The sequence below is a fragment of the Phaeobacter sp. S60 genome, from assembly GCF_000826845.1.
Lineage (GTDB): Bacteria > Pseudomonadota > Alphaproteobacteria > Rhodobacterales > Rhodobacteraceae > Phaeobacter > Phaeobacter piscinae.
Genome location: NZ_JSWJ01000022.1, coordinates 1 through 93353, shown reverse-complemented (window position 1 = coordinate 93353; position 93353 = coordinate 1). Strand labels below are relative to the sequence as shown.

Genomic DNA, 93353 nt, shown 5'->3' with positions numbered 1-93353 from the left:
GATAGTCCACGAGATGGAAAACGCCCGCCAGCTGACATGTCAGCTGGCGGGCCATTTCTGTGTTTCATATCGCAATCCAGAGACCGCTTTAGGTCGCGACCGCTGCCTCAACCGCAGCGACCACACTATCCACCGTTGCCGTCAGCGTCTCGGCATCTTCGCACTCAGCCATGACCCTAACCAGCGGTTCAGTGCCTGATTTACGGATCAACAGACGCCCCTGTCCGGCCAGCGTTTCCTCTGCAACCTTGATCGCCGTCTGGACCTGATCGCTCTCCAGTGGCGTCTGACCGGCAGCAAAGCGGACGTTTTTCAACAGCTGCGGCACCGGCGTAAATTGCTGCGCAAGCTGAGAGGCCGGTTTATCGGCGCGCACCATCTCCGCCAGGAAATGCAGCCCGGCCATCAACCCGTCACCGGTGGTGGCATAATCCGTCATCACGATATGGCCGGATTGCTCACCGCCAAGGTTGAACCCACCGTCGCGCATCCGCTCCACCACATAGCGGTCGCCGACTGCCGTGCGCTGAAGGTCGATGCCCCGCGCCGCAAGATGTCGCTCCAGCCCAAGGTTCGACATGACGGTTGACACCAGCGCATTCCCCGCCAGCACACCGTCCTCAGCCCAGCGTGTTGCCAACAGCGCCATCAACTGATCGCCGTCGGCCACCTTGCCGGTCTCATCGATCAGGATCACCCGGTCCGCATCACCATCCAGACAGATGCCAACATGGGCACCATGGGCCACTACGGTCTCCGCCGCCGTGCCCGGATGGGTCGATCCGCAATCGCGGTTGATATTGGTGCCATCCGGTGAAACCCCCACCGGGATCACCTCCGCGCCCAGCTCCCACAGGATCTCTGGCGCGGCCCGGTGCGCCGCCCCATTGGCACAATCAATCACGACCTTCAGTCCATCGAGACGGATATCACGCGGCAGGGAGCTCTTGACCCGCTCACCATACCGAAACCGCGCATCATCAATCCGTTTGGCACGCCCGATGTTCTGTGCCTGCGCAGGCTCAACACCCGCTTCGATCAGGGCTTCCAGCTCCATCTCGACGGTGTCGGACAGTTTGAACCCATCGGGGCCGAAAAACTTGATGCCATTGTCCGCCGCCGGATTGTGGCTGGCAGAAATCATCACGCCCAGATCAGCCCGCATCGACCGTGTCATCAGGCCAACGGCCGGGGTCGGCACCGGGCCAAGCAACAGCACATTCATCCCGGTCGAGGTCAGCCCTGCCGTCAGCGCGCTTTCGAACATATAACCGGACAGGCGGGTATCCTTGCCAATCACGACCCGGTGCACACCGGAGGCATCGCGCCGGAAATACCGGCCCACGGCAGCGCCGATGCGCAGCGCCATATCTGCAGTCATCGGGTGGATATTGGCAGTGCCGCGCACGCCATCAGTGCCAAAGAATTTGCGCATATCAGCCCTTTCGGTCGGGGTCTTATCGGACGGCCTGCCACAGGCGAACCGCCTGCGCCGTCTCAGCAACATCATGCACCCGCAGGAATTGCACGCCTTGGGCCAGGGCTGCAAGCCCTACCGCGATGGAGCCAGGCGCACGGGCGGCGGCATCCGGCTCATGACCCAGTTTACCGATGAACCCCTTGCGAGAAACGCCCAGCAGAATCGGGCAGCCAAGGCTGTGAAACAGACTAAGGTTCCGCAACAGGGTCAGATTGTGCTCCAGCGTTTTGCCAAAGCCGATGCCGGGATCGATCACGATCTGCTCACGTACAACGCCGATATCCTCCAGCCGGTCAATCTGCGCCTTGAGGAAATCGTAAACGTCGAGCAACACGTTGTCATAGGCGGGACTGTCCTGCATCGTCGCGGGATCGCCCTGCGCATGCATGATACAGGCGGGGACCCCGGCCTGCGCTGTCAGTGGCGCCAGCGCCGGATCAAAGGTAAAGCCGGACACATCATTGGTGAGGCTCGCGCCAGCCTCCAGCGCCTCGGCCAGCACCACGGCCTTGCGGGTATCGATGGAAATCGGAACCTGCGACCCGGCACGGATCGCGGCAATCACCGGCGCGGTGCGGCGGATTTCCTCTTCCTCAGGCACCAGCTCGGCGCCGGGACGGGTGGATTCGCCGCCAACATCGATAATACTGGCCCCATCCGCCACCATCTGAAGCGCAGCCGCGCAGGCCGTGCCGACCTCATCATGCTGGCCGCCGTCGGAAAAACTGTCTGGCGTTACATTCAGAATGCCCATGATCTGTGGCTGGGTCATATCCAGCCCGGCAATCGTCGCCCGCCGTGCCGTCAGCCTGTGCCGCACATCCTCGGGCAGCAGCCCCGCAGGCATCAGCCGTGGCGGTGCGCCGCGGTCCAGCACTTCGACTTGGGTAAACCAAAGAGCGCCACTGATCAGCGACAATGCTCCCTCGGGGCGGTTTTCCCCGTGCTGAACCAGCGGCCGGTAATAACTCACAGTTGGGTCTGCTCCACATCCACAGCGCGCAGTGGCACCCCCGGATTGTCAGGCAGTGCAGCGCCAATCACGATCATTTCGCCAGCCTCGAATGTGGCAGCGAACCACGCAGCCAACGCCACCGCTTCCGAAGGCGCAGCCGAAGGGCCATCTACCGCATCCAAAACGATTTTTGACGGTGCCCAGACGCAAATCTGCCCGTTTTTCATGGCCCAGTCCAGCTCTGTCCGCGTGGAAACCACAACGCAGCGGTCATCCTTTGCGGCCAACCGCCAGGCGTTCTGTTCAATGGCCAGCAGATCAATCCGCCGCTGGGTCCATTTGTGACCCGTTTGCGGTGTTGCCAGCTCATGCGCGCCGACACAGAGGATCAGCGGACGCTGGCGGCACTGCATCTGGTCAATCCAACCACTCAACCCGTCGCTGTCGATGGCGCTGTTGGACAGATACATCAGCCGTGGGTGCGGGCGCTCTTCGCTGTCCACCTCGCTGGCAACCTGATCGCGCGCGCGCACAATCTCGACGCCCAGCGCGCCGGGGCCGCGATCCAGCTTTTCGATCCGCACAAAGGCGCGCACCGCCTGCGGTTCCAGAAGGATCCGCTCCGCAACCCGCTCCGCCAGGGTCTCCAGCAGGTTCAACCGCTCTTCCGACAATTCATGCGCGATCGCCTCAGTCACACGATCATAGGACAGGATGCGGTCGACATCATCGTCCAGATCCGCAGGCAGCGGCGCAATTTCGACAACCACGTTGAAGCAGATCCGCTGGGTCGTGCCGCGCTCCGCCTGAAAGGCGCCGATCTCGACCTCTACCGTATGATCTCGAAGCGAAATCCGGTCCAACGGTCCACGCGAAGCCGTGGCCTCCGACCGTTCCGAAGGGTGCGCAAATGCGAGACGAATTTCTGACGACATGACGAACGGGCCCCTGAACTGGCTATCTGGCGGTGAGGTTCCAGCATAAACATGCGGCGCCCGCATAACAGGCCTTCATGCGCCATACCAGTGGCCGAAAGCGGCGCTGCCGAGGTTTCCACCTCGGCAGTCAAGCCGCAAAACACGCCTTAGTTGTTCAGCGCGGTCCGGAACCGGTCATCCCGGTAGAACAGATGAACGCCGATCCGCGCGGTCTTGGTGAAGCTTTTGCTCCAGCGCGGGCGCACAGCCGTGGTGTGATAATAGGTGGCGCCATCGGTGATCCCGGTGGTTGCCCCGTCCATTACCAGACGCGCCACTTTTGAGACCCGCTCAAACGCCGTCTTTTCGCGGATCACTTCCTTGTGGCCATCACAGGTGTAGGTAAACTGGCACTGGTATTTGCGACCTGTGCCCTGATTGATCACCGCGCAGAGACTATTGGGAAACTGCGAGGATTTGACTCGGTTCATGATCACTTCGGCAACGGCAAACTGACCTTTCACAGTCTCGCCCCGCGCCTCAAAATAGAGCGCCTCAGCAAGACAGGCGAAATTATCGCCCCCTTTGGCGGCAGGAATGGTGTCCAACCAGGCCTTGGTGAATTTAACTTCGGTCGGCTTGGCCTTTTTGCCAGAGCGGTTGAAGTTGAAAAAATTGTTCAAACGCCCTGTTGGCACGGCGTTCAGGGTGGATTGCTCACGTTTGAACAGCGCGTCCAAACCGGAATCCGCATATACATCTTTGGCTGCTGCCAAGGCGGCAGCAAACACGGCAGCTACTGTCAGAATCTTCATCAGGGTATCCCCACTAGAAAGGTCGCGCACGGCCATCCCAACGTCACGCGATCGCACCTCCTAGTGGAAATCCCTGCAAACGTCCAGCGACGGGACAGCGCACCCCGCTGACCGCTGGGTAGGCGTCAATCCGCCCGCATATCCTGCGGCTGAGAAAGCCCCTTGTTTTCCTTAGGATTTTAAGGATTCGCGTGGAGATTTTCCGGTTTGGCTGGAAATCGCCAATTGCGCTGCAGCAAGCCGCGCCACAGGCACCCGGAACGGGGAACAGGAGACATAATCGAACCCTGCTTCGCGGCAAAACGCAATCGATTCGGGGTTGCCGCCATGCTCCCCACAGATCGACAGCGTGATATCCGGGTTTTCCGCCCGCCCCCGCTGCACCCCCAGTTTCAGCAGCTCGCCCACACCATCGGTGTCCAGCACGTGAAACGGATCCTCAGGGAAGACCCCCTGATTGACATAGGCCGACATGAATCGCCCGGCGTCATCGCGCGACATGCCGTAGGTCATCTGTGTCAGATCGTTGGTTCCGAAGCTCAAAAACGCGGTATGCGGTGAAATTTCACCGGCCCGCAGCGCCGCCCGTGGGGTCTCCACCATCACGCCAAGACGATAGGTGAAATCCTCACCCCGTTCGGCCTTCACTGCCAACGCCACCGCATCAATGCGCGCCTTCACCAGCTCAACCTCGCGCTTGGCAGAAACCAGCGGGATCATGATCTCCGGCACCACCGGATCACCTTCCTTGGAGGCATCAAGCGTTGCCTCAAAGATGGCGCGCGCCTGCATGTCGTAAATCTCCGGCACCGTCACCCCCAGCCGTACGCCGCGCAGGCCCAACATGGGGTTGTATTCTTCCATCTCTTCAACCCGCCGGGTCACATCGCTCACCGGGATGCCCAGCGCCTCAGACAGTTCACGCTGCCCGGATTTGGAGGTCGGCAGGAATTCATGCAAGGGCGGATCAAACAGCCGGATACAGACCGGCAACCCTTCCATGATGCGAAACAGCGCAAAGAAATCCTCCCGCTGCATCGGCAACAGCCGCGCCAGCACCGCCGCGCGGCCCTCCGAGGTCTCGGCAAAGATCATCTCGCGCATCACCGTCAACCGACCGGGATCAAAGAACATATGCTCAGTGCGGCACAGGCCGATCCCCTGCGCATTGAACTTGCGCGCGGTTTCGGCATCTTCCGGCGTATCCGCATTGGCGCGGATGCCAATGTCGCGCACCTCATCTGCCCAGGTCAGCAATGTCTGGAACGCCCCATCTTCCGCCGCCTCCAGCATCTCTGGCTGCCCGGCCAGAACCTCGCCGCTGCTGCCATCAATCGTGATGGTATCGCCACGCGTCAATACACGCCCGTCCGTCGCAACCAACTGTTTGCGTTTGCTGTGAAATTTGAGGTTGGAGGCGCCCACGATACAGGGCAGCCCCAGCCCCCGGCCAATCACCGCCGCATGGCTGGTGATGCCGCCCCGTTCCGTCAGCACCCCAACCGCGGCATGCATGCCGCGCACATCCTCGGGGGAGGTTTCGCGCCGCACCAGAATGCACGGTTCCCCCCGCGCCGCACTGGCCTGCGCCTCCGCCGCCGTAAACACCAGCCGCCCGGTGGCCGCACCGGGGCTGGCGGCAATGCCATGGCCAATCACGTCACGGGTCGCATCCGGAGCCACCTGGCGGTGCAGCAGCTCGGTCAAGATATGGGCATCCACCCGCATGATCGCTTCCGCTCGCGGGATGATACCATCCTCCGCCAGCGCCACCGCGATCCGCACCGCCGCTTGCGCCGACCGGGTGACGCGCACCCCGTCAAGGATATGCACCGCGCCGCTGACGATCACAAATTCCACCTGCATTTCCTCACGCAGGCGCTGCCGCATCAGCCGCGCATGGGATTTAAGATCAGCAAAGGCTTCCGGCGCAGAGTCCTCCAGCGAGGGCCCGCGCGGATCCCGCTCCAGAAACAGCGCCTCGGCCCCAGCCCCCAGCGCATCGCGCCCTTGGCTCTGGCTCAGGTAGCGCCCGGTGATCTGCGGCTGGCCGGTCTTGGTATTGACCAGCTGCAACACGCCCGAGCCGCATTCGCCCTGACCAAACCCCGGCACCATTTCCTGCACCACCAGCCCCAGCCCCGCATCCGCAGGCGCGCCCTTGGCCTGTCGCAACAACCGCGCCGAGGTGCCCTCCCAGGCCCGCGCCATGGAGCGCAGCACCGCCGCCAGTTGCTCCGCCGGGTCCTGCGGAAACGGCTCATCGGTCTCCGCCTCATAGGCATGCAGAACTTCACTCAGCGCATCCGGCCCGCCGTCCTCGACATCGTCAAACACATCCGGATCCAGCCGCGCCACATGCACCGCATAAGACTGCACAAACCGCAGATAGAGCGCCGCCGCGCCGTCACGCCCCAGACTGTCGCAAAGGTCAACATAGCGCGCGTCATTCATCCCGATGTTCAGGATTGCGCCAGGTCCGCCCCAATCCGGGTCCTGTGACGAGGGCCGCACACAAAGCAGCGCATCCGCTGGAAACGCCTCAACAATCGCCGCCATATCGGGCATATCGCCCTGGGCAATGCCATGCACCGCCTGAAACGACAACGCCACGGTCCGCGGCACCGGAAGATCCAGCCGCACCAGGCGCTGCAGGCATTTCGCCCGCCCGCCATGGGTGGAATTGGCAATAGGCGCCACCGGGGTGATCAACACCGAATCCGGTGCCTCTTTCTGTGGCGTCTGGGCCATGTCCTGATCATCTTTCTGCACTGCGGCGCCTTTCCTTTGCCATGCAGCATAGCCGCGTCCCCGGTTCCCGCAAGGAAAAGCACGGCCGCCACGCAGCAACCCCACGAAAAAGCAGAAAACCCGGCGCGCCCCTCAGGGCGCGCCGGGTTTTAAGACTGTCATTCATGCGACGGGTGCAGTCGCGCGGCCTGTTGCGGCGCCCTTAACCTTCGATGCGGCTCAGATCGGCAACCTGCCCGCAGACCTTGCGGATCTGGCTGAGGAGGTTCAGACGATTGCGGCGCACCACCTCATTGTCCGAATTCACCTGCACCGCCTCGAAAAACGCATCCACCGGTGCGCGCAGCGCCGCCATGCTGCCCATGGCAGCCGCGAAATCTTCGCCTTCGATGGCCGAAGATATCGCCCCCTCGCTGGTCGCCAGCGCATCAAACAGGGCAATCTCGCTGTCGTCCTCGGCGAATTTCTTGTCCGCGCCATAGGAATATTCGACGCCGTCCTTCTCCTCGGCCTGCGCCAGAATATTGTTGGCCCGCTTGAAGCCCTGCAACAGGTTGGGGCCATCTTCGGATTTCATAAAGTCTTCCAGCGCACGCGCCCGTTTCACCAGCAGCGTCAGATCGTCATTGCCCTCCATCGCGATACAGGCGTCGATCACATCATGGCGGATACCCTGATCGCGCAGGAAGACCTTGAGCCGATCGTGGAAGAAGGAGAGGAGGTTCTGGGACTTGGCTTCAATGAGTTCAGCCGTTTCAGCAAGAACCGACCCTTCACTTACATCTGGCTCGAAGGGATGCTGCTCACTTTCTTTTATTCTCTTTACAACGGCTTTGAAGGCAGCACCAAAAACTCCGTGTTCGGCAATTTCATTTAGGGTGCTCTCCAAAGTGAACAGGTCTTGCTCGTCTCCACTGGATTGCAACTCCTTAAGCACATACGACAATAGCTGGGCACCAATCACGGTGTCCAGGCCCATCCGCACATCATTCTCCAGCACCAGCCGGATCACACCCAGCGCGGCGCGGCGCAGGGCGAAGGGGTCTTTTGACCCGGTGGGCTTTTCATCAATCGCCCAGAAGCCTGTCAGTGTGTCCAGCTTGTCCGCCAGCGCCACGGCGACTGACACCGGCTCTGTCGGCACATCGTCGGACGGGCCAAGCGGCGAATAATGCGCTTCGCAGGCGTTGGCGACGTCCTGCGGCAGGCCAGCCGCCTCCGCGTAGTAGCGACCCATCAGGCCCTGCAGTTCCGGGAATTCATAAACCATTTCAGACGACAGGTCGGCCTTCGCCACCCGCGCCGCCTGCTCTGCCAGATCAGCATCCGCGCCAACCACCGGCGCGATTTCCCGCGCCAGTGCAGCGATGCGGTCAATCCGCGCCGCCTGCGTGCCCAGTTTGTTGTGGAAGGTGACATTGCCCAGCTTCGCGACCCAAGGCTCAAACCCGTGTTCGGTCACCGTGCGCAGATCGTTCTCCCAGAAGAACTTCGCATCCGCCAGACGCGCCGACAGCACCTTTTGATTGCCCGCCAGAATGGTCGCGCCATTGTCGGCGGTCTCGCGGTTGGCGACGGTGATAAATTTCTCGATCCGCCCGGTCTTGGGATTGCGTACGGAGAAGAACTTCTGGTGCTCTTTCATCGAGGTCTGCAGGACCTCCGGCGGCAGGGCCAGAAACTCATCGTCAATGGCGCCCATCAGCACCACCGGCCATTCCACCAGACCGGCGACCTCCGCCAGCAGCCCCTTGTCCTCGACCACCTCCAGACCGCTGGCAAAGGCCTGATTGGTGGCCTCCTGCCAGATCGCCGCTTCCCGCTCCGCCGGATCCAGCACCACATGGGCGCGCTTCAGCTTGGCGGCATAGTCATCAAACCCGGTGACGGTGATCTGATCGGGCGCCATGAAACGGTGGCCGTAGGTGGTGTTGCCTGTTGCAATGCCGTCGATATTCAGCGGCACCACCTCAGCGCCGTCTTCCTTCGACAGGATGCAGAGGATCGACTGCAGCGGGCGCACCCAGCGTAAAGTTCCGGTGCCCCAGCGCATCGATTTGGACCACGGGAAATTGCGGATGGTGTCTTCCAGCACCTCGGCAATGATCTCTGCCGCAGGGCGGCCCGGCTTTTCGATCAGCGCGAAATAGACCGCGCCCTTGGGGGTATCGCGCTCCTCCAGCTGGTCACGGGTCAGACCCGCCCCGCGCAGGAAACCTTCGATGGCCTTGTCCGGTGCGCCCACTTTCGGCCCTTTGCGCTCTTCGCGCACGGTTGGGGAATGCTCCAGCAGACCTTCCATGGCCAGCGTCAGACGACGCGGCGTCGACAGCGCATGAGCGCCGGCATAGGTCAGACCCGCCTCAACCAGACCATCGGTCATACGCTTTTTCAGATCCTCCGCCGCACGCGCCTGCATACGGGCCGGGATTTCCTCGGAAAACAGTTCAATCAGAAGATCAGGCATCAGATGTCCTTACGGATGGCCGCGCATCCGGGCGCAGCAATAAGAAGAGAAAGGGCAGACAGGGCGCAGGTGGTCATCAGTTCCCCTCGCCAGCCTCGGGCCGGGGCGGGCATTCCTCGCCCACAACGGTGCCGTCATAGGCTTTCTGGCCGCAGTCATTCAGCTCGTGCCAGACATAGCCGCGCCCGGCGTCGGTCACCGCCACGATCCGGTCCACGCCGTAGGAGATGTTCTTGACCGACAGGAAGCTCTCGGCGCGCCCCTCTGCCAGAGCTGCACCAATGGCTTCGGCATCAAAGCAGTCAAACCAACCCGGCGCATTGCGCGGCTCTTTTTGATCCGACAGCACAAACAGCTGCGCCAGCTCTTCGGGCTTCAGATCGGTGGCAAAACAGGCGCGGTAACGAATGGGAGAGCTTTCGGCGTCAATCGCCTCAAACCCGCTGTAACGGATCGGCAACGGCTCTCCATCGCCAAGCGGCACCAACATCACATCGCGGCCCGGCTGCAGCGCGACGTCCTCGTAGAACCCATAGACCTGAAGGTAATACATCGCCGCCCCGGCCACGAGACCAGAGAGGATCAGGATCAGCGAAAGGAACTTGCCCATATCCGTGGACTCCTCGTGAAAGCGCGGCGCGGCTTACGCCGCGTGGCCGCCGGCTTCGGTCTGCACAAAGGCGTCGGCGCATTGTTTGGCCAGCGCCCGCACCCGACCGATATAGGCCTGACGTTCGGTCACCGAAATCACCCCGCGCGCATCCAGCAGGTTGAAGACATGGCTGGCCTTGATGCATTGGTCATACGCGGGATGCGCCATGACGATGCGTTTGCCGGTCTTGGGGTCGATATGCTCCTGCGCCAGTATGGCGGCGCATTCGGCTTCGGCCTCCTCAAAATGGCGCAGCAGGACTTCGGTGTTGGCCACGTCAAAGTTCCAGCGCGCATATTCTTCCTCGGTCTGCTTGAACACATCGCCATAGGACAGCGGGATCATCGTATCCGGGTCGTTGAACGGCATGTCCATCACGTGATCAACGCCGAGGATATACATCGCCAGACGTTCCAGACCATAGGTCAACTCACCCGATACAGGATGGCAGTCGTGGCCGCCAACCTGCTGAAAATACGTGAACTGCGAAACTTCCATGCCGTCGCACCAGACTTCCCAGCCCAGACCCCAGGCGCCCAGCGTCGGGCTTTCCCAGTCGTCCTCGACGAAACGGATGTCGTGCATCTCCATATCGACACCGATCGCTTCCAGCGAGCCGAGATACAGCTCCTGCAGGTTCGGCGGTGACGGTTTGATCAGCACCTGATACTGGTAATAGTGCTGCAACCGGTTGGGGTTTTCACCATAGCGCCCGTCCGTCGGGCGGCGCGAGGGCTGCACATAGGCCGCGGCCCAGGCCTTGGTGCCAAGCGCACGCAGCGTTGTCGCCGGGTGAAAGGTACCGGCACCCACCTCCATGTCGTAGGGCTGCAGAATGGCGCAGCCTTTGGAAGCCCAGTAGGTCTGAAGCCTCAGGATGATCTCTTGGAATGAGCGCGGGGCGCCTTTGGTGTCGGTCATGTTTCTTCCCTATGGGGGCAGCAAATCCGGGGTTCTTCCTATGCAAGCCCCGGCCTAGGGTCAACGGCGCATCGCGGCACAGGCCCGTGCAACCGCCCCGAAGCGCCCCCACTGGCCCGCTTACCCCCGTCAGCGGCCAGTCTGACCATCGGCAAACGCCCGTCAGGCCAGCGTCAAAGCCCGAATTTGGCATCAGCGCCCCGGTTTTCCCCCTGCGAAGAGGAGTTCCCTTCGCGCCGCGAAAGTGATTATGTGCGCGCCAACGACCGATCACCCGATAGAGGCCTTTTGATGAAGACTTTGATTGCTACGCTGGCACTGTCCCTGATGGCGCTGGCATCCGCCTTTTCAGGCGTTGCCACAGCCCAGACCAGCCCCCAACAATCCGCACAGGACACCGTCTGGATCCAAATCGCCGCCCGCGCCTCGCTGCGCGAAGCCCAGGCCGAGGCGCAAGAGTTTGCCGCCCGCCTGCCCGATGTCTCCGGTTTCGCACTCGGCGGTGGCTGGTACGGTATCGTGCTTGGCCCTTATGCGCGCAACGATGCGGATCGGGTGTTGCAGGTCTACCGCGCCGAACGTCAGATCCCGCGCGACAGTTTCATCGCTTTTGGCCGCAACCTTGGCAATCAGTTCTACCCGACAGCCGCCAGCGCAAATACTGAAACGCAGCCCACCGTCGAAAGCCCGGTTCTGGAACCCATCGACCCCGCAGTGGTGACCGAGGCGCCAGCAGACCCGGCAGCCTCCGCCCAGACACTGCTGCCTGATGAAACCCCCGCCGAGGCCCGCCGCAGCGAATCCCGCCTCACCCGCGAAGAGCGCAAGGATCTGCAGATCGCGCTGAAGGCGGCCGGGTTCTACACCTCCACCATCGATGGGGCCTTTGGTCGTGGCACCCGTGGGTCCATGTCGGACTGGCAGTCGGCGCGTGGCTATGCGCCCACCGGTGTGCTGACCACCGCCCAGCGTCAGGCCCTGATGGATGAATACAACGCGCCGCTGATCTCCGTCGGTATGGCCCCGCTTACGGATACAAAGGCCGGGATCGCGCTAAACATCCCTGCTGGTGAGGTCACCTTTGACCGTTATGAATCACCCTTCGCCCTGTTCAAGAGCAGCGGTGATCTCGGCGCGCAGGTCCTCCTGATCAGCCAGCCCGGCGACAAACGCACGCTCTATGGTCTTTATGACATCATGCAGACGCTGAAGATCGTGCCGCTGGAAGGCCCGCGCCAGCGCAGCGGCAACAGCTTCACCCTTGAAGGGCGTGGCAATGGTATCGTCTCCTACACCGAGGCCCGGCTCGCCAACGGGGAGATCAAAGGCTTCACGCTGGTCTGGCCGATGGGCGATGATGATCGCCGTGCCCGCGTGCTGGCCGAGATGCAAAACAGCTTCGAACGCATTGATGGCGTGCTTGACCCCGCCGCCGGGGCCGATGCACCACAGAATGTCGATCTGGTCTCCGGTCTCGACGTGCGCAAACCGCGCCTGTCGCGCTCGGGCTTCTATGTCGATGCCAAGGGCAGCGTTGTGACCACCTCTGATGTGGTTGCGGGCTGCGCCCGGGTTACGCTGGATCACGAATATCAGGCCGAGGTTGCCTTCAACGACAGTGCCGCGGGGATTGCCGTGTTGCGCCCGGTTGAGCCGCTCGCTCCGATGGCCGTTGCCGCTCTCGCCAGCGCCTCCGCGCGCCTCCAGTCCGATATCGCCGTGTCCGGTTTCTCCTATGAGGGCGTTCTGGGCGCTCCCAGCCTCAGCTGGGGCAGCCTGCAGGATGTGAAAGACCTCAGCGGCAACACAGGTGTCTCGCGTCTGCAACTGACCAGCCAGCCAGGCGATGCAGGCGGTCCGGTGCTGACCACTGATGGCGCCGTCCAAGGCATGTTGCTGAGCCAGAGCAAAGGCGCCACGCAGCTGCCCGACGGCGTCAGCTTCGCCGCCAACGCCGATAGTCTGCGCAGCGCGCTGAGCAGCGCCGGGGTGACCGTCACAGACGCCAGCGCCGGGGCCACGGCCCTGCCCGTTGGCGCCCTCACCCGTCAGGCCAGCGGTATGACCGTATTGGTCAGCTGCTGGGAGTGATCAGCCGCTGCCATGGCACTCCAAAAAATCAACAAAGGCCGGAGCACATCTGCTCCGGCCTTTTTTCATATATCCAGATACGCCTGCGCAACGGCGTATGAAGCGTGGCTCAATAGGCGTGGATACGCCCGTCCCAGGTGTGAAAACAGCCGGTGGTTTCCGTGCTCAGCACATCAAATTCATGCATCAGCCCAGCCACGGATTCCTGCACCGAGATATCGCCCTCATCGCCGCCCATATCGGTGCGCACCCAGCCGGGATGATAAATCCCGACGGCAATTCCTTCGGGCAGCAGATCAGTGGCCAGATTGCGCCCGATGTTCAGCGCCGCCGCCTTTGAGGCGCGATAGGCATAGCTGCCGCCGGGCGCGCGGGCGTGGCTCGCCATCTGCGAGGAAATGATCGCGATCTTCGGATCCGCCGCCAACCGCAGGTTCGGCAACAGCGCCTGCACCGTCAGGAAGACACCGGTGACATTGGCCGCCAGCGTCTTGCCCCAAACCTCAGCCGAGTAATCCTCCAGCGCCATCGATTTATCGAGGTAGACCCCGGCATTGCAGACCAGAAGATCCACCGGACGCCCCTTCAGCTGCGCGGCAAACCGCGCCTGCTGACCGGGATCAGTCACATCCAGTCGCACACCAGAGGAATGATCGCGCGAGGTGCCGGTCACCTCGTGCCCCTCCTCCCGCAGCTTGGCCACCAATTCACGGCCAATGCCCCGGCTGGTTCCTGTCACGACGACATGCATAAACGGTCTTCCTTCAATTGGTTTTTCTATTGGGCAGGAAAGGCAGCGGCAGCACCGGCACGCCCTCCTCGATCAGCGCCTTTGCCTCTTCCGGCTTGGCCTCACCGTGGATCGCCCGCTCTGGTGTGTCGCCCAAATGCATGGCGCGCGCCTCACTGGCAAAATCCTTACCGACGTAATCTGAATTTGTCTCGACCTTGCGCCGCAGCTCGGCCACTGCCGCCTCCAACTCTCCCGACGGGGTGCTCAGCGCGCCTGCTCCAGGTGCCACCGCCGCCGGTGGGCGTGACGGCGCAGCGGTGGCTGGCGACGTCTTGGCGGGCGTAGCCGCATTGCTCAGCTCGGCCTCCCCGACTGGGGACACGGCCTTGCGACCGGGGCGCACCCGCGGCGCCATGATCGCCTTTTCAACCTGACTGGAGCCGCAATGCGCGCAGGACACCATCCCTGCCGCTGCCAACTTGTCAAAAGCGGCAGCCGACTGGAACCAGCTGTCAAAACGATGCCCTTCGGCGCATTTCAGAGCGTATTGTATCATCACCATCACTCTTATCAGGAGGGGATGATTAAATCTTCAATCCCCTGAAGTGCAAGGGCAGAAGCGCCCGCGCCACAGTTCACGTCACATCGGTGCCGCAGGTTCGGGCCGCGATGAACGATCTAACGCGGAGCCAGCAGCCGGTCCTGCAACCGCGCAACCAGAACCTCATGCGGCTGATCCGCCGCAACAGCAAGCCGGCGCAACCCGAAATGCACCCGCGCCATTTCCTGATAGTAGCCCGCGTAGACAAAATTGGTCGTGGCCCCGGCAACAGCCCCCAACACCGGCACGGTCTGCGCCGCCAGCTTCTGGCCCAGCACCACACTGAGCCGGGGCGCCACCTGGGCAATCAGCTTTTGCACCGCGCCGCCGGTCAGCCCCAGCCGCAGCGACAGAAACCCCAGGTCAGCGCCGTCATCCGCCGCCAGCGGCCCCGCTGAGGCAAACACCCGGATACAGTCAAAGCGCACGCCATCTGCCTCGGGGTCAAAACCTTCTTCGGCGGCCACCCCCTGTATGCTGCGCAACAGGAAAGCCGTTGTCGCAGGCAGCTCCACCAGCGCGCCCGGCAAACCGCCCATCCCCCCCGCAGCGCCCATCGCAGCACTCACCGCGCGATTGACACCGGAGGGCTGATCCGGCAGCACCCGCCGAGACCCGCTGGCCCCCTGCATCGCCAATTGCAGCGCCTGCTCGGTGGCACCGTCTAACCGGCTCCGCACCGGGGCGGGCAGTTTATCCAAAAGCCCGTCGACAGAGCCGCCCAGAAGGTTCAGGGTCTGGATCCCAAGCCCACCGGCCGCGCGATAACGCTCCGCCAACGCCGTCAGCTCCGCCTCCACGGCGGCAGCGTCCAGCTGCTTGGTCAGGTCTGTATTTAGGGCCGTATCAGGGGTCAGGATCTCACTCATAGCGCACCTCTTGTTGCAGAAAATGTTTGTATTCCCGCCCCGTATTTCAAGATAGCAGCCGTTCGCCGCCGCCACCGAACCCCTCAGCCCGGCGTCTGCGACCCGCTCCAGCGCAGCACCTGACCGCGCACATTCGCCCAGCTTTCAGGCACCAGTTCCAGCCCCAGCACCCGGTCCGGGTTTGTCGGCGGCGGCATGTCGACCCCGCACAATGGGGTGAAGCCGAAGCGGACATAATACGGCGCGTCCCCGACCAGCAAGACCCGGCTCCAGCCACGCTCTGCCGCCTTGGCAAGGCTGTCGCGGATCAACGCACCCCCCAGCCCCTCCCCCTGATGGGTCGGGTGAACGGCCACCGGCCCCAGCAGCAGCGCAGGCCATGCCGCATCGCCGATCCGCACTGGCCAGAACCGGATCGCCCCGGCCAGAATGCCGCCCTCGTCCCGCGCCACCTGGCTCAACCCGTTGACCGGCGGCACGGCTTCGCGCAGGCGATAAGACGACAGCGCCTCGCGCCCCGGCGCAAAGCACAGATCGTAAAGCGCCTCGACCTCCCACCGGTCCTCGGGCTGCTCTGCCTTCAATTCAATCACGCCGCCCTGCCTCCACGCCCGTCGCCGTCCCTGCCGACACGGATCGTGACTGTCGCACCTGCGGGCTTTGTCCCACAGCGCGCGGCAATCTCTCCCGGCAGGCTGGTCATCGGCCTAACACGGGCGTAAGCCTTGGGCAAACCCCGGCGACCGGATCCGCGAGCAAAACCAGCGCGCTACCGCCTTCGCCCAGTCATTGGAGACCCGCAGATGTTCTACCGCCCAGAAGATGGCCACGGCCTGCCGCACAACCCGTTCAACGCCATTGTAACCCCACGCCCCATCGGCTGGATCTCGTCACGCGGAGCGGACGGCGGCAACAATCTCGCGCCCTATTCCTTTTTCAACGCGGTCGCCTATGAACCGCCGCAGGTGATGTTCGCCTCCACCTCCGCCAAGGCAGATCGCGACGGCACCAAGGACAGCGTCGCCAATATCGAGGAGACCGGCGTGTTCTGCGTCAATGTGGTGTCTTATGCGCTGCGGGATGCGATGAACGCCAGCTCCGCACCGCTGCCAAAGGACATCAATGAGTTCGAACATGCAGGGCTTGAGATGGCCGATTGCGAGACCATCAGCTGTGGCCGCGTCGCCGCCGCCCCCGCCGCGCTGGAATGCAAACTGACCCAGATCGTGACCCTGCCCGGCGCTGCCAACAAGGTGGTCTTCGGCGAGGTGGTCGGCGTCCATCTGGATGACAGCTGTCTTAACGACGGCACCTTTGATGTCACCCGGTTCCAGCCGCTGGCACGCCTTGGCTATCGCGACTACTCTGTTGTCCGAGATCTCTTCTCCCTCACCCGCCCCGACCAATGAGGCCCTGCAATGCCCCTTCCCGATCCAAGGCGCCGCAATCCCATTACCCTGCCCGACGGCACCGCGCACGCAGGCACCGTGATGCTGGCCGAAGCGATTGACCACCCGAATTTCACCATCGGTGCCTATACCTATGCCTCCGCCTTTGAGCCGCCATCGGACTGGGCCAGCCGCTTGGCTCCCTATCTTTTTGCCGGATCCCGCGAACGGGTGGTGATTGGCAAGTTCTGCCAGATCGCCGACAGCGTGCGCTTCATCACCGCCTCCGCCAATCACGCGCAGGATGGCCTCAGCTGCTATCCTTTTCCGGTGTTTGACCAGACCCAGATGGCGGGGTTTCAACCCGATACCCGCGATACTATCGTGGGCAATGACGTCTGGATCGGCTATGGCGCGATGATCCTGCCCGGTGCAAAAATCGGCGATGGGGCGATCATTGGCGCAGGCGCGGTGGTGCGCGGCTCCATCCCGCCCTATGCCATCGCCACCGGAAATCCCGCCGCCACCGTAAGGCACCGGTTTTCCAAGCCGCAGATTGCTCGGCTTCTGGCTTTGAAGTGGTGGGATTGGCCAGCCGATCTGATCAGCCGCGCAGAACCGGCCCTGCTGGCCGGGGATCTCGACATGCTGGAGGCTCTAGCCCCGGATTGAACCGGGATCGAAGCCGGATTGAACCAGGGCTGATCCCGGATCAGCCACCCAGCCGGAACACCCCCCGAAAACGACAAAACCCGCGCCCCCTTGGGGCCGCGGGTTTTGTTTTTGCCAATCCGGCGCGCGTCAGTGGCCGCCCAGGATCCCGGTCTTGACCGAGTAATCGACCGCAACCTGATAGTCCGGGTCGTCATCGCTATCGACCATCAGATGGCCCGCCCTAGTCAACAACTGATGACAGTCGCGGCTCAGGTGGCGCAGCACCACAGCCTTGCCCTCGGCCTCATACTTACCCGCCAGCGTCTCGATCGCCTGCAAGGCGGATTGGTCCACCACACGGCTGCGGGCAAAATCCACGATCACGTGATCCGGGTCATTCGCCACGTCAAACAGCTCAATGAACCCATCGGTGGAGCCAAAGAACAGCGGCCCTTCGATCTCATAAACCTTGGCGCCCTTGTCGCTTTCGGACTCGCGGGTATAGGCGTGGATGCGGCGCGCATTGTTCCAGGCATAGGCCAGCGCCGAGACGATCACACCGACAACCACCGCAATCGCAAGGTCGGTCATCACCGTCACCACGGTCACCAGCACGATGACAAAGGCATCCATCAAGGGCACTTTGGTCATCACCTTGAAGCTGTTCCAGGCAAAGGTACCGATCACCACCATGAACATCACGCCCACCAGTGCGGCCAGCGGGATCTGTTCAATCAGCGGTGAGGCCACAACGATGAACGCCAGCAGGAACAGCGCCGCGGCAATGCCCGCAATCCGCGTCCGGCCACCGGATTTCACATTGATCATCGACTGGCCGATCATCGCACAGCCGCCCATGCCGCCAAAGAAGCCTGTGACCACATTGGACGCGCCCTGCGCAATGCACTCCTGACTGGCCCCGCCGCGCTTGCCGGTGATCTCGCCCACCAGGTTCAGCGTCAGCAGGCTTTCGATCAGACCAATCGCCGCCAGAATGACCGCATAGGGCAGGATGATCCACAGCGTCTCCAGCGTGAAGGGCGCAAGGGCGGTGCCATAAAGCCCCTCACCCGTGCCAAACGGATTGTGGAAAGACGGGAAACCACCTTTGATGGACGCCATGTCGCCAACGGTCGGCACATTGATCCCAAAAGCAATCACCAGCGCCGCCACAATGCCAATCCCCGCCAGCGGTGCCGGGATGATTGCGGTGATCTTGGGCGTGCCCCAGATGATCAGCATGGTCAGCCCCACCAGTCCCAGCATCATCATCAGCTGCGGACCCGCCAGCCAGGCCTCAGTGTTGCTCGGATCCTTGAACTGCGTCAGCTGCGCCAGGAAGATCACAATCGCCAGACCGTTCACAAAGCCCAGCATCACCGGATGCGGCACCAGCCGGATGAACTTGCCCCAATGCATGACACCGGCGATGATCTGCAGGATCCCCATCAGCACCACGGTGGCAAAGAGGTATTCAACCCCGTGCTGTGCGACCAGCGCCACCATGACCACCGCCAAGGCGCCCGTCGCACCGGAGATCATGCCCGGTCGGCCGCCGAACACCGCGGTGATCAACCCCACCATAAAGGCCGCATAAAGCCCCACCAGCGGATGCACCCCGGCGACAAAGGCAAAGGCCACCGCCTCCGGCACCAGCGCCAGCGCCACGGTCAGGCCGGACAGCAGCTCCGTGCGCACGCGGGAGACCGTAAAGCCCTCATCCTGCATGATGGAAAGATTGGGCGGTGAAATCTGCTTGGCGAGCGTCGCCATAATGCCGCGTGTCATGGGGTCACCTGTGATCGGGAAAGGGTCATGTTAGCGCCGCCCCTAGCGGAATTCCGCCATTGGGGCAAGGGCACGGCCCTTTGCGCCGCTTTCCATGAGGCCCAACCGCTGATTGGGTCAACCCTCCTGCCCAATTGTTTCGCACGCGAAACATTGCGGCAGCGCTGCTGACATTAAACTTAAGCGGTTGTTAATCGCCCACCGCTCGCCCCACCTTGATTTGCCGGTATTTTCACGAAACTGTTGCGTCATTGCACCCAAAGGATTTGACATGCAGCGGTTTAAAAGCTGGGACGAGATTGAGCCAACGGCCACCGAGGCGGAGCGAGAACTGAAAGCCGCTGTGGAAGCGGGAAAATTCTGCCGCTGCGGCCCCGATGGTCAAACACCACCAGAGCCAGACGACTGGTCGCGCCCTCCCTCTGACCGCCATATCCGTGCCGATGTGCTGCGGTTTTTTCTGCTCGGCGGGGGTCAAGACAGCCCGGCTACGGAATCTGGTGTTGGACTGGCAGGCGCGCTTATCAATGGAGATTTAAACCTGACGGACTGCGAAATCACCGGCAACATGTTGCTGCACAATTGCCGGTTCAAGAATGGCATCTATGCCGCCCGCTGCACCGCATTGAAAAACGTCTCGCTGGACTCCTGCAAACTGCCGTTTCTTGCAGCCCACGGCCTCAAAACCGGCGGCCAGCTCGACTTCGAGGGTGCCGAGTTCCAGAACAAGGACGAGATCGCACTAAACCTCCAAAACGCTGATATTGGCCAGAGCCTGTTTCTCTCGTCTGCGAAAATCTTCGGCGCAGCGGATCTGAAAAGCCTCAAAACCAGCGGCCAGCTGTCCTGCATCGGCACAGAGTTCCAGAACGAGGGCGGAAAAGCACTAAACCTCCAAAACGCGGATATTGGCCAGAGCCTGTTTCTCTCCTCTGCAAAAATCTTCGGCGAAGCGGATCTGAATGGCCTCAATACCGGTGGCCAGCTGTCCTGCATCGGCGCCGAGTTCCAGAACAAGGACGGAAGGGCGCTGAACCTCCAAAACGCCAATATTGCAAAAGACTTTTTCTTTCGTGACCAGATCGCTGTCCAAGGCGTCGTAGATCTCAACGCAGCAAGATGCGGCGACCTTGTTGATGATCCCGACTGCTGGCCAGACGATGCGCAAAACGGTGAAAACCTCATCCTAGACGGCTTCACCTATCACCGCATCTTCGGCCCCACCGATGCCCGTACCCGGCTCAACTGGCTCGCGCAAGGGGACCGCTGGAACGGTGAATTCTTCCCCCAACCCTACAAACAGCTCGCCAAGGTTCTGCACGATATGGGGCATGAGGCGGATGCAACCAAGGTCCGCGTCGCACTCGGAAAAAAGCTGCGACACCACGCCTGCGAAGAGCGCATTGCAAACGCCAAACACCCCATTCAACGCCTGTGGGCCAAAGCAACAACGCCCGCCCTTTGGATCTGGCACAGCCTCTCCCTGCTCCTGACGGGCCATGGTTTTCGCCCAGAACGCAGCCTGATCGCCTTGGTGCTCCTGTGGGGCCTCGCCACCATACCCGCCCACCTCGCCTGGGAGGAAGGCAGCTTTGCCCCCAATTCGGCAGTTGCGCTCCAATCAGAGAGCTGGGCGACATACAGCGCAGATCATAGCTATCCGCCTCATCCCAACCCAGCCAAAGACTGGAGCCTGACCTCCACCATTGGCCGCGACTGGGAAAGCTTCAATCGCTATGCCTATGCGGCAGATCTTGTCGTCCCCATCATCGACCTAGGCCAGACCGACGCCTGGGCACCTTCGACCGAACGGGGCTGGTGGGGCTGGCATCTCTGGTGGGCGCGCTGGGTGTTCACGCTCGCAGGCTGGATCGTCACCGCTCTTGGCGCGGCGGCTTTGACGGGGGTCATCCGGCGCGAATAATCGCCCGCCCGTCATCTTTCCCCAAATACTCTCGCCGAAGGCCTTGATGCCGCCCAATGGGCGGGATCAATCAATTTCCCCCCGGACGCTTGTCAAACCAGCCCCGCCTCAGGCACAACCAAGTGAGCAGCACAAGGGACAGATCACGTGACACAGGATACAATGATTGCGGTTATCGGCGGCTCGGGCCTCTATGACATCGACGGTCTCAATGGCGCCGAGTGGGTCACGGTGGAAACCCCTTGGGGGGCGCCCTCGGATCAGATCCTGACCGGGACCTTGGACGGCGTGAAAATGGCCTTCCTGCCCCGTCACGGGCGCGGCCATGTGCATTCCCCGACCGAAGTCCCCTACCGCGCCAATATCGACGCGCTGAAGCGGCTGGGGGTGACGGATGTGTTCTCTATCTCCGCCTGCGGCTCCTTCCGCGAGGAGATGGCGCCGGGGGATTTTGTCATCGTTGATCAGTTCATCGACCGGACCTTCGCGCGCGAGAAAAGCTTCTTCGGCACCGGCTGTGTCGCCCATGTCAGCGTCGCGCACCCCACCTGCGAACGGCTCTCGGACGCGGCGGAGGCGGCGGGCAAAGATGCTGGCATCAGCATCCATCGCGGCGGCACCTATCTCTGTATGGAGGGGCCGCAGTTCTCCTCCATGGCGGAAAGCAAGACGTATCGCAGCTGGGGCTGTGACGTGATCGGTATGACCAACATGCCCGAGGCAAAACTCGCCCGCGAGGCGGAACTCTGCTATGCCTCCATCGCCATGGTAACGGATTTCGACAGCTGGCACCCTGAACATGGTGCGGTGGAAATCACCGACATTATCGCCACCCTCACCGGCAACTCCGCCAAGGGCCGCGCGCTGGTGCAGCGCCTGCCTGCGCTCTTGGGCCAGACCCGCGCCGCCTGCCCGCATGGCTGCGATACCGCGCTGGAATACGCCATCATGACCGCGCCGGAGAAACGCGACCCCGCCCTGCTTGCAAAGCTGGATGCCGTTGCAGGCCGCGTTCTGGGCTAAAACCCGCGCCCTGCCCTGACCTGACCCTGATGATCCTGATTGGTTCTGAAAGGTCACAGCCGCAAAAGACAACGGGCACGGGCGGACCCTGCCCTTGTCTGCACCGCGCCCATCAGCGACATATCTTTGGCCGCGCCGCTGCCTATGGGCTGCCGTGGCAAAGACACCGCCCAAAAGGCGATCCATAGAGACGACCAAAAAGGGGACACCCCATGGCCCGCAAAACCGCAGTCAAAGACTACATCCGTACCATCGTCGATTTCCCTCACGAGGGCATCATGTTCCGCGATGTCACCACGCTCTTTGCCGACCCGCGCGGGTTTCGCATGGCCATTGACCAGATGCTGCACCCCTATGCGGGCGAGCAGATCGACAAGGTTGTGGGGCTAGAGGCGCGCGGCTTCATCCTCGGCGGCGCCATCGCGCATCAGCTGAGCGTTGGCTTCGTGCCGATCCGCAAGAAGGGCAAACTGCCCGGCACCACCATCAGCCAGGAATACAAACTGGAGTATGGCGAGGCGATCATGGAAGTGCATGACGACGCCATCCAGCCCGGCGAGAAGATCCTGGTCGTGGACGACCTACTCGCCACCGGCGGCACGGCGGCGGCAGGCATCAAATTGATTGAGCGTCTGGGCGGCGAAATCGTCTCCTGCGCCTTTGTCATTGATCTGCCGGAACTCGGCGGGCGCAAGGTGCTTGAAGATCTTGGCATGGATGTCACCGTGCTCTGCGAATTCGAGGGCGCCTGATACCGCGCCCGCCCGCAGCAAACTGGCTATGATCCGTCCCTGACCACATTGGAAACAGGGGTGGATCACCTGAAAATTGCAGGCAAACCTATCTTCTCAATCACATAAATGTGAGTGGAAATCATAAGGGCGCGTGGCTTAGGCGGCGCGCCTTTTTTGTCAACTTGCGCCCGGCGAAAACCCGCCAGATCCAAACCGCAATCCTCCCCGTAACACCGTCAATGCCAGCTTGGGCATGCAACCAAAACAGAGGAATGTACTCATGATCCGCAAGACACTTCTGACCGCCGCCGCAACCATGGCGCTCGCCACCTCCGCTTTCGCCGGTGGCCATGCCAAGGACATTGTCGACACTGCCGCGGGTGCTGGGGATTTCTCAACACTGGTTGCTGCGGTGCAGGCCGCTGGTCTGGTTGACACGCTGAAGGGCGACGGGCCTTTCACCGTCTTTGCCCCGACCGATGCCGCCTTTGCCGCCCTGCCCGCAGGCACTGTAGAGGAGCTGCTGAAGCCGGAAAACAAGGACAGGCTGGTCGAAGTCCTGACCTATCACGTGGTCCCCGGCAAGGTGATGTCCGGTGATCTGGTTGATGACATGAAGGCCGCAACCGTCCAGGGCAGCGAAATCACCATTGATCTGGACAGCGGCGTGATGGTGGATGAGGCAACGGTCACAACAGCAGATATCGAGGCTGAAAACGGCGTGATCCACGTCATCGACACCGTGATCATGCCCTAAAATTCAGGCGGGATGGCCAGCGAAGCGGTTCGCGCGGCCCCCATCCCTGAGTGGCGCGCCTGCTCCTGCGGTCTTTTTCCTTTCGGACCACGGGATAGGGGCGCGGCCACAGTCGGCGGCGACGGCCCGAGATACCGCCGCCGACATAATCTGCGGTGATTGACACCCCTGCTGTCCCTCTCCCCTCTTGGAAGGGGTGATAATCATTGCAGCATGTCGGCGCGTCTCATAGCGTGCCGACATGTCCACCTCTGCCATCCTCGACAGCCGCTATTCCTGGGCCAGACTTCTGGTCACGCTGGCCATTGCCACTGTCGCGAATGTCGGCATGTGGGCGGTGATCGTGGTCATGCCCGCTGTCGAGGTCGAATTCGGCGCCGATCGCGCTGCGGCCTCGCTGCCTTATACATTGACGATGATCGGCTTTGCCGTGGGCAATCTGGTGATTGGCCGACTGGTTGACCGGTTCGGCATTACGCTGGCCCTTTGCGCGGCGGCGCTGCTCAGTGCTGTCAGCTACGGGTTGGCGATGCTGGCGCCGGATATGATCTGGCTGTCGGCAGCGCATCTGTTTCTGGGGCTGGGCACGGCGGCTGGATTTGGGCCGCTGATTGCTGATATCTCCCACTGGTTTCAACGACGGCGCGGCATTGCGGTGGCACTGGTCGCCAGCGGCAATTACCTCTCCGGTGCGATCTGGCCCACGGCGCTGGCCGGAATGCTGGCCGAAAGCGGGTGGCGCAGCGTCTATGCCACCCTTGCCGGGGTCACGCTGCTGGTGGTGATCCCGCTGTCGGTGGTCTTGCGACGCCGCATCGCACTCAGCGCGCAGGGCGACAGTGCCGCGACCTCCGCCAGCAATGCCGCACGGGTGGGGCTCTCCCCGCGTCAGCTGCAATGGATATTGGGGCTGGCAGGCATCGGCTGCTGCGTCGCCATGTCGATGCCGCAGGTTCATATCGTCGCCTATTGCGTTGGTCTTGGCTATGGCCCGACGGTGGGGGCTGAGATGCTGTCGCTGATGTTGCTGGGCGGCGTGGTCAGCCGGGTGATTTCCGGTCTGGTCGCGGATCGGTTCGGCGGCGTGCGGACACTGCTGGTGGGGTCCATCCTGCAATGTATCGCGCTGTTTCTGTACCTGCCGTACGACGGTATGGTCTCGCTCTATCTGGTCAGCGCCATTTTCGGGCTGGCACAGGGCGGTATCGTGCCGAGCTATGCGTTGGTGGTGCGGGAGTACATGCCCCCGCAGGAGGCAGGCACCCGCGTGGGGTTCGTGATGATGATGACTATCCTTGGCATGGCGCTGGGGGGCTGGATGTCGGGCTGGATCTACGACGTCAGCGGATCCTATCAGCTGGCCTTTGTGAACGGGATCTTCTGGAACGGGCTCAATATCGCGATCATGGTGCTGCTGCTGATGCGCAGTCGACCCGCCCGCCCCCGGATGCAGCCAGCCTGAGCCACCTTACCTGCCCTACCTGTCCCTAGTCGGCGGGTGGCACCACGGCACCGGGGTTCATGATACCGTGCGGATCCAGCGCCTGTTTGATCGCCCGCATCGCCGCCAGTTTCACCGGATCACCATAGCGCTGCAGATCCACCACCTTCAGCCGTCCGATGCCATGTTCAGCACTGACCGAGCCGCCGTAGTCATGGGTCAGATCATGCACGCAGCGCTTCACATCGCTGCGCAGATGCTCATAGGCGCTGCGATCCTGCCCCTGCGCGGGAAAGACGTTGTAGTGCAGGTTGCCATCGCCCAGATGACCAAAACAATTGATCCGCATATCCCCCAGCGCTGCCAGACGCTTGCCGCCCTCGACAATGAAATCGGGAATACGTGAAATCGGGACCGAGATGTCGTGGCTGGAGATCGAGCCGATGCGGCGATTGCCCTCGGGGATATGCTCGCGCACCGACCACAGCGTCTGCCGCTGCGCCTCCGACTGGGCGATCACGCCATCGGCGCAAAGCCCGGCCTCAAATGCGCTCCCGAACACTGCCGCCAGCGCCTCCGCCGGGCTGCGCCCGCTGGGCAGACCAAGATCAATCAGCACACACCATTCAGGCAAATCGTCAAACGGCAGGCGCAGATCCGGCAGCGTTTGGCGCAGGAACTCAAGCCCCTGCCGGTGGATCAGTTCAAAGGCGCTGATCGTCTCGCCCAGTTGATCACGCGCCAGCGCCAGCAAGTCAATTGCTGCGGCGGGCGAAGCAACCGTCAGGATCGCGGTGCCCTCTTCCGCCGGGATCGGCGAAAGCTTCAGCGAGGCGGCGGTAATAATGCCCAGCGTGCCCTCGGCCCCGATCAGAAGATTGCGCAGGTCATAACCGGTGTTGTCCTTGCGCAGGCGGCTGAGGCCCTGCCAGATCTCACCATTGGGCAGCACCGCCTCCAGCCCCAGGCAGAGATCGCGCGCATTGCCATAACGCAGAACATTGACCCCGCCGGCATTGGTCGCAAGCGTGCCGCCAATTCGCGCCGTACCCTCTGCCGCCAGTGACAGCGGGAACAACCGACCCGCCGCCTGCGCGGCGGCCTGCACATCGGCCAGCACCATGCCCGCCTCAACCGCGATCACGTTCTCCTGCGGATAAACCCCGCGCAGGGCGGTCATGCGCTCCAGCGAGATCACCAGCGGTGCCGGCCCCTCCGCGCCCATGATCTGCCCGCCGACAAGCCCGGTGCCGCCGCCATAGGGCACCACAGGCACACGGGCGGCATGGGCGGCCCGCAGAAGTGTCGCGACCTCCTCAGTCCTGCGCGGCAAGGCCACAACACCCGCCTGCCCGTGATAGCGGCCACGCGGCTCTTCCAGATACCGGGGGTCCGCCGCGCGCAGGGTGTCCTCGGGCAGCAAAGCGCGCAGATGGTCGATAAAACCGGTGTCCGCAGGGTTCAGGGTCATGCGCGTCTCTCCTATTGCCGTGCTATGGTCGACCGCGCCCATCAGGGCGTCAGGCTTGTCCGACCTGCGTGCGTCCGCGCCGATCATGGCGCAACGAAGCATATAGGACATGTGTCCGCCAGCGCCCGTTGATTTGCAGATAAGATTGCGCCACGCCTTCATATTTGAAGCCGGCACTCTCCAACAGCCCGCGGGAGGCGGCGTTTTCCGGCAAACACGCCGCCTCGATCCGGCTCAGATCCAGCTTGGTAAAGGCGTGATGCACCACCGCCCCGATCGCCTCGCGCATATAGCCGTGGCGGGCGAAGGGCTGGCCGGTCCAATACCCCAGCGTGCCCGCCTGTGCAGGCCCGCGCCGGATATTGTCCAGCGTGATCGCCCCGACCAGCAGCTGATCGCTGCGTCGGATCAGAAACAGCGGCAGTGCCGAGCCAGAGCTGACCGCGCGGCGCGCCCAGTAAACCCGGTTGGTGAAGCTTTTACGGCTCAGATGATCTGTCGCCCAGCTGGGCTCCCACGGGGTGAGATAGCCCTGGCTGTGCTGGCGCAGCGCGGCCCAGTCGCGAAAATCCGCATGGATCGGCGGCCTGAGAGTCAGGCGTTCGGTCTCAATGCGCACCTTGCGTCCGGTCAGCAGCATCAGGCGGCGCGCCTCTCCTGCAGGGCGGTCAGCGGGGCGGCATCGCCCACCGGACCATAGAGCGCCAGCGCCATGGACGCGCGGTGGGCCATATCCTCGGCCATGGCGCGCACATCGGCGGTGGTCACCGCATCAATCCGCGCCACGGTGTCCTCCAGTGGCGGCACCTCGTCCCAGATCTGCACCAGACGGGCCAGCCGTTCGGCACGGTTGGTCGGGCTTTCCAGCCCCATCAGCATCCCCGCCTTCATCTGCGCCCGCGCACGATCCACCTCGGCATCGCTCATATCGCTGGCGGCGCGCTTCATCTCGTCGATGGTGATGCCAGCCAATTCATCCAGCTGACCCCCGGATGTGCCCGCATAAAGCGTCAGCGTGCCGGTGTCGGCGTAGGCACCGGTCTGGGCAAAGATCGTGTAGCACAGCCCGCGTTTTTCGCGCACCTCCTGGAACAGGCGGCTCGACATGCCGCCGCCCAAGGCGCTGGAGTAGATCTGCGCGGTGTAGATCGCATCGTCGCGGTACCCCGGCCCCTCAAAGGCCAGCGCGATATGGGCCTGTTCCAGCGCCTTCTCCTGCCGCGCCTCACCGCCGGTGAAGGTTGCCGCCGCAGGCATAACCAGCGTCTTGGGGGCCATGCTGCCGAACAGCTCTTCGGCCAGTTTCACGATTGTGTCATGGTCCACCGCACCAGAGGCGGCGAGGATCATCTGACCCGGTCCGTAGTGTTCACCGACAAACCGCTCCAGATCCTCACGGTCAAAGGCACGCACCCGCTCAGCCGGACCAAGGATGGTCCGCCCGATGGGTTGGTCATGATAGCTTTCTTCCTGAAGCCAGTCGAAAATCACATCATCGGGCGTGTCCAACGCCTGACCAATTTCCTGCAGGATCACGCCGCGCTCAATCTCAATCTCGCGCGGGTCGAACACCGGGTTCAGCACGATATCGGCCACGACATCCAAGGCCAACGGCACATCTTCCTGCAAGACACGGGCATAATAGGCCGTCACCTCGCGGCTGGTGTAGGCGTTGATATAGCCGCCCACATCCTCAATCGCCTCAGCAATTTCCAGCGCGCTGCGCCGCTTGGTGCCTTTGAACGCCATATGCTCAAGAAAATGAGCAATCCCGTTCTGCTCAATCCGCTCGTTCCGCCCGCCTGCGGTCACCCAGACGCCGATGGCAGCAGATTGCAGCCCCGGCATGGTTTCGGTGACGATTCTGAACCCGTTGGCGAGTTGGTGTTGTTGAACTGTCAATGCGCGATGTGCTTTCTGATATGTGTCTCAAGAGTGGTCAGATCATTGGCGATCCGTGTCACCCGTTCCGATCTGTCATACAGATCTGCCATGCGCGGGGGAAGAGGCGGATGAATGCCGCTGGCCTCTTCTACAGCCGCCGGGAATTTCGCCGGATGCGCAGTGGCCAGCGTCACCATCGGGACCGCAGGGTTGCGCTGTTCATTGGCAACCTTCACGCCGATGGCGCTATGCGGACACAGCAGCTCGCCGGAGGCCGCGCGTTCCGATGTGATGGTGGCGGAGGTTTCCGCTTCCGAGCAGCGCCCGGAGACATAATGCTCCTGCAAGGCCTGCATGGCGCCCTGGCTGACTTCGAAACCACCCGACTTCAGCTCGTCCATCAGCTGGGCCACGGCGGCGCCATCCTGCCCGTAGGCATAGAACAGCGCGCGTTCAAAGTTCGACGACACCTGAATATCCATCGACGGCGAGATTGACGGGATGGTCTCGCCCTTATGATAGCCCTGCCCGCTCAGACAGCGGTGCAGAATGTCGTTCTGATTGGTGGCCACCACCAGCTGGTCAATCGGCAGCCCCATCTGCTTGGCAATGAAGCCCGCGAAAATGTCACCGAAGTTGCCAGTCGGCACGGTAAAGCTCACCTTGCGCTCTGGCGCGCCCAGCGACACGGCAGAGGTGAAGTAATAGACCACCTGCGCCAGCACACGGGCAAAGTTGATGGAGTTCACACCGGCCAGACGCACCTCATCGCGGAAGTCAAAGTCGTTGAACATATCCTTCAGCGCGGCCTGGCAGTCGTCAAAATCGCCATCCACAGCCAGCGCATGCACATTGGCATCGGCGGGCGTGGTCATCTGACGGCGCTGCACCTCCGACACCCGGCCATGGGGGTAAAGGATGAAGACATTGACCGCATCCAAACCACCAAAGGCCTGAATCGCCGCAGAGCCAGTATCGCCGGAGGTGGCCCCCACGATGGTCACGCTTTCGCCGCGCCGCTTCAGCGCGGTTTCAAACAGCTGACCGATCAGCTGCATGGCGAAATCCTTGAACGCCAGCGTCGGGCCGTGGAACAGCTCCAGCAGGAAATGGTTCGGCGCCAACTGCACCAGCGGCGCGCGCGCGGCATGGCCAAAGCCGTCATAGGCGCGGGCGATGATGCCGCGAAATTCCTCATCGGTGAAGCAATCGCCAAGGAACGGGCGCATCACACGAAACGCGACCTCCTCATAGGAAAGACCGGCAAGGGCCGCGATCTCCGCCTTGGACATGGTCGGGATTTCGGCCGGAACATAAAGCCCGCCGTCACGGGCAAGCCCAGTCAGCATGGCATCTTCAAAGGTCAGCTCGGGCGCCTGGCCCCGGGTCGAGATATATTTCATCGCTTCAGCCTTCGGATTTTGGGCGCGAGCGCCACAGGAAATAGGTGGTCATGGCGGCCCAGATCAGGGCCAGCGAAAACCAGGTGATCGCGTATTGCAAGTGATTGTTCTGGATGCCTGCTGTGGTCACCGGCTGCGGTGTCACATCCGCGTCGGCAGAGGCACTGCGGGCGACGATCAGCACCGGTTCGGTGCCCAGCCGTTCGGCCATATAGGCCACATCGCGCGCATAGAGGATATTGGTATCGACCTCGGGCGCCGGAGTGGTCCAGTCGCCCTCATCCGGCCACAGGAGGTTGCCAGTGATCGCGGCGGCGCCAGTGGCACGCGCGCGCTCCTTCGCGGCGGCAGGGACGAAACCCCGGTCCAACAGCACCCGTCGGCCATCTTCGGTCAGCAAGGGGGAGATGATGCGGTAGCCGGTCTCAGCCGTCTTGGTGACCCAGAACACATGCAGTTCCGCCGCTTCAACCTCGCCACTGACCGACACCGCGCGGTAGCGATCCTGCGCCTCGACCGGGGTCTCTGGCAGGGCAACCGGAGCCGCCGCAATCCGGGCGTCGATGGTGCGCAGCAGGTCTTCTTTCCAGGCCAGTCGCTGGATCTGCCAGATCCCTAGTGCCATCAGCGCCGCAAGGCCCAGACCGCCAACAAGGGATAGAAAGATCAACCGTCGCATCACGCTGTCCTTGCGAATGAGAAAGCGCGCGGAGCATGGCTCCGCGCGCTGCATGTCTTACGGGGTCAGGTCGGGATTCGAAACCACAAACCTGTACCCGTTACAATTCGGGATGCCCTTAGTGGGCCAGACCTGCGGTGCCCCAGACGTAAACCGCCACGAAGAGGAACAGCCAGACCACGTCAACGAAGTGCCAGTACCAGGCAGCGGCCTCGAAACCGACGTGCTGCTCGGGGGTGAAATCGCCTTTCATTGCGCGGATCAGGCAGACGGTCAGGAAGATGGTCCCGATGATCACGTGAAAACCGTGGAAGCCAGTGGCCATGAAGAAGTTCGAGTAGAACTCATCGCCGCCAAATTCCCAGCCTTCGTGCAGCAGGTGAACATATTCATAGCCCTGCAGGAAGGTGAAGAAGACACCCAGCAAGATACCGATGGACAGGCCCTGGATCAGCGCCTTGCGGTCATTGTTGTGGACCAGCGCGTGGTGCGCCCAAGTGACAGCACAGCCAGACAGCAGCAACACCAGCGTGTTGATCAGCGGCAAGTGGAAGGCATCAACCGGATAGATGCTCGGTGCCACATATTCGGTGCCGACATAGGTCTCCATCGGGTAGATCGCGTGTTTGAAGAACGACCAGAACCAAGCGAAGAAGAACATCACTTCGGACATCACAAAGAGGATGAACCCATAGCGCAGACCGATGCGAACAACCGGGGTGTGATCGCCCTGACGCGCCTCGGCAACAACCTCTGCCCACCAAGCATAGGCGCTGTAGACCACCATGATGAGGCCGCCCCAGAACGCATAGGCTGTAACGCCATGCATCCACAGAACCGCGCCAAACAACATGATGAAGGTCCCGAGCGAGCTGAGCAGCGGCCAGATCGACGGCGGAAGAATATGATAGTCGTGATTTTTAGCGTGCGCCATTTAAGTGTCCCTCACCAAAGCGGCCTAGTTCGTGTTTGTGCCTGCCCCGGCTGTATCACCGGTTTCAAGGGCGGCATACCCTTCTGGCAGATCGATTTCATAGAATGTGTACGACAGCGTGATCGTATGCACGTATTTTCCGTCCCGATCCTCGACAATTTCAGGATCGACAAAGAAGGTCACAGGCATTTCCACCCGTTCCCCCGGTTGCAGCACCTGCTCTTCAAAGCAGAAACAGGCGATTTTCTCAAAGAAAGCGCCGGCCGAATAGGGCGTCACATTATAAGACGCCTGCCCGGCAACGGGGCGGTCGGTCGGGTTGTAGGCCTCATAGAAGGCCAGCCCGGTTTCCCCGATCTTGATCTCCATCTCACGCTCAACCGGGGTGAATTGCCACGGCATATCGCGTTCCTTGGAGGCGTCAAAACGCACGGTGATGGTCTGATCCAGCACCGTATCAGAAGCCTGATCCGCAACGCCAGTGACGCCGCCAAAGCCGGTGACCCGGCAGAACCAATCATAAAACGGCACCGATGCCCAGGCGAGCCCGCCCATCAGGACAACAACACCAACCAGCTGTACGACGGTTTTCTGTGGTCCCTGCAATGCCATCAGTTTTGCTCCTCGGTCTGTTCCACAGCGGCGGCAGTGTTGGGAAATTTGAACCCTGCCGATGTGACCTTGACGATGGTCAGGGCCAAAACCAGCACCACGAAGGATCCCAGCAGAACCCCAACGCCAATGTTGCGGCCTTTCCGTCTCTGGTGCAGCTCATGCTCTTTGCGCAGGCTCATCTTACCAGCCTCCCAATCCGTAGGGTTTCAGCACAGCCTCAGCGAGGATCGCGCCGAAGTGCAGGAAGAGGTACAGCAGCGACAGTTTGAAGAAGCTGCGCTCGACCTTGAAGTTGTCCGCCTCGCTGTCGTCTTCGTCACGACGCGAGATCTTCCAGGCACCTTGCAGGAACAGTGCGTTCAGCACCAGCGCCACCCCCAGATAGACTGGGCCACCCACGCCGGAGAAGGCCGTGCCAACCGCCAGCAGGGCCAGCAGGGCCGTGTAGATCAGAATATGTTTGCGGGTGGAGCGGCGGCCATGGGTCACAGTCAGCATCGGCACGCCCGCATCGTCGTAATCCGAGCGCATGAACAGCGCCAGCGCCCAGAAATGCGGCGGCGTCCACATAAAGGTCAGGGCGAACATCAGCCAAGGCTCAACCGCCATGGAGCCTGTGGCCGCAATCCAGCCAATGACCGGCGGGAAGGCGCCCGCAGCGCCACCAATGACGATGTTCTGCGGCGTCGCGCGCTTCAGCCACATGGTGTAAATCACCACGTAAAAGAAGATGGTGAAGGCCAGAAACGCCCCGGCAAACACATTGGTTGCCAGTGCCAGCATGATCACCGACAGACCGGACAGCGCCAGCCCCAGCGACAGCGCCTCACCCGGCTCAACCTTGCCTGCGGGGATCGGGCGGCTCTTGGTGCGTTTCATCACCTGATCAATATCGGCGTCCCACCACATGTTCAGCGCCCCGGAGGCGCCACCGCCGATGGCAATGAACAGGATAGCGCTGAAGCCGATGACAGGGTGCACGCCAACCGGCGCAGCCAGAAGCCCTACCAGCGCCGTGAACACCACAAGGGACATCACGCGCGGTTTGAGCAGGGCAAAATAGTCCCCGAACTCCGCGTCCCCTTGCTGGACGGTGCTGGCGTTGATGCTTGCGTCAGTCATGGTGCTCTCTTCTGTCGTGATCTGTCTTAGCGAAAGCGGGCGCGCAGCGACTGCGCGGCCCGATCCGTTTTCACGTGATAGCTAGGTGGCACCCGCCCGGAGGCAAGCGCCAATCGTATCGCTCAGTTGGAGGCGACCTGATAGGACTGGGGCAGACCGGCGTATTCTTCGATCGCGCCTTCCAGCCAGGCGTCATAGGCCTCTTGGCTCACCACTTTTACAGTGATCGGCATATAGGCGTGGTCCTTGCCGCAAAGCTCGGAACACTGACCGAAGTAGATGCCTTCCTTGTCAGCCTTGAACCACAGCTCCGCCAGACGACCGGGAACCGCATCCTGCTTCACGCCAAACGCCGGGATGGTCCAGGAATGGATCACGTCTGCACCGGTCACCTGCATCACGACGGTTTTACCGACAGGCACGACAACGGCAGTGTCGGTGGCCAGCAGATACTCATCTTCGGCGTAGCCGTTGTCAGCCAGTTCTTCTTTGGCCAGCATGAAGCTTTCGAAACCGAACTCGTGGTCAACATACTCATAGCCCCAGTACCACTGGTAGCCGGTCACCTTGATGGTGATGTCGCCCTCGGGGATTTCCTGCTGACGGAACAGCTCCGGCAGCGAGAAGGAGCCGATGAACACCAGGATCAGGATCGGCACAACGGTCCATGCGATTTCAACCGGCGTATTGTGGGTGAACTGGGCCGCATTCGGGTTGGCGCGACGGTTAAACCGCACGATTGCATAGAGCAGCAGCCCCCCGACAAACACACAAACAGCGGTGATGATCACCAAAATCATGTAGTCCAGAGAATGGATGCCTTCGGCAAGCTCGGTCGCTGCCGGCTGAAAGCCAAGGCCGCCGTCAACCGGCTTGCCAATGGTTTCCAGACCTTCTTGCGCCATAGCTGGAAGGCTCGAGAGGCCCGAGAAAAGGCCTGAAAGCATCAAAGCGTTCTTCATGTCATGTCCTGATCAGTTGATCGGTTGATCGAGTTGTTCCTGCGCCGACGTCCTATGTCGGAACTTTGATTCCACAAAACGCGCCGGACCCGTTGTCTTTGACGCTGCTAAAAATCATATTCCATCGTGCAGTTAAAGAGGAATGCTCGCGTCAAAGCGTCGCTTTCTTGATTTAGATCAAAAAAACCGAGGTCAAACCATGGATACCGCAGCCTTCCGCCCGTTTGAAACAACCCTGCCCGAAGACGAGGCCCTGGGGGTCCTGCGTTCGGCCCTTGCGGGGGCTGATGATGGGGAGATCTTTGTCGAGCGGCGCAAGTCGGAGGCGCTGGTTTTTGATGATGGCCGGTTGCGCAATGCCAGCTATGATGCCGCCGAAGGGTTCGGCCTGCGGGCGGTCAATGGCGAGGTCGCTGGCTATGCCCATTCCACCGATGTCTCCATTGCCGGGCTGAAGCGCGCCGCCGAAACCGCGCGTCTTGCCGTGGGCGATGGCGGCGGCACCATGGCCCCGCCACCGCCGCGCACCAACACCCGTCTTTATACTGAGAATGATCCGATTGGCGCGATGCCCTTTGCCGTGAAGGTGGAGACCCTGCGCGAGATCGACGCCTTTGCCCGCGCACAGGACTCGCGGGTGGTGCAGGTCTCAGCAATGCTGGCGGCCTCCCTGCAGGAGGTGGAGATCCTGCGCGCCGATGGCACCCGCGTGCGTGATGTGCGCCCGATGACCCGGCTCAATGTCTCGGTGATTGTCGAACAGGACGGCCGCCGTGAAAGCGGCTCTGCCGGTGGCGGCGGGCGCGTGGGGCTGGACGGTCTGGTGGATCCCGCCGATTGGCAGAGCAAGGTCCGCGAGGCGCTGCGGATCGCCTGTGTCAACCTCGAGGCCGTCCCCGCCCCCGCCGGTGAGATGGACGTGGTGCTTGGCCCCGGCTGGCCCGGCATCCTGCTGCATGAGGCCATCGGCCATGGGCTGGAAGGGGATTTTAATCGCAAGGGGTCGTCCGCTTTTGCAGGCCTTATGGGTCAGCAGATCGCCGCCAAGGGGGTGACGGTGCTGGATGACGGCACTATCGCCGACCGGCGCGGCTCCATCACCGTCGATGACGAAGGCACGCCCAGCCAGAAAACCACCCTGATCGAGGATGGCAAGCTGGTGGGCTTCATGCAGGACCGCCAGAACGCGCGCCTGATGGGGGTGGAGAGCACCGGCAATGGTCGCCGCCAAAGCTACGCCCACGCGCCAATGCCACGGATGACCAACACCTATATGCTGGGCGGCGATGCCAACCCCGACGATCTGGTCGCCTCCATTAAGGATGGCATCTGGGCCGTCGGCTTCGGCGGTGGTCAGGTCGACATTACCAACGGCAAATTTGTGTTCTCCTGCACCGAGGCCTACCGGGTGAAGGATGGCAAGGTCGGCGCCCCGGTCAAAGGCGCAACCCTGATCGGTGACGGCGCCACCGCGCTGAACAAGATCCGCGCGCTTGGCAATGACATGGCGCTTGACCCCGGCATGGGCAATTGCGGCAAACAGGGCCAATGGGTGCCGGTGGGCGTTGGCCAGCCCACGGTGCTGATGGGCGGTCTTACAGTTGGCGGCTCCGCCACCTAAGCCTCTGTCAACGACGGCGGCGGTATCGCCGCCCGACTCGCCACAAGAATCGCCGCCATGTCGCTAAACGGCCGACTCGGTGGCGGTTTTCGATGATTTAACGGCTCTGGCAGCATCATTGACGGACGCCTAACCGGTCGTTGTTTCGCCTGTACTTTTAGCGATGGCAGTTTTTTGCTTTTATCAGAATGAGTTAGAATTCAGTTTGTTAAAATATTTCCCTTAATTCTTCATGTTCACCACCTGTTAACCACTCAAGAGCTAATCATAGTCTTGCAACAAGGCGGAGCGCAGGATGACCGAAGAAGCACATTCTTCCACTCACCCCCCACTCCCACCCACCACGGAAGATACTCGGATTTCCTGGCTCCGTCTTTTGCGCTCAAGACGTGTTGGCGCGGTGACGTTTCACCGTCTCCTCGCGAAATATGGATCAGCGCAGAACGCGCTGTCCGCGTTGCCTGAAATGGCACGCGCCGCTGGCGTTAAAGGGTATAAAATATGCTCTGCTGAGGCGGCACTGGCCGAAATCACGGCCGCAGAAGCCGCGAATGCGCGGCTTTTGTGCTTTGGGGAGGCCGATTACCCATCCCATCTGGCCGCGCTGCGCGATGCCCCGCCCCTGCTGTGGGCCATGGGGGACCCGGCGCATCTGAACCAGCCCACCATCGCCATTGTCGGCGCGCGCAATGCCTCCTCACTTGGCGTTCGCATGGCCCGCGCCCTAGCCCGGGAGTTGGGCGAGGCCGGGTATTGCGTCATCTCAGGACTGGCGCGCGGCATTGATACCGCCGCCCATATGGCCGCCCTGCGCACCGGAACCTGCGCCGTGATGGCGGGCGGTGTCGATGTGATCTACCCAACTGAAAACACCCGGTTGGCCGGGGATATCGCCGAACAAGGCGTGATGATTTCCGAACACCCAATGGGCATGTCCCCCCGCGCGCGGCATTTTCCGGCCCGCAACCGCATCATTGCCGGCGCTGCTCAGGCTGTGGTGGTGGTGGAAGGTGCCGCCAAATCCGGTTCGCTGATCACCGCACGCGACGCGCTGGACCTGGGCCGCGACGTGCTGGCAGTGCCCGGCCACCCGTTTGATGCGCGGGCTGCGGGCTGCAATATGCTGATCCGCGACGGCGCCCAGCTGGTGCGCAACGCGCAGGACGTGATCGAGGCGCTGCCGCCGATGGATCTGTCGCACCGCGTGGTGGCCGAACTCTCCGACCGGCCGGTGCCCCCGCCGGAGGCCGCGGCCAGCGCCCGCCTCACGGATTTGCCCCCTCCTCCGCCGCCGCAGCGCGATCTGCGCGAGACCGCAGCGCTGCACCAGCGGATCCTCGACCGTCTTGGCCCTGCCCCCACGGCAGAAGATCAGCTGGTCCGCGACCTGGCAGTCACGTCACGCGATCTGGCCCCGGCGCTCACCGATCTGGAGCTCTTAGGCGCCGTCGCCCGCGCGGCGGGTGGCCTTCTGATCCGGGGGGATTTCGACCGGGAGCCACAGGGCGCACCGGCCCCCAAATCCCAGCGCTGATTGACGCAACAGCCCATTGTCATTCGAAGCCGGATTGACAATCTCCCCTTGCACCCCACATGTTGCCCCGCCATAGAGCGCCCGCAGCCCGTCCCATAGAGGTTTACGAATTTATGCCCGTTGTTGTTGTAGAATCCCCAGCTAAAGCCAAGACAATCAACAAATATCTCGGCTCCGACTACACGGTTCTGGCCTCTTACGGACATGTGCGCGACCTGCCTGCAAAAAACGGATCGGTCGAACCCGACGATGATTTTGCAATGACCTGGGAGGTCGGTGCCGACAGCCGCAAACACGTCAAGGCCATCGCCGATGCGCTGAAAGACGACAACGCCCTGATCCTCGCAACTGACCCTGACCGCGAAGGCGAGGCGATCAGCTGGCACCTGCAGGAGGCGCTGACCAAACGCCGTTCGATCAAGAAAGATACCCCGGTGAGCCGGGTGACCTTCAACGCCATCACCAAGGAAGCGGTGACCGAGGCGATGAAGAACCCGCGACAGGTCGATATGCCGCTGGTGGAGGCCTATCTGGCTCGCCGAGCGCTGGACTATCTGGTCGGCTTCAACCTCTCGCCGGTGCTCTGGCGCAAGCTGCCCGGCGCCCGCTCTGCCGGGCGGGTGCAGTCGGTCTGCCTGCGCCTGATTGTTGAGCGTGAAATGGAGATCGAGGCGTTCAACCCACAGGAATACTGGTCCGTGAAGGCAAGCCTCGCGACACCGCGCGGACAGGAGTTCGAGGCCCGCCTGACGGTTCTCGGCGGTGACAAGTTGGACAAATATGCGCTGGCCAATTCCACCGCGGCCGAGTTGGCGGTGCAGGCCGTTGCCAGCCGGTCCCTGACCGTGCAATCGGTCGAGGCGAAACCCGCCTCCCGCAATCCATCAGCGCCCTTCATGACCTCCACCCTGCAGCAGGAAGCCAGCCGCAAATTCGGCATGGGCGCGAAGCAGTGCATGAACGCCGCGCAGCGCCTCTATGAGGCAGGCTACATCACCTATATGCGGACCGATGGCATCGACATGGCGCCAGAGGCAGTGCAAGAGGCGCGCGCCGAAATCGCCAAGCGCTACGGCGCCGAATATGTGCCGGGATCACCCCGGATCTACAAGAACAAGGCCAAGAATGCGCAAGAGGCGCATGAATGTATCCGCCCCACCGACATGAGCCGCGACGCCAAGAGCTTGAAAGTCTCCGAGGATGACCAGCGCAAGCTTTATGATCTGATCTGGAAACGGACCCTCGCCTGCCAGATGGAAGGCGCCCGTTTGGAGCGAACGACGGTTGATATCGGCTCTGACGACCGTCAGGTGGTGCTGCGCGCCACCGGTCAGGTGATGTTGTTCGACGGCTTCCTGCGTGTCTACGAAGAAGGCCGCGATGATGTTGTTGACGATGATGACAAGCGCCTGCCGCAGATCATGCAGGGCGAGTCGCTGAAATTCGCGGCATCCCTGGCCGCGCAGGCGGAGAAAGCCGACGCAGCTGGCGCCATTCTGTCAGACGACAAGGCGGTTCTGGGCCTGCAGCACCACACCCAGCCGCCGCCCCGCTTTACCGAGGCGACATTGGTCAAACGCATGGAAGAGCTGGGCATCGGTCGCCCCTCCACCTATGCCTCTGTGATCACCACGATTCAGGACCGCGAATATGTCCGCAAGGACAAGAACCGCCTGTTCCCCGAGGATAAGGGCCGGATCGTCACCATCTTCCTGCTGAACTTCTTTCGCACCTACGTGGGGTATGAATTCACCGCCAATCTGGAAGGGGAGCTGGACGACGTCAGCGCCGGGGACCGCGACTACAAGGATCTGTTGAGCCGGTTCTGGCGCGATTTCTCCGCCGCAATCTCTGAGACCTCTGACCTGCGCATCACCGAAGTGCTGGATGTGCTGGATGACGCGCTGGCGCCGCAGCTGTATCCGCCGCGCGAAGATGGCGTGGATCCTCGCATCTGCCCCAAATGCGGCGCCGGTCAGCTGCATCTGAAAACCTCGCGCACCGGCGGGTTTGTCGGCTGTGGCAACTACCCGGAATGCAACTACACCCGCCCCATTTCCGGGGAGGGCGCGGAAGGCTACGAGCGTGTTCTGGGCGAGGACGATGGGGATGAGATCCACCTGAAATCCGGTCGCTTCGGGCCTTACGTGCAGCGCGGTGAAGCCACGCCCGAGAACAAGAAACCGCCACGCTCCTCTCTGCCCAAACAAGGCAAGGATTTCCTGCCGGGCTGGGGTCCGAATGAGGTCACGCTGGAACAGGCGGTCACCCTGCTGACCCTGCCCCGCGAGATTGGCCAGCACCCTGAGGGCGGCGCGATTCAGGCCAATCTGGGGCGCTTTGGTCCCTATATTGCGCATCAGAAACCCGACGAGGAAAAGCCGGTTTACGTGAACCTCAAGGAAACGCTCGACGTCTTTGAGATCGGCATGAACCGCGCGGTGGAAATGCTGGCGGAGAAGCGCGCCAACCCCGGTCGCGGACGCCGCGCCGCGGCCAAGGCGCTGAAAGAGCTGGGCGATCACCCCGAAAGCGGCGGTGCCATCAGCATCATGGACGGGCGTTACGGGCCTTACGTCAAATGGGAGAAGGTGAACGCCACCCTGCCCAAGGACGTCGAGCCGAAGGATGTCACAGTCGAGATGGCCGTGCAGCTGATCACCGAGAAAGCTGGCAAATCCGGCGCCAAGAAGAAGGCTCCGGCAAAGAAGGCCGCCCCGAAAAAGCCCGCCGCCAAAAAGACAGCGGCGAAGAAACCCGCCGCGAAAAAGCCCGCAGCGAAAAAGAAGGCCGAGACCAGCAGCGACGAGGGGTAACCCGCCCCCCGCTGGCCTCTGGCCGCCTCTCCCAAACTGCTCCCACCCGGTGAACTCCCGCCCGGTCAGCCCCGTCTTGCGACGGGTCTCGACCCGTTGGGCATGGCGCCGCTGACGCGGCGCGCCGTGCCGCCCCATCCGATGCTCTGCACCCCTGTCCGTAGAAATACGTGTCTTTCTCCGTATCGTTGACTCTGTCCCCGGCGGGCGTCAGAACTTTGCCAACCTGGCTGATGATCATGGGAGATGGATATGAAAAAGGTTTATTCCAACGCTGCCGAGGCGCTGGACGGTGTGCTGCACGATGGCATGTTCATCGCCGCAGGCGGGTTCGGGCTCTGCGGTATTCCGGAACTGCTGCTTGATGCGATCAAGGACGCAGGCACCAAGGATCTGACCTTCGCCTCCAACAACGCGGGCGTTGATGATTTCGGCATCGGTATCCTGCTGCAGACCAAGCAGGTGAAGAAGATGATCTCCTCCTACGTCGGCGAGAACGCGGAATTCATGCGCCAGTATCTCTCCGGTGAGTTGGAGCTGGAATTCAACCCGCAAGGCACATTGGCGGAACGTATGCGCGCTGGTGGCGCAGGCATTCCTGGCTTCTTCACCAAGACCGGCGTGGGCACCGTCATTGCCGAGGGCAAGATGGAGAAACAGTTCCCCACCGGCGAAAATGGCGCCATGGAAGACTACATCATGGAAGAAGGCATCTTTGCCGATCTCGCCATCGTCAAGGCCTGGAAGGCCGATGAAACCGGCAATCTGGTGTTCCGCAAGACCGCCCGCAATTTCAACGTGCCTGCCGCCACCTGCGGCAAGATCTGCGTTGCGGAAGTTGAGGAAATCGTCCCCGTCGGCAGTCTTGACCCCGATGCGATCCACCTGCCCGGCATCTATGTGCATCGCATCATCCAAGGCGATCACGAGAAACGCATCGAACAGCGCACCACGCGCCCCGCAGCACAGTAAGGAGACCGCGATATGGCATGGGACCGCAATCAAATGGCCGCCCGCGCGGCACAGGAACTGCAGGACGGCTGGTATGTGAACCTCGGCATCGGCATTCCGACGCTGGTCAGCAACCACATCCCCGACGGCGTCAACGTGACCTTGCAGTCCGAAAACGGCATGCTGGGCATGGGCCCTTTCCCGGTTGAGGGCGAAGAGGATGCCGACCTGATCAACGCCGGCAAGCAGACCATCACCGAACTGCCCCAGACCGCCTATTTCGACAGCGCGCAATCCTTCGCGATGATCCGCGGCGGCAAGATCGCCATGGCGATCCTCGGCGCGATGGAAGTCGCCGAAAACGGTGATCTGGCGAACTGGATGATCCCCGGCAAGCTGGTGAAGGGCATGGGCGGCGCGATGGATCTGGTCGCAGGCGTCGGCCGCGTGGTGGTGGTCATGGACCACACCAACAAACACGGCGACAGCAAGGTGCTGAAAGACTGCACCCTGCCCCTGACCGGCAAAGGCGTGGTGGATCGCATCATCACCAACCTTGGCGTGCTGGATGTGGTCGAGGGCGGTTTGAAGATCGTTGAGACCGCCGAGGGCGTCAGCGAGGATGAGCTGCGCGCCGCAACTCAGGCGACCATCGTCAACTGATCGCCGCAAGGCACCCTCAAAACGACGCGGCCCGCCAGATCATCTGACGGGCCGTTTTTCTGTCACGCACCTGCAAACTGGGCCGGTGGCGTCGCAGTCGGCCGCCCCCGTGGCCGCCCCTGTGGCCGCAAGGAGGACCACAACGGCAACTCCGCCGCATTCAGCAACTCATACATATGGACGCGTTTGTCGTACCAGTTGACGCTCATCTCCCGGTCCTGCTCGAACACGATAACACAGTAGTCATCACCATTCTGATCGCAGCTGTCGCGTCCCAACACGGTGACCAGTACCGGATCAACCAGATGGCGGTTGAACAGCACCTGCGCCTTCACCGTCTTGCCCGACAGATGCAGCGCACAGGCAAACAGCGCCACCGCCACCAGAATATGCCCATAGCCGGAAAAATTGCTGAGCGAGTTGGCACTCGCCAGCCCCGGCCCGAAGGCCACGAATAGCAAGCGCCCGAAAAAGCCAACAAATGCGATGGTGCCGAACATGATAATATTGTCAGTCGCCGCATGCGAACCTGCGGCCAAAGCCGACGGATCAATCCCTAAATCCAATGCCTGTCTCCACAATCACTTCAGGTAGAATATGTTCGCGATAAATCAGCCAAATCGGGCAGAAACATGATCCCGGCAGTGAAACCTTAACAATTTTTCGAAAAACAGCGGCGCCATGGGATTTGGCACCCTTCTGGTCTACTTCACCCGGCGAAACACACAGCCATCGGTGATCAGCTCCGGCGGAGTCATACACAGGCTGCGCGCCACCTGAAACGCCGCCAGCACCTTGGGCACGTAATCACGCGTCTCGGCAAAGGGCGGCACGCCTGCATGGCTGCGCACAGAGCCCTCGCCAGCATTGTATCCCGCGAGCACCAGAACCGGATCACGGTTGAACTCTCCCATCAGCCAGTTGAGGTATTTCACCCCGCCCGCGATGTTCTCGCCACTGTCCAGGGCGTTACTGACCCCAAACCGCGCCGCAGTGTCCGGCATCAGCTGCATCAATCCTTGCGCGCCTGCACTGCTGACCGCCTCGGCCTTGCCTGCCGATTCCACGGCAATCACCGCCAGCACCAATGCCGGAGAGACATCAGTCCCCACACTGGCCGTCAGGATCTGCACGCCGCGCGCAGTGGCAATCTCCTGCATCAGTTGCAGCCGGGGCGCCGCCACCGGCGTGTCCCCATCCAGCGCCCGCAGCGCCTTGGCCAGTCGACCGGGACCGCCGTCTGCCAGACTGTCGGAGATCTCTGCCCAGAACCCGGTATAGCGCCCCTTATGCGGTGCGGCAGGCGCGACCGCCTCCGTGGCGGCGGGCGGCGCGGGGATAGTGGCGGGCGTCTCGATCTGTATCTTGATCCGCTGTTTGGTGCCGGGCTTGGGCGGGCGTACGCGCTTCGCCTCAAACTTAGGGAAAGGCGCTGGTGCGGCTTTCTCAACCGTCTGCGCGCCGCTCTCGTCAGCGCTGGTGGTCCAGATCACAGCTGAGGCCACAAGCGCTGCGGCAGCCCTGCGCGACCAACAGTCCACATGCCAACCGTTTCCCCCAACACTGGGAGGCTTGCGCCGACTCGCCGACGTAAAGGCCGCCAAACGGCCAGAAATGGATCGCCAAAGACTCATGGGGCTGCTCTGCCTCTGTTTTCGCCACCGAGACTCGCCGAAGCACCGGTAAAAATCCAGATTTGCGGCCCAGATTCTGGCGGATTTGCCATATTTACCAAGATCTGCCGCCCCAGAGCCACGGGTGTTGATAAGAAGTAAAAATAATAACGGCTCAAATTCAATGACTTAACTAGATCATTGGCAAAAAGTTAAAGTAGGGCAAATGAGTCCGCGTTTCAGCCCAAATCCTGCCACGCTCCGCTGGCTATATAGCTTCACACCAAGTCGAACAGAGCCGAGCAGGAGAGAGCAGGCTCACAAACGTACGGCAAGGTTGAAACACACTTTTAGATCCTTTGGAGGGACGAACCATGATCAAATTCATCAAAAACTTCCGTAAAGACGACTCTGGCGCCGTGACTGTTGACTGGGTTGTTCTGACCGCTGCTGTGGCCGCTCTGGCAGGTGTTGTCTACACCTCAATCGAAACCGGCGCGTCGAACCTGACATCCGCGACCGGCTCCTACCTGGGCACCAAAGGTCCGTCCGACTCCTAAGTCGCTTTTGACCTGACGAGTTTGAGGGCCGCGCCTTTTGCCTAAGGTGCGGCCCTTTGCCCAAGGAACCTTCGGTTAGCGAGGTCCAGTATGAACAGGTTCAAGCAATTCATTGCCAAAGACGACGGCGCAGTCACCGTTGACTGGGTGGTTCTGACCGCTGCGATCGTTGGGTTGGTTGTGCTCATCGCCGCCTCTATGGAGGATGGCGCATTGGGACTGGCCGACCTGTTGGCAGCCTATATGACCAATTGGTCGTTTAGCTGATCGGGGCGCGGCAACGCGTCCTGTCCGCCGGTGGCGAATGGCATCGGCGGCAGCACTGGGACAGAACGCCCGGTTCAGGCAACGGTTTGACCGACCCAGGCACCGGTGTTGCACCCGCAACGTCGGCAGCCCTTGATGAGAGGTACCACCATGCGTGCAGTATTCGGACTTGTCCTCATTGTCGGAGTCGCCCTTGCTGGGGGGGCTGTGATGATGGCCAAGAACTATATCACCGCTTACCAAAACGAACTCGCCCGTGAGCGCGCCTCGCGGGGAGAGAATATTCCGTTGGTCGATGTCTTTATCGCCAACACGCAACTGAAATACGGCGAACGGCTGACCAAAGAGCACATCCGCTCCGTCCGCTGGCCCGAGAATGCCATTCCCGAAGGCGCCTTCCTGACCATGGATGCGCTGTTCCCGCCGCAATACCCCGATGATCATCGCGTGGTGCTGCGCCGCATGGAAAAGGATGAGGCGATTCTGGCGGTCAAGGTCACCAAACCCGGTGAAGACGCGGGTATCACCTCCCGCCTGTCCAAAGGCATGCGCGCCTTTGCGATCCGGGTTGATGTCTCCTCCGGCGTGTCCGGTTTTCTGCGCCCCGGTGACCACGTGGACGTCTATTGGACCGGTTCGCTCAATGATCAGAATGGTGGTCGGAATGGCGAATTCACCCGCCTGATCCAGACCAATATCGAACTCATCGCCGTGGATCAGACCGCCGGTGGCGATCTGGATGGCGCGGTCATCGCGCGCACCGTGACTGCCGCCGTGCGCCCCGAACAGGTCGCCGCGCTGGCGCAGGCGCAATCCACCGGGCGGCTGTCACTGTCACTTGTGGGCGCGGGCGATGACACCGTGGCTTCGGTAATCGAGGTCGACCAGCGCAGCCTGCTGGGTCTCGGCGCGATCGAGGCACCACAACAGGCCGAACAGGAAAAGGTCTGCACCATCCGCACCCGTCGGGGCGCTGAAGTGGTCGAGATCCCAATTCCCTGCACCAACTGAACCGCGACATCGCATTCTTGCAAAGGTTTCAGATGGATAACGTATCAAACACCGCCCCTCCGTGGGCGGTGTTTTGTTGTGATTGTTGCTGCTTCCCCACAGGTGGAACCCAGTAGCTGCACCCCGGAAGTCATTGATTCTTGCAAAAATTCGCCGATGCGCGCAGAGTGGCGCGAACAATGGGCAAAAAGACCCTGTATCGAGGCGTGATCGGAAAGGCAGGTCACATGGCTTTTAGACGGTATATAGCGGCGGCCCTCACCGGGCTTTCGCTGGTGTGTTTCCCGGTTGCAGATGCGGCTTGGGCAAATGGGTTGCGGGTGGTCAAAAAGGGCACCGCTGCCAATCTTGATGTGCCAATGAACCGGGCGGTGGTTGTCGAAAGCGACGTGCCCTTCTCAGAGCTCAGCATCGCCAATCCCAGCATCGCCGATATTTCTTCGCTGTCGGATCGCACGATCTACGTTCTGGGCAAGGCTCCGGGTCTCACCACGCTGACCCTGCTGGATGCCTCGGGTCGCCTGATCACCAATGTCGACGTTCGCGTTGCCGCCGATGTCAGCGAGTTCAAGGAACGTCTGCGGCAGATCCTGCCCGGCGAGAAGATCGAAGTCCGCACTGCCAACGATGGCATCGTTCTCTCCGGCGTCGTGTCCAGCTCTGCCCGGTTGCAGCGGGCGCTGGATCTGGCCGAACGCTATGCGCCTGAGCGGGTCAGCAACCTGATGTCGGTCGGCGGCGTGCAGCAGGTCATGCTGAAGGTGCGTTTTGCCGAAATGCAGCGCACCGTCTCCAAATCCCTCAGCGCCTCGCTCGGCGTGAAGGGCGGCAACAGCGTTGGCGTCAACGGCGGTACCAGCACCCTCAACACCCAAGGCGCGCTGACCAACAGCCTGTCCGGCAACATTCCGGCCGCCAATGACAACACCGGCGCCTTTGTCTTCGGCTTCAATGCCGGTGCCTTCCAGGTCAATCTCCTGCTGGAGGCGCTGGAGCAGAAAGGCGTCGTCCGCACCCTGGCAGAGCCCAATCTCTCCGCTCTCTCGGGGCAGGAGGCCAAATTCCTCGCCGGCGGTGAATATCCCATTCCCGTCGCCCAGGAAGACGGCGTCATTACAATTGAGTTCAAACCCTTCGGGATTGAGCTGAACTTCATCCCTCGCGTGGTCGATGCGGATGTGATCAATCTGGAAATGAAGGCCGCTGTCTCCGCCATTGATCCGACCAATTCAATTGAACTGAACGGCCTCAGTATCGCAGCCTTCTCGCGCCGGGAAAGCGTGACGACGGTTGAAATGCGCGATGGTGAGAGCTTTGCCATTGCCGGTCTGATCCGCGATGAATTCCGCGACAACTCCTCGCAGCTGCCCTGGATCGGCGATGTGCCCGTCCTCGGCTCACTGTTCCGCAGCGCCAACTACCAGCGCGCGCAGACCGAACTGGTGATCATCGTCAGCGCCCATCTGGTAACCCCGACACGCGGCGAGGCGCTGAGCCTGCCGACCGATCGTATCCGCCCGCCAAGTGAGAGTGAATTGTTCCTGATGGGCCGGGTGGCCAAGGGCCAGAAAGGCCCCGCCAGCGAAGTGGCCAAGCAGGACTTCAATGGCTCTTACGGCTATGTGATGGATTAAGCAGAGGGATATGGGGCAGATGATCAGATATGCAGCACTCTTTGGCCTGTCCCTGACAGTGGCCGCCTGTGAATATGAGGCGGGCGAACCGCTGGACCGTTCGGTCTTTGGCAATGCCACCAATTCCAACGCCGCCGTGATGGCCGGAGAACGCGATTTCGCAATCCAGCTCGCCACCCGCTTTGCCGAAGAGGTGCCGACCACCATCACCTTCGCCTTTGACAGTGCCCAGCTTGACGGCAATGCCCGCGCGGTGCTGGATCAGCAGGCCCATTGGATCCGGCAATTCCCCGAGGTGCGTTTCCGGGTCTTTGGTCATACCGATGCCGTCGGCTCCGCCAGCTACAACAAGGCCCTTGGCCTGCGCCGCGCGCGCGCAGCTGTGAACTACCTTGTCGGGCGCGGGATCAGCCGCAGCCGATTGCAGGCCGTGGTCTCCTTCGGCGAGACGCAGCCCCTGATTCCGACCCCAGACCGCGAGCGTCGCAACCGCCGCACCGTCACTGAGGTCAGCGGTTTCCTGAAGCGCCATCCCACTGTTCTGGATGGGAAATACGCGCAGATTATCTACCGTGAGTACGTTGAAAGCGCGGTGCCACGCACCTCACTGACCAGCGAACGCTCGATCAAAACCACTCTGGAATAAGCGTGGCTAAACAGGGTTGGCAGCGGTTAACCCTGTTTAGACCTCATTAAGAATACCCCAGAAATGGGCGGCCTTGGCCCCAATCTCGCCCAGATCTTCCCCGACATTGTTCTCAAGAGGTAATGTGCGTCCATCAATCGGATGCACGTGCTAGCGTGCTCCGGCCAAGATGGCGCGACACGCCCCGAGAGAAGGATAACGGTGATGAGCAGCGGTATGCCGCAGACAGAATCGAATGCGATTGTTGCCTGTACGATCAGTCGGGACGTGCAGAACTTCGACCTGCTGATCGAAGACATGGAAGCAACCATGGGCGAATCCTGGGGGGACCTCGGCTTCACCGAGGCGCTGGCCTTCTTCAATCAAAGCGAAGCCGAAGCGCTGGAATTTGTCGCCCTTGCGCTGGACAGCGGCGACGAGGACAACCTGCCGCTGATGGGCACCATCATCACCGAGGCAAAGGCCCGCAATATCAAGGTGATCCTGATTGCCGAGGATGTGACCCCCGCCGCGCTGCACAACCTGCTGCGTCAGGGCGCCGATGAATTCATCCCCTACCCTCTGCCGGAAGGGGAGCTGCAAGCCGCAATTGAGCGCCTGCGCCTGGCCGATGCAGAGCGCACTGCCGAACCCCAGCACGTACTGAAGACCGGCAGTCAGCGCGATGGCGCCGTCATCGTCTGTCATGGTCTGGCCGGCGGCAGTGGCTCAACCACTTTGGCCGTCAACCTCGCCTGGGAGCTGGCGCAGCTGTCGACCAGCGAGACACCGCGCGTCTGCCTCCTCGACTTCGATTTGCAATATGGTTCAGTCGCGACCTACCTCGACCTGCCGCGCCGTGAAGTTGTGATGGAGATGCTCAGCGACACCGAAAACCTCGACGAAGATGTCTTTGGTCAGGCGCTGGTCACCTATGAGGACAAGCTGCAGGTGCTGACCGCACCGGTGGATATGATCCCGCTGGAGTTCATCACCCCCGAAGATATCGAACGGGTGGTCACGCTGGCGCGCAGCCACTTCGATTTTGTGGTCATCGACATGCCCCACACGCTGGTGCAGTGGTCGGAGACCATTCTCAATATGGCGCATGTCTATTTCTCCATGGTGGAGCTGGACATGCGGTCGGCGCAGAACGCGCTGCGCCTGAAACGGGCGCTGCAATCCGAGGACCTGCCGTTTGAAAAACTGCGGTTTGCGCTGAACCGGGCTCCGAAATTCACGGACCTAAGTGGCAAAAGCCGCGTGAAACGCATGGCGGAATCCTTGGGCATTTCCATCGACCTGCAACTGCCCGATGGCGGCAAGCAGGTGGCGCAGAGCTCTGATCATGGCAATCCGCTGGCCAGTTCAGCGGCCAAAAACCCACTGCGCAAGGAAATTCTGAAACTGGCCCAATCGCTGCATGACCTCGGTCAAAGCGACGCTGCGGCGGCCTGAACCCAGATTTAACCAGGGGCGTTCTTTCCATGTTCTCCAAGTACAAAAAACAGTCTGCCACGCCGCGCGCTGCCGCGCAGCCGGCCCCTGCGGCCGCACCTGCGCCGCAAAAGGCCCCCGCCCCGGCCGCCAACATGCGCAAACCCATGGCCCGCAAGGCGGCTGAGGCAACCCCGGCGGACAAGGAACGTAAACGCAAGGAGCGGATGGGCGAGATCAAGATCCAGCTGCACCGCGAACTGCTGGACAACCTCAACCTCGCCGCGCTGGAACGTGCCAGCGAGGCTGAGCTACGCGCCGAGATTTCCTCTATCGCCACCGAGATCCTTGAGGAAAAAGGCATCGTTCTCAACCGTGAGGACCGCCAGACCCTGACCAAGGAACTCTATGACGAGGTCACCGGCCTTGGCCCACTGGAAACCCTGCTTCAGGACGACACCGTCAACGATATTCTGGTCAACGGCCCGCAGCAGGTCTTTGTCGAACGCGATGGCAAACTCCAGCTCAGCGATGTGACCTTCAAGGATGAAAAGCACCTGATGCGGATCATCGACAAGATCGTCTCCGCCGTGGGTCGCCGTGTCGATGAAAGCAACCCTTACGTGGACGCCCGTCTTGCCGACGGCTCGCGTTTCAACGCGATGGTGCCGCCGGTGGCCGTGGATGGCTCACTGGTCTCGATACGTAAATTCAAGAAGGACAAGCTGGGCATTGACGATCTGGTCAACTTCGGCGCCTTCACCGAGGAAATGGCCGCCTATCTTCAGGCTGCGGTCTCCACCCGTCTCAATGTCATCGTCTCCGGCGGTACCGGCTCCGGTAAAACCACAACACTCAACGCGCTGTCATCCTTCATCGACAATGCCGAACGCATCCTCACCATCGAGGATACGGCAGAACTTCAGCTGCAACAGACCCATGTGGGCCGGATGGAAAGCCGCCCGCCCAACGTCGAGGGTCGCGGTGAGGTCTCGCCCCGCGACTGTCTCAAAAACGCCCTGCGGATGCGCCCGGACCGGATCATCGTGGGCGAAACCCGCGGCGAGGAAGTCATCGACATGTTGCAGGCGATGAACACCGGCCACGACGGGTCCATGACCACGATCCACGCCAACTCTGCCCGCGACGGCATCTCGCGTCTGGAAAACATGATCGCCATGGCCGGCATCGAAATGCCGATCAAGGCGGTGCGCAGCCAGATCGCCTCAGCGGTCAACATCATCGTGCAGGCCTCGCGTCTGCAGGACGGCTCCCGCCGCATGACCTCCATCACCGAAATCACCGGTATGGAAGGCGATGTGATCTCCATGCAGGAAATCTTCCGCTTCCAGCGCGTCGGCCTCACGCCGGAGAACAAGATCATCGGCCATTTCACCGCCACCGGCGTGCGCAGCCACTACTCCGAGCGGTTCCGCCTCTGGGGCTACGACCTGCCGTCCGCGATTTATGAACCCACCGTGATGGAGGCCCGCTGATGCAACTGAGTGCAGAACCAATCATCTATGGTCTGATCTTCATCGGCGTTCTGGTGCTGGTCGAAGGTCTCTATCTGGTGACATTTGGCAAATCCATCAGCCTCAACAGCCGCGTCAACCGCCGTCTGGAGATGATGGACAAGGGCGGCAACCGCGAACAGGTGCTGGAACAACTGCGCAAGGAAATGCGCCAGCATATGAGCGCCAAGTCGATCCCGCTCTATTCGCTGCTGGCCGAACGCGCACAGAAGGCAGCCATCGCCTTCTCACCGCGCCAACTGATCCTGATCATGGGCGGCGTCGCGGCCATCGCCTTCGTTGGCCTCAGCGTCGGCACCAGCGCCGAACTGCCGCTGCGCCTGCTGGCCTCGGTGATTATCGGCGTCGGTGCCGTGTTCTTCTGGGTCAACAAAAAAGCCGCCAAACGCATGGCCATGATCGAAGAGCAGCTGCCCGATGCCGTCGAACTGATGGTGCGGTCCCTGCGCGTTGGTCATCCGTTTTCCTCCGCCGTGCAGATCGTCGCCAATGAGGTCGAGGACCCGCTGGCCACCGAATTTGGCGTCATCGCCGACGAAAGCGCCTATGGCCGCGATGTCGGCGAAGCGCTGAAGGAAATGGCCGAACGGTTGGACATGCAGGACATGCGCTTCCTCGCCGTGGCCGTGACCATCCAGCAGCAATCGGGCGGCAACCTCGCCGAGGTGCTGGCCGGTCTGGCCAAGGTGATCCGCGCCCGCTTCCGCCTGTTCCGCCGCGTGAAAGCCATCACCGCCGAGGCGCAGTGGTCCGGCAAGTTCCTTTCCGGCTTCCCGCTGTTCTGTCTGGGCGGCATTCTGGCCAAGGATCCCGGTTACTACGACAGCGTGATCGACCATCCCTGGTTCATCCCCGCCTGTTTCGTCGTTGGCGCCATGCTGACCGTCAATCTCTTCGTCATGCGCATGCTGACGAACATCAAGGTGTGAGGCGAAATCCATGACATCCATGAGCGATATCAATGACCTGCTGGTGACACACCTTGGCCCCTTCGGCCCGCTTCTGGTGGTTGGGCTGATCGGCCTTTTCATGATCCTGTTGGCGATCCCGCTGCTGCTGAACCAGCCTGAGGATCCGCTGAAAAAGCTGCAGAAAAGCATGTCGGCCAGCACCCAGACCAAACCCAAGAAGGAACGCCTGCGGCAGGCCGATCGCAACGAACAGCTGCAGAAATTCGCCTCCTTTCTGGAACCACAGGACGCCGCCGAACTCTCCAAGATGGAGCTGAAGCTGCGGCAGGCCGGTTACCAGTCCAAGGATTCGGTGCGTTTCTTCCACTTTGCGCAATTCGCCCTAGGGCTGATCGGCCTCGCGTTGGGCCTGTTCTATGTCTACGTGCTGAACGCCGATATGGAGTATGACAGCCAGCAGATGGTGATCCGCATCATCGGCCCCGGTGCTGCCGCCTATATGCTGCCGAAATACTGGATCACCCGCCGCATCGAAGAGCGCAAGCAGGAGATCACCTCCGGTTTCCCCGACGCGCTCGACATGATGCTGGTCTGTGTTGAGGCCGGCCAGTCGCTGGATCAGGCCATCGTGCGTGTCGCCAAGGAACTCCATGCCTCCTACCCTGCTCTGGCGGAGGAATTCGACGTCGTCGCCCAGGAGATGAAAGCCGGCAAGGACAAAGACAAGGTCATGCGCGACATGGGCACCCGTTGCGGCGTGCAAGATGTCTCCTCCTTTGTCACCGTGATGATCCAATCGGCCACCTTCGGCACCTCGATTGCCGAGGCACTGCGGGTCTATGCCGGGGAAATGCGGGACAAACGGGTGATGCGCGCCGAAGAGGCCGCAAACAAGTTGCCAACCAAAATGACCCTTGCCACAATGACCCTCACGGTGCCGCCGCTGCTGATCATTCTGGTCGGACCTTCGGCGCAGGGCATCGCCAATCTGGGCAATATGAGCAAGTAACACATGATGACACTGGGTTGGGCCACCCCCTCCCGTCTCTGTCGACTGATCCCCGCCACCCTCGCGCTTGCGTTGGTGGCGGCGTGCATGTCACCGGGCGGCAAATCGGATCCCGACGATCCCCTTGGCGCCCCGGCCCTGCCCGGCATTGATCCGCGTGGCACATCCGAAAGCGGCCTTATTGTCGGCCACCGGCTGATGGCGGCCGCGGAATATGAGCTGGCGTTGGACGCTTTCACCCGCGCTGCACTGGAGGACGGGCTGAGCGCTGAGGTGCTCTCCGGCCTTGGCACCGCCAATCTGGGACTGGGGCGTCTTGGGCAGGCCGAAACCCATCTGCGCCGCGCGGTGGAGCGTGATCCCGACTGGCCCGCCGCCATGAACAACCTCGGCGTGGTGCTGATGGAACGGCAAAAATATCCCGAGGCCGAGCAGATCCTGCGCCGCGCCTTCGCGCTTGATCATGGCGAAAGTGACGCAATCCGCGAAAATTTCCGCCTTGCCCTCGCAAAACTTGACCAGAGCACGCATAGTGATCCGCAACAAAAAGGCTACGCATTGGTGCAACGCGGCGGGGGCAGTTACCTGATTCGCACATCCCAGTGACGCAAGGCCTAGAGGCAGAGCAGCACAGAGGACGCAAAAAATGCGCCAGCAGATTTTCGTATCCGTATGTCTGGTCGGTGGGCTTGCCCTGTCGGCCTGCGCCAAGGACGACACCGAAGCCGTGGACCGCGCCTTTCAGGAGGTGAATGTGGTCGATGAAAGCAACCTCAACGATGTGATGTTGACGGTTGCCGACCCGAATGAGGCCGTCACATATTTTCAGCGCACCGTGAAATCCGCCCCCGAGCGGATCGACCTCAACCGGGGACTGGCGCTCTCGCTGATCCGCGCCAAGCGCAACACCGAGGCCGTCACCGCCTGGAAAAAAGTCGTCTCTCTCCCCGAGGCCACCGATGAGGACCGCGTCGAACTGGCCGACGCGCTGATCCGCACCAGCAATTGGGCCGAGGCCCGCACCACGCTCGACAAGGTGCCGCCCACCCATGAGACCTTCAAACGCTACCGGTTGGAGGCGATGGTGGCCGACTCCGAGCAGAACTGGAAACGCTCCGACAGTTTTTACCAGACCGCCGTTGGCCTCACCACGCAGCCCGCCCGCGTGATGAACAACTGGGGCTACTCCAAATTGACCCGTGGCGATTATGCCGAGGCCGAGCGCCTGTTTGGCGATGCCATCCGTCAGGATCAGTCGCTGTTCACCGCCAAGAACAATCTGGTGCTGGCCCGTGGCGCACAGCGCAACTACACCCTGCCGGTGATCCCGATGGATCAGACCGAACGCGCCCAGCTGCTGCACACGCTGGCGCTGTCGGCTGTGAAACAGGGCGACGTCCAGACCGGCGAAAGCCTGCTGCGTCAGGCGATCTCGACCCACCCGCAGCATTTCGACGCTGCCGCCCGCGCACTTGCTGCGCTGGAAAACGGCTAACCACCGGAGCCTGCGCCCCATGCTGATCTCGGCCCATGTCGCCCTATGGTTCCTGCCTTTTGTCGTGCCGCTCTGCTGCGTGGTCGCACTCAATGACCTGCGCCACATGCGGATCCCCAACTGGACGGTGGATCTTCTGGCCGCAATCTTCGTCATTGTCGGCCCCTTCCTGATGAGCTGGACAGACTATGGCTGGCAGCTTTTGCATCTGCCCATCGGCATCGGCCTGGGCTTCCTGTGCTACAGCGCCGGCATGGTCGGGGCGGGTGATGCCAAATTCGCCGGTGCCGCAGCCCCCTTTGTGGTCTTTGGTGATCTCTCCGTGGTGGTGATCATCTTCTCCGCCATGTTGCTGGCCGGGTTCCTGACGCATCGGATTGCCAAATACACCCCCCTGCGCCGTCTCGCGCCGGAGTGGAAGAGCTGGGATGTTGGCAGCAAATTCCCGATGGGCCTCTGCCTTGGCGGCACCTTGGTGTTCTATCTGGTCTTGGGTAGCCAGCTGGGCCAGACCGCCCCCGTCTAGGCCCCTCCGGGTCTTCCCGCAGCTTTCCTAAAATGCGCGACATCCGCGCCGCCGCTTCGCGGAAATGCACCAGCTTTGCCCCGCTTGTGCCACAGTGCTGAATAAACTCTTGTCTGGAACACCCGCGCGCCATCCGGCGTGCCCTTGTGCAACCGAAACAGGCAGACCGCAGCATGAATATGGAAACCTCCGCCGTCATGGCGCCCCCCTCTCCGCGCGGACTGGAGCAGATGCAGCTCCCCATGGTGATGATGCGGGACATCCTGCTGAAGACGATCTTCCGCAAGACCTGCGAAAACGTCAGCGAAATCGCCGCCGCAATCTGCCTGCCGATCCCGGTGACACAGGAACTGGTGGATATTGCCCGCGAACAGAAACTGCTGGAGGCCACCGGCACGCTGAATGCGAACTCCGGCAACGAAATGGGGTATCAGCTGACCGAGGCAGGCAAGGCCCGCGCGCTGGATGCCCTCAGCCAGTCGGAATACTACGGCGCCATGCCGGTGCCGCTGGACATCTACCGCGAGCAGGTCAAACGCCAGTCGATCCGCAATATTCTGGTCACCCGTCAGCAGCTCTTGGGCGCGATGGGCCATCTGGTGCTGCCCGACAGCCTGCTGGACCATCTTGGCCCCGCCGTCAGCGCCGGCCGCTCCATCCTGATGTATGGCCCCCCCGGCAATGGGAAATCCTCCATCTCCAACGGGATCCGCGATGCCCTTGGCGACAATGTCTATGTGCCGCGCGCCATCGAATATGCCGGTCAGGTGATCACTGTCTATGACCCGATCGTACACACCGCCGTCCCCCTGCCGGAGGATGACCCCAACAGCCTGCGTCGCGCGCGCCGCTTTGACAGCCGCTATGTGATGTGTGAACGCCCCACGGTTGTCACCGGGGGTGAGCTGTCCCTGTCGATGCTGGATCTGGTCTACAACCCCACTGCGCGCACCTATCAGGCCCCGCTGCAGCTGAAATCCACCGGTGGCATCTTCATCGTCGATGACCTTGGCCGACAGGCGGAATCACCGCAGGCACTGGTCAACCGCTGGATCGTGCCGCTGGAAGAGGGCCGCGATATCCTCTCCCTGCAATCAGGCGAGAAATTCGAGGTGCCGTTTGACACGCTGGTGATCTTCTCCACCAACTTTCACCCCAATGAGATCTTCGATCAGGCCGCCCTGCGCCGGATCTTCTTCAAGATCAAAATCGACGGCCCGGATCAGGAAAACTTCCTCAAGATCTTTGCCATGGTGGCGCAGAAGAAAGGCATCCCGCTGGATGAGGCCGCGCTGGTCCACCTGCTCAAGCACAAATACCCGACCATCGACAATATCTACGCCAACTACCAACCGGTGTTCCTGATCGACCAGATGAAGGCGATCTGCGATTTCGAAGGCATCCCCTATCAGATGTCTCCCGACCTCATCGACCGCGCCTGGGCCAATATGTTCGTGAAGGACGAACACATCGTCAAATAAGCCACCCCAAAGTTTTTTGAAAAACTTTGGCCAGAACGTTTAGAAAAGTTCTGCCGACGCGCCTACATAAGTCGGATGAGCAGGCTTCCCGATGTTATCACAGATTGGTTCAGCACCCGTGGCTGGACCATCCATCCCCATCAGCAGGAGATGCTGGACCGTGCCGAGGATCCGGCCACCCTGCTGATCGCCCCCACCGGCGGCGGCAAGACCATGGCCGGCTTCCTGCCAACGCTGGCTGATCTGGCAACCGGCGACCATCAGGGGCTGCACACGCTCTATGTCTCACCGCTGAAGGCGCTGGCGGCAGATATCAAACGCAACCTGCGCACCCCGGTTGACGACATCGGCCTGCCCATCCGCATTGATGATCGCACGGGTGACACGCCCGCCAGCCGCAAGCGCAGCCAGCGCGCCGATCCCCCCCATATCCTGCTCACCACACCGGAAAGCCTCGCCCTGCTCACCTCTTACGAGGACGCGCCGCGCATGTTTGCCGGGCTGAAACGGGTGGTGCTGGATGAAATCCACGCCCTCGCCGACAGCAAACGCGGTGACCAGCTGATGCTCGCCCTGACCCGGCTGCAAGCGATCTGCCCCGACATGCGCCGGGTCGGCCTTTCCGCCACCGTCGATGATCCCGCCGCCATCGCGCAGTACCTCGCGCGCCATCCCGATCCCTGTGATATCGTGCTGGCCGATCCCGGCCCCGCCCCCGACATCCGGATGCTGCACACAGACGCGGCCCCGCCCTGGGCCGGTGGCGGTGCTGCCCATGCCATCCCCGCCGTGCTGGAGCAGATCAGGGCCCATAAGACCACGCTCATCTTCCACAACACCCGCGCCCAGGCCGAGATCTTCTTTCGCAACCTCTGGCTCGCCAATGACGACGGCCTGCCGATTGGCATCCACCACGGTTCGCTTGATCGGGTGCAACGCGACCGGGTGGAGGCGGCGATGGTCCGCGGCGATCTGCGCGCCGTGGTCTGCACCGGCTCGCTTGATCTGGGCATCGACTGGGGCGACGTGGATCTGGTGATTCAGATCGGCGCGCCCAAAAACGTCAAGCGACTGGTGCAGCGCATCGGCCGCGCCAACCACCGCTACAATGCACCGTCCAAGGCGCTACTGGTGCCCGCCAACCGGTTTGAGGTGGTGGAATGCAGCGCAGCCCTTGAGGCGGTTGAGGCTGGCACGCTGGACGGCACGCCACGCCATCCCGGCCCCCGCGACGTCCTGTGCCAACACATCCTGATCCGCGCCTGCGCCGGGCCCTTTGCTGCCGATGATCTGTTTGCTGAGGTCACCGGCGCTGGCGCCTATGCCAGCCTCACCCGTGCAGAGTTCGACGCCTGCCTCGACTTCTGCGCCACCGGCGGCTACGCGCTTCGGGTCTATGACCAATGGCAGCGGCTGCTTCAGCGCCCCGACGGGCTGTGGCAGCTGCGGGACCCCCGCGCCGCCCGCCGTATCCGCATGAATATCGGCACCATTCAGGACACCGACCTCCTGAAGGTCAGGCTCAAACGCAGCCGTGGCGGCAAACCTCTGGGGGAGATTGAAGAAGCCTTTGCCGCGACCCTCACCCCCGGAGATACCTTTCTCATTGGCGGACAGGTTGTGCGCTATGAGGGGTTGCGCGAAATGACGGTGGAGGTCAGTCGCAACGCCAGCAAAACACCCAAGGTCGCTGTGTTCTCCGGCACCAAATTTGCCACCTCAACCCAGCTCAGCACCCGCATTCTGGATATCCTGCAACGCGACAACTGGCCCGATCTGCCCCCCCACACTGCCGACTGGCTGGCGTTGCAGCGTCAGGTCTCTGAGATGCCGCGCCGGGGCCAGCTGCTGCTGGAGAGTTTTCCCTTCCGGGGCCGCGAATATCTCTGCGTCTATGGCTTTGCCGGGCGCAACGCGATGCAGACCCTGGGTCTGTTGCTGACCAAGCGCATGGAAGAGCTGTCACTCGACCCGCTGGGCTTTGTCGCCACGGATTATGCCACGCTGATCTGGGGTCTCAGCCCGGTTGACGACCCCGCCCCGCTGTTCGACCCGGACAAACTGCGCGCCGGTCTCGATGGCTGGCTGGCGGACAACGCGGTGATGAAACGCAGCTTTCGCGCGGTGGCCAATATCGCAGGGCTCATCGAACGCAACACCCCCGGCCAGCGCAAAAACGGCCGTCAGGCGACATTTTCCTCCGACATCCTCTACGACACCCTGCGCAAATATGATCCCCATCACCTGCTTCTGGACATCACACGGCAGGAGGCGCTTGGCGGTCTGGTGGACTTCGGCCGCATTGAGGAGATGCTGGCGCGCACCAAGGGCCGTATCACCCTCAACCGCCTGTCGCGGATCTCCCCCCTCGCAGCCCCCCTGTTGCTTGAGGTCGGCAAAGTCCCGGTAAAAGGCGCGGCACAGGAAAAACTACTGCAACGCGAGACCGAGGAGCTGATGCGGAGTGCCGGGCTGGCCGAGCTGACGCCGCCGCAGGAACCAGGCCTCTGACAGCGACATGCGGGACTTGCGCCCGCCCGCAAAACCGGCGATCAGACCCCTAATGACCGGCTATGATTTCTCCCTCGCAGGCGAGCGCCTCACAGCACTTGGATCCGGCGCGCTCTGGTGGCAGGCGCGCGGGCTGCTTTGCGTCGCCGATCTGCATCTGGGGAAATCCGAACGCCAGCTCAGGCGCGGTGGCACCGCCTTGCCCCCCTATGAGACCCGCGATACGCTGGACCGCCTTGCAGCGGTGATCGAGCAGACACAGCCGGAGATGGTCGTCTGTCTGGGCGACAGTTTCGACGATGATGCCGCCGCTGCCGCGCTGTCGCCGACGGATCGCACGCGTCTTGAGCAGCTGATTGCCGCCACCCGCTGGGTCTGGATCACCGGCAATCATGATCCCGCCCCGACCGGGCTGGCAGGGGCCGCAATGGACAGCCTGACCCTTGGCCCACTGCTGTTTCGCCATATCGCCGACCCGGCATTTACCAGCCAGCCCGACACAGGCGCCACCGCCGAACTCTCCGGCCACTACCACCCGAAGGCCCGCCTGCGCGGCAGCGCCCGACCGGCGTTTCTGGCCGATCACCAGCGCCTGATCCTACCCGCCTTCGGCACCTATACCGGCGGCCTTTGCACCACCCATAGCGCGCTGCGGGATCTGATGTCACCGCGCGCCCTCGCGATCCTCACCGGGCCACGCGCCCTGCCCTGCCCGATGCCGCGCTGACCCTTTTCCTAGATCTGCGCGCAGCGTCACATCCCCAACCCAATACGCGTGGTCTATGCTGGCTGCACATGTGAAAGGGACCGCCATGATCGAACAGCGCATCCGCGACAGTTTTGCCAAACAGACCATGATGCAGACGCTGGGCGCGGAAATCGCAGAGGTCGGCGAAGGCACCGTCACCCTCACCGCGCCGATCCTGCCGGGCAGTCGCCAGCAGCACGGTGTCGCCCATGCTGCCCTCAGCTTTGCCATTGGGGACAGCGCCGCAGGTTACGCCGCCCTCACCCTGATGCCCGAAGACAGCGAAGTGATGACCGCCGAGATGAAGATCAACCTTCTGGCACCGGGCGCAGGTGACATGCTGCGTGCCACAGGCGAGGTGATCAAACCCGGCCGCCGTCTGGTGATTGTCACCGCCGAGGTCCACGCGATAACCGGCGATGAGGAAAAACTGATCGCCCTTCTGCAGGGCACAATGGTGCCGGTCGCCGCGGGCTGATCCGCGGGCGGTTCCCGCCTGTCACCTTTCTAAAAAATACTCCCGCCCAATGCCCGGCAGGCGGCTTTGCCGCTGAAAGAGGAGGCATCCGACGGGAGTATCAAACGTTATCGTCGTGGTTTTACGCGGGATTTAAGCCGTCAGCCCTTCCGGCTCTGCCAGCCCATTGGCGCGGCAGCAGGCGGTCACGGTGTTGGCCAGAAGGCAGGCAATGGTCATCGGACCAACGCCGCCCGGCACCGGGGTGATCGCGCCTGCGCGCTCGGCGCAGCTGGCGTAGTCCACATCGCCCACCAGACGGGTCTTACCTTCGCCTTTTTCCGGGGCGTCGATCCGGTTGATGCCCACGTCGATCACGGTGGCGCCTTCCTTGATCCAGTCACCGGGTACCATTTCCGGGCGGCCAACGGCAGCAACCACGATATCGGCGCGGCGGACAACATCCGGCAGATCCTTGGTGCGCGAATGCGCGATGGTCACGGTGCAGCTGTCGCCCAAGAGCAGCTGCGCCATCGGCTTGCCGACAATGTTCGACCGGCCAATCACAACCGCGTCCATGCCCGACAGCGAGCCGTGATAGTCGCGCAGCATCATCAGGCAGCCCAGCGGCGTGCAGGGCACCATCGACTTCTGACCGGTGCCCAACAGGCCCACATTGGAGATGTGGAACCCGTCCACATCTTTCTCCGGCGCGATGGAGTTGATGATCAGGTCTTCGTTCAGATGGCCGGGCAGCGGCAGCTGCACCAGAATACCATGCACAGCCGGGTCCTTGTTCAGCTGATCGACCACCGCCAGCAGATCTGCCTCAGACGTATCGGCATCCAGCTTATGCTCAAAGGAGTTCATGCCCGTTTCAACGGTCTGTTTGCCCTTGGAGCGCACATAGACCTGGCTTGCGGGATCTTCCCCCACCAGAACCACCGCCAGACCGGGGGTGATGTCATGCTCTTCCTTCAGCCGGGCCACGTGGCCTGCCACTTTCTCCCGTACGGTGGCGGCAAAGGCCTTCCCGTCGATGATATTCGCTGCCATTGCTTCTGTCCTCTTGCTGCGCGCCACATGGGGCTGCGCGTTACTCCTCGCGGATCACCCGTGCCTCACGGGCAATCGACCAGTCCACCAGCTGCCGCCACAGTGCTTCGATCAGATCCGGGTCGAGCCCCGTGGCCTCTGCCGTGGTCCGGGCATTCATGACCACCTCTTCGACACGGGCCGGAATACGCGCTGGCCAGCCGTTTTCCGTCTTCAGCTCGATCGCGCGGTCGATATAGCTGGCCCGCTCTGCCAGACGCGCGATCAAGTCACGATCCAGCCGGTCGATCTGCTGCCGCAGCATGGCCATATCGGCACAGTCCTGCGGCGGGTGTCGTTCAGTCATCGCTTCAAACTCCTGCGGCCCGGGGAGGCTCCCCGGGCCGCAGATTGCCTATTTCAGGCCTTAGAACAAGCCTTCGATCTGGCCTGCGTCATTCAGGCGGATCGATTCCGACGCGGGTTTGCGCGGCAGACCCGGCATGGTCATGATCTCACCGCAGACAACCACGATGAAACCAGCCCCCGCCGACAGGCGTACTTCGCGAACCGGGACCGAATGGCCGGTGGGCGCGCCGCGCAGGTTCGGATCGGTGGAGAAGGAATACTGGGTTTTCGCCATGCAGACCGGCAGGTTGCCATAACCCGCATCTTCCCATTCTTTCAGCTGGTTGCGGATCTTCTTGTCGGCCAGAACCTCGTCGGCGCGGTAGATGCGCTTGGCGATGGTTTCGATCTTCTCAAAGAGCGGCATCTCATCGGGGTAGATCGGCGAGAAGTTGGCGGAGCCGGCATCGACGATTTCGACAACTTTCTCAGCCAGCGGTGCGGAGCCCTCGGAGCCCAGCTCCCAGTGGCGAGACAGAACCGCTTCGACACCGTGGGTGGCGCAATAGGCTTTGACCGCGTCCACTTCGGCATCGGTGTCGGTGACAAAATGGTTGATCGCAACCACAACCGGCACGCCAAAGGATTTGACGTTCTCGATGTGACGGCCAAGGTTGGCGCAGCCGGAGTTGACTGCATCGACGTTCTCAGCGCCCAGATCCGCCTTGGCCACGCCGCCGTTCATCTTCATCGCGCGCACGGTGGCAACCAGCACCACAGCCGACGGCGCGATGCCTGCCTTACGGCATTTGATGTTCATGAACTTCTCGGCACCGAGGTCCGCACCAAAGCCTGCTTCGGTGACAACATAGTCAGCCACTTTCAGCGCGGTCTTGGTTGCGATGACGGAGTTACAGCCGTGTGCGATGTTCGCAAACGGGCCACCGTGGACAAACGCCGGGTTGTTTTCCAGGGTCTGCACCAGGTTCGGCTGCATCGCGTCTTTCAGCAGCACGGTCATTGCGCCTTCTGCCTTGATGTCGCGGCAGTACACCGGGGTCTTGTCGCGGCGATAGGCCACGATGATGTCGCCCAGACGCTTTTCCAGATCCTTCAGGTCGTTGGCGAGGCACAGGATCGCCATCACTTCCGAGGCCACGGTGATGTCAAAACCGGTTTCACGCGGGAAACCGTTGGACACGCCACCCAAGGACGCCGTGATCTGGCGCAGGGCGCGGTCGTTCATGTCGACCACACGACGCCACGCAACGCGACGGATGTCGATTTCGCACTCATTGCCCCAGTAGATGTGGTTGTCGATCATCGCCGACAGCAGCGAGTGGGCAGAGGTGATCGCGTGGAAGTCACCGGTGAAGTGGAGGTTCATTTCCTCCATCGGCACCACTTGCGCGTAACCACCACCTGCGGCGCCACCCTTCATGCCGAAGTTCGGGCCGAGGCTCGCTTCGCGAATACAGATCATCGCGTTTTTGCCGATGCGGTTCAGACCGTCACCCAGACCCACGGTGGTGGTGGTCTTACCTTCACCCGCAGGGGTCGGGTTGATCGCGGTCACCAGGATCAGCTTGCCGTCTTCCTTCGACTGCACCGAGTTGATGAAGTCCTGGCTCACCTTCGCCTTGTCGTGGCCATAGGGCAGCAGATCGTCGCTGGAGATGCCGATCTTTTCACCGATTTCCTGGATCGGACGCTTCTGCGCCTCGCGGGCGATTTCGATGTCACTCTTGTAGCTCATGGCCGGGTTCCTGAATTGTGAGGTCGCGAATGTACAGGCACAGCCGTGCCGGTTTCCCGCAAGACTTAGCCCTTCTGCGACATTCGATGCGCGTGATTTCCGACATGATCAGGCATTGAAACGGCGTTCACTCACCCTAGGGCAGCCAAAGATTGCCAATTGTGTCAGGCCGACGCCTATACGCAACCGCGAGGGGGAGATTGGCCCGACTCAAAGCCGGGCCTCAGGTGTGCCTCAGCCGGACTTCAAGCGAGTCTCAGTCAAGTTTCAGGGCGCCCAGGCTGGTTGATCCGGCACAAACAGGCGCAGGGGTTCGCCCGCTTTCAGCACGCCGGGCCGCTCCACCCAGGCCATCACCCCACGCCGCCCGGTGGCCGCCGGTTTGAACTTCGGACCAAAGCCTGCGTGATCCTTCTCGATCTCCTTGGCCGGGAAAATGCAGGGCCGGTTTTCGATATCCACCGTCAGCGTCACCCCGTCTGGCCCTTGCAAGCGGCTGGAGGGCGGCAGATGGCTGAGGTCGGGAATACCGCGCAGCACCAGTGTCGCCCCAAGGTGAACCGGGTCGATCCGCTCCATCCCCATATCCGCAGCGATCAACGCCAGTTCTTCCTCCGACAGAATGCTGATCTGGCGCAGATTGCGGATTTCCGTGCCCTCGGGATGGAGGTTGCGCACCCGCACACAGGACGCCCGCAAGGCGCCCTCGTGGCGCTCCCCCGCGATCCCGTCAAAGCTCAGCGTCAACTGATCCTGCTGCTCTGATCGCAGCCCCCCGGTGGCCGCCGGAACATAGCCGATCCAGGTCACCTCTACCTGAAACTCGGTTTCGCGCATCACTGGCATGGGGCATCTCCACTGCAAAATAACCTGACAAATCAGCGTCACCATAGGCACGCGCCCGGTGTCTGACCAGCCCTGCAACAGCCCCTATGGCTCGCCGTCGGTGCATCACACCCAGCGCATCAAAAAACCCGGCCACCTGTTGGGGACCGGGTTTGGTTTTGCAGTATTCTGAACGCGTTACCGTCAGGAAGACGGCTCCGGCGCCAGGCCATCATCCGATGCAGATTTCTTCGGCTTGGCCTTCGGGATCGCGGTGACTGAGGCGCCGCCGGTGTCGGCATCGTCGCCCTCATCCTCGCCCGCCTGCGGCGGGTCGCCCTTCATCACGCGTTTGATCTCGTCACCGGTGAGGGTCTCATATTCCAAGAGCCCCTGCGCCAGCCGTTCCCATTCCTCATTCTTGTCTTTGAGGATCTGCAACGCCTGATCATAACCCTGCTGGATAAAGCGTTTCACCTCATCCTCGATCAGTTCCTTGGTGTTGGCAGAGACCGAGAAGCCAGCGGTGTTGCCGGAATAACCCTCATGCGCTTCGGCGTAGTCGATATTGCCGACCTTGTCCGACATACCCCAGCGCAGCACCATGGCCCGCGCCAGCTGGCTGGCCTGCTGGATGTCGCCCGCCGGACCGTTAGAGACATGATCCTCGCCGTATTTGATCACCTCAGCCGCCTTGCCGGCCATGGTCATTGCCAGTTTCTGCTGACATTCATCCCGGTGATAATTCAACCGATCCATTTCAGGCAGCGACACCACCATCCCCAGCGCACCACCGCGCGGAATGATCGTTGCCTTATAGACCGGATCACACAGCGGCAATTCCAAACCGACAACCGCGTGGCCCGCTTCGTGGTAGGCGGTTTTTTCCTTCTGATCCTGCGTCAGCACCATGGACCGGCGCTCCGCCCCCATCATCACCTTGTCCTTGGCCGATTCGAAATCTTCCATGGTGACAAAACGACGACCGACGCGGGCGGCCATCAGCGCGGCCTCATTCACCAGGTTGGCCAGATCCGCACCGGAGAAACCGGGGGTGCCGCGCGCGATGATGCGCAGATCCACATCCGGGCCCAGAGGCGTCTTGCGCGCATGCACGCCAAGGATTTTCTCACGGCCCTTGATGTCGGGGTTGCCGACGGTGACGTTGCGGTCAAAGCGGCCCGGACGCAGCAGCGCAGGGTCCAGCACGTCCTTACGGTTGGTCGCGGCCAGAATGATCACGCCTTCGTTGGCTTCAAAGCCATCCATCTCAACCAGCAGCTGGTTCAGCGTCTGCTCGCGCTCATCATTGCCACCGCCGTAGCCGGCACCACGATGGCGACCCACAGCGTCGATTTCATCGATGAAAACAATACAGGGCGCGTTCTTCTTCGCCTGCTCGAACATGTCGCGCACACGGGAGGCACCGACGCCGACAAACATCTCGACGAAATCCGAACCGGAGATCGTAAAGAACGGCACACCGGCCTCACCGGCAATGGCCCGCGCCAGCAGCGTCTTACCAGTCCCCGGAGGACCCACCAGCAGCGCGCCTTTGGGGATTTTGCCGCCCAGACGGGAGAATTTCTGCGGGTTGCGCAGGAATTCAACGATCTCTTCCAGCTCTTCCTTGGCCTCATCAATGCCAGCGACATCGTCAAAGGTCACGCGGCCATGTTTCTCGGTCAGCATCTTGGCCTTGGATTTGCCAAAGCCCATGGCGCCCCCTTTGCCGCCGCCCTGCATCCGGTTCATGAAATAGATCCAGACACCAATCAGCAGCAGGAAGGGCAACAGCGTCAGAAGGAACGACTGGAACCCGGACTGCTGCTGCTTTTCAGCGCGCACCGGGATGTTGTTGTCGATCAACAGCGAGGTCACCTCGGCATCGCCGGGTTTGATGGTCATGAAGTTCTGGCCGTCCGACGTGGTGTAGCGAACCTGTTCGCCATCCAGCGTCACAGTGCTGACATTGCCGTTTTCAACCGCGCTGACAAAGTCAGAAAAAGTCTTCTCTCGGCTCTGCATGGTGCTGCCGGAACCACTGAACAAGTTGAACAGCGCCAAGACGAGCACAAACAGAACAACCCAAAAGGCGATATTGCGTACGTTGCCCAAGGAAAGTCTCCCAATATGCGAGGCGCACCTGGCAGGCCGCCTTCGTTGCCTCTAAAATAGGGATACTTCACTGAGGTTCAATGCGATAAAAGAGCTGTGAAGAACTCTTCGCTGTTCTGGACCAGTTCTGCGGACCATCCGTTGCCATTTCCCGCCAATGGGGCGGCAATCAACTGATCCTGTTTCCACACCGCCGGCGTCGCCTGCAAAACCGCGCCCGGCACCTCGGCACGGCGCCAGTCAGGGCAATGCAGCAACCCCTCCGGTCCCAGCGCACGCACCTCGTGATCCGTCACCTCTCCGCCAAAAACCCGCCAGCGCTGGTCCCAGATTTTGCCCGGCAGTGCCACCTCTTCGGCGACCGGTTTATATTCGCGGCAAATCCAGGTGCGCTGCCTGCGGGTGATCATCCGGCACCCCCCAAGGGTGAAGGACCCCCCGTGGCGCACCGCGTCGCGCGCCTTGACCATCGGTTCCCGGCGTGGCGGATGCACCGCCCCGCTGACCCATTGCACCGACCGCACCAACAGCCGATGGGCGATTTCATCCGGCAGGGTGCGAAACTGGCGCTGATCGATCACAATCGCGCCATCGCGCACCTCCGCCATGTCCCGGGCAGCCAAAAACGTATACCAATCCAGCGCTTCACGGGCGGTGCCCATATTGCGCGCCACGGCGGCAAGCCGCTCCACCGTCAACCCCAGCGGTGCCAGCGCGTCCATTGCCTGACGCACCCTGACCCGTTCGAACCGGGCATCTTCATTGCTCGGATCCTCGACCCAGTGGCAATCACGGGCGCGCAGATATTCGCGCAGCTCTTCGCGTGTGACCTCCAGCAGCGGGCGCAGCAGCGTCACCCCCTCCATGGCCCGGCTGCGCGACATCGCCGACAGGCCAGAGACGCCCGACGACCGGCCCAGCCGCATCAGCAGCGTTTCGGCCTGATCATCCGCCGTATGCCCCAGCGCAACAGTGGAGATGTCATTCAACTGCGCCCAGGAGGTCAGCAGCGCATAGCGCGCAGTGCGGGCCTGTTCCTGCAGATTGCCCGCCTGCCCTGCCGTCGGGCGGTCACACCATTGCAGGATGTCATGAGCCATGCCCAGTTTGGCAGCGGCGCCCGCTACCATCTGCGCCTCCGCGCCGGAGGTCGGGCGCAACCCGTGGTCCACGGTCGCGACACAAATCTCAACACCAACATCGGCAAAACACTCATGCAGCAAATGCATGAGCGCCATCGAATCACCCCCTCCCGAAACCGCGACCCCCAACCTTGCGGGCAGGGCAGATCGGAACTGCTCCTGCACGATGGCCAGGATATCCCGGTCGGGGCGGGTCAATTGCAGGCCAGTTTGGCGCGCTCGGCCTCCGCTGCCGCGGTCTCAGCGGCGCCGGGGAACCGGCTGCCAACCTCAGCGAGGGTCACGCAAGCCTGGCTGGTCTGCCCCAGTCGCCCCAGCGCCGCCCCCAGTTCAAACAGCGCTTTTGGCGCGGTCTCGCCCGTCGCATTGCCAGAGAAGGACGCCAGATAGGCCCGTGCCGCCTCGCGGGTATCGCCCAGGCCGTCCAGCGCCTTGCCACGGTTATATTCCACCGCGGCCGCCAGAGGGCTGCCGGGATAAGCCTGTGTGAAGGCTGCAAATTTCTCTGCCGCCTCCTGATAGGCACCGCTGTCCAGCGCGGCCTTGGCGGCATCAAAATCCGCCTGTTCGCCAACCGCCAGCTCAGAGGTGGTATCAACTGCGGTGCCCGGCGTCGCGGGCAGGGCCGGTGCGCCACCTTCGGGCAAGTCCCCACCGCCAAGCGTGGTGGTCTCCCCCAGCTGCGAGATATCGCCGCCTTCCAACTCCACCAACCGGAACTCAAGATCACCAATCCGGTTGGTGCCATCCTGCACCACCCGGTCCACCCGGTACGACAGTTGTTCGGTCTGCGCGGTCAGCCGCTGCAGCTCCGCCTCAATGGCGCTGACACGGTCCAGAACGCTGTCCCCTGCGACATTGGTCTGCGGGCTGCCGGTGGTCGACATTTCCCGCTTCAGCCGCTGAATTTCAACGTGCAAAACCGTCAGCTCCTGACGGATATCAGCAAGCGTTTGGTCATCCTGTGCCCGTGCCATCAACGGCGGCATGGCCAGCACCAGCGCAAGGGCGGCAATCGCAAAAGGACGCAGTTGCATGATCGTTTACCCCGTCAGACCACCCGCCAGCACGGTGACCGCGCGACGGTTCTTGGTGTAGCAGGCCTCGTTCGAGCAGATCTCCAGCGGGCGTTCCTTGCCAAAGCTGACGACCTGCAGACGGTTGCCCGCCACCCCCTGCGACAGCAGATATTCCCGCGCGGCATTGGCGCGGCGCGCGCCGAGGGCGAGGTTATATTCCCGCGTGCCCTGCTCATCCGCGTGGCCTTCGATGGTGACCACATAATCCGGGTTCGCAGTGAGCCAGCGCGCCTGCCCCTGCAGGACGCTTTGTGCGGCGGGCGACAGCGTCGATTGGTCCACGGCAAACAACACCCGGTCGCCAACGGTTTGCTGGAAATAGGCCGGGCTGCTGGGGTCAAGCTGTCCCGCGGCGCCTGCCCCCGCTCCCGCACCGGAGCCATTGCCCCCAGCCGTGTCGTCCCAGGGATTGCCTGCACAGGCACTCAGTCCCAATGCCGCTGCCACCAGCATTGCTTTTGTCAAACCACTCATGATGTCCGCCTCGTCCCGTTTCCATATCTTGCACCAGATTTATCACAGCGCTGATGCCGCTGCCACTTTGGTCTTTGGTTCTGGCGCGCGCGCCTGGCCAGCATGGCAGGCGCGCGACACCTCAGTTCTGTAGCGGTGACCACGCCGGGTCCGACGCGCCATCCGGCGTGCGCACAGGTTTCAGATTGCGCCCTGACACATCCACCGAGTAAAGCAGCGCCCGACCGCTGGCGCCCTGGGTCTCGCGGGTGAACATGATCACCCGACCGTTGGGCGACCAGGTTGGCCCCTCATCCAGGAAGGACGCCGTCAACAGACGTTCCTCGCTGCCATCCGTGCGCATGACACCAATGTGGAACCGCCCCTTGTTCTGTTTGGTAAAGGCAATCATGTCGCCGCGCGGCGACCACACCGGCGTTCCATAGCGCCCCGCGCCAAAGCTGATCCGCCGCGCCTCACCGCCGGTGGCCGCCATCACATAAAGCTGCGGCGCGCCGGAGCGGTCGCTTTCAAAAACAATCTGACTGCCATCCGGCGAAAACGACGGGGCCGTTTCAATCGACGGCGCGCTGGTCAGGCGGGTGCGGGCGCCGGTGTCGATATTCATGGTGAAGATATCGGTATTGCCGCCCTGTGACTGCGAATAGACCACCGTGCGCCCATCCGGGGCAAAGCGCGGCGCAAAACTCATGATGCCATTGTCCGCCGACAGAACCCGGCGTTGAACGCTGCCCACATCCAGCACATGGATCTGGGGGAAGCCGCTCTCATAGCTGGTATAAAGCACCCGGTCACCGGTTGGGGAGAACCGCGGCGCCAGCACGATGGAGGCGCTGTTGGTCAGATACTGCACATTGGCGCCATCGTAATCCATGATCGCCAGCCGCTTGCGCCGGTCATTCTTCGGACCGCTTTCGGAGACAAACACCACACGGCTGTCGAAATAGCCGCTCTCGCCGGTGATGCGGCTGTAGATCACATCCGCCACCTTATGCGCCATGCGCCGCCAGCCATCGGTGGTGCCGGAGAATTGCAGCCCGGTGCCCAGTTCCTTCTCCGCAAAGACATCATAGCCCCGGAACCGCACTGTCAGACGGTTGCCATTGACGCTGAGCGCGCCGGTGATCAGCGCCTGCGCATTCACCGCCTTCCAGTCGGCATAGGACACGGCGGCGTCAAAATCGGTGACTTTGGAGATATGGGCCGAGGCCGGCACCTCGCGAAACAGGCCGGTGCCGCTCAGATCCGCTGCAATCACCCGCGAGATATCGCGCGCCAGTTCAGCCGCAGCAGGGGTTTCGGGCACAAAGCCGGGCACCGCATAGGGCAAGGGTTCGATCACCCCGTCGGTGATTTCGATCCGCAAGGGGCCATCCTGTGCCTGCGCAGGCAGAGCAGACGTCATCACCGCCGCTCCCAGCAGGGTCGCGCCCATCACGAGCGTTGCCAGATATGTCCTCATTTGATCCGCATCCTTTCGGGATTGAAGGTCATTTCGATATTACGCCATTGGGCATATTTGTCAGACGGAAGTTGGAAGCCGCGCGCACCACAGCGCAAAATCGCCCGTCGCGCCGCGCCAAAGGCCTGATTGGCCGCCGATCCTGACCCGCCGGTACTGGACAACATCCGGATGCTGCCCTCCTCAGGTCGGCCATCCTGTGTCAGTGCGACGGAGACCACAACGGTGGTGCGCAGCGCCTCCGACGAGAGCGAGCCAACGTTCCAGCATTGCTGCACCGCAACCCGCAGCGCGTCCTTCTCGCCACTGGTCAACGGCGGGCCAGAGGGTTCCGGCGCTTCCACCTCGCCGCCACCGGCGAGGGCGGCTGCCAGAGCATCCTCCACCGCATCCGCGCGGTCCGGGGTTGGATCTGTTGCGGGGTCAGCAGGTTCCGGCTCTGGCCCAGTTTCAGGCTCAGATGCGGGTTCAGGTTCGGGCTGGGCCGCTGGCGTGGGCCGATCCGGGCGCCGCCGCGGGCGCAGGGACTGCGCGGGGGCGGCGCTGGCCACCTGCTCGGTCTCGGCCTCGACTTCCTCGGTCACGATCCGGTCGTTGGCCGCCGCCTCGGCGGTGGCCTGCTGGGCCTCCTGTGCCGGCTCGGTCCCGACCTCATCGGACACTTCGGGTTGTGCCACATCAGCAATTTGGGTGTCCGGTTCCGGTGGTGCGACAGGTGTTGGCGCAACCCGGTCAACCGGGCGCAGCTGCGGGCGTTCGGTCAGCTGGGGCGTCACGCTGGTACTATCCGGCACATCCGGTGGCGATGGCGCGGCCACCGGCGGCGTCGGCTCGACCGGCTGCGGTTCGGGTCGCTCCGTCAGTTCAGGATCTGGATCAGGCACAGTCACCGGTTCGGGCTGGGTGATCTGCGGCTCTGGCGCGGGCGGGGTTGGCGGGGTCACCTCCGGCGCGGGATCCGGGTCTGGCTGGCTCAGATCCCCTGCGGTATCCGCAACCACCGGTGCCGCGCGCTGCTGGCTCAGACGCGCGAACTCCTCGGTCGAGATGATCGCGACATCCTGCACCGCCAATGGCAGGGGTTCAGACGGAAACCAGGCGCCGAACACAACCCAGCCCGCCAGCAATCCGTGGCCTGCAAGAGAGATCTTGGTTCCGGTCTGCACACCCGTGCCCCGCCTATTGCCCGGTATCGTCGACGGCCCGCCCGTCAAGGCTCGGACCACCCACATCGGTCACCAGCCCAACGCTGGAGAACCCACCGGCGTTCAGCGCGCCCATCACCTGCATCACCGCCTCATAGGGGATTGCCCCGTCGGCACGCAGGAACACCTGATCGGAGGACCGCTCCGCCGCGATGGCGCGCAGTTTGGCGATCAGCTCATCCGGGGCCACAGGCGTGGTCTGGATCTGGATTTCACCACTGGCGGTCATGGTCACGGTCAGCGGCTCTTCCTCATCCCCGGGCAAGGCCCCGGCGGCGGTCTTCGGCAGCTCCACCGGCACACCCACGGTCATCAAAGGGGCGGCCACCATGAAAATGATCAGCAAAACCAGCATCACATCAACAAAGGGCGTGACGTTGATTTCCGCCATCGGCCGCGCACGGCTGCGCCGCCGTCCCCGGCGTCGCCCGTTGGCGGCGGAAGGTTGAACCGAGGCCCCCATGGATCAGGAATCCAGCTGACGGCTGAGGATGGTGGCAAACTCATCAGCAAAGGCCTCATAGCTGCCGATGATCCGGTCGCTGTCCGCGCTCAGCTTGTTGTAGAAAATCACCGCCGGAATCGCCGCCAGCAGCCCCAGACCGGTCGCCATCAACGCCTCGGCAATGCCCGGCGCCACAACGGCGAGGTTGGTGTTCTGCTGCTCCGCAATCTCGATAAAGGCGGTCATGATGCCCCAGACGGTGCCGAATAGCCCAACAAAAGGCGCGGTGGAGCCAACAGTGGCCAGGATCGACAGACCACTTTGGACATGTTCGCTTTCCTTGGCGATGGCGACATCCATCGACCGTTCGATCCGCGCCTGCGCGCCGGCAATCAACGCCCCGTCGGTGCGGTGACTGCGCCGCCATTCGGTCATGCCAGCGGCAAAGATCCGTTGCGACTGCCCCTTGGGCTGCGGACCGATCTGATCGAACAGACCATCCAGCGGCTCTCCCGACCAGAAGGCGCGATCAAACTCCGCCGCCTCGCGCCGGGCAAGGCGATAATTGATCAGTTTCTGCAGGATAATGGCCCAGGACCAGATCGACGAGCCAACCAGCATCAGCATCACCAGTTTGACCGTCAGGGTCGCCCGTTCAAATAGCCCCCACATGGAGAAATCAATCTCCTGCGCCAACGCCAGAGTTTCTGCTTCCATGGACCTGCTCTATGTTTTTGGCCGTCTTTCAGCCGTTTTCCGGCTTTCATTTGGCAAAAGGCTATCGCAGTTCAAGGCCAAAAGCCAATGAAACAGCTGTGAGAGCAGCAATTGTTACAGCAATGCGCGAATCTCTGCCGGAAGGCGGATCGGCGCACCGCTCTCGGCATTGACGCAAACCACGGTGACAATCGCGCGAAACAGCTCGGTCTCACCACGGAACACCTGCTGCGACATGGTGAGCCGCGCTGGTGTCACCTTCTGCACTTCGGTCTCGATCCGCAGTTCCTCATCGAATTTGGCAGGGGCGAGGTAATCCGCCTCAATCCGGCGCACCACCCAGATCAGCCCGGCGTCGCGCATGGCGTTCTGATCATTGCCAAGGTTGCGCACCCAGTCGCTGCGCGCTCGTTCGATAAACCGCAGATAATTGGCGTGATAGACGATCCCGCCCATGTCGGTGTCTTCGTAATATACCCGAACCGGGAAGCGGTGAATCATCTGTCTGGGCCTCTCTGGCGACGGCTCAGTGCCGGGTCGGGTTGGCGTCATCTGCGGGCGGCGCTACCGGCGCTTGCAGTCGCGCAAACAGGCGGAGCGCATGGGAGCTGTCGGCGGCAGCAACCGGCATCATCCGATCATAAGCGGCCGCAATCACCCCGGCAATCTCGGGCCGCAGAATGGTGGCGCCGGTGTCCGGCAGCACCGCCAGCGGCGAGGTCTCGGCAAAGGCGCTGTCGCCCCAGGTCAGCATCATCTGCACCGCCTGCGTCAGCGCCAGGGTTTCGGCCGGCAGTTTTGCCATAGCACCGGCCATGCGCAGGAACACGAAACAGGCCTGAATGCCGCCCTGATCGTCAAACCGAAACGCGCGGTACTGGCTGGCGTCCGCCTGTTTCAGACGCGCCACCAGCGGGTCCAGATCCGGGATCAGCCGGTCCAGATCCGGCACGCCCGTCAACTCGTCCCAGTCGCGGAAGAAAAACACCATCAGGTTCGATCCCAGTTCGGGATCGGTCTCCGCCATCTGATGGCCTGCAAGGGTCACCACCGCCTCGATCGCGCCCTTGACGGTGGCCAGGGTGCTGTCCTCCACCCCAAAGACAATCGGCGCAATCGGTCGCCCCCAGCGGGCAAAGGCATAAGTGCCATCGGTGCGGGTAAACAGGGCTTCGATCTCGGCTGGGGTCATTATACGGCTCTCCACTCGGACTGCGGTCTTATGGGCGCTTAATGCCCGCTTGCGGGATCAACGACAAGGGTTGCGACCGGCTGCCACCCTGCATCTGCTGGCCTGAAATATCCCCGCCGGAGGCCGTGACGCGCGGGGCGCGGCGCGTCCATCAGGGTTTGCCACGTAGGTCAGCAGCTATGACCAAATGTTTCGCGTGCGAAACATACGCTAAAATTGAATCCAATTCTTCAAAGCCACCTTAACCCTTTGCGGCGGATTTGACGCCAACCCGCGCGCATGCTAACGCTGGGCCACATCAGGTGGCGCCCTATAGCAACAGGTCGCCCTGCCCCCGCGGCGGCGTCAATCCAAGGTGGGTCCAGGCCTTATGCGCCAGCATTCGGCCGCGCGGCGTGCGCTGAATCAGCCCCTGTTGCAGCAGGTAAGGTTCGATCACCTCCTCCAGCGCGTCGCGGCTTTCGCTCAGCGCAGCGGACATGGTTTCGATCCCGACGGGTCCACCGCCATAGTTCTCTGCCACCATCCGCAGATAGCGCCGGTCGGCGCCGTCCAGACCCAGCTGATCCACCCCGAGCCGCGTCAGAGCGCCATCGGCCAGCTCCCGGGTGATGGTGCCATCGCCCTCGACAACCGCGAAGTCCACGACGCGGCGCAGGAGCCGTCCGGCGATCCTGGGTGTGCCGCGGGCGCGCCGCGCGATCTCGCGGGCGCCGTCATCATCGGCGGGGGCCCCCAGCTTACGGGCATTGCGGCTGACAATCTCAAACAGCTCATCAATGGTGTAGAACTGCAGGCGGGTCGGGATGCCGAAACGGTCGCGCAGCGGTGTTGTCAAAAGACCCATGCGGGTGGTGGCGCCAACAAGAGTGAAGGGCTGCAACTCGATCCGCACAGTGCGCGCGGCCGGCCCCTCGCCGATCACCAGATCCAGCTCAAAATCCTCCATCGCCGGATAGAGCACCTCCTCCACCGCCGGGTTCAGCCGGTGGATTTCGTCGATGAACAACACATCACGCGCCTCAAGATTGGTGAGGATCGCCGCCAGATCGCCGGCCTTGGCCAGCACCGGGCCGGAGGTCATGCGGAAGTTCACGCCGAGTTCACGGGCGACAATCTGCGCCAGCGTGGTTTTGCCCAAACCGGGGGGGCCATGAAACAGCGTGTGGTCCATCGCCTCGCCCCGGCGGCGGGCGGATTCGATGAAGACGCGCAGATTGGCACGGGCCTCGGCCTGACCAATGAATTCGCCCAGCCCCTGCGGACGCAAAGCGCGGTCGGTGTCGCCTGCGCTGTCTTCCGGCAGCGGTGTGGGGCGCAGGGTGGGGTCGGCGTCAATCATGGTCCCGCTTTCTGGCATATGTTTTGTCCGGCCGAAGGCCGGGCAGCGCCCGACCCTCCCCACGGGAGGGCGCTTCGCACCCACCCAAGCTCAGGCGCTGCTCTTTCCGTGTCATCATCACCCTTTCGGCGCCAGAAGACGCAAGGCGGCGCGGATCAGCTCAGCCTCATTGGCGTCCGGGTAGGTGGCGGCAGCTTCGGCCACGGCGGCGGCGGCATCCGATGGGCCATAGCCCAGATTGCCAAGCGCGGAGAGCGCCCCCGCAGAGGCGGCAGCGGCACCGGAGGGGGCCTTTGGCGGTGCCTTGCGGGGCGTCTTGCCGGTCTCCACCGGCGCGACGGATTCAACGACATCCAGACCGGGACCGTCCATGGCATCGGCGATGGTGCCGCCCATGGCCATCACGCCCGGTGCCTTGTCCTTCAGATCCAACACGATGCGCTGCGCCGTTTTTGGACCAACGCCCTTGGCCGCCTTCACCGCTGCCCAGTCGCCCAGAGCAATGGCGCGGCTGACGCCATCGGGGCCAAGCGCGCCCAAGATCGCCAGCGAGACCTTGGCCCCCACCCCCTGCACCGAGGTCAGCAGGCGGTGCCATTCTTTTTCAGCCAGCGAGGGGAAGCCGTAGAGCTGCATCAGATCCTCGCGCACCACCATATCGGTATAAAGCGCCACCGCCTCTCCCGCGCCGGGAAGCGTGGCGAGAGTGCGGTCAGAGCAAAAGACGATGTAGCCGACACCGCGCACGTCGATCAGCACATGGTCAGTGCTGCGGTATTCCAGTCGTCCGGTCAGTTTTCCGATCACGCGCGCTTCTCCTTCAGCTGGCGGGCCTGCGTACCCCCATAAAACGCATGACAGATGGCAATGGCCAGAGCATCTGCCGCATCGGCGTTTTTGGGCAGACATCCGGGCAGCTGCAGTTTCACCATGTGCAGGATCTGTTCCTTGGCCGCGTGGCCGACGCCGACGACGGTTTTCTTGACCCGGTTCGGGGCGTATTCGCCCACTGGCAGACCGGCCTGTGCCAGCGTCATCAGCGCGACACCGCGGGCCTGCCCCAGTTTCAGCGTGCCGGCGCCGTCTTTGTTCACGAAGGTCTGTTCAATGGCCGCCTGATCGGGACGGTAGGCCGCGATCACCTCGATCACCTGATTGTGGAGGGACAGCAGCCGCTCCCCCAGATCATCACCATCGGAGGTGCAGACGCCGTTTGCGACATGGCTCAGACGGGTGCCCTGTGATTCGATCACGCCCCAACCGAGGTTCCGCAACCCCGGGTCGATGCCCAGTATCCGCATGTCTGCCCTATCCCTGCCTGCCCCGGCAGATGGCCGAGTGGTCATTATTGTCGCAGGATTAGCACAAAACGCGAACATATCCAACCGCTTTCCCCCTGGATCGGGCACCAAATATCCGGCCTGAGACCGCGTGCGGATTGCCGGTTTTCGGCGGAATGCCCCAATCCTGTTCTGAAAACGACCACCCATATTATTGAAACCGACATTCCCGCGTTGCGCATGAAAAATCCGCAGAATTCCCTTGTTTTTATGGGTAATAAGCCATGCGTTTTGCGCATGGGACACATGCAATTTCGGCGATTGTCAGCGGCTTTTCTCCTCACTAAGTGCCGTCCATCGCCCCATGGCGAAGAGATTCATTCAACCTCCGAAAGGACGAGGACATGGCTGCATTTGACACCACCCGCACCACCTATGGCACCAGCAGCCTGTTTGGCCGCTTGAGCGCCAAGACCGCCAGCCTGCTGGCAGCGTTTGTCGACTGGAACGACGCCCGCACCACCCGCCAGACTCTGGGTCAGCTGAACGACCGCGAACTGGCCGATATTGGTCTGTGCCGCGCGGACATCGACCGCATTGCCGAGGGCAAGCCGGTCTTCTGAGGTCTGATCCCGCTCCGGTGCTGCCGGGCGGTCGATCATTCGGAATATGAAAAACGCCGCCTCCTGACGGAGCGCGGCGTTTTCTATAGGTCTGGTTTGCAGATCTGCGCCTCGGCGACACCCTGCTGCGTCGGACATGACTGCGCGACCGTTTTATGTCGGATGCCCCCCAGCGCCCGACACCTGGCCCGCCAGCCTGCCCCTCTACCGCAGCACAGGCCCGATCTTCTCGGCCAGGAACTGCGACACGGGATCCCGCTGCATAACAAATGCACCGGCTTTCTCCAGCCCGGTTCCTGCCCGCAGCTGATCGACACGGTGGTCGTAGCTGCCAAATCCCAGCGCTGCCATCAAGAACCCCTTGAACAGCAGAAACGCCGCGACAAACAAGATCACCGACCGGCCGGAAATCCGCGACTGTACCCGTCGCGGCGCCACCACGATCAACCCATCCGCGCGCACCTTAGCGGTGTAGCCGCGCGCCATGGCCCCGTGTTTGCGCTCCAGTCGGTCAAGCCGAGCGTAGAAATTGTTACTCTGTTCACCCATAACCAAAACCCTGCAATGGCTCCCACCATCCACATCTTAATGCTTAGGTAGGTAATGAGACCATTTTGGGGCGGGTCGTTAAAATGCTCAACAAACTTGAATGATTCAGCCTGTTTTCTGCAAAAGCAGCGTCGTCCAGTCACCAATCTCACTGCGCTGGACCAGATTGATGCCATTTTGTGCATAAACGCCCTGCACCTCATCCGCCTGTTCATTGAGCAGACCGGAGAGAATCGCATAGCCATCGCTGCGCAGATGCGCCGCCACATCCGGTGCCAATGCAACCAGAGGGCCCTTCAGGATGTTGGCGAAGATCAGATCGAAGGGCGCGGCCTCAGCCAGGGCCGGAGCGTCAAAGCCCGCGGCCTCAAGACAGTGAACACGGCCTTCCATGTCGTTGGCCTTCAGATTGGCCTCAGCCACATCCACAGCGACCTGATCAATATCGCTGGCCAGAATCTGCCCGTCCCAGACACGCGCGGCCGCCATCGCCAGCACAGCTGTGCCACAGCCGATATCAGCCACTTTGTCACCGACGAAGCCATCCTCGATCAGCGTGTCCAGCGCCTTCAGACAGCCCAATGTGGTGCCGTGGTGGCCGGTGCCGAAGGCCATCGCCGCCTCAATCAGCAGCGGGATGCGATCAGTCGGCACCTTATCGGCATCGTGGCTGCCGTAGACAAAGAACCGGCCCGCCTCAACCGGGGCCAGTTCGCGGCGCACATGGGCCACCCAGTCGGTTTCCGGCAGTTCGGAGATCACAAAAGGCTGGGCGTCGAACATGGTCGCCAGCAGCGCCAGACCGGCCTCATCCGGGGTCTCGGTGAAATAGCCGCCAACCTCCCAAAGGCCGGAGCCATCCTCAACCTCAAACACGCCAAGGCCGGTGGGCTCCGGCGTCAGACGCTCCATTGCTTCGCCGAGCGCTTCAGCGGGGGCTTTTCCGGTCAGGGTGGTGAGGGCGGTGAAGGTGGGCATGGCGGTCTCCGGGCAATGGTTGCACAGCGCCTAGGCCCGTCGGCGGCGCAGGTCAAGAGCTGGCGGCGCAGGTCTGCCGGGGCCAACCGGGGGCAGCGCCCGCGTTGATGCAGGGTCAGATCTGGCGCGCGTCGGCTTACTCTGCCGGGGCGGCGCTGCGCCATTTCACAAAGATCGTCTCATTGCCCGGCTCCGGATGGCGCGGGATCAACAGCGACAGGGTGAGCGAGATCAGCGCCATACAGGCCGCCAGCGCAAAGACCGCAGCCGGGGAAACCACCCACAGCAGACCCAGCGTGACAGGCAAAACCACCGCAGCGATATGGTTGATGGTAAAGGCCACGGCAGCTGTCGGCGCAATATCAGACGGGTCGGCGATTTTCTGGAAATAGGTCTTCAGCGCCAGCGCCAGCCCAAACAGGATATGGTCCACCACATAAAGCACCCCGGCCAGCACCACGCCCCAGCTGAACCAGTAAAGCCCGCCATAAGCGGCAAAGACCAGCGCCAGCCCGGTGTATTCAAAAATCAGCGTCCGGCGTTCACCAAAGCGGGCGACGGCACGGCCCAACAGTGGTGCCGCGATCATATTGATCATCAGGTTGATCAGATAAAGGCTGGTCAGCTCATGCACCGCAAAGCCGAATTTCTCCACCATCATAAAGCCGGCAAAAACAACAAAGATCTGCCGCCGCGCGCCGGCCATGAACTGCAGCGCATAATAGAGCCAGTAGCGGCGCCGCAGGATCAGGCGTTTGGTCTGCGGATGCGGGGCGTCGAATTGCGGATAGGCCAGCAGGCAGAAGATCGCCAGAACCGTGGTGGTGCCTCCGGCCAGCAGAAAGACGATATTATAGGTGAGGCCCAGCGGCTCCCACAGCAGCGCGATCAGGCTGTAGACCACCAGCGTCGCCGCCGATCCCGCCGCCACCAGCCAGCCCAGGATCTGCGGCGCGCGGGTCTTTGGCAGCCATTGCAGCTGCAGCGACTGGTTCACTGTCTCATAGTAATGAAACCCGATGGAGCTGAGCAGCGTGATCGTGAGCAGCCCGCCAAGGCTGGGAAACCAGGCGGTGACTGCCGTCGCCACGCCCAGCATCATCAAGGAAACCAGCCCCAGCACCTGTTCGCGCACAAACAGGATCACTGCGATGACGCCAATGGCCAGAAAACCCGGAATTTCCCGCACCGTGTGCAGCAGGCCAATGTCTGCCCCGTCGAAATTCGCAGCCTCAATGACGAAGTTGTTGAGCAGCGCGCTCCAGGTGTTGAAGGCGATCGGCATGGTCAGCGCCATCACAAACAACAGAGTTGTCGGGCGGCGCCAGAGCGGCATGGAAGCGGCAGCTTCGGTGGGGACAGGCTTGAACATGCTTCAGCAGATACGCCTATCCGCCCCATCAGGCGAGGGAAAAAGCGCCGCGCACATCTGATCTGCATCAATGCACGGAGCAGCTCGGCCTCATATTCAGATTTTCGAATGGCAATGAGAGGCTGATGCGATGCCAGAACTGGTTGAGATCATGGACTGGGCAGGCGAGCCATTGACAGCGGCGCTGCTAGGCCTGCTGACCGGGGGAATTTTTGGTGTCGCGGCGCAGCGGTCGCGGTTTTGTCTGCGCGCGGCCACCGTGGAATTTGCCCGTGGCCGTCTGGGGGACCGGGTGGCGGTCTGGCTCCTGACCTTTTCCACCGCGCTGGTCTGGGTCCAGGCTGGGCACTTGGTGGGCTGGATCGATACCGATGAGGCACGGATGATGGCGGTGCCCGGCAGCTGGTCCGGGGCCATCCTTGGCGGGGTGATCTTTGGCATTGGCATGGTGCTGGCGCGGGGCTGTTCCGGGCGGCTGTTGGTGCTGGCGGCGACCGGCAATCTGCGCAGTGTGGTCTCCGGGCTGATTTTTGCGGTGGTCGCACAGATGAGCCTCGCCGGGTATCTGGCACCGCTGCGGGACTATCTGGCCGGTCTCTGGATCACCTCGGGCGGGCGCAATCTGGATCTGCTGGCGGCCTTTGGCCTGCCGGATTGGTCCGGGTTGGCGTTGGGGCTGGGCATGGCGGCTCTCGCCCTTGGGGTCGCGTTGCAAAACCGTATCGGCGCGGCGCGGCTGATCTTTGCCTCTGGTGTCGGCTTTGCGGTGGCGCTTGGCTGGGGGCTGACATCGGGGTTGGCGCAGGTGGCGTTTGATCCGGTGCAGATCGAAAGCGTGACCTTTACTGGCCCATCGGCACGGATGCTGATGTTCTTTCTGGATCGCGCCTCGGTGCTGGAATTTGATATCGGGCTGGTCGCCGGGGTGTTTGGTGGCGCGATGCTCGCAGCCGCATTGGCGGGCGAGATGCGGATTCAGGCCTTTGATGGGGCGGTCACCATGCGCAAGGCCATGATTGGCGCGGCGCTGATGGGGTTTGGCGGCATGCTGGCCGGGGGCTGCGCAATCGGCGCCGGTGTCACCGGTGGGTCGATCTTTGCGGGCACCGCCTGGCTGGCGCTGTTTTCGATGTGGGTCGGGGCCGTGCTGACGGATCTGCTGGTGGATCAGCGCGGCGTGGCGGCCTCCGCCTAGACAGGGTACGAGGCGCGGCCCTGATTCATCTGCCCTGTTTTTCGACCGGACTTCAGAAGAAATTCTGCGGATCAATATCGACCGACAGACGCAGATCCCCCTTGAGGCGCGCCGGTTTGATCCAGCGGGCGATGGCGTCCTGCAGGGGGGTGCCCTTGCTGGCCTTGATCAGCAGGCGCACTCGGTGGCGACCGCGAATGCGGGCAATTGGCGCCGGGGCCGGGCCAAAGACCTGCGCGCCGATCTGGCGCAGCGGCATGTCATTGCGGGCCAGTGCCATCCCCAGATCCATAACGGCAGGCAGCTCCGGCCCGGAAAGGACAATGCCGGCCATCCGCCCATAGGGGGGCACGCCTGCGGCCTCGCGTTCGGCGGCTTCGGCTTTCCAGAAGGCTTCTTCATCACCGGAGAGGATCGCCCGGATCACCGGGTGTTCGGGTTGGAAGGTCTGCATCAGGGCTTCGCCCGGTTTGTCGGCGCGCCCGGCCCGGCCTGCAACCTGCCGCATCAACTGGAAAGTGCGCTCCGCCGCGCGCAGGTCAGAGCCTTGCAGGCCCAGATCGGCATCAATCACGCCAACCAATGTGAGCAGCGGGAAGTTATGCCCCTTGGCCACCAGCTGGGTGCCGAGGATGATGTCAGCCTCGCCTGCGGCGATCTCCTCGATCCGTTGTTTCAGGGCGCGGGCAGACCCAAAGAGGTCAGACGACAGCACCGCAATTCGCGCCTCCGGGAACAGCGCGGCGGTTTCCTCACCCAACCGTTCGATGCCGGGGCCGACAGGGGCCATCTTGCCCTCGACCTGACAGGTCGGGCAGGCGTCCGGTACCGGTTTGGTCTCACCGCATTGGTGGCACATCAGGCGCTTCATGAAGCGGTGTTCGACCATGCGGGAATCACAGTGGTCGCAGGTCACATGGCCGCCGCAGGCGCGGCAGATGGTGACGGGCGCAAAGCCCCGGCGATTGAGAAACAGCAGCGATTGCTCACCCCGTTCGATCCGCGCAGTCATCGCCTGCTTCAGCGTCGGTGAGATCCAGGTCGAGGCGGGAAGTTTTTCCGCCCGCATATCAATCGCGCGCATCTCCGGCAGGACGGCTGAGCCAAAGCGCGCCGCGAGATCGAGCCTTTTGTATTTGCCCGCCTCAGCATTGGCCCAGGTTTCCAAGCTGGGCGTTGCCGAAGCCAGCACCACCTGCGCCGAACACATGGCCGCGCGCAGCACCGCCATGTCGCGGGCATTATAACAGACGCCTTCGTCCTGTTTGTAGGAGGTGTCATGTTCCTCATCCACGATGATGAGGCCGAGATTCTGATAGGGCAAAAACAGGGCCGAGCGTGCGCCGATTACCAGCTGCGCCTTGCCCTGCCCCACCATGCGCCAGACCCGGCGGCGTTCGGTCATCGTCGCGCCGGAGTGCCATTCCGCGGGCGTCGCGCCAAAGCGCTGCTCGACCCGTTTGAGAAATTCTGCCGTCAGCGCGATTTCCGGCAACAGCACCAGCGCCTGACGGCCTGCACGCAGGGTGGCGGCGACCGCCTCCAGATAAACCTCGGTCTTGCCCGAACCCGTGACGCCCTTCAGGAGGGTGGTGCCGTAGCGGCCACTGGCAACGCCCTCGCCCAGGGTGGTGGCGGCGGCAGCCTGATCTTCGGTCAGGGTCTTGCCGGGCAGATCCGGATCCAGACGAGGATAGGGCAGATCGCGGGGCGCGTCCTCCTCGCGCAGGGCGCCCTGTTTCACCAGCCCTTTGATCACCGAGGTTGTGACCCCGGCCAGATCCGCGAGTTCCTTCGCCGTGAACGCCAGTCCGCGATATTCATCCGCCGCCGCAAGCACCCGTTCGCGGGGGTCTGTCATGCGGTCGGGCATCTGGCCTGTCGGACGCAGTACCTTGCGCATGGACACAGGGTCAGAAAGGCCGGGCGCACGGGTGGCCAGCCGCAGCATCGCCGGCAAAGGGGTCAGTGTGTAATCGGCGGATTTGCTCAGGAACTGGCGCATCTCGTCGCGCATCGGGGCCACGTCCAGCACCCGGTTCACCGGGCGCAGCTTGGCCGAATCGAAATCCCCGGCCCCCGGCCCCCAGATCACCCCAAGAACGCGGCGCGGGCCCAGCGGCACCTCGACATAGGCGCCCAGATGGCAGCCACCTTCGGGGGCGCGGTAGTCAAGAACGCGGTCCAACGGCTGTGTTGTCAGCACGCCAACCCGCTCGCCCTCGTTGAAAAATGCCTGCTCCTGCACGCTGCTTGCCTCTTTTGCCCGGTGGGGATGATGACCCCAAAGCGATGCCCGGCAATCGACGCCGGGCGCACGGGGGGTTTTTAAAGCCTCCGCCATCAGGTAAAGGCTAGCGCAATCAAGGCCAACCCATCCAGAGGACCCTAGCCGATGAAATTCTTCGTAGACACCGCTGAAATCGACGCCATTGCCGAGCTGAACGCATTGGGCATGGTGGACGGCGTGACCACCAACCCGTCGCTGATCAAGAAGTCCGGCCGCGACATCATCGAAGTCACCAAGGAGATCTGTGATCTGGTGGATGGTCCGGTGTCTGCCGAAGTGACCGCAACCGATGCTGACACGATGATTGCCGAAGGCCGCAAGCTGGTCGAGATCGCCGAAAACATCGCCGTCAAAGTGCCGCTGACCTGGGACGGTCTGAAGGCCTGCAAGACCCTGACCGACGATGGTCATATGGTGAATGTGACGCTGTGCTTCTCTGCCAATCAGGCGCTGCTGGCGGCCAAGGCCGGCGCGACCTTCATCTCGCCCTTCATCGGTCGTCTGGACGATATCAACCTCGATGGTATGGACCTGATCGAAGACATCCGCACTGTCTATGACAACTACGGGTTCGGCACCGAGATCCTTGCCGCCTCCATCCGCAGCGCCAACCACGTGCTGGAAAGCGCGCGCATCGGTGCCGACGTGATCACCGCGCCGCCCGCCGTGATCAAGGGCATGATCAACCACCCGCTGACCGACAAGGGTCTGGATGCCTTCCTCGCCGACATCAAAGCGGCGAACATCAAGATCCTGTAAGCCGCAGGGCACCGGACAGGTTTCAGGAGGGGCGGCCCGGTGGGCGGCCCCTTTTTCATTGGCGGATGCCCCTCCCCCGGTGCCGGCGGCGGTGCGCCGGTGGCAGGGAATTTTTTACCACGCTTGCGCGAAACCCGTGTTATAACTCCGGCAAAACCCATCAGAGGTCACAAAGAGCAGAACATGAGCACGACGGCAGAACTGGAAGACACTCTGCGCCAGGCGATCCTGGCCAAACCCGACGCCCTGTTGGAAGATCAAAGCGTGATGAATGCGCTGGTCAGCGCCAATGAGCGCGCAATGGGGTCCAATATTGTGGACCTGCGCGGCATCGCAATGGAGCGGATGGAGGCCCGGCTGGACCGGCTGGAGGACACCCATCGGTCCGTGATTGCGGCGGCTTATGAGAACCTTGCCGGGACCAACCAGATCCACCGGGCGGTGCTGCGGCTGCTGGATCCGATGGATTTTGAGAGCTATCTCGGCAATCTCGGCGGTGAGCTGGCGGAAATCCTGCGGGTGGATGCGGTGACGCTGGTGCTGGAAACCGCCCATCCCGAACAGGACGCCGCGGTGCAGCGCATGGATCAGGTGCTGAAGGTGGTCGAGCCGGGATTCGTGGAGCAATACATCAATCCCCAGCGCAATGGCCCCGACCGTCAGGTCACCCTGCGCCAGATGCAGTCCGGCCACGCCCGCACACATGGCGCCAAGGCGGATTTCATCCGCTCCGAGGCCTGTCTGAAACTGGAATTGGGCGAAGGCCGCCTGCCCGGTCTGTTGGTTCTGGGGTCCGAGGATCCGCATCAGTTCACCCCACAGCATGGCACCGATCTGCTGGCGTTTTTTGCAGGCGTTTTTGAACGGTCGATGCGCCACTGGCTGTCGTGACGCCGCCGTCACCTCTGTTGATCTCCCCGGCCTGCCGGGACGCGCTGGAGCAGTGGCTGGCCGGGCTGGCCGCGCTTCAGGGGGCGGCTGAGAACACCGTCACCGCCTATCGCGGCGATGTGGTGGAGTTTCTCGCATTTATGACCCAACATTTTGGCGGCCCGCAGGGGCTGGGGGCGCTGGCGGAGATTTCCACCGGTGATATGCGCGCCTGGATGGCAGCCACCCGCGCCACAGGCACCGGGGCGCGCTCATTGGCGCGCAAGCTGTCGGCGGTCAAAAGTTTCTACACCTGGCTGGCCGAGCGGCAAGGGTTTGAGCCCACCGCCGTCTTGTCGGCGCGCAGTCCCAAGTTCCAGAAAAAACTCCCCCGCCCGCTGGCCGAGGACGCCGCGCGGGCGGTGATCGAAACGGTGGAGTTTCAGTCCACCACCGATTGGGTGGCAGCGCGTGATGTGGCGGTGGTGACGCTGCTTTATGGCTGTGGGCTGCGGATATCCGAGGCCCTGGGGCTGACCGGCGCAGACGCGCCGCTGCCCGCGGTTCTGCGGATCACCGGTAAGGGCGGCAAAGAACGGATCGTGCCGGTGCTGCCTGCCGCGCGTCAGGCGGTGGACCGGTATCTGCGGCTCTGCCCGCATCCGCAGGAGCGGGGCGCACCGTTGTTTCGCGGTGTTCGTGGCGGGGCGCTGAATGCGCGGCTTATTCGCAGCGCCATGGCGCAGGCGCGCGCGCAGCTGGGCCTGCCTGCCAGCGCCACGCCACATGCGCTGCGGCACAGCTTTGCCACCCACCTGTTGGAAGCCGGCGGCGACCTGCGCGCCATTCAGGAGCTGTTGGGTCATGCCTCGCTGTCGACAACGCAGGCCTATACCGCGGTCGATACGGCGCATCTGATGGATGTCTACAACCGCGCCCATCCAAAAGCGTAAGGCCTGCGCAAAACATGCCATCAAAGGGCTGGATTTAACCCGGTAGTAAGGGGCCTGCGCCAGATTGCTGGCGTCAAATCCAGAAGGAGCCCCCGTAATGAGTATCGTTGCCCAAAGTCAGACCACCGACACCGCGCCGCTTGGCGCGCCGTATAATCCCGCCAATCGCAGTGCTGCCAATGCCAGCACATCCGATATCGGCGATGTGGATTTCAGCCAGTTTTATGAGCAGCTTCTGGCGGATCTGGACAGCGATGGCGACCGTGAGATTTCTGATCAGGAATGGGCGGCCTATCGCGCGGGCAAGGCCGCACGCGGTGAATTTGTCGCCGCACAAGGGCCATCTGATACCGGTGAGGCGCCGCAGATCGTGGACAGCCGCAGCCTGACCGAGACGCTGTTTCGCAAGGCGCTGATGGAAGATCCTGCCGACCCGTAGAATGGTGACCCAATGTCGCTGCGGCAGGTGATCCACGGCTGAGCGTTTGCTTTCACGCCGGTGACATGACCACCGCCCAAGACCCGAATTTCCGCGCATAGGCGAGACGTTTTTCCATTGACCACTTGCGAGGGTGCGGGAAATTCGCCATCAGGGGCGTATGACACCTCAGTATCGTGCCCTCTCCGTTCATCTGCTGACCGCCACCGGCGCGGTTTTTGCAATCCTTGCCATGTTGGCTGCGGCTGATGCCAAGTGGAGCCTGATGTTTGTCTGGCTTGTCGTGGCCTTTGCCGTGGATGGGGTGGATGGGCCGCTGGCGCGGCATTATGAGGTGAAGCGCTACGCGCCAGAATTTGACGGTGTGCTGCTGGATCTGATCATTGATTACCTCACCTATGTGTTCATCCCGGCCTTTGCGCTGTTCAAATCCGGGTTGATGGCGGGGTGGACCGGTTGGGTGGCGCTGATTGTGATCACCTTTGCCAGTGCCTTGTATTTTGCCGACACGCGGATGAAGACGAAGGATAATTCCTTCTCCGGGTTTCCCGGATGCTGGAATATGCTGGTTCTGGTGATCTTTGCGCTGGAGCCGAGCCATTGGACCAGTCTGACGCTGGTCACCCTGCTGGCGATTGCGATGTTCCTGCCGCTGAAGTTCATTCACCCGGTGCGTACCGAACGCTGGCGCAAGGTGTCGCTGCCAATGGCGCTGGCCTGGACATTTTTTGCCGGCTGGGCAGCCTGGGTCGATTTCCACCCGGCAAGCTGGGCGCATTGGGGGCTGGTGCTGACCTCGGTCTATCTGATTTTTGTCGGCATCGCGCAGCAGATCATCCCCGAGAGCAAGGGCTGAGCGGGCCGTCTCAGGCCGATATCGCCAGACTGCGGGTCTCTCTGTGAGACCCGAAACCGGGCTGCGGGCCTGTCGCGTGATGGCGCGATTTGCCGCCACCTAAAGTGACCGTTTCCAATGGCGGACTTGCTCAGGCGGGCCGGTTGAGACCGCGCTGTGGCAGCCTGCGACGGATCAGCGGCTTCACCGGGTGAGGACAGCCACCCGCACGGTCGGATCAGACAGATCTCGCGCGACGGACCCCGTGGTCCACCTTCCCCCGGCAAGATACCCCCTTCGCAAGACGCCGATCAGATCAACAGTCCCGCTGCCCCTTCGTGACGCAAAAGAGCGACCTTGGTCTCAACCCCGCCCGCGCCGGAAAATCCCCCAAGACCTGAGGCGCCAAGCACCCGGTGGCAGGGGATGATCACCGGGATCGGATTAGCGCCGCAGGCATTGCCAACGGGCTGGGCTGCCGCGCCCAGATCCTTTGCGATCTCGCCATAGGTGCGGGTTTCGCCCAGCGGGATCGCCGACATGGCGGCGCAGACCGCACGCTGAAAATCGCTGCCTGCCACCGCCAGCGGCAGGTCGAATGCGGTCAGCTCATGGGCGAAATAGGCGCGCAGCTGGGCCAGAGCCTCAGCCGTCAGGGCCGAGCCTGCGACACCCGCGGGCGCGGCCTGCCACGTCAGGCGAACGATCGCGCCATCCTGCTCCCCCACGCACAGCGTGCCGACAGGTGTTTCAAGGCTGGCCTCTGCCATCTGCTGGGTCGCGGTTTCAGGGGGCTGCACGGGTCCGGTGGTCCTTACGCTTGATGCTTGCACACCTTTGGCAACGTCTGCGGGATCCTGCTCAGCGTCAAGGCGGAACCTCGATCCCGCCGCTGGACCTACCCTTTGGGATAGGAGGCTATGCCTTCGGCAGGGTCGGCTAACCTCAGGTGCCCATGCAATTGCACTCAATTTTAGTAAAACTGGGTCTCAAGTTATGAAGAAGGTCAGTCACCATGCATATCACCACCCAAGGAAATATCAGCGTTTACCGCATGCTGAATGGTCACATGAGTGGGCAGGCGGCGACGAAACAGGCGCAGGCCCAGCAGACCGGACAACTGCCGGGCGGGCTGGAAACTGCCGCCTCCCTGGCGAAGACGGCCAATGCCGTGTCCCAGCAGGCAGCCCTGACCGGACCCAGCGAAGGCGGAAGCCTGATGGCCGTCGGCACCCAGCATCTGCGCACTGTGGTGCAACAGACTCTGCAGGATCTACAATCGGGTTGCCACGCCGGGCCACTTCCGACCAGCGAAGTGATCGCCCAGAACAAATATCGCGCGGCGCTGCGGGCGATGGGCTGATCCGGCCCGGATTGCCTGCCTTGCGCTGACGAGAAAACCCCCGGCGTTCTTTGGCACCATACCCCCGTCAAAGACGTCAAAAGAAGCGCGCCGCCCGCCCCATCGAGGGGTGGGCGGCGCGCAGATCCCGTTGGGGATCTGAGATCACCGCTGTCCGGGGCAGCACCGGCTACCCACCTGGACGGATCGCTCTCTTAGCTCAGCGCCGCATCGCAGCGCCCGCAGACGCCCGCGTGGCTGTGGTTGCCAACATCGGGCAGGATCTTCCAGCAGCGCTGACATTTGTCGCCATCGGCCTTCTCAAACACCACCGACACGCCATCGACCTCGGGCATGCGGAAGGCTTCTGCCGGGGCCGGATCGCCGCTGAGGGCGATATCGGAGGTGATGCAGACATCGGCAAAATTCACCGATTTCAGCGCCTCCAGCACCTCCGGATCGCGCACATGCACCACCGGCGCGGCCTCCAGCGAGGCACCGATCACCTTGTCCACGCGCTGCACCTCAAGGGCGGCGGTGACCACACGGCGGGCCTGACGGACCTTGGCCCATTTCGCGGCCAGCGGCTCATTCAGCCAATCCGCCGGGGTCTCGGGAATGTCCTGCAAATGCAGCGAGCTATCCTCACCGGGGAAGCGTTCCAGCCAGACCTCTTCCATGGTGAAGACCAGGATCGGCGCCAGCCAGGTTGTCAGGCGGTGGAACAGAATGTCCAGCACGGTGCGGGCCGCACGCGCGTTCAGCGTATCGCCATCGCAGTAGAGCGCATCCTTGCGGACATCGAAATAGAAGGCCGACAGATCCACGGTGGCAAAGTTGAACACCGCCGAGAAGACGCCCTGGAAATCAAAGGCCTGATAGCCGGTGCGGACCTTGTGATCCAGCTCCGCCAGACGGTGCAGGACCCATTGTTCCAGCTCCGGCATATCCGCAGGCTCGACCCGCTGATCTTCGGAGAAATCCGCCAGGCTGCCGAGCATATAGCGCATGGTATTGCGCAGGCGGCGGTAGCCATCGGCCACGCCTTTCAGGATCTCCGGCCCGATGCGCTGGTCGGCGGTGTAATCGGTCTGCGCCACCCAGAGACGCAGGATATCAGCGCCATACTGCTGGACGATTTTCTCGGGCACGATGGTATTGCCGAGCGATTTGGACATCTTGTTGCCCTTCTCGTCCAGCGTGAAGCCATGGGTGACCACATTGCGATAGGGCGCGCGCCCCTTGGTGCCACAGGCCTGCAACAGCGAGGAGTGGAACCAGCCGCGGTGCTGGTCGGTGCCTTCCATATAGACGTCGGCGATGCCGTCCTCGGTCCCGTCTTCACGGTCGCGCAGCACAAAGGCGTGGGTGGAGCCACTATCGAACCACACGTCGAGCACGTCGAACACCTGATCGTACTCCTCAGGGTTCACGATGCCGTCCAGCATCTTGTCCTTGAAGCCATCGGTGTACCAGACATCGGCGCCGTGCTCCTCGAACTCAGCCACGATGCGGGCGTTCAACTCCTCGTTGCGCAGGAGGAAATCGGGATCAGTCGGCAGCACACCCTTCTTGGTGAAGCAGGTGAGCGGCACGCCCCAGGCGCGCTGGCGCGACAGCACCCAGTCCGGGCGGCTTTCGATCATGGAATAGAGACGGTTGCGACCGGTCTGCGGAGTCCACTGCACCAGCTGATCGATGGAATTGAGCGCGCGGGTGCGGATGGTGTCGCCCATCTCGCCCATGCCGTCGTCCAGCTCGCGGTCGACGGAGGCAAACCACTGCGGCGTGTTGCGGAATACGATTGGCGCCTTGGAGCGCCAGGAATGCGGGTAGCTATGAGTAACGCGGCCCCGGGCGATGATGCCACCGGCCTCAACCAGCTTGGCAATCACGGCGGTGTTGGCTTTGCCTTCCTTGCCCTTCTTGTCAAAGACCTGAAGCCCGGCAAAGAACGGCACATGCGGCAGAAACTCGGATTCTTCGCCCACATTGTGGGTCATGCGGTCAATCCAGTTGCGCGCCACGAAACACTCGTAGTCATCGGCACCATGGCTGGGCGCGGTGTGCACAAAACCGGTGCCCGCATCATCGGTGACATGATCGCCATCGATCATCGGCACGTCATAATCCCAGAAGCCGTTCGCGCCCTCGATGCCCTTGAACGGATGGTTCAGGGTCAGGCCATCAAGTTCGGAGGCCTCGACATCGCGGACCTTGGTGAATTCGGTGACGCGGGACTTCTCCAACGCGTCTGCGGCCAGCGCATCAGCAAAGAGATACAGCTCACCCGGTTTGGTCCAGCTCTCTTCCTGCGTGGCGTCGACGCGGTAGAGGCCATAGGCGACCTTCGGGTTATAGGCGACGGCCTTGTTCGAGGGGATGGTCCAGGGGGTGGTGGTCCAGATGACCACGCGGGCATCAAGCAAATCTCTATTGGTGAGTTCAGCACCTTCGCCGGGCACAATCCGAACACTAAACGGTACCCAGATCGTGTGCGACTTGTGGTCGTGATATTCGATCTCCGCCTCGGCCAGGGCGGTTTTCTCGACCGGGGACCACATCACGGGTTTGGAGCCCTGATAGAGCGTGCCGTTCATCAGGAATTTCTGGAATTCCCCCGCGATCACCGCTTCGGCGTGGTAGTTCATGGTGAGGTACGGATCATCCCAATTGCCGGTGATGCCGAGACGCTTGAACTCCTCGCGCTGGATGCCGACCCACTCATCGGCAAAGGCGCGGCATTCCTGACGGAAGTCGACAACCGGCACTTCGTCCTTGTTCTTACCCTTCTTGCGGTACTGCTCTTCGATCTTCCATTCGATCGGCAGGCCGTGGCAGTCCCAACCCGGCACGTAGCGCGCATCAAAGCCCATCATCTGGTGCGAACGCACGATCATGTCCTTGATCGTCTTGTTCAGCGCGTGGCCGATGTGCAGGTGACCGTTGGCGTAAGGTGGGCCATCGTGCAGGGTGAAGGGCTTGCGTTCCGCGTCCGTGCCCTTGGCGGCGGCGGCCTTTTCGCGGAGTTTGTCATAGACGCCAATCTGGGCCCAACGCTCCAGCCAGCCCGGCTCCCGCTTGGGCAGGCCCGCGCGCATCGGGAAATCGGTTTTGGGCAGATTGAGGGTGTCTTTGTACTCAGGCGTCTGAGGCGTGTCGGCACACATGTGCAGCGTCCTTTGGATGATCTGGTCGTGTTTTGGGATATTCGGTTCGGTGCGATGGCTCAAGCACCTTTGCCCGGCGGCTCACGTGGTCAGAGCGCCGGGGATATAATTCGAATAATGATGGCCGCAACATGGGACATGGAGGCCTTATAGGGCTGTGCTCTGCCAGCGTCCAGAGCGGATCAGCCCGCCTTAGTCTCGGCACGCTGGATGAGCCGACGCATCTGCGCAGCAGATATGGTCGAGACGGCATTAGCCTCGGCAACCAGATTTACCTTCAAGTGTTCAATCCACTCGTGCTCTGCGCTCAGGGCCTTACTGTTCTTAAGCTTTCTATAAAAAATAGCATCCAGAACCCGAAGGGCGGTGGCACGGTCCCTCTGTGAGAGTTTGAAAATGGCTTCAGCGGCAGCCAAGCAGTCCATATAATGAAGGATGGGTGTCTCCCAGTAGCTTACCCCTTCACCTGTATTCTTTTCCAGCAAATCAAGAAATGTTTCTGGCTGGTCCTGAAGATAACCCAGTAATTCAGATGCCCTCTCTGGCAGTTTCCCTGCGAAGGCTTGATCCATGAGTTTACGTATGAGAAGGCATAGGCCTTTTCCTTTAGGAGCAGGCTCGAAACCATACCCCTCGTATGAAATGGTTCCACTGGTCCAATCAAATCCATACTGTTCATGAACAGCCGCAAAGCTTGCAACCCGAGCAGGTAGTATGCCCCGTTTTGACAGTGCCCTCACGTAGCAATAGAACTTGCGAGCCGTTTTCCGTGGGCAAAAATCGTCGCGATACTTGCCCATGAAATTTAGAGCGCCGTAGATCTGAAGAATTTCACCGGGATTAGTCACCTCAAAATTCGTCAGGCTCGCCTCTATTCGGGCAATGATGCCCTCAAGCTCAGCGGTGTCTTGTTCTTCCCAGTTCCACAGGCGGATCCAGTCAGGTGTTTCTTTTGGGGCAGTGAAATGACCTGTCGTTTTGAGTGCAATATTGATTTGTGCGGCAGATGCGTAGCCATCGACAAGAAGGTTGACGCCGAGTTCCGTAGGAAGTGCCCCTCCCCTATAGTTCAGGATATCAGCGTTCGGATGATCCTGCTTCAGCTTGTCCAATAGTGACCCATCTTCGTCCTTGCCAGAGTTCAAATATCGACCTGTTTCCCCTCGTTGTCTCAGACCATCTTTGTCAATTACCCCTCCATGATAGGCCATATGAAGTGCCAGGAAGGTTTGTGTGAGGCGCTGCACGGAGGTGGTATGAGCAACCATTTCAGGTTCGATCTGATCAATGAGGTCGGCAGCATCCCGTATAGCACGCAGCAAAAGACGGAGGTTCTGATGCTTTGCCTCTTCAAAAGTCGTTTTCATTATCGCCTGATGTGCTTGCAAGAACCTACGCCCCTGACCATCAGGGATATCACCCCAGATCGCTGCGATAGCTGCATCAACATTTGGTTGGATTGTCACAATCTGACCAACCAGTTTTTCGCGGCTGAGCAAAAAATCGGGACGTTCGGTATGTTTGTCCGAATTCGCAATCAGGATGACGCGCTTACTCTCGTGCTCGACAAAGCGGTTGATCAGCCCCCAAAGCTGTTTCACGGGCAGGCCGCATCGCTCAACATCATCGAAAATGATTGTTTGCGGCAATTTCTGAAGAGCTATTTCTGTGAGGTTTACCTTCGAAGGGTCCGCAGCGAAGCCATACGCTCGAAACGACAAAAGGCCCTTACCTGCACGAACCCAGTTCGCCAGTTTACCGTTGACCCAAGGATTAAGCGCACGAACCAAGGCCCAGTCAAATTCATCAGAGCTGTGGACATTGTAAAGTGACACATAAAGACGTGTGGGATCTGTTTCGCATTCGGTTGCTGCTTTGATAAAGTGGGTTTTTCCGCATCCCCATGGCGCATCAATCAGCAGCGCATATCTAGGCGACTGGAGGTTCAGGTATTTTTCAACAACACGCCTAGTAATCTGATTTGGCAAATCCATGGTCCCGTTCTGTTTTGGGAATGATTTCATGGCTTGGGGCGAAGCTCAACCTACGGGATAAAAGCGTATCAAAAGCGCCGCACAATTGGTCGCAGGGATTGCCCCGCGCGGCGGGTGTACCGGCGGGG

General features: G+C 62.1%; 86 protein-coding genes. 37 read left to right on the top strand and 49 right to left on the bottom strand.

The features are described from left to right. Nucleotides 1-88: 88 nt before the first annotated feature. From glmM to OO25_RS18675, 8 genes are all read right to left on the bottom strand, one after another. Nucleotides 89-1435, bottom strand: a complete 1347-nt coding sequence (glmM, locus tag OO25_RS18710; RefSeq protein ID WP_040181956.1) for a phosphoglucosamine mutase — start codon at nt 1433-1435, stop codon at nt 89-91. 22 nt (nt 1436-1457) lie between these two features. Further along, a complete protein-coding gene (folP, locus tag OO25_RS18705; RefSeq protein ID WP_040172188.1) occupies nt 1458-2453 on the bottom strand; it encodes a dihydropteroate synthase in 996 nt (331 codons plus the stop codon). After that, on the bottom strand, nt 2450-3370 hold the full coding sequence (locus tag OO25_RS18700; RefSeq protein WP_040181954.1) for a dihydroneopterin aldolase: 921 nt from the start codon (nt 3368-3370) through the stop codon (nt 2450-2452). Before OO25_RS18700 ends, folP begins: the two co-directional genes overlap by 4 nt. A 149-nt stretch (nt 3371-3519) precedes the next feature. Then, nucleotides 3520-4203, bottom strand: coding sequence for a cell wall hydrolase (locus OO25_RS18695; protein WP_040172181.1), 684 nt, complete (start codon nt 4201-4203; stop codon nt 3520-3522). A gap of 135 nt (nt 4204-4338) precedes the next feature. Then, on the bottom strand, nt 4339-6918 hold the full coding sequence (locus OO25_RS18690; RefSeq protein WP_040181964.1) for a putative PEP-binding protein: 2580 nt from the start codon (nt 6916-6918) through the stop codon (nt 4339-4341). A gap of 202 nt (nt 6919-7120) precedes the next feature. Continuing rightward, on the bottom strand, nt 7121-9385 hold the full coding sequence (gene glyS, locus OO25_RS18685) for a glycine--tRNA ligase subunit beta (protein ID WP_040181953.1): 2265 nt from the start codon (nt 9383-9385) through the stop codon (nt 7121-7123). 76 nt (nt 9386-9461) lie between these two features. After that, nucleotides 9462-9995, bottom strand: coding sequence for a DUF6446 family protein (locus OO25_RS18680; RefSeq protein WP_040181951.1), 534 nt, complete (start codon nt 9993-9995; stop codon nt 9462-9464). Nucleotides 9996-10028: 33 nt separating this feature from the next. Continuing rightward, complete coding sequence (locus OO25_RS18675) at nt 10029-10958, bottom strand: glycine--tRNA ligase subunit alpha (RefSeq protein WP_040181950.1); 930 nt, start codon at nt 10956-10958, stop codon at nt 10029-10031. A gap of 291 nt (nt 10959-11249) precedes the next feature. Between OO25_RS18675 and OO25_RS18670 the strand changes: the two genes are divergently transcribed. Next, nucleotides 11250-13049, top strand: coding sequence for a serine protease (locus OO25_RS18670; protein ID WP_040181948.1), 1800 nt, complete (start codon nt 11250-11252; stop codon nt 13047-13049). A gap of 109 nt (nt 13050-13158) precedes the next feature. Here OO25_RS18670 and OO25_RS18665 read toward each other — a convergent pair whose 3' ends face one another. The 4 genes from OO25_RS18665 to OO25_RS18650 all read right to left on the bottom strand — a co-directional run bounded on the left by OO25_RS18665 (nt 13159) and on the right by OO25_RS18650 (nt 15845). Then, entirely contained in the window at nt 13159-13800 is a 642-nt protein-coding gene (locus OO25_RS18665) for an SDR family oxidoreductase (protein WP_024098218.1), read from the bottom strand. Between the two features lie 13 nt (nt 13801-13813). Continuing rightward, entirely contained in the window at nt 13814-14338 is a 525-nt protein-coding gene (locus tag OO25_RS18660; protein WP_040181963.1) for a DUF1178 family protein, read from the bottom strand. Nucleotides 14339-14460: 122 nt separating this feature from the next. Further along, complete coding sequence (locus OO25_RS18655; RefSeq protein ID WP_040181946.1) at nt 14461-15252, bottom strand: EcsC family protein; 792 nt, start codon at nt 15250-15252, stop codon at nt 14461-14463. 83 nt (nt 15253-15335) lie between these two features. Continuing rightward, complete coding sequence (locus OO25_RS18650; RefSeq protein ID WP_040181945.1) at nt 15336-15845, bottom strand: GNAT family N-acetyltransferase; 510 nt, start codon at nt 15843-15845, stop codon at nt 15336-15338. 210 nt (nt 15846-16055) lie between these two features. On the opposite strand from OO25_RS18650, the gene OO25_RS18645 reads away from it, so the two are divergent. Further along, nucleotides 16056-16661 carry a flavin reductase family protein gene (locus tag OO25_RS18645; RefSeq protein ID WP_040172160.1) on the top strand — a complete coding sequence of 202 codons (606 nt, stop codon included), beginning with the start codon at nt 16056-16058 and terminating at the stop codon, nt 16659-16661. A gap of 9 nt (nt 16662-16670) precedes the next feature. Continuing rightward, on the top strand, nt 16671-17312 hold the full coding sequence (locus tag OO25_RS18640) for a CatB-related O-acetyltransferase (protein ID WP_040181943.1): 642 nt from the start codon (nt 16671-16673) through the stop codon (nt 17310-17312). 129 nt (nt 17313-17441) lie between these two features. On the opposite strand, the gene OO25_RS18635 is transcribed toward OO25_RS18640, so the two are convergent. After that, nucleotides 17442-19082, bottom strand: a complete 1641-nt coding sequence (locus OO25_RS18635) for a SulP family inorganic anion transporter (RefSeq protein ID WP_040181941.1) — start codon at nt 19080-19082, stop codon at nt 17442-17444. A gap of 271 nt (nt 19083-19353) precedes the next feature. Here OO25_RS18635 and OO25_RS18630 point away from each other — a divergent pair, with 271 nt between their 5' ends. The 5 genes from OO25_RS18630 to OO25_RS18610 all read left to right on the top strand — a co-directional run bounded on the left by OO25_RS18630 (nt 19354) and on the right by OO25_RS18610 (nt 24982). Next, the gene (locus tag OO25_RS18630; RefSeq protein ID WP_040181939.1) at nt 19354-21006 is read left to right on the top strand and encodes a hypothetical protein; all 1653 of its coding nucleotides are present in this window, start codon (nt 19354-19356) and stop codon (nt 21004-21006) included. A gap of 162 nt (nt 21007-21168) precedes the next feature. Continuing rightward, complete coding sequence (locus OO25_RS18625; RefSeq protein ID WP_369808876.1) at nt 21169-22029, top strand: S-methyl-5'-thioadenosine phosphorylase; 861 nt, start codon at nt 21169-21171, stop codon at nt 22027-22029. Nucleotides 22030-22241: 212 nt separating this feature from the next. Further along, the gene (locus OO25_RS18620; protein ID WP_040172078.1) at nt 22242-22781 is read left to right on the top strand and encodes an adenine phosphoribosyltransferase; all 540 of its coding nucleotides are present in this window, start codon (nt 22242-22244) and stop codon (nt 22779-22781) included. Nucleotides 22782-23043: 262 nt separating this feature from the next. Next, nucleotides 23044-23520: a fasciclin domain-containing protein gene (locus OO25_RS18615; RefSeq protein WP_040181935.1), complete on the top strand. Its 477-nt coding sequence runs from the start codon at nt 23044-23046 to the stop codon at nt 23518-23520. Between the two features lie 241 nt (nt 23521-23761). After that, complete coding sequence (locus tag OO25_RS18610) at nt 23762-24982, top strand: CynX/NimT family MFS transporter (RefSeq protein ID WP_040181933.1); 1221 nt, start codon at nt 23762-23764, stop codon at nt 24980-24982. A gap of 25 nt (nt 24983-25007) precedes the next feature. On the opposite strand, the gene OO25_RS18605 is transcribed toward OO25_RS18610, so the two are convergent. The 10 genes from OO25_RS18605 to coxB all read right to left on the bottom strand — a co-directional run bounded on the left by OO25_RS18605 (nt 25008) and on the right by coxB (nt 34031). Next, on the bottom strand, nt 25008-26432 hold the full coding sequence (locus OO25_RS18605) for an FAD-binding oxidoreductase (RefSeq protein WP_040181931.1): 1425 nt from the start codon (nt 26430-26432) through the stop codon (nt 25008-25010). Nucleotides 26433-26481: 49 nt separating this feature from the next. Further along, nucleotides 26482-27072, bottom strand: coding sequence for a GNAT family N-acetyltransferase (locus OO25_RS18600; RefSeq protein ID WP_040172069.1), 591 nt, complete (start codon nt 27070-27072; stop codon nt 26482-26484). Next, a complete protein-coding gene (locus OO25_RS18595) occupies nt 27072-28334 on the bottom strand; it encodes a pitrilysin family protein (protein ID WP_040181929.1) in 1263 nt (420 codons plus the stop codon). Before OO25_RS18595 ends, OO25_RS18600 begins: the two co-directional genes overlap by 1 nt. Continuing rightward, nucleotides 28331-29719 carry a threonine synthase gene (thrC, locus tag OO25_RS18590; protein ID WP_040181927.1) on the bottom strand — a complete coding sequence of 463 codons (1389 nt, stop codon included), beginning with the start codon at nt 29717-29719 and terminating at the stop codon, nt 28331-28333. The genes OO25_RS18595 and thrC overlap by 4 nt, the downstream gene beginning before the upstream one ends. Before the next feature lie 4 nt (nt 29720-29723). Next, on the bottom strand, nt 29724-30398 hold the full coding sequence (locus tag OO25_RS18585) for an SURF1 family protein (RefSeq protein WP_040181962.1): 675 nt from the start codon (nt 30396-30398) through the stop codon (nt 29724-29726). Nucleotides 30399-30516: 118 nt separating this feature from the next. Continuing rightward, nucleotides 30517-31332 (bottom strand): cytochrome c oxidase subunit 3, encoded by an 816-nt coding sequence (locus OO25_RS18580; protein WP_040172059.1) that lies wholly within the window; start codon nt 31330-31332, stop codon nt 30517-30519. Nucleotides 31333-31356: 24 nt separating this feature from the next. Then, on the bottom strand, nt 31357-31944 hold the full coding sequence (locus OO25_RS18575) for a cytochrome c oxidase assembly protein (protein WP_040172055.1): 588 nt from the start codon (nt 31942-31944) through the stop codon (nt 31357-31359). Further along, entirely contained in the window at nt 31944-32126 is a 183-nt protein-coding gene (locus tag OO25_RS18570; protein ID WP_024098237.1) for a hypothetical protein, read from the bottom strand. Before OO25_RS18570 ends, OO25_RS18575 begins: the two co-directional genes overlap by 1 nt. Before the next feature lies 1 nt (nt 32127). Further along, nucleotides 32128-33069, bottom strand: a complete 942-nt coding sequence (gene cyoE / locus OO25_RS18565; protein ID WP_040181925.1) for a heme o synthase — start codon at nt 33067-33069, stop codon at nt 32128-32130. A gap of 122 nt (nt 33070-33191) precedes the next feature. Beyond that, nucleotides 33192-34031, bottom strand: coding sequence for a cytochrome c oxidase subunit II (coxB, locus tag OO25_RS18560; protein ID WP_040172049.1), 840 nt, complete (start codon nt 34029-34031; stop codon nt 33192-33194). Between the two features lie 199 nt (nt 34032-34230). On the opposite strand from coxB, the gene tldD reads away from it, so the two are divergent. From tldD to OO25_RS18535, 5 genes are all read left to right on the top strand, one after another. Then, nucleotides 34231-35652, top strand: a complete 1422-nt coding sequence (gene tldD / locus OO25_RS18555; protein WP_040172045.1) for a metalloprotease TldD — start codon at nt 34231-34233, stop codon at nt 35650-35652. 295 nt (nt 35653-35947) lie between these two features. Continuing rightward, nucleotides 35948-37186 (top strand): DNA-processing protein DprA, encoded by a 1239-nt coding sequence (dprA, locus tag OO25_RS18550; RefSeq protein WP_040181924.1) that lies wholly within the window; start codon nt 35948-35950, stop codon nt 37184-37186. A gap of 113 nt (nt 37187-37299) precedes the next feature. Further along, nucleotides 37300-40002: a type I DNA topoisomerase gene (gene topA / locus OO25_RS18545; protein WP_040181922.1), complete on the top strand. Its 2703-nt coding sequence runs from the start codon at nt 37300-37302 to the stop codon at nt 40000-40002. Between the two features lie 252 nt (nt 40003-40254). After that, on the top strand, nt 40255-40974 hold the full coding sequence (locus OO25_RS18540) for a CoA transferase subunit A (protein WP_040172528.1): 720 nt from the start codon (nt 40255-40257) through the stop codon (nt 40972-40974). 12 nt (nt 40975-40986) lie between these two features. Then, on the top strand, nt 40987-41616 hold the full coding sequence (locus OO25_RS18535; RefSeq protein ID WP_040181920.1) for a 3-oxoacid CoA-transferase subunit B: 630 nt from the start codon (nt 40987-40989) through the stop codon (nt 41614-41616). A gap of 62 nt (nt 41617-41678) precedes the next feature. On the opposite strand, the gene OO25_RS18530 is transcribed toward OO25_RS18535, so the two are convergent. Beyond that, nucleotides 41679-42182, bottom strand: coding sequence for a hypothetical protein (locus OO25_RS18530; RefSeq protein ID WP_040181918.1), 504 nt, complete (start codon nt 42180-42182; stop codon nt 41679-41681). 138 nt (nt 42183-42320) lie between these two features. Then, nucleotides 42321-43109, bottom strand: a complete 789-nt coding sequence (locus OO25_RS18525) for a lytic transglycosylase domain-containing protein (RefSeq protein WP_369808875.1) — start codon at nt 43107-43109, stop codon at nt 42321-42323. 494 nt (nt 43110-43603) lie between these two features. Between OO25_RS18525 and OO25_RS18520 the strand changes: the two genes are divergently transcribed. From OO25_RS18520 to OO25_RS18450, 16 genes are all read left to right on the top strand, one after another. Continuing rightward, entirely contained in the window at nt 43604-43789 is a 186-nt protein-coding gene (locus OO25_RS18520; protein ID WP_040181915.1) for a hypothetical protein, read from the top strand. A gap of 90 nt (nt 43790-43879) precedes the next feature. Then, complete coding sequence (locus OO25_RS23020) at nt 43880-44056, top strand: hypothetical protein (protein WP_014873713.1); 177 nt, start codon at nt 43880-43882, stop codon at nt 44054-44056. A 150-nt stretch (nt 44057-44206) separates the two neighbouring features. After that, nucleotides 44207-45067 carry a Flp pilus assembly protein CpaB gene (gene cpaB, locus OO25_RS18515; protein ID WP_014873712.1) on the top strand — a complete coding sequence of 287 codons (861 nt, stop codon included), beginning with the start codon at nt 44207-44209 and terminating at the stop codon, nt 45065-45067. Between the two features lie 227 nt (nt 45068-45294). Then, nucleotides 45295-46701: a type II and III secretion system protein family protein gene (locus OO25_RS18510; RefSeq protein WP_040172526.1), complete on the top strand. Its 1407-nt coding sequence runs from the start codon at nt 45295-45297 to the stop codon at nt 46699-46701. A gap of 19 nt (nt 46702-46720) precedes the next feature. Next, the gene (locus OO25_RS18505; protein ID WP_040172524.1) at nt 46721-47347 is read left to right on the top strand and encodes an OmpA family protein; all 627 of its coding nucleotides are present in this window, start codon (nt 46721-46723) and stop codon (nt 47345-47347) included. A gap of 204 nt (nt 47348-47551) precedes the next feature. Then, nucleotides 47552-48784, top strand: a complete 1233-nt coding sequence (locus OO25_RS18500; RefSeq protein ID WP_040181912.1) for an AAA family ATPase — start codon at nt 47552-47554, stop codon at nt 48782-48784. 29 nt (nt 48785-48813) lie between these two features. Continuing rightward, on the top strand, nt 48814-50259 hold the full coding sequence (locus tag OO25_RS18495; protein WP_040181909.1) for a CpaF family protein: 1446 nt from the start codon (nt 48814-48816) through the stop codon (nt 50257-50259). Further along, on the top strand, nt 50259-51227 hold the full coding sequence (locus OO25_RS18490; protein ID WP_014873707.1) for a type II secretion system F family protein: 969 nt from the start codon (nt 50259-50261) through the stop codon (nt 51225-51227). The genes OO25_RS18495 and OO25_RS18490 overlap by 1 nt, the downstream gene beginning before the upstream one ends. 10 nt (nt 51228-51237) lie before the next feature. Next, nucleotides 51238-52218 (top strand): type II secretion system F family protein, encoded by a 981-nt coding sequence (locus tag OO25_RS18485; protein WP_040172026.1) that lies wholly within the window; start codon nt 51238-51240, stop codon nt 52216-52218. Nucleotides 52219-52221: 3 nt separating this feature from the next. Further along, nucleotides 52222-52824: a tetratricopeptide repeat protein gene (locus OO25_RS18480; protein ID WP_040172024.1), complete on the top strand. Its 603-nt coding sequence runs from the start codon at nt 52222-52224 to the stop codon at nt 52822-52824. A gap of 40 nt (nt 52825-52864) precedes the next feature. Next, the gene (locus OO25_RS18475) at nt 52865-53713 is read left to right on the top strand and encodes a lipopolysaccharide assembly protein LapB (RefSeq protein ID WP_040181906.1); all 849 of its coding nucleotides are present in this window, start codon (nt 52865-52867) and stop codon (nt 53711-53713) included. Between the two features lie 19 nt (nt 53714-53732). Then, the gene (locus OO25_RS18470; protein ID WP_040172019.1) at nt 53733-54239 is read left to right on the top strand and encodes a prepilin peptidase; all 507 of its coding nucleotides are present in this window, start codon (nt 53733-53735) and stop codon (nt 54237-54239) included. A 173-nt stretch (nt 54240-54412) separates the two neighbouring features. Then, on the top strand, nt 54413-55720 hold the full coding sequence (locus tag OO25_RS18465) for an ATPase (protein WP_040181904.1): 1308 nt from the start codon (nt 54413-54415) through the stop codon (nt 55718-55720). A 75-nt stretch (nt 55721-55795) separates the two neighbouring features. Continuing rightward, nucleotides 55796-58231 carry a ligase-associated DNA damage response DEXH box helicase gene (locus OO25_RS18460; RefSeq protein ID WP_040181901.1) on the top strand — a complete coding sequence of 812 codons (2436 nt, stop codon included), beginning with the start codon at nt 55796-55798 and terminating at the stop codon, nt 58229-58231. 52 nt (nt 58232-58283) lie between these two features. Next, a complete protein-coding gene (gene pdeM, locus OO25_RS18455) occupies nt 58284-58958 on the top strand; it encodes a ligase-associated DNA damage response endonuclease PdeM (RefSeq protein WP_040181899.1) in 675 nt (224 codons plus the stop codon). Nucleotides 58959-59043: 85 nt separating this feature from the next. Further along, nucleotides 59044-59457 (top strand): PaaI family thioesterase, encoded by a 414-nt coding sequence (locus OO25_RS18450; protein WP_040181961.1) that lies wholly within the window; start codon nt 59044-59046, stop codon nt 59455-59457. A gap of 132 nt (nt 59458-59589) precedes the next feature. On the opposite strand, the gene folD is transcribed toward OO25_RS18450, so the two are convergent. The 17 genes from folD to ruvC form a co-directional block, all read right to left on the bottom strand. After that, a complete protein-coding gene (gene folD, locus OO25_RS18445; RefSeq protein WP_040172009.1) occupies nt 59590-60492 on the bottom strand; it encodes a bifunctional methylenetetrahydrofolate dehydrogenase/methenyltetrahydrofolate cyclohydrolase FolD in 903 nt (300 codons plus the stop codon). Nucleotides 60493-60532: 40 nt separating this feature from the next. After that, nucleotides 60533-60838 (bottom strand): chorismate mutase, encoded by a 306-nt coding sequence (locus OO25_RS18440; protein WP_040172007.1) that lies wholly within the window; start codon nt 60836-60838, stop codon nt 60533-60535. A 60-nt stretch (nt 60839-60898) separates the two neighbouring features. Further along, nucleotides 60899-62575, bottom strand: a complete 1677-nt coding sequence (locus tag OO25_RS18435) for a formate--tetrahydrofolate ligase (RefSeq protein ID WP_040181896.1) — start codon at nt 62573-62575, stop codon at nt 60899-60901. A 267-nt stretch (nt 62576-62842) separates the two neighbouring features. Then, a complete protein-coding gene (locus tag OO25_RS18430) occupies nt 62843-63421 on the bottom strand; it encodes a sulfurase (protein ID WP_040181894.1) in 579 nt (192 codons plus the stop codon). A 183-nt stretch (nt 63422-63604) separates the two neighbouring features. Next, nucleotides 63605-65518 (bottom strand): ATP-dependent zinc metalloprotease FtsH, encoded by a 1914-nt coding sequence (gene ftsH, locus OO25_RS18425; protein ID WP_040181893.1) that lies wholly within the window; start codon nt 65516-65518, stop codon nt 63605-63607. A 77-nt stretch (nt 65519-65595) separates the two neighbouring features. Further along, nucleotides 65596-66801: a tRNA lysidine(34) synthetase TilS gene (gene tilS / locus OO25_RS18420; RefSeq protein ID WP_255352601.1), complete on the bottom strand. Its 1206-nt coding sequence runs from the start codon at nt 66799-66801 to the stop codon at nt 65596-65598. A gap of 53 nt (nt 66802-66854) precedes the next feature. After that, nucleotides 66855-67697 (bottom strand): tol-pal system protein YbgF, encoded by an 843-nt coding sequence (gene ybgF, locus OO25_RS18415; protein ID WP_040171997.1) that lies wholly within the window; start codon nt 67695-67697, stop codon nt 66855-66857. A 6-nt stretch (nt 67698-67703) separates the two neighbouring features. Then, complete coding sequence (gene pal, locus OO25_RS18410) at nt 67704-68213, bottom strand: peptidoglycan-associated lipoprotein Pal (RefSeq protein WP_014879240.1); 510 nt, start codon at nt 68211-68213, stop codon at nt 67704-67706. A 121-nt stretch (nt 68214-68334) separates the two neighbouring features. Beyond that, complete coding sequence (gene tolB, locus OO25_RS18405) at nt 68335-69675, bottom strand: Tol-Pal system beta propeller repeat protein TolB (protein WP_040171993.1); 1341 nt, start codon at nt 69673-69675, stop codon at nt 68335-68337. After that, nucleotides 69672-70841, bottom strand: a complete 1170-nt coding sequence (locus OO25_RS18400; RefSeq protein WP_040181890.1) for an energy transducer TonB — start codon at nt 70839-70841, stop codon at nt 69672-69674. The genes tolB and OO25_RS18400 overlap by 4 nt, the downstream gene beginning before the upstream one ends. Before the next feature lie 13 nt (nt 70842-70854). Next, nucleotides 70855-71343, bottom strand: coding sequence for a protein TolR (gene tolR / locus OO25_RS18395; RefSeq protein ID WP_040181887.1), 489 nt, complete (start codon nt 71341-71343; stop codon nt 70855-70857). Nucleotides 71344-71346: 3 nt separating this feature from the next. Beyond that, nucleotides 71347-72042, bottom strand: coding sequence for a protein TolQ (gene tolQ / locus OO25_RS18390; protein WP_040171986.1), 696 nt, complete (start codon nt 72040-72042; stop codon nt 71347-71349). Nucleotides 72043-72156: 114 nt separating this feature from the next. Then, a complete protein-coding gene (gene ybgC, locus OO25_RS18385) occupies nt 72157-72543 on the bottom strand; it encodes a tol-pal system-associated acyl-CoA thioesterase (protein WP_040181885.1) in 387 nt (128 codons plus the stop codon). 25 nt (nt 72544-72568) lie between these two features. Then, entirely contained in the window at nt 72569-73234 is a 666-nt protein-coding gene (locus OO25_RS18380) for a hypothetical protein (RefSeq protein WP_175304843.1), read from the bottom strand. Between the two features lie 310 nt (nt 73235-73544). Further along, nucleotides 73545-74576 carry a Holliday junction branch migration DNA helicase RuvB gene (ruvB, locus tag OO25_RS18375; RefSeq protein ID WP_040181958.1) on the bottom strand — a complete coding sequence of 344 codons (1032 nt, stop codon included), beginning with the start codon at nt 74574-74576 and terminating at the stop codon, nt 73545-73547. A 117-nt stretch (nt 74577-74693) separates the two neighbouring features. Then, entirely contained in the window at nt 74694-75383 is a 690-nt protein-coding gene (gene ruvA, locus OO25_RS18370) for a Holliday junction branch migration protein RuvA (protein ID WP_040181882.1), read from the bottom strand. Next, nucleotides 75380-75877 carry a crossover junction endodeoxyribonuclease RuvC gene (ruvC, locus tag OO25_RS18365; RefSeq protein WP_040172722.1) on the bottom strand — a complete coding sequence of 166 codons (498 nt, stop codon included), beginning with the start codon at nt 75875-75877 and terminating at the stop codon, nt 75380-75382. The genes ruvA and ruvC overlap by 4 nt, the downstream gene beginning before the upstream one ends. Before the next feature lie 383 nt (nt 75878-76260). Between ruvC and OO25_RS18360 the strand changes: the two genes are divergently transcribed. After that, complete coding sequence (locus tag OO25_RS18360; RefSeq protein ID WP_024098276.1) at nt 76261-76479, top strand: DUF1127 domain-containing protein; 219 nt, start codon at nt 76261-76263, stop codon at nt 76477-76479. Nucleotides 76480-76683: 204 nt separating this feature from the next. Here the strand turns inward: OO25_RS18360 and OO25_RS18355 are convergent, their stop codons facing one another. The 3 genes from OO25_RS18355 to OO25_RS18345 all read right to left on the bottom strand — a co-directional run bounded on the left by OO25_RS18355 (nt 76684) and on the right by OO25_RS18345 (nt 79378). After that, the gene (locus tag OO25_RS18355) at nt 76684-77028 is read right to left on the bottom strand and encodes a hypothetical protein (protein WP_040181879.1); all 345 of its coding nucleotides are present in this window, start codon (nt 77026-77028) and stop codon (nt 76684-76686) included. A 105-nt stretch (nt 77029-77133) separates the two neighbouring features. Further along, nucleotides 77134-78006: a 50S ribosomal protein L11 methyltransferase gene (locus tag OO25_RS18350; RefSeq protein ID WP_040181876.1), complete on the bottom strand. Its 873-nt coding sequence runs from the start codon at nt 78004-78006 to the stop codon at nt 77134-77136. Between the two features lie 136 nt (nt 78007-78142). Next, entirely contained in the window at nt 78143-79378 is a 1236-nt protein-coding gene (locus OO25_RS18345) for an MFS transporter (protein WP_040172717.1), read from the bottom strand. Nucleotides 79379-79508: 130 nt separating this feature from the next. Between OO25_RS18345 and OO25_RS18340 the strand changes: the two genes are divergently transcribed. Next, nucleotides 79509-80573 carry a YeeE/YedE family protein gene (locus OO25_RS18340; RefSeq protein WP_040181874.1) on the top strand — a complete coding sequence of 355 codons (1065 nt, stop codon included), beginning with the start codon at nt 79509-79511 and terminating at the stop codon, nt 80571-80573. 52 nt (nt 80574-80625) lie between these two features. On the opposite strand, the gene OO25_RS18335 is transcribed toward OO25_RS18340, so the two are convergent. Further along, nucleotides 80626-82821, bottom strand: a complete 2196-nt coding sequence (locus tag OO25_RS18335; RefSeq protein ID WP_040181871.1) for a primosomal protein N' — start codon at nt 82819-82821, stop codon at nt 80626-80628. A 147-nt stretch (nt 82822-82968) separates the two neighbouring features. On the opposite strand from OO25_RS18335, the gene fsa reads away from it, so the two are divergent. The 5 genes from fsa to OO25_RS18310 all read left to right on the top strand — a co-directional run bounded on the left by fsa (nt 82969) and on the right by OO25_RS18310 (nt 86740). After that, nucleotides 82969-83622 carry a fructose-6-phosphate aldolase gene (gene fsa, locus OO25_RS18330; RefSeq protein WP_024098282.1) on the top strand — a complete coding sequence of 218 codons (654 nt, stop codon included), beginning with the start codon at nt 82969-82971 and terminating at the stop codon, nt 83620-83622. Between the two features lie 183 nt (nt 83623-83805). Continuing rightward, nucleotides 83806-84513, top strand: coding sequence for a DUF484 family protein (locus OO25_RS18325; protein WP_040172710.1), 708 nt, complete (start codon nt 83806-83808; stop codon nt 84511-84513). Beyond that, nucleotides 84510-85445, top strand: a complete 936-nt coding sequence (locus OO25_RS18320; RefSeq protein ID WP_040181869.1) for a tyrosine recombinase XerC — start codon at nt 84510-84512, stop codon at nt 85443-85445. The genes OO25_RS18325 and OO25_RS18320 overlap by 4 nt, the downstream gene beginning before the upstream one ends. Before the next feature lie 97 nt (nt 85446-85542). Next, the gene (locus OO25_RS18315; protein ID WP_040181866.1) at nt 85543-85884 is read left to right on the top strand and encodes a hypothetical protein; all 342 of its coding nucleotides are present in this window, start codon (nt 85543-85545) and stop codon (nt 85882-85884) included. Between the two features lie 160 nt (nt 85885-86044). Beyond that, nucleotides 86045-86740: a phosphatidylcholine/phosphatidylserine synthase gene (locus tag OO25_RS18310; protein WP_014879222.1), complete on the top strand. Its 696-nt coding sequence runs from the start codon at nt 86045-86047 to the stop codon at nt 86738-86740. Nucleotides 86741-87030: 290 nt separating this feature from the next. Here OO25_RS18310 and OO25_RS18305 read toward each other — a convergent pair whose 3' ends face one another. Continuing rightward, the gene (locus OO25_RS18305; protein WP_040172701.1) at nt 87031-87489 is read right to left on the bottom strand and encodes a methylated-DNA--[protein]-cysteine S-methyltransferase; all 459 of its coding nucleotides are present in this window, start codon (nt 87487-87489) and stop codon (nt 87031-87033) included. Between the two features lie 245 nt (nt 87490-87734). On the opposite strand from OO25_RS18305, the gene OO25_RS18300 reads away from it, so the two are divergent. Further along, complete coding sequence (locus tag OO25_RS18300) at nt 87735-88082, top strand: hypothetical protein (protein WP_040181863.1); 348 nt, start codon at nt 87735-87737, stop codon at nt 88080-88082. Between the two features lie 194 nt (nt 88083-88276). Here the strand turns inward: OO25_RS18300 and ileS are convergent, their stop codons facing one another. Both ileS and OO25_RS22850 read right to left on the bottom strand, forming a co-directional pair. Beyond that, the gene (gene ileS, locus OO25_RS18295) at nt 88277-91231 is read right to left on the bottom strand and encodes an isoleucine--tRNA ligase (protein WP_040181861.1); all 2955 of its coding nucleotides are present in this window, start codon (nt 91229-91231) and stop codon (nt 88277-88279) included. A gap of 182 nt (nt 91232-91413) precedes the next feature. Further along, on the bottom strand, nt 91414-93225 hold the full coding sequence (locus OO25_RS22850; RefSeq protein ID WP_175304842.1) for a P-loop NTPase fold protein: 1812 nt from the start codon (nt 93223-93225) through the stop codon (nt 91414-91416). Nucleotides 93226-93353: the final 128 nt, after the last annotated feature.

Bases quoted from the DNA above. Each gene is read 5' to 3' on its own strand.
- glmM (WP_040181956.1), bottom strand. From the start codon at position 1,435: ATGCGCAAATTCTTTGGCACTGATGGCGTGCGCGGCACTGCCAATATC.
- OO25_RS18700 (WP_040181954.1), bottom strand. From the start codon at position 3,370: ATGTCGTCAGAAATTCGTCTCGCATTTGCGCACCCTTCGGAACGGTCG.
- OO25_RS18695 (WP_040172181.1), bottom strand. From the start codon at position 4,203: ATGGCCGTGCGCGACCTTTCTAGTGGGGATACCCTGATGAAGATTCTG.
- OO25_RS18690 (WP_040181964.1), bottom strand. From the start codon at position 6,918: ATGGCCCAGACGCCACAGAAAGAGGCACCGGATTCGGTGTTGATCACC.
- glyS (WP_040181953.1), bottom strand. From the start codon at position 9,385: ATGCCTGATCTTCTGATTGAACTGTTTTCCGAGGAAATCCCGGCCCGT.
- OO25_RS18680 (WP_040181951.1), bottom strand. From the start codon at position 9,995: ATGGGCAAGTTCCTTTCGCTGATCCTGATCCTCTCTGGTCTCGTGGCC.
- OO25_RS18675 (WP_040181950.1), bottom strand. From the start codon at position 10,958: ATGACCGACACCAAAGGCGCCCCGCGCTCATTCCAAGAGATCATCCTG.
- OO25_RS18670 (WP_040181948.1), top strand. From the start codon at position 11,250: ATGAAGACTTTGATTGCTACGCTGGCACTGTCCCTGATGGCGCTGGCA.
- OO25_RS18665 (WP_024098218.1), bottom strand. From the start codon at position 13,800: ATGCATGTCGTCGTGACAGGAACCAGCCGGGGCATTGGCCGTGAATTG.
- OO25_RS18660 (WP_040181963.1), bottom strand. From the start codon at position 14,338: ATGATACAATACGCTCTGAAATGCGCCGAAGGGCATCGTTTTGACAGC.
- OO25_RS18655 (WP_040181946.1), bottom strand. From the start codon at position 15,252: ATGAGTGAGATCCTGACCCCTGATACGGCCCTAAATACAGACCTGACC.
- OO25_RS18645 (WP_040172160.1), top strand. From the start codon at position 16,056: ATGTTCTACCGCCCAGAAGATGGCCACGGCCTGCCGCACAACCCGTTC.
- OO25_RS18640 (WP_040181943.1), top strand. From the start codon at position 16,671: ATGCCCCTTCCCGATCCAAGGCGCCGCAATCCCATTACCCTGCCCGAC.
- OO25_RS18635 (WP_040181941.1), bottom strand. From the start codon at position 19,082: ATGACACGCGGCATTATGGCGACGCTCGCCAAGCAGATTTCACCGCCC.
- OO25_RS18630 (WP_040181939.1), top strand. From the start codon at position 19,354: ATGCAGCGGTTTAAAAGCTGGGACGAGATTGAGCCAACGGCCACCGAG.
- OO25_RS18625 (WP_369808876.1), top strand. From the start codon at position 21,169: ATGATTGCGGTTATCGGCGGCTCGGGCCTCTATGACATCGACGGTCTC.
- OO25_RS18620 (WP_040172078.1), top strand. From the start codon at position 22,242: ATGGCCCGCAAAACCGCAGTCAAAGACTACATCCGTACCATCGTCGAT.
- OO25_RS18615 (WP_040181935.1), top strand. From the start codon at position 23,044: ATGATCCGCAAGACACTTCTGACCGCCGCCGCAACCATGGCGCTCGCC.
- OO25_RS18610 (WP_040181933.1), top strand. From the start codon at position 23,762: ATGTCCACCTCTGCCATCCTCGACAGCCGCTATTCCTGGGCCAGACTT.
- OO25_RS18605 (WP_040181931.1), bottom strand. From the start codon at position 26,432: ATGACCCTGAACCCTGCGGACACCGGTTTTATCGACCATCTGCGCGCT.
- OO25_RS18600 (WP_040172069.1), bottom strand. From the start codon at position 27,072: ATGCTGCTGACCGGACGCAAGGTGCGCATTGAGACCGAACGCCTGACT.
- thrC (WP_040181927.1), bottom strand. From the start codon at position 29,719: ATGAAATATATCTCGACCCGGGGCCAGGCGCCCGAGCTGACCTTTGAA.
- OO25_RS18585 (WP_040181962.1), bottom strand. From the start codon at position 30,398: ATGCGACGGTTGATCTTTCTATCCCTTGTTGGCGGTCTGGGCCTTGCG.
- OO25_RS18580 (WP_040172059.1), bottom strand. From the start codon at position 31,332: ATGGCGCACGCTAAAAATCACGACTATCATATTCTTCCGCCGTCGATC.
- OO25_RS18575 (WP_040172055.1), bottom strand. From the start codon at position 31,944: ATGGCATTGCAGGGACCACAGAAAACCGTCGTACAGCTGGTTGGTGTT.
- OO25_RS18570 (WP_024098237.1), bottom strand. From the start codon at position 32,126: ATGAGCCTGCGCAAAGAGCATGAGCTGCACCAGAGACGGAAAGGCCGC.
- cyoE (WP_040181925.1), bottom strand. From the start codon at position 33,069: ATGACTGACGCAAGCATCAACGCCAGCACCGTCCAGCAAGGGGACGCG.
- coxB (WP_040172049.1), bottom strand. From the start codon at position 34,031: ATGAAGAACGCTTTGATGCTTTCAGGCCTTTTCTCGGGCCTCTCGAGC.
- tldD (WP_040172045.1), top strand. From the start codon at position 34,231: ATGGATACCGCAGCCTTCCGCCCGTTTGAAACAACCCTGCCCGAAGAC.
- dprA (WP_040181924.1), top strand. From the start codon at position 35,948: ATGACCGAAGAAGCACATTCTTCCACTCACCCCCCACTCCCACCCACC.
- topA (WP_040181922.1), top strand. From the start codon at position 37,300: ATGCCCGTTGTTGTTGTAGAATCCCCAGCTAAAGCCAAGACAATCAAC.
- OO25_RS18540 (WP_040172528.1), top strand. From the start codon at position 40,255: ATGAAAAAGGTTTATTCCAACGCTGCCGAGGCGCTGGACGGTGTGCTG.
- OO25_RS18535 (WP_040181920.1), top strand. From the start codon at position 40,987: ATGGCATGGGACCGCAATCAAATGGCCGCCCGCGCGGCACAGGAACTG.
- OO25_RS18520 (WP_040181915.1), top strand. From the start codon at position 43,604: ATGATCAAATTCATCAAAAACTTCCGTAAAGACGACTCTGGCGCCGTG.
- OO25_RS23020 (WP_014873713.1), top strand. From the start codon at position 43,880: ATGAACAGGTTCAAGCAATTCATTGCCAAAGACGACGGCGCAGTCACC.
- cpaB (WP_014873712.1), top strand. From the start codon at position 44,207: ATGCGTGCAGTATTCGGACTTGTCCTCATTGTCGGAGTCGCCCTTGCT.
- OO25_RS18510 (WP_040172526.1), top strand. From the start codon at position 45,295: ATGGCTTTTAGACGGTATATAGCGGCGGCCCTCACCGGGCTTTCGCTG.
- OO25_RS18505 (WP_040172524.1), top strand. From the start codon at position 46,721: ATGATCAGATATGCAGCACTCTTTGGCCTGTCCCTGACAGTGGCCGCC.
- OO25_RS18500 (WP_040181912.1), top strand. From the start codon at position 47,552: ATGAGCAGCGGTATGCCGCAGACAGAATCGAATGCGATTGTTGCCTGT.
- OO25_RS18495 (WP_040181909.1), top strand. From the start codon at position 48,814: ATGTTCTCCAAGTACAAAAAACAGTCTGCCACGCCGCGCGCTGCCGCG.
- OO25_RS18490 (WP_014873707.1), top strand. From the start codon at position 50,259: ATGCAACTGAGTGCAGAACCAATCATCTATGGTCTGATCTTCATCGGC.
- OO25_RS18485 (WP_040172026.1), top strand. From the start codon at position 51,238: ATGACATCCATGAGCGATATCAATGACCTGCTGGTGACACACCTTGGC.
- OO25_RS18480 (WP_040172024.1), top strand. From the start codon at position 52,222: ATGATGACACTGGGTTGGGCCACCCCCTCCCGTCTCTGTCGACTGATC.
- OO25_RS18475 (WP_040181906.1), top strand. From the start codon at position 52,865: ATGCGCCAGCAGATTTTCGTATCCGTATGTCTGGTCGGTGGGCTTGCC.
- OO25_RS18470 (WP_040172019.1), top strand. From the start codon at position 53,733: ATGCTGATCTCGGCCCATGTCGCCCTATGGTTCCTGCCTTTTGTCGTG.
- OO25_RS18465 (WP_040181904.1), top strand. From the start codon at position 54,413: ATGAATATGGAAACCTCCGCCGTCATGGCGCCCCCCTCTCCGCGCGGA.
- OO25_RS18460 (WP_040181901.1), top strand. From the start codon at position 55,796: ATGAGCAGGCTTCCCGATGTTATCACAGATTGGTTCAGCACCCGTGGC.
- pdeM (WP_040181899.1), top strand. From the start codon at position 58,284: ATGACCGGCTATGATTTCTCCCTCGCAGGCGAGCGCCTCACAGCACTT.
- OO25_RS18450 (WP_040181961.1), top strand. From the start codon at position 59,044: ATGATCGAACAGCGCATCCGCGACAGTTTTGCCAAACAGACCATGATG.
- folD (WP_040172009.1), bottom strand. From the start codon at position 60,492: ATGGCAGCGAATATCATCGACGGGAAGGCCTTTGCCGCCACCGTACGG.
- OO25_RS18440 (WP_040172007.1), bottom strand. From the start codon at position 60,838: ATGACTGAACGACACCCGCCGCAGGACTGTGCCGATATGGCCATGCTG.
- OO25_RS18435 (WP_040181896.1), bottom strand. From the start codon at position 62,575: ATGAGCTACAAGAGTGACATCGAAATCGCCCGCGAGGCGCAGAAGCGT.
- OO25_RS18430 (WP_040181894.1), bottom strand. From the start codon at position 63,421: ATGCCAGTGATGCGCGAAACCGAGTTTCAGGTAGAGGTGACCTGGATC.
- ybgF (WP_040171997.1), bottom strand. From the start codon at position 67,697: ATGCAACTGCGTCCTTTTGCGATTGCCGCCCTTGCGCTGGTGCTGGCC.
- pal (WP_014879240.1), bottom strand. From the start codon at position 68,213: ATGAGTGGTTTGACAAAAGCAATGCTGGTGGCAGCGGCATTGGGACTG.
- tolB (WP_040171993.1), bottom strand. From the start codon at position 69,675: ATGAGGACATATCTGGCAACGCTCGTGATGGGCGCGACCCTGCTGGGA.
- tolR (WP_040181887.1), bottom strand. From the start codon at position 71,343: ATGGGGGCCTCGGTTCAACCTTCCGCCGCCAACGGGCGACGCCGGGGA.
- tolQ (WP_040171986.1), bottom strand. From the start codon at position 72,042: ATGGAAGCAGAAACTCTGGCGTTGGCGCAGGAGATTGATTTCTCCATG.
- ybgC (WP_040181885.1), bottom strand. From the start codon at position 72,543: ATGATTCACCGCTTCCCGGTTCGGGTATATTACGAAGACACCGACATG.
- OO25_RS18380 (WP_175304843.1), bottom strand. From the start codon at position 73,234: ATGACCCCAGCCGAGATCGAAGCCCTGTTTACCCGCACCGATGGCACT.
- ruvB (WP_040181958.1), bottom strand. From the start codon at position 74,576: ATGATTGACGCCGACCCCACCCTGCGCCCCACACCGCTGCCGGAAGAC.
- ruvC (WP_040172722.1), bottom strand. From the start codon at position 75,877: ATGCGGATACTGGGCATCGACCCGGGGTTGCGGAACCTCGGTTGGGGC.
- OO25_RS18360 (WP_024098276.1), top strand. From the start codon at position 76,261: ATGGCTGCATTTGACACCACCCGCACCACCTATGGCACCAGCAGCCTG.
- OO25_RS18355 (WP_040181879.1), bottom strand. From the start codon at position 77,028: ATGGGTGAACAGAGTAACAATTTCTACGCTCGGCTTGACCGACTGGAG.
- OO25_RS18350 (WP_040181876.1), bottom strand. From the start codon at position 78,006: ATGCCCACCTTCACCGCCCTCACCACCCTGACCGGAAAAGCCCCCGCT.
- OO25_RS18345 (WP_040172717.1), bottom strand. From the start codon at position 79,378: ATGTTCAAGCCTGTCCCCACCGAAGCTGCCGCTTCCATGCCGCTCTGG.
- OO25_RS18340 (WP_040181874.1), top strand. From the start codon at position 79,509: ATGCCAGAACTGGTTGAGATCATGGACTGGGCAGGCGAGCCATTGACA.
- fsa (WP_024098282.1), top strand. From the start codon at position 82,969: ATGAAATTCTTCGTAGACACCGCTGAAATCGACGCCATTGCCGAGCTG.
- OO25_RS18325 (WP_040172710.1), top strand. From the start codon at position 83,806: ATGAGCACGACGGCAGAACTGGAAGACACTCTGCGCCAGGCGATCCTG.
- OO25_RS18315 (WP_040181866.1), top strand. From the start codon at position 85,543: ATGAGTATCGTTGCCCAAAGTCAGACCACCGACACCGCGCCGCTTGGC.
- OO25_RS18310 (WP_014879222.1), top strand. From the start codon at position 86,045: ATGACACCTCAGTATCGTGCCCTCTCCGTTCATCTGCTGACCGCCACC.
- OO25_RS18305 (WP_040172701.1), bottom strand. From the start codon at position 87,489: ATGGCAGAGGCCAGCCTTGAAACACCTGTCGGCACGCTGTGCGTGGGG.
- OO25_RS18300 (WP_040181863.1), top strand. From the start codon at position 87,735: ATGCATATCACCACCCAAGGAAATATCAGCGTTTACCGCATGCTGAAT.
- ileS (WP_040181861.1), bottom strand. From the start codon at position 91,231: ATGTGTGCCGACACGCCTCAGACGCCTGAGTACAAAGACACCCTCAAT.
- OO25_RS22850 (WP_175304842.1), bottom strand. From the start codon at position 93,225: ATGGATTTGCCAAATCAGATTACTAGGCGTGTTGTTGAAAAATACCTG.